Raw genomic sequence first — 113,057 nt, 5'->3', positions numbered from 1 at the left:
AGCCTGCTGCCATTCGACGGAGATGACGGAACCCGCCATCATCCGGTCGGACTTGCCGACCTGCTTGCCGTCGATCGTGATGCCGCCGGCTGCGGCGATGTCGGCCACCTGCGTCCTGCTGAGCCCGAGCAGCTTCGAGACTCCCGCGTCGACGCGGGCCCCCTCGAGGCCGTCTGGGATCGGGATCGTCCTGGATTGCATCACGCGTCCTTCTTCGCCTTTGGTCGGCGCTTGCCGTCGAATCCGATGTCGAACAGGGTGAGCAGCACGAACGCCGACATCCCCACGACGATGCACATGTCCGCGACGTTGTAGATCGCCGGCAGCATCCAGGGCGTGTAGATGAAGTCGATGACGTGACCGACACCGAAGCCCGGCTCGCGGAAGAGCCGGTCCCAGAGGTTGCCGAGCGCCCCGCCGAGCACGAGCCCGAAGACGGCGGCCCACAGCTTCGAACCCAGCTTCCTGGCCACGACGACGATGACGATCACCATGATGGTCGAGACGCCCGTGAAGATCCACGTCGAGCCTGCGGCGAAGGAGAAGGCCGCGCCGGGGTTCCTGACGAAATGCCATTGGAGGAATCCCCCGAGCACTTCGATGGTCTGGCCCTCGGTCATCGATCCGACGACGGCGGCCTTGCTGATCTGGTCGAGCGCAAACGCGCCGACGGCGACCGCGGCGAGCATCGCAAGAATGCGGATGCTCGGTCGCGATCGCCGTTCGGTGGTCTGCAGAGGTGTGTCCTCCACGTTCCGGTTGCTACTGGCCCGCTGGTGCGGAGCCTTCGAGGACGTCGCTGGCCTGACGGTTCAGGTCGTTGAGCTGTCCCTCGATGTAGGAGCGCAGGTTGTTGCGGTACTCGCGCTCGAAGATGCGGAGTTCCTCGATGCGAGCCTCGAGCTTCGTCTTGGTCTCCTCGAGGCGACCGAGGGTCTCGCGTTCCTTGGCCTCGGCCTCGGTGACGATCGTGCGGGCACGACCCTCGGACTCGGCCGTGATCTCGCGGGCACGCTTCTCGCTGTCGCCCTCGATCTGACGGGCGCGGGTCTCGGACTCGGCGACGATCTCTCGTGCACGGGTCTCGCCCGTTGCGATGATCTCGTCGCGCTTGCGGGTTCCCTCTTCGACGTGCTCGTCGTGGAGGCGACGGGCGAGCGCGATGAGCGAGCTGCTCGTCTCGGCCTCGTCTTCGCCCTGCGCGACGACGGGTGCGGGAGCTGCGGGCTGAGCGAGCGGAGCGATGGGCTCCGGCTCGGGCTCGGGCGCTGCCTCGACCTCGACGCTGGGCTCCTCGACCGGGGCGGGAGCGGCTGCGGCCGGCGCGTGATCGGCGCGGGCCTGTGCCTCTTCGAGCTGCTGACGAAGCTGCTCGTTCTCCCCCACGAGGCGGCGCATCTCTGCAACGACCTCGTCGAGGAAGTCGTCGACCTCATCTTGGTCGTACCCCTCGCGGAACTTGGTCTGCTGGAAGCGTTTGTTGATGACGTCCTCAGGAGTGAGTGCCATGTCGGCCACCTTTCGACTCTCTCTGCGATTGGTCTGTATCTGGTATAGACACTGAGTTTTACTTCAAGACTCTGGGCCTGACTTCAAGACATTGGATCTTGCTTCAAGACACTGGGTCTGACTTGACAACACTAGCGTTGCACAGGTGTGCGCGCAGAACGTTGCTGTGCTGCACAGCACATAGGTCACATTACGGCACTTGGGTCCCGCGCGTCACATTCTGCCGGGAAAGTCGGCATTGACCTCGTGGAATACGCCGATTCCGGCCATCCACGGGGCAGAACCGGGACCGGACGGCAGCCGCGCTCAGAGGAGACGGACGAGATTCGACGTGATGACGAGGGCGAACATCACGATGATCCAGGCGAGGTCGAGCGCGATGTTGCCGATGCGGAGCGGCGGGACGACCTTCCGAACCGCACGGAGGGGCGGGTCGGTCAGCGAGTACACGCCTTCGCAGAGCACGAGGACGAAGCCCTTCGGCTTCCAGCGCGGGGCGAACATGCGCGCGTAGTCGAGGATCAGCCGCCCCCACATCACCATGATGTAGAGGCCGATGATGAAGCCGAGGATCGCGCCGAGGATGTTCATTCGTTTCCTGAGATGTTGTCGCGCAGACACGGCGACGGTGCACCCACTGGATGCACCGTCTCACCGTTCGCGCGAATGCGGGCCGGTCCGCCTGGCGGCAGAGCCTGACTGGATGGGGCTACTGGAAGAACGAGGCTTCCTTCTCCGCCTCGAGCTTGCTCGACTCGCCGTGGACGGCGATGTGCTGCGGAGAGAGCAGGAAGACCCGGCTCGTCACGCGCTCGATCTTGCCATACAGGCCCTGAGAAAGTCCGCTCGCGAAGTCGATGAGGCGACGGGCTTCAGCCTCGTCCATCTCCGAGAGGTTCATGATGACCGGGACGCCATCGCGGAAGTTCTCGGCGATGACCTGCGCGTCTTTGTTGTAGGCCTTCGGGTGGACCGTGAGGATCTCGTTCATTTCCGCCATCGCCGGGGTCGAAGTGTGCTTGGGAGCTTTGGTGATCGGAGTCACTGGCGCCGGCTTGGGGCGCTCGGTGACCACCGGGGAGAGCTGCGGCGAGGGGGCCGCCGTGGGCGACTGCCTCTGCTGCTGCTGCGCCTGGGGCGTCTCGTCGTGCAGATTCTGCTCGTCTTCGTCAGCAAGGCCCAGGTAGACCATGGCATTGCGCAGCGGGTTGGCCATTGTGCTCCTCCGTGTGTTCGGCGTGCGTCCACGCTACGTCCGGTCGGGGCGCTTTCCCGTGATTGCCGCGCCGATCCTTAGGTGTGTCGCACCGTTTTCGATGGCTTCCCTGAAATCGTTCGACATGCCCATCGAGAGTGCGGTGGCAGCTGGCGCAAGCGCCTGGATGCGCTGGCCCAGCTCCCTGAGGTCGCCGAAGGATGCGCGCGGCTCCTCCCCCAGCGGGGCGACGCACATGAGGCCCTGCAGCTCGAGGGTCGGAGTGCGGAGCACGTGCTCGACGAGCGCGTCGAGCTCGTCGGGCTGGACGCCACCCCGGGTGGCGTCTGGCGTCATGTTGACCTGCACGAAGACGGGCAGCGGCCGCTCGCGCTCGATCGTCGACAGGGCGTCGACGAGGCCCGCGCGGTCGATCGAGTGCACGGCATCCGCGTACTGGGCGATCTGCCTGGCCTTCTTCGTCTGGATCTGACCGACGAAGTGCCACTCGAGCTCGGCGCGGCCGGCGAGCGCCTCGGCCTTGTCTCTCGCCTCCGGATGCCTGCTCTCCGCGAAGCGGCGCAGTCCGAGGTCGACGAGCTGGGCCACGAGCTCTGGACCGTGGAACTTGGTGACCGGGATGAGGGTGACCTCGGCGACGTCCCGGCCCGCGGCACTGCAGCTCTCGCCGATGGCCGCCTGGATCGCCGAGAGGCGCTCGGCCAGCGTCGAATGACCCTGGCCGAGCGCCTCCACTGCGTGCTCTGGCATGTGCGCCCTACTTGAGGAAGTCCGGGACGTCGAGGATGTCCTCGGCGTCGTCGTACGCCGCCTCTGGCTCGCGGCGCGGAGCGATCGTGGGAGCCTCAGCCGTCGACCAGGACGGGGCCTGCGCTACGGGGACCGGGGCCTGGACGGGCTCCCGTTCGATGGGCGCCGCGGGGGCCGATGCGACTGCGGCAGCAGCAGCGCCGAGCCCGATCGCTCCGGTATTCGCCTGCTGCACGGGAGCCGCGGCGACCGCCGGGGCCGCCTGCTGCTCCTGGATCGTCTTGGGCTCGCCACCGGCGAAGCCTGCGGCGATGACCGTCACGCGCACCTCATCGCCGAGGGTGTCGTCGATGACGGCACCGAAGATGATGTTGGCCTCCTGGTGGACGGCCTCCTGCACGAGCTTGGCGGCGTCGTTGATCTCGAAGATGCCGAGGTTGGAGCCACCCTGGATCGACAGCAGGACGCCGTGGGCACCCTCGATGCTCGCCTCGAGCAGAGGTGAGGCCACGGCGAGCTCTGCGGCCTTGATGGCACGGTCCGCGCCTCGGGAGGAGCCGATGCCCATGAGGGCGGAGCCGGCACCCTGCATGACCGACTTCACGTCGGCGAAGTCGAGGTTGATGAGGCCAGGAGTCGTGATGAGGTCGGTGATGCCCTGCACACCGGCGAGCAGCACCTGGTCTGCCGTGGAGAACGCCTCGATCATCGAGATTCCGCGGTCGCTGATCTCCAGGAGACGGTCGTTGGGCACGACGATGAGGGTGTCGACCTCTTCCTTCAGGGTCGCGACGCCCTGCTCGGCCTGCTGCATGCGGCGTCGGCCCTCGAAGCTGAAGGGCTTCGTGACGACACCGATCGTGAGGGCGCCGATCGACTTGGCGATGCGGGCGACGACCGGAGCGCCACCCGTTCCGGTGCCTCCGCCTTCTCCCGCGGTCACGAAGACCATGTCGGCGCCGGCGAGCGCCTGCTCGATCTCCTCGGCGTGGTCCTCGGCGGCACGGCGTCCGACCTCTGGGTCGGCTCCCGCTCCGAGCCCACGGGTGAGCTCGCGGCCAACGTCCAGCTTGACGTCGGCGTCGCTCATGAGCAGCGCCTGAGCATCGGTGTTGATCGCGATGAACTCGACGCCACGGAGGCCGAGCTCGATCATGCGGTTGACTGCATTGACGCCGCCGCCGCCGATGCCGACGACCTTGATGACGGCGAGGTAGTTGTTGGTGTTCGACACGTGTCCGGCCCCTCGTTGGCGTGTGGTGTGGATGAAGTACGGAGTGCACACCTCGGCGAGAAGCCCGAGAGCTTCAACCTCTACTTGAAGCTCAGAGATATGCGGTTTCCTGATTGCTTGCTTCGACGCTAGGTCGCGAAGCCCGCACGATCCGTGCAGTCCGCAGGTGTGTTGCGTTTTGCGCGGCGAATGACCGCGAGTCGCTTCAACCCCCACTTGAAGGTTTCCCCGTGACCGCCACCGCGGGCTCGCATCAGCGGGTGACGGGTGTCTCCGGACTCGACACGTCGTAGCTCGAGATGGACTGCTCGGCTGTCGCCGCGACGAGAGCCGCGAGCACCTCGGCCTTGCGGTCGGACTCCTCGGCGCTCCCCCAGACGACCTCCGCGCCGCTTCGCATCGTGAGGCGGACGTCGTCGATGCTCTTGGCCGTGACCGCAGCCACTCCGGAGCGGAACTCGACGGGCAGCGCGAGCGACACCGCGGCTGCCGACGCGAACGCCTCGGAGCCGACTCCCTGCCCGTCGAGCTCGAGGGTGGGGATGTCGGCGGCGGGTTCCGGCTGCGTCCACAGCACGACTCCCGCTGCGTCCATGACGTCGTAGCCTGCCGGCACCTGGACGGTACCGATCGGGGAGCGCTCGACGATCGTCACGACGAGCCTGCTCGGCGGCTCGACTCGAATCGAGTAGCTCTGCACCAGCACGTAGGACTGCAACCGGCTCTCGACGTCCTCGTTCGTGACGAGGGCGAGCGGCTGGCCGTTGAGATCGGCGAGGGATGCGTCGACCTGCGCCTTGTCGACGCGCTCGGCGCCGGACACGACGATCTCCCGCACGGACATGATGGGGCTGTAGACGGCGACCGCCACGAACGCCACGAGGGCGGCGAGGGCCGCCGCGATCCAGAGCAGGATGCGACGACGCCGTCGCGCGCGCCAGGTGAATCGGCGCGCCTCGTCGCCGAGCACGCTCACGACTGGCCTTGCTCCTTCGCGCCGAGCGCGTCGAGGAGCTGGGGCACGATGAGGTTGACGTCGCCGCAGCCGAAGGTGATCACGAAGTCGCCGTCGCGGGAGATCTGCGCCACAGTGTCGGCAGCATCCTGCCAGTCGGGGCGATAGGCGACCTTGCTCTGGTCGACGAAGGCGTTCTCCACCAGGGCCCCGGTGACGCCCTCGATCGGGTCCTCCCGAGCTCCGCACACGTCGAGCACGACGGTCTCGTCGGCGAGGCGCTCGTAGACCTCGGCGAACACGTCGCTCATCGCCAGCGTGCGCGAGTAGAGGTGGGGCTGGTGGACGGCGATGAGGCGGCCGGAGCCGACGACGGTGCGAGCCGCGGAGAGCGCTGCCTCGACTTCGGCCGGGTGGTGGGCGTAGTCGTCGTAGACGCTGACACCGTTCACCGTGCCGTGCAGCTCGAAACGGCGCTTGGTGCCTCCGAACTCCGAGAGCGCGTCGAGGACGGCGGCAGGCTCGAAGCCGAGCTGCACGAGGACGACGAACGCGCCGGTCGCGTTCAGCGCGTTGTGGACGCCGGGCACGTGCAGGAGCGCCGGGTAGTCGACGCCCTGCCAGGTGACGGTGAACCGGGTCTCCCCGCCCTCGGACGCGATGTCGGAGACGCGCGCGTCGGCCGACGGAGCCTGGCCGAAGGTCAGGATGCGGTCGTGGGAGAGCTTCCCGGTCAGCTCGACGGCGAGCGGGTCGTCGCTCGAGATGACGACGGCCTCGGTGGCGGCGTCTGCGAACTGGACGAACGCGGCCTCGAAGGCCTCGACGGTGCCGTAATGGTCGAGGTGGTCGTTGTCGACGTTCGTGATGAGCGCGATCGCCGTGTCGTAGAACAGGAAGGACCCGTCGGACTCGTCCGCCTCGACGACGAACGCCTCACCGGAGCCCACCGCGGAGCTCGTGCCGAGCGCCGAGATGATGCCGCCGTTCACGAAGCTCGGGGAGGCATCGAGCGCGTCCAACGCCGTGACGACCATGCCGGTCGACGTGGTCTTCCCGTGTGCGCCTGCGACCGAGACGAGACGGCTTCCGCGCGTCAGCCAGACGAGTGCCTGCGAGCGGTGCAGGACGTTGAGTCCGCGCTGCTTCGCCAGGACGAGCTCCGGGTTGTCTGGCCAGAGGGCGCTCGTCACGACGATGGTGTCGGCGTCGCCGAGGTGCTCGGCGGCGTGCCCGATCTCCACCCGGGCTCCGCGTTCGCGAAGCTCCCTGGTCGCGTAGTTCTCGGTGCGATCGCTGCCGGAGACGGTGAGGCCACGGTCGAGCATCATGCGTGCAATGCCGCTCATGCCAGAGCCGCCGATGCCGATGAAGTGCACCGCGCCGATCTCATCGGGGATCTGCGCGGTGGCGTCTGGATTGATCATCTCTGCTCCTGGGTTCGCTCGGTCTTCGAGCTGCGCGGCGTATGCCACGTCGATGGTCGAGGGTACTCCGCCTGACCGAGGTGGGAAATCTAGCGCCCCTGAGGGCTCCGCAGCGCCTCGTCGAGGAGCGTGACGACGCGAGCAGCGCCGTCCCGCTGCGCGGACGCGAGGGTCGCGGCCTCCATGCGAGCGCGGCGCTCGTCGTCGCGAGCGAGCGCGAGGAGCTCTTTCGACGCCCACTCCGGGGAGAAGTCGCCGTCGCTCACGCGGAGGGCGCCGCCGGCAGCGAGCACCGAGCGGATGTTGATCGTCTGGTGATCACCCGTGGCCGCGGGGTACGGCACGTAGACGGCTGGGAGTCCGACGACGCCCAGTTCGCTGACCGTCGAGGCGCCAGCGCGGGCGACGACCAGGTCGGCGGCCGCGAAGGCCAGATCCATTCGGTCGCAGTACTCGAGGACGTGGTAGCCGTCGAGCTCGTCGTGCTCGAACTTGGATAGCCCGCCGACGAGGTGAAGGACCTGCCACCCCTCCGCGATCAGCTCGGGGACCACGGCCCTCACCGTCTCGTTGACGCGCCTCGCACCGAGCGAGCCGCCGGTGACGAGGAGGGTGCGGCGTGCCGGGTCGAGTCCGAAGAATTCGACGGCCTCGCTCCGCTTCACCGCACGATCGAGGTGCTCGATCTCGGCGCGCAGGGGCATGCCGACGGTCACGGCCCCACGGAGCGGGGTGCCGTCGAAAGCCACGCCGACCCGCTTCGCCCAGCGCGCGCCGAGCTTGTTCGCCATGCCGGGGAGCGCGTTCGCCTCGTGCACGACGATCGGCACTCGTCCCCGGGCGGCCAGGTAGGCGGGAGCGGCCGCGTAGCCGCCGAACCCTGCGACCGCATCGATGTCGTGCTCGACGAGCATGCGCCGGACGGAGGAGACGGTCTCGCGAAGCCGCGGCAGGAACGTGAGCACCTGCGCGTTCGGGCGCCGCGGGAACGGCAGCTTCGGGATGGTCAAGAGCTCGTATCCGCGGGCTGGCACGAGGCGCGCTTCGAGCCCTTCCTTCGTGCCGAGGACGAAGATCTTGGATTCCGGGTCACGGGCGCGCAGCGCATCTGCGACTGCGAGGAGTGGGTTGACGTGGCCGGCCGTGCCGCCTCCGGCGAGCAGGTAGTTGGTCACGTGCGTGACTCCGATCTCTTCGGGTTGCGGGCGATCGACAAGACTATGCCAATCGCGAAGAGTGTCGTGATGAGCGCGGAACCACCGGAGGAGACGAGCGGGAGCGGCACGCCGAGCACGGGGAGGAAGCCGATGACCACCGCGATATTCACGAAGGCCTGGAAGACGATCCAGGTCAGCACTCCGCCGACGATCGTCTTCGCGGTCCAGTCGCTCGCCTCGTGGTAGATGCGCACGAGCACGACGGCGAGCAGGACGAAGAGCCCGATCACCACGATCGCGCCGACGAGCCCCAGCTCTTCGCCGATGATCGCGAAGATGAAGTCGTTGTCGGCCTCAGGCAGCCACGACCACTTGGCCTTCGAGTTCCCGAGGCCGGAGCCGAAGAGGCCACCGGCGGCCAGCGCATAGAGGCCGTGGGCGCTCTGCCACCCCCACGACTCGTAGTCGACGTCGCCGCCGAAGAAGTTGGTGATGCGGGCCATGCGGTTGTCGCTGAAGACCGACATCAGCACCGCCCCGGCCACGGCGACGGCGAGAGCCAGCAGGAGGTATCTGGTTGCAACTCCCCCGAAGTACAGCGCGCCGAGCACAAGCGCCCCGACCACGATGATGGTGCCGAGGTCCTTGCTCAGGAGCATGATCCCGAAGCAGAGGAGCAGGACGGGCACGATCGGGACCGCGACCTCCTTGCCGATATGGAGCTTGCCCTGCTTGCGGCCGATGATGAGACCGAGCCAGAGCACAAGGGCGACCTTGACGACCTCCGCCGGCTGCATCGTCGTGAAGCCGAGGTTGATCCAGGCCCGGTTGCCGTTGATGTCCACGCCGATGGGCGTGAAGACGAGCGCCTGGAGGATGATGGCGACGGCGAGCGCGGCCCACGCCGACCTCTTCCAGAAGCTGAGGGGCATCCGGGATGCGAAGAGCATGAGCGGGATGCCGAGCGCCGCGAACGTCGCCTGGCTCACGAACCGTGACGAGACCGCGTTCCCTCCCGCGAACTCCTCGACCGAGGAGCTCGAGAGCACCATGACGATGCCGAAGGCGACGAGGAACAGCGTGATGGACAGCAGGAGCACGAAGTTCCTGTTGACGCCGCGGATGCGCTTGCCGAGGGAGACGACGACGGCGGTCGAGGAGCTCTTGCGGGCGGGCGCGGTACGCGCGCTCGGGCCGCCTGGACTACTCGGGGGTGCGGTCCGGGGAGCCTTCTGTCTCGGCATGCAGGCCCCCTTCAAGATGCGACGCGACGGCCAGCGCGAATCGCTGACCACGGTCGCTGTAACTCACGAACTGATCCATGGAGGCGGCCGCCGGTGCGAGCAGCACGGTGTCCCCGTCCTGCGCGAGCCGAGCGGCTTCCGCCACGGCACGACTCATGATGGAGTCAGTTTCGCTCACGTCGATCTCGATGAAGGTGACCTGGGGCGCGTGTTGCGCGAACGCGTCGACGACCTCGGAGCGCGAGGCTCCGAGCACGACGGCACCCCGCAGCCGCCCTGCATGCTTCGCGACGAGGGGTGCGATGTCGACGCCCTTCAGGAGCCCTCCGACCAGCCAGACGACGCTGCGGTGAGCGGCCAGGGAGGCATCGGCCGCGTGCACGTTCGTGGCCTTGGAATCATCGACCCACAGGACGCCAGAGCGCTCGGCGAGGACCTCGTGGCGGTGCCGGTCGACGGAGAACGTCGAGAGCGCAGCCGAGATGGCGGAGACGGGAACACCGACCGCGCGGACGAGAGCGGCGGCCGCCAGCACGTCCTCGACGAGGTGCTTCGAGGAGAGCCCGCGCAGGCGCAGCTCATCCAGCGTCGTCAGCTCGAGCGCGGTGCGCGCTCGATCATCGAGGAACGCGCGGTCGACGAGGATGCCGTCGACGACACCGAAGTCGCTGGGGCCGGGCACATCCGTGCCGAAGCCGATCGCACGGCATCCCTCGATGACGTCGGCCGCCTCGACGAGATCCAGCGTGGCCTCGTCGCCCTTGTTGTAGACGCAGGCGATCTGGGCACGCTCGTAGACGCGCCCCTTCGCTGCTCGATAGGCCTCGGCTCCGCCGTGCCAGTCGAGATGATCGTCCGCGATGTTGAGGACGACGGCCGCGTGCGCCGACATCGAGTGCAGCGAGTGCAGCTGGAAGCTCGAGAGCTCGACGACGAGCAGCTGGAACTCTGCCGGGTCCCTGAGCACGTCGAGGACCGGCACGCCGATGTTGCCGCACGGCGCGGTGCGGATGCCAGCGGCGAGCCCCATGTGCGCTGCGAGCTGGGTGGTCGTCGTCTTGCCGTTCGTGCCGGTGACGGCGAGCCACGGCGCCGCCTCCCCGAACTTGTCGCGAAGCCGCCAGGCGAGCTCCACGTCCCCCCAGAGCGGAACGCCGAGCGCTTCAGCCGCCGCGATGAGCGGGTGGCTCGGCGCGAAGCCGGGAGACGCGACCACGAGGTCGGCGCCGAGGCCCCGCAGCGCCTCGACCGCGACGTCGTCGCTCTCGGCGATCGTGACGGGGACGTCGAGGACGTCGAGGATGCGCTCGCGCTCCTCGTCGTGGGACTGGGCGATGACGTGCGGCCTCGCACCGAGTTCGGTGAGGGTGTCGGCGACCGAGAACCCGGTCTTGCCGAGTCCGAGCACTGCGACGGCGACGCCGTTCCAGTCGTCGTGCCAGCTTCGCAGCGCCTCGATGTCGCGGGTCACGTCGTGACCCCCCACTCCGCGTAGAAGAGGCCGATGCCGAGCGCGGCGCACAGCCCCGCGATGATCCAGAACCTGACGACCACCGTCGTCTCAGCCCAGCCCTTCAACTCGAAGTGGTGGTGGATCGGGCTCATGAGGAAGATGCGCTTCCCCTTGGTGAGCTTGAAGTAGATGCGCTGCACGATGACGGATCCGGTCGTCATGACGAACAGCCCGCCGATGAGGACGAGGAGCAGCTCGGTCCGGGTGATGATGGCGAAGGCGGCGATGGCACCACCCAAGCCGAGCGAGCCGGTGTCGCCCATGAAGATCTGCGCAGGCGAGGTGTTCCACCAGAGGAAGCCGATGAGGGCTCCCGCGATGCCGGCCGCGACGATCGCGACGTCGAGGGGCGCGTACGCCGTGTAGCACGCCGACTCGAGCGACTCCGCGAGACGCTCGGTCCCGCAGGCCTGGTTGAACTGCCAGTAGGCGATGATGCCGTACGAGCCGATCGAGATGATCGAGGCCCCCGTGGCGAGGCCGTCGAGGCCGTCCGTCACGTTGACGGCGTTCGATGTGCTCGTCGTGATGACGACGATCCAGATGATGAGCGCGATCGTTCCCGCGACGGCGCCGAGCGCCATGAAGTCGATGGGCAGGTCGCGGATGAACGAGATGTGCGTGGAGATGACCGGCACGCCGTCGTTGTTGCGGAACTGGAGGCCGACCACCGCGAAGAGCCCGGCGACGACGACCTGGCCGACGATCTTCGACCATCCGCCGAGGCCGAGCGACTGCTGCTTGCGCACCTTGAGGAAATCGTCGATGAAGCCGATGACGCCGAGGCCGACCATCATGCCGAGGATGAGGAGTCCCGCGGCCGTGACCTGGTCGCCCGTCGCGAGCGTCGCCGCGAAGTACGCGAGCACCGACCCCACGATGAAGACGATGCCGCCCATCGTCGCGGTGCCCCGCTTCGAGTGGTGGGCCTGGGGCCCGTCCTCTCGGATGAACTGACCCCACTCGAGGCGATGGAAGAGCCGGATGAAGAGCGGCGTCATGAAGAGCGTGAACGCCAGCCCGACGCCCCCGGCAATAAGGATCGCTATCACGCGAAGTGCCCCCTGAGGTGCTCGGCGAAACGGTCCCCAAGGTGTCGGAGGCCCGCTGAGTTCGAAGACTTGACGAGCACGAGGTCACCAGGGCGGGTCTCCCGCACGAGGAGCTCGTAGGCCTCGTCCATGGACTCGACGAAGATGGACTCGCCGTCCCAGGAACCCTGGGCGATGGCGCCGAGGTGGAGCGCGCGCGCGTCACGGCCGACGACGATGAGCTGATCGATGCCGAGGCGGACCGCGAGGAGTCCGAGGCGGTCGTGCTCCTCGATCGACGCGTCGCCGAGCTCGCTCATGGCGCCGAGCACCGCGACCGTGCGCGACCCCGTCGGCGCGATCTGCGCGATGGTCTTCAGCGCAGCGGCCATGGAGTCCGGGCTCGCGTTGTACGCGTCGTTGATCAGGTTGACCTGGCCAGAGTGCTGGAGCTCCATGCGCCACTGTTCAGCGCGGGTGACGCGCTCGAGCGCGTCGCGGATCTCGGTCGCCGGAACTCCCTGCGTGTGGGCTGCGGCTGCCGCGGCGAGCGCGTTGGTGACGTGATGCTCCCCGATGACCCCGAAGCGCACCAGGACGGCGTCCTCTCCGGGCAGGTGCAAGGTGAACTGGGTGCCGGCGAGGCTCGTCGAGACGTCGCTCGCACGCACATCCGCTCGAGCTCCCCTGCCGAACCAGAGGACGTCGGCCTCGGTCTTGTCGGCCATCGAGGCGACCCGGCCGTCGTCGGCGTTCAGCACGGCGGTGTCGCCGGCGACGAGGCCCTGCACCATCTCGGTCTTCGAGGTCAGCGTCACCTCGATGCCGCCGAACTCGCCGGCGTGGGCGAGGCCGACCGTGAGCACGATCCCGACGTCGGGCTTGGCCATCGCGATGAGCCGGCTGATCTCGCCGGGTGCGCTCGCACCCATCTCGGCGATGAGGGTCTGCGTGCCCTCGGTCAGCTTGAGGAAGGTGAGCGGGGCTCCGACCTCGTTGTTGAAGCTGGCGACGGGGGCGACGGTCTCCCCTCGAGCCGAGAAGATCTCGCGGAGGAGGTTCTTGGTCGTCGTCTTGCCGTTGGATCCGGTCACGGCGATCGTCGTGAGCTCGCCGCGGGCCTTGACACGGGTCACGACCGCTGTGGCGAGACGCCCGAGCGCGAGGACGGCGTCATCGACGACGACCTGGGTGACGGGGAGGTCGAGGATGCGCTCGACGAGCAGGAGAGCGGCTCCGTTCTCGACCGCCTTCGGCGCGAAGAGGTGTCCGTCGGTGAACTCGCCCGGCTTGGCGACGAAGATATCGCCGGTTCGGATGAGCCGAGAGTCGGTGTCGACGGTCCCGGAGAAGACGCTCTCGAGGGTGTCGCCTGCCGCCGGTCGGGCTTCTCCCCCGGTGATCTCTGCGATCTCGCGAAGTCGGAGTTCGATCATCCGCTCACCACCCTGCTTCCCTGAGCGCCGCTCTGGCCTCTTCTCGTGCCGAATACTGGATCTTCTTGCCCGCGACCTCGGTGTAGCTCTCGTGGCCCGGACCGGCAACGAGGATAGTGTCCTCTGCGCCCGCAAGCGAAACCGCCTTGCGCAGACCGAGGCTCGCGTCGGCGATCTCGTAGAGCTCGCGTTCGGGGTGGCTCGACCTGGCGCTCTCGACGAGGACGCGTCGGATCTCGTCCGGGTCCTCGGTGCGGGGGTTGTAGTCGGTGATGATGACGACGTCGCTGCCTGCGGCGGCGACTCGCGCCATCTCGGGCCGCTTCGTCCGGTCGCGGTCGCCGTCGGCACCGAAGACCATGAAGAGGCGTCCCGTCGTCATCGCGCGAAGCGCGCCGAGCGTCTGCTCGAACGCGTCCGGGGTGTGCCCGTAGTCGACGTACAGGCGAGGGCCTCGCTCACCGGAGACCAGTTCGAGGCGCCCAGGCACGAAGGCGTCGATGCCGCCGTCACGCTCGAGCACCTCGGCGATCTCGCCGAGGTCGTAGCCGGACTCGACGAGCATCGCGATCGCGAGTCCCGCGTTAGCCGCAGAGAACCAGCCGGGCATCGGGATGCTCGTGTGCAGGACCCGGTCATCTGGGCTCGTGAGCGTGAAGCTCGTGCTGCCTCCGCTGGAGTCGGTGACGACCAGGTTCCAGTCGGCGTCGGTCCCGGGCTTGGAGGAGATGGTCGTGACGGGGATGCGGGAGTCCTCGACGACGCGCGCGCCCCACTCGGAGTCGAGCGACACGACGCCGCGTCGAGCGCGCTCCGGCGTGAAGAGCTTGAGCTTCTCGCCGAAGTAGGCGTCGAAGTCGACGTAGTCGTCGAGGTGGTCGTGCGAGAGGTTGATGAAGCCGACGACGTCGAACTCGATGCCGTCGACCCGGTGCCTCGTGATGGCCTGCGCGGAGACCTCGATGCTGGCCGCGTGGACGCCGACCTCGCGCATGCGGGCGAGCAGCGCGTGCAGCTCGCTGGCTTCTGGCGTCGTCAGGCTCGCCTCGATGCGCTCTTCGCCGATGCGGCGCTCGACCGTCGTGGTGAGGCCGGTGACGACCCCCAGCTGCAGCAGGAGGCCGTCGAGGATGTAGACGACGGACGTCTTCCCGTTGGTTCCCGTGACGCCGAAGAGCTTCGGCTGGTCCGGGTCGGTGCGGTAGATCCACGCGGAGACGTCGCCGAGCGCGAGACGCGGCTCCTCGGTCACGAGGACCGGTACTCCGAGGTCGCTGGCCAGCTCGGCCCCGGCGGCGTCGGTGAGGACAGCGACGGCGCCGGCCTCGGCCGCGTTCGCGGCGTAGCTGGCTCCGTGCACGCGAGCACCGGGGAGCCCCACGTACAGGTCTCCGGCTTCGACGTCCAGTGATGAGATGGAGACGCCGGTCACCTCGACCTGGTCGACGCCTTCTGGGGCGTCGAGTCCGAAGTGCGCGCACAGCTCGGAGAGCGAGCGCGGCACTGGGTGGGATGGACGAATGCTTGCTGCGGGCATGACTTCCTGTGCAGTAGTGCGGATCAGAACGTGGTCGGGATCGTCGGCCACGGGCTCGGCGATGGTGCCACCCGGTTGGATTGGAGGACGTAGGCCATGACATCGTGCCATGCTGGCGCGGTGGCGGCGCTGCCCCTCATCGTAGTTGGGTTCATGATCGAGACCGTCACGACGTACTTGGGGTCGTCGATCGGAGCGACTCCCGCCATCGAGGTCATGAAGCTGCCGTCGACGTACTGGCCCTGCCCGTCAGAGACCTCGGCGGTGCCCGTCTTGATGCCGACACGGTAGCCGGGGATCGCCACCTCGTTCGCGAGGCTCCCGCTCTGCGCCGTGGCCTCGAGCAGCGTCAGCGTGTCGGTTGCGGCCTGCGCGGAGACGACCTGGCGCGGCTCACCGGGTTCGCTCGGCACGAAGCCGTCCTCGGTCTCGCAGCCCTCGACGAGCTGGACGGGAAGCCGCTGACCGCCGTTGGCGATGGTCTGGTAGGCGCTCGCCATCTGCGGGGCCGTGACCTGCAGGCCCTGGCCGAACATCGTGGCGTAGTTGGTCTGCGGGTCCCACTCGTCGTACGGGCGGACCGTTCCGGCCTCCTCTCCGAGGAAGTCGGCCTCGGTGTCGGCGTTCAGGCCGAAGTCGAGCATGTAGTCGTAGCGCTCGCCCGCGCTCAATCGCTGCCCCATCAAGGCGATGCCGATGTTGGAGGAGCGCGTCATGATGCCAGCAGCGGTCCAGCGTTCGTCGCCGTGCGCCCAGTCGTCGCCGAAGCTGACGTCGGTCTGCTCGAAGCGGCCGGGCACCGTGAACTGCTCAGCGGGCGTGGAGAGGCCCTTGTCGAAGACCATCGCTGCGGTGAGTGCCTTCATCGTCGAGCCGGGCTCGTACGGTGCTGTGAAGGCGCGCGAGCCGCGGTCCTCCGTCGCCGTGGCGCCGGGGTCGTTGGGGTCGACGGACGGGAAGTCCGCCGCGGCGAGGATCTTGCCGGTGCCGACCTCCTGGACGATGATGTGCCCCCATTGGCCACCCATCGCCGTGACCTGCTGCGCGAGAACCTGGAGTGCGTAGTACTGCAGGTCGGCGTCGACCGTGAGCTTGAGCGTGCCACCCTGCTTGGCCTCGGTCAGCGTGACCTCGGTGCCGGGGATGCGCACGTTGTCCGCGCTTCGCTCGTAGGTCTCCTCGCCGTCGACGCCCGCGAGGCACTTGTTCTCCGACAGCTCGAGTCCCGCAAGGGGCTCGCCGTCGGCGCCGAGGAAGCCGGTGAGGTTCCCGGCCACCTGCCCGTTGGGGTAGACGCGCGCCGCTTCCCGCTTCGGGTAGATCCATGGGATCTCGAGCGCGCGCACCTTCTGATACGCGGCGAGCTCGAGCCCCCGGCTGAGGTACGCGAAGTTGCTGTCGGGGTCGATGGCAAGCGCCCCGTCGATGACGCCGATGAGCTCGGCCTGCTGCTGCCCGGTGATGGCTGCGATCTCGCCGAGCGCCTGGTCCCTGGAGACCGTGGCGGTCTTGCCGTCGTCGCCCGTGCGATCGAACTCTGCGACATTCGCTGGGGCGACCGTCAGGTCGAATCGGTCGGCGGAGTCGGCGAGGATCTCGCCGTTGCGGTCGATGATCGAGCCGCGCTCGCTGAAGATGGTGCTGGAGACGCCGCGCTTCGATTCGGCGTCGGCGTTGATGGTCGACGCGGAGACCAGCTGCACGTCGATGAGACGCACTCCGAAGGCGACGAGCACCGCGGTCACCAGGATGATGACGAGGCCTGCCCTGCGCCTGGACACTTTCGGTGACACGGTGGTCCTCCCCCTCTGGCGTTGCTCTTGGTGGGTCTACCTCGTGGAGGGAGAACGCAGCTCGGTGACCGAGGGTACGGCAGGCGCGGCGGCCTGCTCCGCTGAAACTCCGTTGGGGTCGGCGACCGGTGCCGCTGGCTGCGTGACCTCGTTCGTCACGAGACCCGTGTTGATGGGAGCGGCGGTGCCGGTGGAGGCCGCATCGGTGGCGAGCGAGCCGCTGCCGACCTGCAGGAACGCCTGCGAGTCGGTCGGCACCATGCCGAGCTTCGTGGCCTCGACGGCGAGGTTCTGCGCCGACGACATGGCGCTGAGCTCCTCGAGCGCCGCTGACTCGGTGCGGGCGAGCTCCGTCTGCGTCTGCTCGAGCCCACTGACCTCGTAGGCGCCCTGGGAGATCGCGATGCTCAGGGCCAGCTGCGTGACGAAGACCCCGGCGAGGACGACGAGGGAGATGAGCATCGAGCGGAGGCTCGGGAGCCGCCGGGCGCCAGGCGTCTCGACGAGTCGCAACCGCGGCGACGATGTCGCCTCCCTTGGGGCCGACTTCTGGCGACGCGTGGAGGTGGACCCGCGGAGGAGGCTTGTTGCTGCAGTCATGCCCGTGGGCTCCTAACTCTCGCCACCGCGCGCAAGCGCACGGGAAGTGCTCGTGGATTGATCTCGCCCTCGTCGGCGCCGGCCCGCTCAGCTCCGCGGACGAGACGCTCGAACTCGGGCTTGTGCTCTGGCAGCTCGACCGGGAGGCCGCTCGGCGCGGTCGACGTGGTCTTCGCCTCGAACAGCCGCTTCACGAAGCGGTCCTCGAGGGACTGGTAGGCCTCGACGACGACGCGCCCGCCGAGGGCGACTCGATCGAGGGCCTGCGGGAGGGCACGCTCGAGCGCGCCAAGCTCCGCGTTGACCTCGATGCGGAGGGCCTGGAAGACGCGCTTCGCAGGATGACCGGCATCGCGCTTCGCGGCTGGCGTGGCTCGCTGGAGGACGTCGACGAGCTGTCCGGTCGTCGCGATCGGACCCTGGGCCCGCTCGCGCACGATCCAGCTCGCGTAGCGCGGCGCGAGCTTCTCGTCGCCGTACCGGTAGAAGAGCTGCTTGAGCTCCTCCTCGCCGTACGTGGCGACGATCTCTGCCGCCGTGACGCCCTTCGTGGCGTCCATGCGCATGTCGAGGGGCGCGTCCTGGCTGTAGGAGAAGCCTCGGCTCGCTTCGTCGAGCTGGAGCGACGAGACGCCGAGGTCGAACAGGACGGCGTCGACGGTGTCGATCCCGAGCTCGTCGAGCGACGACTCGAACTCGTCGTAGACGGCGTGCACGAGCGTGACCCGATCGCCGAAGCGAGCGAGGCGCCGACCGGCGAGGCCGAGCGCCTCCGAGTCGCGATCGAATCCGACCAGGCGGGCGTTCGGGCAGCGGTCGAGGACCGCCTCGCTGTGGCCGCCCATGCCGAGCGTCGCGTCGACGTAGATGCTGCCTGGGGCCTGCAGCGCAGGCGCGAGGAGCTCCACGCAGCGCTCGAGGAGCACTGGCGTGTGCAGCGATGCCGGGTCGCGTTCGCTGTCGTTCTCCGGCTGTGTGTTCTGGCTGTTCTCTGTCATGACGATGCGGGTTCCTCCCTGATCACTGATTCCCATCCGTTCTCTCTCCCCGCGGCGATGCGCGAGGGGAGCGAAGTGGAGATTCCTTCTGCCGCCGGGGAAGTGGCTTCAGATGGGGCTCCGCGGTGCTGCTGAGCTCTGCTGCGAGGGAAGGCGCTTCAGAGCGGAACGGCTGAGAATCGGCGGTCAGGGTCAGAAGAGTCCCGGGATCACCTCCTCCGCGGTCTCGGAGAAGGCGGCCTCGTTGGCCGCGACGTAGGTGTTCCAGGCCTCTGCATCCCAGATCTCGGCGCGACTGCCCGCACCGATCACGGCGAGCTCGCGGTCGAGCCCCGCGTACTGCCTGAGCTGCTGCGGGATGGTCACGCGGTTCTGCCGGTCAGGCGTCTCCGCGTGGGCTCCGGAGAGCAAGAGGCGCAGGTAATCACGGGCCTGCTTGCTGGTGACGGGGGCCTGGCGGATGCGGTTGTGGAGCTCCTCGAACTCGCTCGTGGAGAAGACGTAGACGCAGCGGTCCTGCCCTCGGGTCAGCACGACACCCTCTTCGAGCTCGTCGCGGAACTTGGCCGGAAGGATGAGCCGGCCTTTCTCGTCGAGCTTGGGCGAGTACGTGCCAAGGAACATGCACGCCTCCCTCCCTGTCGCTGAATCCCCACATGCTCCACTTTACTCCACAACCCACCACAGATCTACGCAAACGCGCCTTTTCTCGCCTGTGAATGCAGAAAGAGGCCAGTAAATTACTGGCCTCTCAACAGTGGAGGGAAGTGGAGCTGTTTTCACCTCACAAGCGCACAAAAAAAGGGACCGGCCAGGTGGCCGGTCCCGAGGTGAGGAAGTGAGGTGGGTGGGGGAAGGTGCGAAGTGGAGGGCAGTGGGAGGACTCCCCCGTTGCTACTCCCCTTGCTGCCGCTTGTCCCAGCGGTTGCCGAGCTTGTCCATGAACGAACCGTCGGACGACTCGCCGCTCTTCGGTGAGGGGCGACCGGTCGGCAGTGGGTCGGACTGCGAAGCCGCGCCCTTCGGGGCGGCGAACGCGTAGACGACTCCCGCCAGCATCAGGACGAACCCGACGACACCCAGGACCGGGATGTTGGTGGCGACGCCGGCGACGACGACGCCGATGCCGACCGCGACGGAAAGGAACGCGACCACGACGGCTCGCGTGGTGACCGCAGCGCCGCTTCTCGGCGATGTGGACACCACGTCCGCATCGTTCTGGTAGAAGCTGCGCTCCATCTCATCAAGCAGCCGCTGCTCTTGCTCAGATAGTGCCATGTTGACCTCGTGCTCAGGGGGCGATCGGAGCCCCGCTCCGAAGTATTGCGCCCATTGTAGGCGCGCGCACCTGGGTAGAGTGGTGTCGTGTCTGAGAGTTCTACGCTGTCCTCCAAAGTCCAGCGTCGTCTGGACGCCACAATTGCCGAGAATCTTCAGGTTCTGGGGCCGATCGGCGTCGATGTGCCCGCCTTCCTGGAGCAGGCCGGGGCCTTCACGACGGGCGGCAAGCGCCTCCGAGCGTCGTTCTGCGCCGCCGGATACAGCAGCGCCGCCGGCACGCCCGAGCAGAGTGAGGCGGTGATCCTCGCTGCGGCCTCGATCGAGCTCTTCCACGCCGCGGCCCTGGTCCACGACGACATCATCGATCGCTCCGACACGCGCAGGGGTGCACCCTCCACACACCGCGCCTTCTCGAAGCACCACCACGCCTCCGGCTGGGCTGGCGACGAGGAGCACTTCGGTCTCAGCGCCGCCATCCTGCTCGGCGACCTGCTGCTCGTCTGGAGCGACCAGCTCTTCGTGGAGGCCTGCGCCCTCGTACCCCCAGCGGACGCCGTTCGCGCACGAGCCGAGTTCAGCAAGATGCGCAGCGAGGTGACGATCGGCCAGTACCTCGACCTCGTCGAGGAGGTGGCGTGGCCGGTCGTGCCCATCGACGCACGCGCGTCCCGGGCAACGACGATCGCGATCTCGAAGTCCGCCAGGTACAGCGTCGAGGAGCCTCTTGTGCTCGGAGCGCTCCTCGGAGGTGCCTCCGATGCCCTCGTGCAGCAGATTCGCGCGTTCGGGCTGCCCCTCGGCCTCGCCTTCCAGCTCCGGGATGACGTCCTCGGCGTGTTCGGGGACGAGGCGGTCACCGGCAAGCCCAGCGGAGACGACCTCCGAGAGGGCAAGCGAACGCTCATGATCGCCGCAGCCCAGGAGCTCGCGTCGCCTTCGGACTCGGCGCGGCTCGACGAGCTCCTCGGAGACCAGGGGCTCGATGAGACGCAGATCGCCTGGATGCAGGCGCTCATCGCGGAGTCCGGCGGATTGCAGCGCGTGGAGGAGCTGATCAGCTCCTCGCTCGTCGAGGCGCTCGCCGGACTGCAGGGCCTCGAGCTCGACCCCGGGTCGCGGCGACTGCTCGAGCAACTCGCGGAGCGCACGGCGCACCGGGAGCACTGACCAGCTGGCAACCCGCTCGGTGCCAGCAGCCGGCTGGCCGGCGGCGAGCCGCGCTGATCGACTAGATGGCGAGCAGCTGGACGGCGTGACGCACCTGCGTCTTCCGTCCCTGCACGAGCGCGTCGAGGGGCGCGACACCGAGCGTCTCATCGACGCTCAGGAGCCACACCATCTGGTCGTGCGCACTGAGCCCCGCGTCGCCGAGCAGGAAAAGCGTTCCCCGGAGACCCGCCAGCGGCTCACCGTCCTTGATGAACTCCTGCGGGATCCGCGGCTCTCGCTCGATGCGGAACGACAGCAGCTGCTTGTCTTCGATCAGGGTCGACACGCGCCCCGTCGAGACACCGAGCTCGGATGCTGCCTGGGGAATCGTGTACCACTCACGGGTACTGAAGACGTCGCTCACGCCTCACATGGTCGCAGACTCGGCGGATCGATGCGAGCCCGAGTGATTCCTCGATGCCGTGCGGTGTTTCATCCGGGAGGCGCGTGCCTTGTCGGGCTATCCTGCACGACGTGAGTCCCGTTGGTCCCGACGACATGATCGGCCGTCTGATCGACGGCCGATATCAAGTGCGCTCTCTGATCGCCAAGGGCGGCATGGCTACGGTCTATGTCGCCACTGATCTGCGCCTCGAGCGCAGGGTGGCGGTCAAGGTGATGCACGACCACCTCGCCGCCGACGAGCGCTTCCGCGAGCGGTTCATCCGCGAGGCGCGCTCTGCGGCGAAGATCACCCACCCGAACGTCGTGAACGTCTACGACCAGGGTGACGACGAGGTCTTCGCCTACATGGTGATGGAGTACATCCCGGGCATCACGCTCCGAGACCTGCTCCACGACCATCACCGACTCACCCCGGAGCAGTCGATCGACGTCATGGACGCCGTGCTCGCGGGCCTCCAGGCAGCGCACAAGCTCGGCATCGTGCATCGCGACCTCAAGCCCGAGAACGTCCTGCTCGCCGACGACGGCCGCATCAAGCTCAGCGACTTCGGTCTCGCCCGTGCGGCGAGCGCGAACACGGCGACCGGGCAGGTCCTGCTCGGCACCATCGCCTACCTGAGTCCCGAGCTCGTGACCAAGGGCACGGCCGACGTGCGCAGCGACATCTACTCGCTGGGCATCATGCTCTTCGAGATGCTGACGGGCGAGCAGCCGTACCGAGGCGACCAGCCGGTCAACATCGCGTACCGCCACGCCAACGAGACGGTTCCCGCCCCCAGCGAGGTCAACACCAGCGTTCCGCACGAACTCGACGAGCTCGTCGCCTGGTCGACGGAACGCGATCCCGAGCTTCGGCCAGCGGACGCCGGCGTGATGCTCGAAGCGCTGCGTCGCGCAGAAGCCGAACTCGGCCAGTCGGCCCGGCCCATCGACCCGACGGCGGTCCTGTCCACCGCGAGCCACAGCGACGTCGAGGACACCGACCCGACGGAGCTCGCCCTCATCACGAGCCAGGTGTCGTCCGCGTCCTCACCTCCGGAGTTCTCCGAAGGACACGTCGAGCCCTTCAGACCCGGAGACGCCCCCACCGTGGTCGGGGCCCCGATCTTCCCGGAGCCAAGCGCCGCGGAGCTCGAGCCATCGCTCCCGCAAGCCACCTCGACGGCCGAGCAGGGCGCCCGCAAGCGACGCACCTTCGGGGCGGTCATCGCCATCCTGGTCATCGCGCTCGTCGCAGCGGCCGGTGGTATCGGCTGGTGGTTCGGACTCGGACCTGGTTCCTACAACACCGTCCCCGAGGCGGTCTCCCTCACGCAGGCCGACGCGGAGTCGGCGATCACCGCAGCCGGCTTCACCGTCGGCGATGTCACGCAGGAGTTCTCGCTCGAGGTCGCTGCCGGCACCGTCATGGACATGGACCCGCAGGCCGGCACGTCGCTCGCCCCGGAAACTCCGATCTCCCTCGTCGTCTCCGCCGGGCCGGAGATGCTCACGGTGCCGGCCCTGGAGGGGCTGACCCTCGAGGCGGCGGAATCCGCCATCACCGAGGCAGGCTTCACCTACGACCAGGCCACGACCCTGCGCCAGTTCTCCGACGAGGAAGCCGACATCGTGATCGCGGCGACGGACACCACCGGCGCTCCACTCCCCTCCACGCTCGCCGAGGGGCAGCCCATCCGCCTCGTGGCCTCGGCCGGAATCCTGCCGGACGTCGCCGGTGAGACGGAAGCGAACGCGACGAAGCTCATCGAGGAAGCCGGTCTCGTCGTCAACGTGTCGAGCCGGGAATTCTCGGCCTCGGTCGCCAGCGGTACCGTCATCGCCTCCTCGACCACCACCGATCCGGTCGTTCCGGGCGACACCATCAACATCTCGGTCTCGAAGGGGCCAGCCCCCGTCGTCCTCCCCAACGTCGTCGGCGCACCCATCGGAGAAGCCATCGCGACGCTCGAGGGACTCGGGCTGACGGTCGGCCACAACGTTCCACCCGGCATCGTCAACGACCCGAACCCGGTCATCAAGTTCGTCGTCTCGACGCAGTCGCCCGCCGCCGGGGTCGAGGTACCGGCCGGGTCGAACGTCACGCTCACGGCCACCGCAACGCTGTAGGCGCTCTGCCGCTGGGGCGTGGCCCGGGCTCTCGCCTCCCGCGACCGAGCGCTAGGAGCGTGACGCTGACCGAAGTGCCGCGATGGGCTCAGGACGATGCACCCCGCGCATGCGGTAGCCCAGCGAATCCGATGCGTGAAGCAGGTCCGCGAGCAGCCAGATGATGCTCAGCCACATCTCGGTCCCCTGCAACCCTGGTTCGCCATCCTCCCCCGAGGAGCGCGGCGCGAACGCCATCCCTTCGCCAGGAACCCACTGGCCGAGCGCCTGTTCGAGCGCCCCGCGCGCCCACTCCGCGATCTCCCCGCGGCGGTGCTTGGTCTGCTGCGAAGCGAGCCAGAGCGGATGCGCGATATCGAGCACGTTGCACGCCGTCCAGCCATCTGGCGTGGAGAGGTGGGGGTCCGCGGCGTGCAGCAGCACGGTGTCGATCGTCGCGACCGGATACGGCAGCGGCAGTCCGAACTGCGCGAAGAGTCCGCGGGTGAGCCGATAGAAGCCGTTCACGGCCTGCAGCCTTGGCGACTCCGCGCCGGGCAGCTCTTCCCCCCACAGGCCTGTTCGCGGGTCCGCGCGCGCGACCGCCCAGCCGAGCACGGTGAGGAGCGGCCCGGCTCCCCCGTCGTCGAGGGCGTCGGAATGATCCAGCATGTTCGCGGCGCACGCCGTCGCGACCGCGTCGACCGCGGCACCGGAGCCCCAGGCGCCAGCAGCCCAGTCACGGGCGTCGAGGGCCGCCGTCAGGTCAGTACCCGTCAGCCCGTGCACGGCGCGGATCGGGTGGGGCATCCGCCCGCCCAGCAGCCGCACGGCGTAGCTGGCGCTGAGGACGTGGTAGCTCGCCGGCCCCTCGAAGGCCGAAAGCCGCTCCGACGACTGCGGATCCGGCGACGTCTGCGCTCGCTCGAGACCGGCGTCCGAGAGATCGCCGTCGGCGACCAGGCCCGTCGCGGGATCCTGCCTCGCCGTCAGCCTCCGGAGCAGGTCCGCGGCGTCGAAGCCGGGCGGCGGCGCGTGCAGCAGCAGGTCGGCGAGCTCGACGGCGTCGGCCCAAGGTCGAAGGGTGGGCGCCGCAGCCGTGCCTGGGCGATCGACGAAGCGGCCGCCCTCGAAGCAGCGCGCGAGCACCGCCGTGATCTCAGCCCGAGCCGTGTCCCCGAAGCGTCGGAGCCCCTCCCTGAGCCCGGCTTCGCGTGCCGGCGCCCGGCGGTCGCGGAGGACGCGCGCAGGATTGCCCGCTACGACCGCGTGGTCAGGGACGCTCTTCGTGACCACCGAGCCCGCGCCGATCACGACGTGGTCGCCGACCACCACCCCGTCGAGGATCGTCACCTGCGAGCCGATCCAGACATCGTCTCCGAGGACGATCCCTCGACTCGACAGCCCCTGGGTGAAGACCGGAGCGTCCGGCTCCATCTCGTGGTTGAAGCCGAGGATCGAGGTGTGTGCGCCGATTCGGACGCCGTCGCCCATCCGCACGTCGCCGCGAACCACTGCGAAGGGGTTGACGGAGCAGTCCGCGCCGATCGCGACGTTGTCGGTCACGTAGGCGTTGGCGGCGATGTAGCTGCGGTCGCCGATCGACAGCCGATCGCAGAAGACGGCGGCGCTCGCCGAGACGAACACCCGGTCGCCGATCACGGCACCCGACGCTGCCAATTCGCGCAGTCGCTCAGCTTGGGCGGCTCCGTCGGCGGAGTGGGGATCGTACTCCCATGGGAGGAAATCGACTCGGCGGACGCTGTCAGCGCTCATGCGCTCATCCTTTCACGAGCGATGCGGCGGCGGAGTTCAGGCTTCGTGCTCCCAAACGCCGAGAGAGGCCTCCTGGCGACGGCAGAGCTCGACAGCTCCACCATGCCAGGAGGCCTCGTCACGTCACACGACCCGAAGCGCCTTCGAGGTCACGACCGAGTCCCTCTAGTGCTTGCCCGCGCGCAGCTCCTCGGCCACGAGGAACGCGAGCTCGAGCGACTGCATGTGGTTGAGACGCGGGTCGCACAGCGACTCGTAGCGGGTCTCGAGGGTCTTCTCGTCGATGTGCTCGGAACCGCCGAGGCACTCGGTGACGTCATCACCCGTGAGCTCGACGTGGATGCCGCCCGGGTGCGTCCCCGCGGCGCGGTGCGCCTCGAAGAAGCCCTTGACCTCGTCCACGACGTCGTCGAAGCGACGCGTCTTGTAGCCGTTCGGCGTCGTGATCCCGTTTCCGTGCATCGGGTCGGTGATCCACAGCGGCTGCGCATCGCTGCTCTTGATCGCCTCGAGCAGGGGCGGAAGCGCGTCGCGGATCTTGCCTGCGCCCATGCGGGTGATGAACGTGAGCCGACCAGGTTCGCGGTTCGGGTCGATCTTGTCGATGAGCCGCAGCATGGTGTCGGGCGTCGTCGATGGCCCGAGCTTCACGCCGATGGGGTTCTTCACGCGGCTGAAGAAGTCGACGTGCGCCTCGTCCAGGTCGCGCGTGCGCTCCCCGATCCAGATGAAGTGGCCGGACGTGTCGTACGGCAGACCGGTGCGGGAGTCGATGCGGGTCATGGGTCGCTCGTAGTCCATGAGGAGCCCCTCATGGCCGACGAAGAACTCGACGTCACGGAGTGCGTAGAAGTCAGCTCCGGCGGCCGCCATGAAGCGGACGGCACGATCGATCTCAGCCGCGAGCTGCTCGTAGCGCGCGTTGGCGGGGTTGGCGGCGAAGCCCTGGTTCCAGGAGTGCACCTCGCGGAGGTCGGCGAAGCCGCCCGTCGTGAATGCCCGGACGAGGTTCAGCGTGGATGCGGCCGTGTGGTAGCCGCGGAGCATGCGCTCCGGGTCCGGGGTGCGGCCCTCCTCGGTGAAATCGAAGTCGTTGACGATGTCTCCGCGGTACGCGGGCAGCGTCACGTCCCCGCGCGTCTCGTTGTCGCTCGACCTGGGCTTCGCGAACTGACCGGCCATGCGGCCCATCTTGACGACCGGCATCGACGCGCCGTACGTCAGCACGACGGCCATCTGCAGGATCGTGCGCACCCGCGCACGGATCTTGTCTGCCGTCGCGCCCGCGAAGGTCTCGGCGCAGTCGCCACCCTGCAGGACGAACGCCTGCCCGGCAGCGGCCGTCGCGATACGGTCGCGCAGGCGGTCGACCTCGCCGGCGAAGACGAGTGGTGGCAGCGACGCGAGCTCACCTGAGACGCTCGCGACCTTGGTCGCGTCGCCCCACTGCGGCTGCTGCCGGATCGGCAGCTCGCGCCAGGCGTCGAGCCCCTCGAGCACGCCGGGGGGCGTCGGGATCGACTCTGTGTGGGTGGAGGTGAATTGGCTCATGCTCGCTTCTCTGATCTCATGTCTCTGATCTCATGCTGGCAGCTTGGGCGCTGCAGCGCTGGTGTGTTGCTGGATCTCACGCCGAACGGCCCCGACGATACTCGGGGCCGCGGCGCTCTGCTCTGTTGATCGCTCAGGGCTTCTCGAACGCCCGGACCTGCTCGGCGATTCAGTGCTTCTGTGCGGCGGCGAGCGCCTTGGCCTCTGCGTCCATCTTGGTTCGGATGGACGAGGCATAGATGTCGCGATAGTCCTGGTTGCTGAGGGCGTGCAGCTCGCTCATGATCTCGTCCGTGATGGAGCGGAGCACGAAGCGGTCAGCGGCCATGCCCTCGTACCGCGTGAAGGTGAGCGGCTCGCCGAAGACCATGCCGACCTTGCGGAGACGAGGAACCTTCGCTCCGATGGGCAGGACGCGCTCCGTGTCGACCATGACCACGGGGACGACCGTGACGGGCTTGTCCGCCTGCATGATCATGCGCGCGATTCCCGTGCGCCCACGGAACATCCGTGCGTCGGGGCTGCGGGTGCCCTCCGGATAGATGCCGAGCACCTTGCCCTCGCCGAGCACGCGCAGGCCCGTCTGCAAGGACGCCTCGCTCGCTGCTCCGCCACCCCGGTCGATCGGGAGCATGCCCGTCGACTTGAAGAACTGCGCCGTCAGATAGCCCTTGATCCCCGTGCCGGTGAAGTACTCCTTCTTCGCGAGGAAGTAGACGCGGCGGTCGATCGACAACGGCATGAAGAACGAATCGATGACCGACAAGTGGTTCGACGCCAGAATGACCGGCCCCTTCGCCGGTATGTTCTCGACGCCGCGCACCCAAGGGCGGAACGTTCCGCGCACCAAGGGACCTGCGAAGAGATGCTTGAGCACCCAATACAACATGCGTGGCCTCCCGATAGGCGATGGCACATCAGTGTACTCGGGACATGCCCGGCCCCGTTGCGCCGCTCCCCGTTTCCGAAACGGTAGGGTTGGAAGCCACGGAACGTGAAGTCGAATCGGTCCGGACGATGGGCGTTCAGGCGGCTCACGACCAGGACCACACTCAGGAGTTGCAATGAAGCTATCCGAGACCCCCGCCGTCGTCAGCCCGGAGCCGAGCTGGAACACCACAGATCTGCTCGAGTACCGACTTCGAGAATCGCCGGATCTCGCCCTCTTCGCCCTGCCGGAAGGCAGCACCTGGCGCGACGTGCCGGTCAAGGAGTTCCACGCGAAGGTGCACACCCTCGCCAAGGGCTTCGTCGCCGCTGGCATCGAGCCCGGGGAGCGCATCGCGTTCGTCGCGAAGACGAACTACGAGTGGACGCTCGTCGACTTCGCGCTCTGGTACGCCGGTGCGGTCATGGTGCCGGTCTACGAGACCAGCTCGTCAGCGCAGATCGAGTGGATGCTCGAGGACTCGGAGGCCGTCGGCATCATCTCCGAGCTCCCGGAGCACGACGACAAGCTCGACGAGATCTCGGACACCGTCGAGGGGCTGCGCGTGCGCTACGCGCTGCACGCCGGCGCGATCGAGGAGCTCATCCGGCTCGGGGCCGGCGTCGAGGACGCAGAGATCGAGCGCCGTCGTGGGATCGCGAACGGCGCTGACATCGCGACGCTCATCTACACCTCGGGATCGACGGGACGCCCCAAGGGGTGCGTCATCACGCACTCGAACTTCGTCGAGCTGTGCCGCAACGTGAAGGACCCGCTCGGCGCGCTCATCTACCCCGGCGCATCAACGGTGCTCTTCATCACGCTCGCGCATGTCTTCGCCCGCTTCATCTCCGTGCTCTGCATCTACGGCGGAGTCAAGGTGGGCCACCAGCACGACACCTCGAAGCTCGTGGAGTCGCTCGGCACCTTCCACCCGACCTTCCTCCTCGCGGTGCCCCGCGTGTTCGAGAAGGTCTACAACTCGGCGGAGCAGAAGGCGGAGACCGGCGGCCGGGGCAAGATCTTCCGCAAGGCGGCAGACGTCGCGGTCCGCTACTCGGAATCGCAGGACGCGGGCCGGACGCCGCTTGTCCTCGGCCTCCAGTACAAGCTGTTCGACAAGCTCGTCTACTCGAAGCTGCGCGAGGTCATGGGCGGCCGGGTCAAGCACGCCGTCTCGGGTTCCGCGCCACTCGGCGCGCGTCTCGGCCACTTCTACCGGGCCATCGGCGTGAACATCCTCGAGGGCTACGGCCTCACCGAGACCACGGCCCCTGCGTCCGTGAACCTCGCGGAGAAGTCGAAGATCGGCACCGTCGGGCCGGCGCTGCCCGGCGTCGCCGTGCGCACCGATGACAGCGGCGAGCTCCAGGTCAAGGGCATCAACGTGTTCCGCGAGTACTGGAAGAACCCGGAGGCCACGGCCGCGGCCTTCGACGGCGAATGGTTCAAGACGGGAGATCTCGGCTCGATCGACGACGACGGCTACATCACCGTCACCGGGCGAATCAAGGAGATCATCGTGACCTCCGGCGGGAAGAACGTCTCCCCCGCGGCGCTCGAGGACCCGATCCGAGCCAACCCGCTCGTCGGCCAGATCGTCGTCGTCGGAGATCAGCGCCCGTTCATCTCCGCGCTCGTCACGCTCGATCCCGAGATGCTCAAGACCTGGCTCTCCAACAACGGCGAGGACCCGAGCATCTCGGTCGCCCAGGCCGCGGAGCACCCGAAGGTGCTGGCCGAGATCCAGCATGCCGTCGACCTCGCGAACACGCGCGTCTCCCGGGCCGAGTCGATCCGCAAGTTCGTCGTGCTCGACGGCGAGTTCACTGAAGCGGACGGCACGCTCACGCCGAAGATGTCGATCAAGCGCCACGTGATCCTCGAGAAGTACCGAGGAATCATCGAGGGCATCTACAACGCCGCACCCGCGACGCAGGGCATCACGCTCAAGTAGCTCGGAGAGCTGGACCCTCGCGGCCAGCGCCTCCGGTCAGCGTCGTCAGCGCGACGTGCGGCCGAAGGCGCTGGCCTTCGCGGATCCAGCAGAGGCGGTCGCGGGCGCGAACCACTCGCTGCTCCGGATCTCCCGCATGGCTTCCTTGCGGTGCTCGGGCGCGAGCGTGTCGATGTACACGACCCCCTTGAGGTGGTCGGTCTCGTGCTGCAGCATCTGAGCCATGAGGCCGGAGCCCTCGAGGACGACGGGCTCGCCGTCCAGGTCGATTCCGGTGACCCGAGCGTGCTCGTACCGTGGCGTCTTGTTCCAGAGGCCGGGGACGGAGAGGCAGCCCTCGTCGATCTCCTCGACGTCTCCCCAGGTGCTCTCGAGGACCGGGTTGAGCACGTAGCCGGTCTGCCCGTCGATGTTGTACGAGAACGCGGCGAGCCCGACCCCGATCTGCGGAGCAGCCACCCCGGCACGGCCGTCGAGCGCCGTCGTGTCGAGCAGGTCGGTGACAAGACTGCGGATGCGGTCGTCGACGACAGTGATCTGCTCGGCGGGCGTGCGCAGCACCGGATCTCCGTAGAAGCGGATGGGGCGAACGGTCACAGTTCCTCCTCAGCGCGCAGCAGCGCGTTCTCGACCACCTCGCTAGCCGCGGGGTGGGGCCAGTACTGGCCGCGCGCGAGACCCCGGATGGAGTGCCCGAAGCTCGCCGCGAGGACGAGGGGCTGGAGCAGGACCGCCGCGTCTGGGCCCACGATGTGCGCCCCGAGGATGGTCGCGCTTCCACGCGCTATAACGAGTTTACAGAAGCTGCGCTGGTCTTCGAGCGCCCACCCCCAGGCGGTGGACCCGTACTCGTGCACGACCTCGAACGCGTCGTAGCCGAGCTGCTCGGCCCGCTCGAGGGTTGCTCCGAAGCTGGCGATCTGGGGCTCGGTGAACACCACGTCGGGGACCGGACCGAGGGTGTTCTTCATGAGGCGACGGCCGGGCTCGACGGCGATGTTGTGGGCGACGACCCGCGCCTCGTGGTTGGCGACGTGCTTGAGCTGGTGCTCCGAGTCGATGTCGCCGAGGGCGAAGACGCCGGGCACCTGGTGGCCGTCGCGGAGGACGCGTTGGTAGGCGTCCACGCGCAGCCGGCCGTCGTCGTGGTGGTCGAAGCCGACCTCGAAGGTCCCGAGCGTGTCGGTGTTCGGGATGCGTCCGATCGCGACGAGCACAGCGTCGACCTCGATGCGCTCTCCCGAGTCGGTCGTGAGTGTCGCGACGCCGCCGTCGTCGGAGAATCCGACGACGGAGGTGCCGGTCTCAAGGCGCCAGCGCTCCCGTGCCGCGTCCGCGAAGGTCTCGGCGACGTCGGCATCGAGCGAGGAGAGCACGCGCCCGCGCACCAGCTGCGTCACCTCGGAGCCGAAGGCGCTGAAGACGTGCGCGAACTCAGAGGCGATGGAGCCGCCGCCGATGATCGCCAGGCGACGAGGCGCGTCATCGATGCGCATGATCGTGTCGGAGGTGTGGACGAGCGGCGAGCTGAGCGGAACGACGTCGTGGTGGCGCGCGCGACTGCCCGCGGCGATGACCAGCGTGTCGGCCGTGAGGCGCCTCCCGGAAGCCGTGAGCACCTCGCGGTCGCCGAGCATCTCGACTCGCTCTCGGACGAGCGTGACTCGAGGGTTGCCGCTATCCCGGTAGTGCTCCCCGCTCTCGCTGATGTGGTCGATGCGGCCGAACACGCGGTCGCGCACCTCCGGCCACGACGGGCGCAGCCGGACGTCGTGGATGCCAAGGCGGTCGGCGTCGCGCGCGACCCGCACGATGTCCGCCACGTGGACGTACATCTTCGTCGGGATGCAGCCGACGTTGAGGCAGGTTCCGCCGAAGTGCGGGCCGTCGTCGATGATCGCGGTTTTCGGCCCGCTCTCGTCGCCTGGGGGGAGGGAGTTCCCCGAGCCTGCGCCGATGATGATGAGGCCGAAGTGCTCGGCGTCGGTGCGCTCAGGCATCGGCGCTCTCGGCACCCGGACGCACGACGACGAGGAGGTCCCCGTTGCCGACCTCGAGCGGTGAGGAGATCGCGAGGCGCTCGACGACTCCAGCGACGGGTGCGGTGATCCCGGCCTCCATCTTCATCGCCTCGATCGTCGCGACGGTCTGCCCCTGGGCGACGCGTTCGCCGACGTCCACACGCAGCGTGACGACGCCGGAGAACGGCGCTGCCACGTGACCGGGATTTCCGCTGTCGGCCTTCTCGCGTTCGATCGTGTCGACCTTGATGCTGCGGTCACGCACGAAGACCGGCCGCAGCTGACCGTTCAAGGTGGCCATGACGGTGCGCATGCCGTCCGCATCCGGTTCGCCGATGGCCTCGAGCCCGACGAAGAGCTGCACGCCCTTGCCGATGTGGATCACGTGCTCTTCGCCAGGCTCGAGCCCGTACAGGTAGTCGAGGGTGTCGAGCACGGACAGGTCGCCGAAGAGCCGGACCGTGTCCTCGTAGCTCGCGGTCGGCTGCGGGAACAGGAGCCTGTTGAGGGTGCGCCTGCGCTCGAGGCTGTCGCCGGCGAGGCCGGCTTCGTCGGCCGCGGCGAGCGGCGTGATCTCGATCTTCACGTCGCGGCCCTCGAGCACCTTGCTGCGGAAGGGCTCCGGCCATCCGTTGGGCAGCTCGCCGAGTTCGCCCGCCATGAAGCCGATGACCGAGTCCGGGATGTCGAACTTGCCCGGGTTCTCGGCGAAGTCGGCCGGGTCGGCTCCCACCGCGACGAGGTGCAGGGCGAGGTCTCCGACGACCTTCGATGAGGGGGTCACCTTGGGGATGCGGCCGAGGATCTTGTCGGCCGCGTCGTACATGTCCTCGATGCGCTCGAACTGGTCCGCGAGTCCGAGTGCGATGGCCTGCTGGCGGAGGTTCGACAGCTGGCCTCCGGGGATCTCGTGCTTGTACACGCGACCGGTCGGGCCGGGGAGACCCGACTCGAAGGGGCGGTAGACGAGGCGGACTGCCTCCCAGTAGGGCTCGAGATCGGTGACGTTCGTGAGGCTGATGCCGGTGTCCCGCTCCGTGTGCTCGAGCGACGCGACCAGCGCCGAGAGACTCGCCTGGCTCGTCGTGCCCGACATCGGAGCGCTGGCGACGTCGACGGCGTCGACGCCCGCCTCGCTTGCCGCCAGGAGCGTCGCCAGCTGCCCACCCGCGGTGTCGTGCGTATGCAGGTGGACGGGCAGGTCGAAGCGCTCGCGCAGGGCCGTGACGAGGATCGAGGCCGCCTGCGGGCGCAGGAGACCCGCCATGTCCTTGATCGCGATGATGTGCGCGCCCGCCTCCACGATCTGCTCCGCGAGGCGCAGGTAGTAGTCGAGCGTGTAGAACGGCTCAGCGGGGTCGGCGAGGTTGCCGGTGTAGCAGAGGGCGACCTCGGCGACGGCGGTGCCGGTCTCGAGCACGGCGTCGATGGCGGGCTTCATCTGCGAGACGTCGTTCAGCGCGTCGAAGATGCGGAAGATGTCGACGCCCGTCGCGGTCGCCTCGTGGACGAACGCCTTGGTCACGGCCTCGGGGTACGGCGTGTAGCCGACGGTGTTCCGCCCGCGGAGCAGCATCTGCAGGGGGATGTTCGGGACAGCCTCGCGAAGGCTCGCGAGGCGCTCCCAGGGCTCCTCACCGAGGAAGCGGAGCGCGACGTCGTACGTCGCCCCTCCCCAGGCTTCGATGGAGAGCAGCTCCGGCGTGAGGCGTGCGAGGTAGGGCGCCGCTGTGACGAGATCCCGCGTGCGGACGCGGGTCGCGAGGAGCGATTGGTGCGCGTCGCGGAACGTGGTGTCGGTCACGGCGAGTCGCCGCTCCGAACGCAGCTGCGCCGCGAAGGCCGTCGGCCCGAGCTCGAGCAGCTCCTGTCGGCGCCCGCCGGGCAGCGGGAGGGCGGTGTCGAGCTCAGGGAGCTTCGAGCGGGGCTCGACGGAGGTCGGCCGAGCGCCGTGCGGGGCGTTGACCGTGACGTCGGCGAGCCAGTTGACGATCTTGGTCCCCCGGTCGCCGGGTCGGCGGTACTCGAGCAGCCCTGGACGCTTCTCGATGAAGTCGGTCGCGACGTCGCCACGCTGGAAGTCGGGGTCGTCGAGCACGCCGAGGAGGAAGGGGATGTTCGTGGCGACGCCGCGGATGCGGAACTCGGAGAGCGCTCGACGGGCCCGCCGGACGGCTGCGGGGAAGTCGCGTCCGCGAGCCGTGAGCTTCATGAGCATCGAGTCGAAGTGCGGCAGGACCTCCGCGCCCGTTGCGATGGTGCCGCCGTCGATGCGGATGCCGGAGCCGCCCGCGGAGCGGTACGTCGTGATGACGCCGGTGTCGGGACGGAAGCCCTGGGAGGGGTCCTCGGTCGTGATGCGGCACTGCAGCGCGAAGCCGTGGAGTTCCAGCTGGTGCTGTTGGAGGCCCATATCGTCGAGGCGCTCGCCCGAGGCCACGCGCATCTGCGCCTGGACGAGGTCGACATCCGTGACCTCTTCCGTCACGGTGTGCTCGACCTGGATGCGGGGGTTCATCTCGATGAAGACGTGCTGACCTGCGCGCGGCCCGGCTGTGTCCAGGAGGAACTCCACGGTGCCGGCGTTGACGTAGTCGATGGACTTCGCGAAGGCCACGGCATCCGCGTAGAGCTTGTCCCTGACCTCCTGCGGGAGGTTCGGAGCAGGAGCGATCTCGACGACCTTCTGGTGTCGACGCTGGACGCTGCAGTCGCGCTCGAACAGGTGCACGACGTTGCCGTGCTCATCCGCGAGGATCTGCACCTCGATGTGGCGAGGCCGCAGCACCGCCTGCTCCACGAACATCGTCGGGTCGCCGAAGGCGCTCTCCGCCTCCTTCATCGCAGACTCGAGCGCCTCGCGAAGGTCCTCGGGGCGCTCGACGCGACGCATGCCGCGTCCGCCGCCTCCGGCGACGGCCTTCGCGAAGATCGGGAAGCCGATCTCGTCGGCGGCCGCGCAGAGCTCGTCGAGATCCGTCGAGGGCTGGCTCGAGGCCAGCACCGGCACGCCGGCGGCGATGGCCTGGTTCTTCGCCGTGACCTTGTTGCCCGCGGACTCGAGGACACGCGGCGGCGGACCGATGAACGCGATGCCGGCCTCCTGGGCAGCGCGCGCCAGTTCCGGGTTCTCACTCAGGAAGCCGTAGCCGGGGTAGATGGCGTCAGCCCCAGACTCCTTCGCGACGCGGAGGATCTCGGCGACATCGAGGTAGGCGCGGACGGGCTGGCCGACGGTGCCGATCTGGTACGCCTCGTCAGCTTTCAGGCGGTGCAGGGAGTTGCGGTCCTCGTAGGGGTACACCGCGACCGTCCGCGCTCCGAGCTCGACTGCGGCGCGGAATGCGCGGATCGCGATCTCGCCTCGATTCGCGACCAGGATCTTCTTGAACACCGGTGTTCCACCTTCCGACAACACGACAGGGGCATGCAGCAACGTGACCTCAAGCCTAGTGAATGTAGCCTGGGCTGGTGTTCGTCCTCAGCATCAGTTCTCTCAAGGGCGGCGTCGGCAAGACCACGGTGACCCTTGGCCTCGCTTCCGCCGCCTGGGCCCGCGGGCTCAGAACCCTCGTCGTCGACCTGGATCCCCAGTCCGACGTCTCCACCGGGCTCGACGCCCGAGCGCAGGATGGCGCCACGATCTCCGACGTCCTCCGCTCGCCGAAGCCCAGCACGGTTCGCGCCGCGATCGCCCGCTCGGCGTGGGGCGAAGGCAGCCGCGGCGTCATCGACCTCATGGTGGGCAGTCCAGCAGCACTGAGCTTCGATACCCCGAATCCCTCGATCCGAGAGATCTGGCGCCTCGAGGAGGCACTCGCCGTCGTCGAGGAGGACTACGACCTCGTCCTCATCGACTGCCCGCCCTCGCTGAACGCGCTCACGCGCACGGCCTGGGCCGCCTCGGACCGTGTCGCGGTCGTCACCGAGCCCGGGCTCTTCTCGGTCGCCGCCGCCGACCGCGCGCTCCGGGCCGTCGACGAGATCAGGCGAGAGCTGTCGCCGCGGCTCCAGCCGCTCGGCATCATCGTCAACCGTGCGAAGCACCAGTCCCTCGAGCACCAGTTCCGCCTCGGTGAGCTCCGGGACATGTTCGGGCCCCTCGTGCTCTCCCCCGCGCTCCCCGAGCGCACCTCCCTGCAGCAGGCTCAGGGAGCGGCCAAGCCCGTGCACCTCTGGCCGGGAAGCTCAGCCGAGGAGATGGCGGCGAACTTCGACAAGCTGCTCGACCGCATCATGCGGGCCGGCCGGCTGGGCACCTACGCGGAAGCCCCCGCCACCGGAGACGACGAAGCCCCGGTGACGCGCGGGCGTCAACGGGGCCGGTCGAACACCTAGCGAGCTCTTGAGAACCGGCGGCCTCGGCAACGGGGCCGCCTGCGGGTTCAGCTCGCGCGGCTGGCGCGGCGAGCTGCGAGCTCGTCGACGGGGTCGAGCGTCTGCTGCTCGAAGTCGACGAGTGTCGACTCGACCTCGCGGAGCACCTGGCCGACGAAGATGCCGAACACGCCCTGCCCGCGGTGCACGAGGTCGATGACCTGGTCGTTCGAGGTGCACAGGTAGACGCTTGCGCCGTCCGACATGAGCGTCGTCTGCGCGAGGTCGACGACGCCGGTCTCGGCGAGCTGGTCGACCGCCGTGCGGATCTGCTGGAGCGAGATGCCCGTCTCGAGCAGTCGCTTCACGAGCTTGAGGACGAGGATGTCGCGGAACGAGTAGAGACGCTGGGAGCCAGAACCCTTCGCCCCTCGAACCGTCGGCTCGACCAGACCGGTGCGAGCCCAGTAGTCGAGCTGCCGATAGGTGATGCCCGCGGCACGAGCGGCAACGGCGCCACGGTACCCGGAGCCCGGATCGAGGTCCGGAATGCCGTCGGTGAAGACCAACTCGCCGCCGGTTGGCGCGTCGCCCTGTCCCTGCTCGCTCATGCCTGCACCTTTCACACGTTTTCGACCAACTCAGCGCCCCGTACTCCTGGAGCAAGCCCTGCGCTCCGGGGAGCAGATGCGCCCTGGGGAAGCCTTGTACCACAAGGGAACTTGAGGTAAGTCCCGAGCCGTCTGGGTCGATTCTATTGGAGTGCATGCCGCTCGGCTACTTCCGAACGACAACGATGTGATCCTGACCCGACTTGCCCCGGATTTCAGGCCTCCACGGCAGGCCTGCGGCGTGTCGTGGCACGAGATCGTGGCTCGAGAATCCACTTCACGTTCAAGTGGAGGATGAACCTACCTGCGACCGCGAACCGCTTGGCGGATGAGGGACCGGCGAACCGAGCCGAGGTGCTCGGCGAGCTCGTTGGCGCGCTCGACGGCCTCACCCTGCGAGCGTGCTCGCCGCGCGTTCGTCGAGAGCGCCTGCTCGATGAGCCCGAACTCGTGGTGAGCGGCAGCGCGGAAGGGGCGCAGGTGGCGGGGCTCGATGCCCACTCGCTCGAGCTCCACGAGCGTGCTCAGCATGGTGAGCTCGTCTTCCTGGTACCGACTCGCCGCTGGGATGAGTCCGGCGCTCACGGCCTGCTCGAGCAGCGCGGGCTTCGCCCCAGACCGCTCGAGAAGCTGCGCACGATCGAGGACCGTGCCCGCGGCGAGCATGGTCTGCCGCTGCGGTGCCCGCGATCCCGGAAGCTCGGGCTCGAGGCCGCGGTCGAGGTCGTCGAAGTACTCGGCGATCACCTTGAGCGGCAGGTAGAGGTCGCGCTGCATGGTGAGCACCTCGCGCAGGCGAGCGACGTCGGCCGCGGAGAACTTGCGATACCCCTTCGGCGTTCGCTCGGGGTGCACGAGGCCCTTGTCCTCGAGGAAGCGGAGCTTGGAGGGGCTCAGCTCCGGGAACTCGACGTTCAGCCGCTGCAGCACCTGACCGATGCTGAGCGTCCGACCTGGTCCCCGCGCAGAAGCCGCCGCCGCCATAGCGGCCACGATCAGTTCCCGGCAGACGCGGAAGTCAGGCTGGTGTCAAGCGGGGAGCTGTAGAAAGTGAGGCGGAATTTGCCGACCTGCACTTCGCCGCCGTTGGTCAGGACGGCGGAGTTGATGCGCTCGCCGTTGTAGTACGTGCCGTTGAGCGAACCGAGATCGCGCATGTGGAACTCGCGGCCGTGCCGCGTGAACTCGGCGTGACGACGGGACACCGTGACGTCGTCGAGGAAGATCTCCGCGTTCGGGTGCCTGCCAGCGACCTGGAGGTCGGTATCGAGCAGGAACCTGGCTCCCACGTTGGAACCGCGACGGACGATCAGGAGCGCGGACCCGGAGGGGAGCGCGCTGATGGACTCCATCTCCTCCTTCGACACGCCACCTGCGATCAGCGCAGCGAGCTGCGCGCTGAAATCGCCGGTGAACGACATCGTCGAAGACTGCGTCTGCTCATCGACGACGCCGTCGCCTTCAGGGGTTCGCGCCTCAGCGTCAGAACCAGCCATATTTGCCTCCTCGAGTCGATGCTCAAGCGTAGCGGAATCGGGGGTGCCCGAATTCCGGTCGGTTAATTGCAGCAGCACCGCCTGCCATTGTGCGTCAGACGACTGAGTGTTGTCGAAACGAGCGGGGAAATCGAACCCCATTTTCACCCTCGGCGTACACTTTCGGGGTGCTAGACGTCTCCTCCTCCGGCGATCGCGCGAGTTTCGACGGCCGCGCTGGGTCCGATGACCGCTATGCGGGCGACCCCATCGCCCGCATGCGCGAACGCAAGTCCGCGCCGCTCACGCGCAAGGTGCCCATGGCGAGCGGCATGTGGCTCGAGGATGCGGCCAGCGGCTTCTACGGCCGCCTCGCGTCGGCGAACAAGCAGACGGTGACGCTGCAGGACTTCGACGGCCAGCGCAAGGCGTTCCCGGCCGATTCGATCTTCCTGCTCGAGGACGAGGCCGTCCTGCTCGGGCCCCCGGCGGCCAAGCAGCAGTCTGGGCGCGCACGCAGCGCGTCCGGCTCCTTCCACGTCGCCGATGCCAAGGCGAGGACCGCGAGGGCCGGGCGAATCTTCGTTGAGGGCAAGCACGACGCCGAGCTCGTCGAGAAGGTCTGGGGCCACGACCTGCGCATCGACGGGGTCGTCGTCGAGTACCTGCAGGGCGCCGACCACCTCGCCGAAGTGCTGACGGTGTTCGGACCGAGCCCGACGCGCCGCGTCGGAGTGCTGCTCGATCATCTCGTCAAGGGCTCGAAGGAGCAGCGCATCGCCGACGACATCACGCGGCGCTTCGGCGCCTCGCACGTGCGGGTCGTCGGCCACCCGTACGTCGACGTGTGGCAGTCGGTGAAGCCCGAGCGCCTCGGACTCAAGGCCTGGCCCGTCATTCCCCGAGGGCAGGACTGGAAGAAGGGCATCTGCAGAGCGCTCGGCTGGCCCGCAGAGGAGCAGGCGGACACGGCAAGGGCCTGGCAGCGCATCCTGGAGCGCGTCCGCGACTACCGGGACTTGGAGCCGTCGCTGCTCGGCCGGGTGGAGGAGCTCATCGACTTCGTCACGGAGCCCGGCGGCGCAGGTACCTGACCGCGTAGACGGCTCCTGCTGCGACGTGCAGGACCGTCCCGATCAGCAGCATCCACCACGTGATGGTGCGCAGCGGCTCGGCGGGGACCTGCTCGGCGTACGACAGCAGGTGGAGCGGCATGGCGACCATGATGAACGCCGACCTGGCCTTGCCGAGCAGGTTCACGCGCCCCTCGCGGACCCGCTCGAGCCGCGCCAGCCCGATGACGAGCAGCGCCAGGTCGCAGAGGAAGATCGTGACCAGCACGAACCACGGGAAGTAGTCGAGGAGTGCAAGGCCGAAGCCGATGATGATGATGCCGAGCCGGTCGGCGACCGGGTCGAGGACCTCCCCCACTCGGGAGACCTGCCCGAGGCGGCGCGCGAGGAAGCCGTCGATCCAGTCGGTGGCCCCGAACGCAGCGAGGCTCAGGGTGGCGGCCAGCTCCCGGCCGTCGGCGGCAAGCCAGATGGTGAGGGGCACGAAGACGAGCAGTCGTGCCACCGAGATGGCGTTGGGCAGCGTCGCCCACCGCATCGGGCTGTCGTGCCGGTCGCCTGCCATGACGTCATTGTCGCAGTGGCACGCCTCGCGCGTCTGTGCACGACCGCTGGGCGCAGCCGCGCGAACTCGATACGATCATCGGATGGACCGAGACGAGCACGGCTACCACCAGCCTGGACCCGCGTCCGTGCGGGTCGACGTGTGGCTCTGGGCGGTCCGCATCTACAAGACGCGCAGCGCCGCGACTGCGGCCTGCAAGGCCGGGCACGTCAAGATCGACGGCGATCGGGCCAAGCCAGCGCAGCGCATCCACGTCGGCGACGAGGTTCGGGTTCGGACCGACCGCGACCGGGTCCTCGTCGCGCAGGAGCTCCTCAAGAAGCGCGTCGGCGCGCCGATCGCGGCGAAGGCCCTCATCGACAACTCCCCTCCGCCTCCCCCTCGGGAGTTCGCCGCCCCCATCGCGTACCGCGACCGTGGGGCCGGGCGTCCGACGAAGCGGGAGCGTCGAGAGATCGATCGCATCCGCGGCCGCGACGAGCGGCCCCTGCTTGACCCGGACGAGTGATCGATCCGGACGAGTGATCGCGAACCGCGCTCCGGGTTGGGTTCCGTCGGGCGCGGTTCGCGATCGTCGTCAGCGACTGGACGTTGGCGTCAGGCTTTGATGGCGTTCCGCTCGCCAGCTCTGACCGGCACGCTGAGTCGGTTGTCGGCGGCAGGCGTCGGGCAGACGAAGTGGTCGCTGAAGGCGCACGGCGGCAGGTAGGCGCGATTGAAGTCGATCGTCGTCGCCCCGTCGGCCTCGGGGGCTGGGACGGTCAGGAACCGGAAACGGTAGCTCTCGACACCGCTCGTCGTGTCGGCGAACACGACTTGGAGTCCTGCCTCGGTGTGGTCGGCGTCGATCGAGAACGCCGAGCCGCCGAGCTCGAAGTCGAGCTTCCCGCCGAGGTCCTTCCTGGACACGTAGCCGTCCGCCTGGAGCACGTCGACCTGCTCGGTCGAGGGACGGAAGCTCGCGGACACGACGTAGTCGTCGTCGGGCTGGTAGCTGTCGATGCCGAGGAGCGCGGCTCGCCCCGACGCCTCGGGGTCGAGCACTCGGAGGGCGCGCTGATCGTCGCGCGCGAACGCCCGGAGGATGCGCGCACCGTCGCGGAGCTCCTCGCCCGTCTTCAGGGCCACGCGGTCGCCGACTCCGGAGCCGGAGGCGTCCACGTACCCGCTCTCAGCGAGCCCGCTGCCCACGACGGCGCCGTCGACGATGCTCCAGGTTCCCGCGACGCCATCGAGTTCGAGCTCGACGCCGTCGGCGAGCCAGTTGGTCGCGACGAGGGCCGCCGGCCCGTACGGGGCACGGACCGCGCGCTCACGACTTTCGTGCCAGACCGCCCAGCGTGCGCTGAAGTGGTCTCCGGTAGTGGTGCTCTGCTGCGTGCTCATGCTGTTCCCTCTCCTCGTTCTCTCTGCTGATCTCGCCGACGAGTCTCAACGTACTCAGGGCGACGGCGTCGTTCTCGCGGAACGAGACGGCGTTGGTCCGGGGGCGGGAGAACGCCCCGACGAATGGATTGGACGTGTACGGGCCGATGGCGAACCGACGGGGATGCGTCGTCCCGTCTGCCTGCACGATCCTCGAGTCCTCGCGACGCACCTCGATGACGCCGGTGGCGAGGCTGCCCTCCGGGGTGGCGGCGATGCGCTCGCGCCCCTCGCCCGACTCGATGAGCTGCCTGAGCGCCAGGTTGTCGGTGTGGGCGACGTCGGCCTCGGGAAGCCAGGCGTCGATGAGCGCGCGGGCCGACACCTGTCGCTCGAGCGTCGTGCCCTTGGCCCGGAAGAGGCCTGCCTCCTCGTCCTCCCAGACGCGCAGCTCGCCGCCCAGGAAGTGCACGACACCGGCCTCGCTGAGCGCGAGGAGCTCGTCGAGACGGTGTCCTGGCGGGCCGGACGCGACGTAGCTGAAGAAGCCCTTCCACCAGACGCGAACGTCTCCGGCGAGCGAGGCCGGCGACCAGTTGGGGGCATCCTGGAATTCGACGAAGGTCATGAAGGAGAAGAGGAGGGCGAGGAAGAGCCCCTGGTTCTCGCTGTGCTGCTGGCTGTTCCTCCTGCGGAGGTCTTCCCGGATGTACTCGTGGAGGGCGACCGAGACCGAGCCGACGTCGGTTGCCGCGGCCCCGCGCAGGGGGTGGTCGAAGGTCTCGATGTCGAGCTCGTCGCTCGGGTCGACGAGCGCGGCGAGCACCGCCTCGTGGAGTTCGGGTGACTGCGCGGCGAATCGGTCGAGCTCGGCTCGGAACTCGACCCAGGACACGCGCACTCGGTCGGGGTGACCCGTGAAGAGCTCGCGGTAGTAGCCGTGCAGCATCTCCTTCGCGAGGAGCGGCCAGAAGTGCGTGCAGAAGTCCAGGATCTCGTGCTCGGCAACGATCTCGCGGGCGATGTCCGCGGTGAAGTAGCGGGTCTCGAACGGCTCCCCCTGGAGCACGCTCGTGACCTTTGAGTGGTAGGGAACGCCCCGCCTGGAGCCGACGAGGATGCGCGGCTCGCGTCCGGAGGGACGGTACTTGAGGCGTCCCGGCTCGTCTCCTGGCAGGAACGCTCCCCCGCGCCCTTCGGTGAGCAGCACGAGCAGGTCGACGGCGGCGAGGCCGAGACCGCGGACGATGACGGGCTCCCCGGCTTCCACTGCACTGAAGTCTGCGTCTGCCGTGAACGAGGGCGGCACGTAGGCGAGGTCGTGGCGGGCCGCGAACTCGCTCAGCTCGGCGGTTCTCGTTCCTTCGTGGACCAGGGTTCCGGAATGGCCGAGCGCGTACACGACGACGTCGACGGTGAGGCTGTCGCCCGTGTCGAGCTCGACGCGCTGCGCGCCGCTGTCGATCGTCGTGACGCCCGTCACCTCCGCGGCATGGACGAGGACCGTCAGGCCCTCCGGCGCCGAGTCCGCCGCCTGCTCGAAGAACCAGCCCAGGTACCTGCTCTGCAGGCGCCTCGTGGGGAAGCTCGCCGGACCGAGTGAGCGCACCTCGTCGGCCACCTGCTGGTCCTCCGCGTCGAGGTCGTACCCGTCCAGCTCGCCGCGGCTCGCGAGCTCAGCCCATTCGACGAGGGAGGGTCCCTGCCTGACCGGGCCCTCGATGGTGCTCGTCTCGTCGGTGAACATGGTGACGTCGGCCGCCAGCGAGTTGAGCTTCAGGAGCCCGGACTGGGCGTCTCGCCAGATGCGTCCGGCTCCAGGCGGGTGCGGGTCGATGAGGTGCACGACAAGCGGGCCCGTGGTGTCCCCGTCGTAGTTGGCGACGATGCGCTCGAGGAGCCCAGCTCCGCGAGGTCCGGCGCCGAGGACCGCGATGCACCTGGCTCCCCTGGTGCTGTCGATGTCGATGAGCCTGGCCGCGGATGTCATGCGATCGCCTCCAGGACGCGCTCGGTGGGCTTGCCGCCGGGGATGGCATCGACGAGCGCTCGGGTGTACGCGTTGGTGCTGCGCTCGAAGACCTCGTCGACGGTGCCTTCCTCGAGCAGCTCGCCGCCACGGAGCACGCCCACGCGATCGGCGATCTGGCGGACGACCCCGAGGTCGTGGGTGATGAACAGGTAGCTCAGCGAGTGCTCGGCCTGGAGGTCGACGAGGAGCTGGAGGATCTGCGCCTGGACGGAGACGTCGAGGGCGGAGACGGCTTCGTCGAGGACGATGAGCTCTGGCTTCAGGGCGAGTGCTCGTGCGATGGCGACGCGCTGCCGCTGCCCTCCGGAGAGCTGCGTCGAGCGCCGGTGCGCGAAATCGGCGGGGAGCGCGACGTCGTCCAGCAGCTCGAGCACCCGCGCGCGGCGCGACTGCTTGTCGCCGATCCCGAAGGCCCGCAGCGGCTGCTCGATGGAGTCCGCGACGGTGAAGCGCGGGTCGAGCGATGAGTAGGGGTCCTGGTGCACGAGCCCGGTCCTGCGGCGGAAGGCTCTCAGGGCGCTGCCTCTGGCGCCGGCGACTTCGAGGCCGTCGAGGCGGATGCTCCCCTGGTCCGGTCGTTCGAGGAGCAGGGCGAGGCGGGCGGTCGTGCTCTTGCCGGACCCCGACTCGCCGACGAGCGCGTAGCTCTCGCCGCGGGCGATCGAGAAGGCGACGTCCTTGGTCGCGTCGACCCGTGCGCCTCCCGGCAGACGGAACGTCTTGCTCAGTCCCCTGACCTCCAGCACCGGGCGGCTGCGGTCGATGCCGAGGGTGCCGGTGGCCGGCGCGAGCCGCGTCGAGGTCCTGGTGGGTGCGGCCGCGACGAGTCGCTTCGTGTACGGGTGCTGCGGGTCCTCGAGGACCTGGGCGGCCGGGCCAGCCTCGACGATCGCTCCGTGCTGCATGACGAGGATGCGGTCGGCCCGGTCGGCTGCCACCCCGAGGTCGTGGGTGATGAAGAGCACGGCCGTGGATGCGACGGCGGCCCGTTCCGCGATGAGGTCGAGGATCTGGCGTTGGACGGTCACGTCGAGGGCGCTCGTCGGCTCGTCGGCGATGATGAGGCCGGGCGAGGCTGCGAGCGCGGCCGCGATGAGGACACGCTGCCGCATGCCGCCGGAGAACTGGTGGGGGTACTGCGCCGCACGCTTCGCCGCATCCGGGATGCCTGCGTCCTGGAGGAGTTCGACGGCTCGCGCGCGTGCGTCCTTCTTGGTGGCGAGGCCGTGGATGAGGAGCACCTCGGCGACCTGCGCTCCGACGGTCTGCAGCGGGTTCAGAGACGCCGATGGGTCCTGCGGGATGAGGCCGATGCGTGCACCGCGGACGGCACGCCATTCGAGCGGCGTCAGGGCGGTGAGGTCGAGGCCGTCGTAGCGGAGGGCGTTCGCGGTCACCGCGGTGCTCGCGGGGAGGAGGTCGACGATCGACTTGGCGACGCTGGTCTTGCCCGAGCCGGACTCGCCGACGATGGCGACCTGCTCCCCCGGGTACACGTCGAAGGAGACGCCGGCGACGGCGAGCGTCGTGGCTCCCTTGTAGGCGAGCTGGAGGTCGCGGACGGACAGGAGCGGCTGCGGTTCGCCGCCTGCCTGCTGCGTCAGGGGTGTGGAGGTCATGAGCGGTCTCCTCGTTCTTGGAGCCAGCGCGAGATGCGCGCCGTGGAGAGCACGACCGCGACGATCACGAGTCCGGGCAGGGTGGTGAGCCACCAAGCGGCCTGCAGGTAGTCGCGGCCCTCGGAGATGAGGGCGCCCCACTCCGGCTGGGGCGGCGGGGCTCCGAAGCCGAGGAAGCTGAGGGCGGAGATGGCGAGCACTGCGGCGCCGAACTCGATGGCGGCGAGCGCGAGGACCGGGGTGATCGCGGCGGGGAGGACCTGGCGGAAGATGATGCTCGGCCAGCGAGCGCCCGAGAGCTTCGCCGCCTCGATGTAGCCGGCGGTGGCAACCGAGAGGACCTGCGAGCGCATGATGCGCGCGAAGGCTGCGGTGGACGCGAGGCCGACCGCGATCGCGATGTTGAGCGTCCCGAAGCCGAGTCCCGTGATGATGGTGAGCGAGAGCAGCAGGGCGGGGATCGCGAGGATGACGTCCATGAAGCGCATGATCGCCTCGTCGACGAATCCCCGGAGGTATCCGGCGAGGAGCCCGAGGAGCGCCCCGGTGCCGAGCGCGATGACGACGGCGAGGCCGGACGCGAGGAGGGTGGTCTGCGAGCCGTGGATGAAGCGCGCGAGGGTGTCTCGGCCCAGGTTGTCGGTGCCGAAGGGGTGCGCGGGGCTCGGCGGCTGGAGGCGGTCGAGGAGGGTGCCGTTGATGGCGTCGTACGGCGTGAAGATCGACGGCGCGATAGCCCAAGCGACGACGGTGGCGAGCACGGCGACCGCCAGGATGAGGGACGGCAGGCGCAGGAGGCTGCGGAAGCGCGCGAACGACGACGGCTTCACGGCGGCAGGCACGGGCTGCGGGGTCCGCTCGGCGGCGGCGCCGCCGGCACTGCCCGGGGCAACGTACCGCTCGGTGCGACTCAGCACAGCGAGGTCCGACGGCGGTGTGAGGAGGGGCTGGTTCATGCTGCGACCTCGTTCGCTCGTGTCCTGCCGGGCTCCGTGGAAGCTGCGCCGGGCGCCGATGGGGGTGTCGGACGCCCCTTGGTCGCGGGGCGCTGCTTCGTGGAGTGCGAGAGGCGGGGGTCGACGAGCGGGTAGAGCGCGTCGACGATGAGGTTGGTGACGACGAAGATCGCGGCGGCGAAGACGACCGCGATCATGACGAGGGGGATGTCGCGGTTGGCGACGGCGGTCACGATCATGCGGCCGACGCCGTCGCGGGAGAAGACGGTCTCGGTGACGACGGTTCCCGCGAGGAGCTGGCCGACGAGCACCCCGCCGATCGTGAGGGTCGGCAGGGCCGCGTTCCTGAGCGCGTGGCGCACGAGGATGCGTGTGTCGCCGGCCCCCTTCGCCCTGGCCTGCTCGATGAAGGGCCGGGCGAGGGTCTCGTGCAGGCTGCGGGTGAGCACCTGGGCAAGGTAGGCGCCGGTTGGGATCGAGAGCGTCAGCGCCGGGAGGATGAGCCCCACGAACCCCGTGCTGCCGAAGGCTGGCACCCAGCCGAGCTGGAAGGAGAAGACCTGCAGGAGCAGGAGCCCGAGCCAGAACGTCGGAACCGCGATGGCGAGGGAGGGCAGCGATTGGAGGATGCCGCGCAGCCAGGAGGATCGGATGAGGTTGCTGACGAGCGCGAGTCCGATGCCGCCGATGACGGACAGCACGAGGGCCGCCCCGGCGAGGGTTGCCGTCGACGGGAGCGCGCGGGCGAGCACCTCGGTGGCGGGGATGCCGTTCTGCACGGAGCTGCCGAAGTCGAGGACCAGGGCTCCCCCGAGGGCGGCCAGGTACTGCTCGTGGAACGGAGCGTCGAGCCCGAGCTCCGCTCTCAGCGCCTCGATGGCGGCCGGGTCGGCGGCCCCCTCTCCGCCGCCGGCCGCGGCCACGGCCGCCGCGTCGCCCGGGAGGAGGTAGAGGAGGAGGAACGACAGGGTGAAGGCCGCCCAGAGGACCAGGATCCCCAGGGCGAGCCTCCACGCGAAGTAGCGAGCCATACGGTTACTCCGCGGCCTTCCAGGCTGCCGAGAAGTCGAGCCTGCTGGACGCCTCGAACTGCACTCCCTGGACGCCGGGCGCCTGGACGAGGTTCGTGGAGAGCTGGATGACGGGGACGGCGTAGCCCTCCTCGAGCAGCTGGGTGACAGCCGCGTCGACCTCGGTCTGGCGCGCATCCGCATCGACGATGGCGGCCTGCGAGTTGAGCACCTCGTCGATCGGGCCGACCTCGCGGTAGTTGTACTTGTTGCCGCCCTCAGCCGAGAAGAACACGCGGAGCGCGTCCGGGTCGGCGCGGGTGATGTTCGCCCAGGTGAACGGCTGCGTGCCGTCGTTGATCGCGGTCACGTCGGCGATGGGGGCCTCGCGGAGCTGGAGGTCGATGCCGACGGCGGCGAGCTGGACCTGCACCTGCTCGAGGACGTTGGTGGTCGGCTGCCAGTAGGCGAGCTCGAAGCTCAGCTTCTGGCCGTCCTTCTCGCGGATGCCGTCCGCGCCTTCGACCCAGCCGGCTTCGTCGAGCAGCTTCGCGGCGTCCTCGACGTTGTACTCGAGGATGTCGCTCTGGTCGCTGTAGTAGGGCGTCGACGTGGCGAGCACGCTCGTGGCCGGGCTGTCCTCTGGCGTCAGGAGGGCGAGGAGCTCCTCGCGGTTGATGCTCTTCTGCACGGCGAGGCGCACGTTCTTGTCGGAGAGGATCGGGTGCGAGGCATTCGGGATGAGGTTGTAGACGACACCGGGGTTAGCACGGTTCTGCACGTTCGCGCCGGCGCCCTTGAGTGCGTCGAGGTCGACGAAGGAGACGTCGGTCGAGACGTCGAGCTGGCCGGACTGGAGCGACCCGGTGAGCGTCGATGCCTCCGGGATGACGGAGTACGTGATCGTGTCGAGGTAGGGACGCTCGGTGTTGCCGGTCGTCGAGGCACCCCACGTGTAGTCCTCGCGGGCGGCGAGGACCGTCTCGGCGTTGGGGGTGTAGCTCTCGACGGAGAAGGGCCCCGAGCCGATGAAGTCGCCGGCGCAGCGCGCTTCCTGGCTGAGCTTCGTGCTCTCGGTGGAGACGAGCCCGAGCGTGAAGGTGGAGGTCGCCTGCAGGAACTGCGCCGACGGCTCGGCGAAGGTGTAGGTGACCGTCTGCGGGTCCACGACGGTGACCGACTCGAGGCCGGCGAGGTACAGATTGCCGAGCGCCGACTTCGCGCCGAGCGCCTGGACACCCTCCGCGTTGGCCTTGACGGCTTCGGCGTCGATGGGCGTGCCGTCGGCGAAGGTCGGCCCCTCGGCGAGCGTGAAGGTGAACTCCCTCGCGTCGTCCGAGATCTCCCAGGATTCGGCGAGCCACGGAAGCACCTCGCCGGTCTCGACGTCCTGCGTCGTGAGCGACGCGACGGTCTGGCGGGCGATGTTGACGTTGTTGTTGTTGCCGACCTGGGCCGGGTCGATGCATCCGATGTCGCTGAGGATGCCGACGCGCAGGTTGCCGCCCTGGACGGGGTCTGCATCGGCCGCCGGAACCGCTCCAGACTGCGACGCGCACGAGGCGAGCGCCATCATCCCGACCGCGGCGAGGGCGGCGGCGGAGAGCGGTCTGGTCGAGCGGGTCATCTGGACTCCTTCTCAGCGGAACGCACCCCGAGTGCGGGATCCGTCCCAGGTACGGGGATGTCCAGAGACTAGGAAGACGGCCGCCCACTCAGGTGGACGGCCGAAATCTCAGGTACCAGGAGGACACGCAGGGTCACATTGCGCGGAGGAACCCGGCGAGGTCTTCCAGCTCCTGCGGCGAGATGCCGTGCGCGAGGCCCGGGTAGGTGTGCTCGCTGGCCGTCGCGTGACCGGACAGCCACGCGGTGGTCCGATCGAAGGTGGCGTCGCTGATGATCTGGTCCCGGTCCCCGCGCCCGAAGAACACGGGTGGACGGATGCTGGTGAGCTCCTCGTCGCCCGGCTGCTCGCCCTGCAGGGAGAAGCCGGAGAGGACGACCCCGCGCTCGAAGCGCTGCGGCTCCCGGCGCAGCAGCTGGGTCACCATGAGCCCGCCCTGAGAGAAGCCGATCGGGATGACGTTCGCGGCCGGTGCCGTGTTCTGGTCGATCCAGGCGAGCACGGCGTCCGTGGCCGCTGCGGCCTTGGCCGGGTCGGGCAGACCCGGGCGGTCGATGGGCACCCAGGCGTAGGAGCCGACCTCGGCGGGCGTCTCCTCGCGGAGGACGAGGGGCGCGCGCAGGGAGGCCCAGTCGAAGCCGTCGCCGAGGGAGGGCAGGAGGCTCGTGAGGTCGTCCTCGTGCGATCCGTAGCCGTGCATGAGCAGGAGGATCGGCCGCTTGCTCGAGGCGTCGATCGACGAGAGCGCCGTGCTGATCGCGAGCCCGCTCATGCCGCGACCGCCTGCGCACGCGTGCGGAGCACGACCTCGGAGCGCCAGGGATCCAGCACGGTGATGGTCGCGCCGTCGTCGGCGAACTGGAGGCCGGCGCCGCGGAGCCGGTCGGCGACCGCGTCGAGCTCGGTCCGTTCTGGAACCTCGATCGTGAGCTGGCCGAGGCCCAGGGTCGCTGCTCGGGGTCCGGCGCCTGCACTGTTCCAGACGTTGAGGGCGATGTGGTGGTGGTAGCCGCCCGCGCTCACGAAGAGCGCTCCTGGATAGGTGGTCGTCGTCTCGAAGCCGAGGGTGTCGACGTAGAAGCTCTTCGCCGTGTCGACGTCGCCGACCTGCAGGTGCACGTGGCCGACGTCCGCTGCGGCCTTCTGGGGCGCATCCGCGGTGTCTTCGACGAGGTTGGCTCGCAGATAGGCGTTGGGATCGAGGAACTCGGTGGACATGGCGATGCGCCCGGCGGCGTCGAGCCACGTGTCACGCGGACGGTCGGTGTAGAGCTCGATGCCGTTGCCCTCTGGGTCGGTGAAGTAGAAGGCCTCGCTGACGTGGTGGTCGGAGGAGCCGACGAACTGGGAGCGCGGGTGCTGGGCCGCCCGGTAGACGGTCGCGGCGAGGTCGCTCGGCGTGTCGAACAGGAGCGCGGTATGGAAGAGCCCGGCGGCACGGCGCGGAGCGACCGGGAGGCCGGGGGTGTGCCGGAGGCGCACGAGCGGGGCGGCTCCTCGACCGAGCGTGATCTCGCCGTCGGTCTCAGCGATCGGCTCGAGGGCGAGCGCCGTGCGGTAGTACTCGGATTGCGCGGCGAGGTCGCCGACGTGGAGTGAGACGAGGCCCATTCCGGTGCCTGCGTCGAGCTTGTCGCCATCTGAAGTCGTCATGGCACGAACCGTAGCACTCAAGAACTTGCATCTACAAGTAAAAGGCGCGAGGATGAGGGCATGACCGAACCCAGATGGCTCTCCGCGGACGAGCAGCACTCGTGGCTGCACTTCATCGGGGTCGTCGAGCTGCTCCCGGGTGCGCTCGACACGCAGCTCGGCAACGACGCCGGCATCACGCACTACGAGTATCTCGTGATGGCGGTGCTCTCGGAGTCGCCGGGCCGGAGCCTCCGGATGACCGACCTCGCGACGCGCACCAATGCCACGCTCCCGCGCCTCTCCCGTGTTGTCCTCGGCCTGGAGCAGCGCGGCCACGTCGAGCGCACGAGCCACCCGGGCGACCGCAGGGCGAAGATCGCGAAGCTCAGCGACAGCGGCATGCTGTTCCTCGAGGAGACCGCACCCGGCCACGTCGGCAAGGTGCGGGAGCTCATCGTGGATGCGCTCACCCCAGAGGAATTCAGCACGCTCGGCAGGATCTCCCAGAAGCTGCTCGACCGGATCGACCCCGAGGACCGCTTCGGCGTCCACCGGACCGCGACGGAGCCGGCTGGCTCGGACTCCGAGCCGATCGCCCGATTGGGCATAGGGGCTCCCGCGACCCGTGCGCTCGCCGGCGATGGCCAGACCCTGCTCGGCGACGTCGCCGGCGCGAGCCGCGAGCACCTGCTCTCCCTGCACGGCGTCGGCCCCCGCGCCGTGGGCATCCTCGAGGGCGCCCTCGAGGCGCGTGGGCTCGCACCGCTGCAGCGCTGACGGCCCGGGCAGGGAGGCAGGCGGAGACGCCCGAACCACCAGCGCTGCTCGCGTGCCGCGGCGGCGGGCACCGGGCTGCCTCCCGCTCAAGCTGCGGCGAGGTGCGCCTCACGCTCGATGCTCCGCGCGACCGGCCTCTCGCAGAGATGGTGCGCGTAGGCGGGGATCGTCAGGAACGTCGGGAACTCGTCGTCCAACGAGACCCGTCGCAGGATCTGCGCGGCGGCCTCGAAGCGGTCGCCCTCGAAGCGCCGCGCGTCGCTGAGGGCGCCGTCGAGCAGCGACTCGACCAGCTCACGCGTCACCACCGTGCCGGATTCGGTCACGGTCTGCTGGGCGATCCACTGCCACAGCTGGGAGCGTGAGATCTCGGCCGTCGCCGCATCCTCCATGAGGCCGTCGATCGCGACGGCACCCACCCCGCGCAGCCAGCTCTCGATGTAGCGGAGCGCGACGGAGACGTTGGCGCGCACCCCCTCGTCGGTGACGTGCTTCTCCAGCGAGCGCACGTCGAGGAGCTGCGCCGCCGTGACGTCGACCTCAGAGCGGTCTCGTCCAAGCTGGTTGGGTGCCCCGCCGAGCACGGCGTCGAATTCTGCGCGCGCGACGTCGATGAGTCCCGGATGCGCGACCCAGGACCCGTCGAATCCGTCTGCAGCCTCCCTCGCCTTGTCGGCACGCACCTTCTCGAGGGCACGCGCCGTGACCTCGGGCTCGCGGGAGTTCGGGATGAAGGCGCTCATGCCGCCGACCGCGTGGGCGCCCCGCGCGTGGCAGGTTCGCACGAGCAGCTCCGTGTACGCCCGCATGAACGGGACCGTCATCGTGATCCGGTCGCGGTTGGGGAAGACGTACTGGGGTCCGCGCGAGCGGTAGTGCTTGATGAAGCTGAAGATGTAGTCCCATCGTCCGGCGTTGAGGCCCGCGCAGTGCTCGCGCAGCTCGTAGAGGATCTCGTCCATCTCGAAGGCCGCGGGCAGCGTCTCGATGAGCACGGTCGCCCGGATCGTGCCGTGCTCGATGCCGATGGCCCGTTCCGAGAAGGTGAAGACGTCGTCCCAGAGGCGCGCCTCGAGGTGGTTCTCGAGCTTGGGCAGGTAGAAGTAGGGACCGCGTCCGCGCGCCAGCAGCTCCGTGGCGTTGTGGAAGAAGTAGAGCCCGAAGTCCACGAGTGAACCGGATGCGGGCCGCTGCTGGCCCGAGCGGTCGGTGTAGCTCAGGTGCTTCTCGACGAGGTGCCAGCCGCGGGGCCTGACGATGATGGTCGGCGTCTCGTCGGCGGTGACCAAGTACTCCTTTCCTTCCGGACTCGTGTACTCGATGCGCTCCCTGACCGCATCCAGGAGCGAGACCTGCCCGCCGACGATGTTCTGCCAGGTCGGGCTCGTCGCGTCCTCGAGGTCGGCCAGCCAGGCGTTCGCTCCGGAGTTGAGCGCGTTGATGGTCATCTTGCGATCAGTGGGGCCGGTGATCTCGATGCGGCGGTCCTCGAGGCCGGGGCCGGCGCCGGCGACTCGCCAGTTCGGGTCCTCCCGCACGGCGGCGGTCTCGCTCAGGAAGCGGAAGTCGCGGCCGTTCTCGACGGCCTTCCGGCCGTCCATCCTGGCGAGGAGGCGTTCGTGGCGCCTGCCCGCGAACTGGTCGTGGAGCCGCAGGACGAACTCGAGGGCTTCGCGGGTGAGGATCTCGTCGAAGCGATCGCCGATCGGCCCCGTCACCTTCAGGCGCGGTTCTGGTGTGCTGTTCATGGTCATGGCTGCTTTCTGCGTCGATGGGTCAGGGAAGTCGAGGGAGAGCGTGACGTCGCGCGGTTCAGTGGAACTGCTCGGACTCGGTGGAGCCGACGAGGGCGAGTGTGGAGCTGGCGGGGTTGAGGCTCGAGGACAGGCGGTCGAAGTAGCCGGTGCCGACCTCGCGCTGGTGCTTCGTCGCCGTGTAGCCGTCGGCCTCGCTTGCGAACTCGGCCTCCTGGAGGTCGACGTAGGCGCTCATGTGGCGGGCGCTGTAGTCGCGGGCGAGCGTGTACATGGAGTGGTTGAGCGCGTGGAATCCGGCGAGGGTGATGAACTGGAAGGTGTAGCCCATGGCAGCGAGCTCACGCTGGAACGCGGCGATCTGCTCGTCGTCGAGGTGGCGCTTCCAGTTGAAGGACGGCGAGCAGTTGTAGGCGAGCTTCTTGTCGGGGAACTCGGCGTGGATGCTCTCGGCGAAGGTTCGGGCCAGCTCGAGGTCGGGTTCGCCGCTCTCGACCCAGAGGAGGTCGGCGTACGGGGCGTATGCGTGCCCGCGGGCGAGCACGGTCTCGATGCCTGGCTTCGTCTCGTAGAACCCTTCGGCGGTCCGGTCGCCCGTCAGGAACGGTCGGTCGCGCTCGTCGACGTCGCTCGTGATGAGGTTCGCGGCGAGGGAGTCGGTGCGGGCGATGATGACGCTGGGCACGCCGGCGACGTCGGCGGCGAGGCGGGCCGCGTTGAGGGTGCGGATGTGCTGCTGGGTCGGTACGAGGACCTTGCCGCCCATGTGACCGCACTTCTTCTCGCTCGCGAGCTGGTCTTCCCAGTGCACGCCCGCGGCTCCTGCCTGGATCATGGAGGCCATGAGCTCGTAGGCATTGAGCGGGCCGCCGAAGCCAGCTTCGGCGTCGGCGACGATGGGCGCGAGCCAGTCGCGGCTCGGCGCCCCGTCCTCGGCGGTCTCGATCTGGTCGGCACGGAGCAGGGCATTGTTGATGCGGCGGACCACGGCCGGTACGGAGTTCGCCGGGTAGAGGCTCTGGTCCGGGTAGGTCTGGCCGGAGAGGTTCGCGTCGGCGGCGACCTGCCACCCGGAGAGGTAGATGGCCTTGAGGCCGGCGCGCACCTGCTGCACGGCCTGGTTGCCGGTGAGCGCCCCGAGGGCGGCGACCCAGCTGCCGTCGTCGTCGTTCACGAGGTCCCAGAGGCGCTCCGCTCCTCGGCGTGCGAGCGTCTGCTCCTCGACGACGCTCCCCCGCAGCGCGACGACGTCCTCGGCGGAGAAGTCGCGTGTGATGCCGCTCCAGCGGGCTTCCGTCTTCCAGGCCGTCTCGATGCTCGCGGCCTTCGCCTGCACCGACTCGGTTCCATGAGGCGTCGTCTGGTCCATGATGAGCTCCTTTGCTCGAAGAACTGGTGTTGTGTCGATCCTGCGCCGCCCTGAACGCTCGAGACGAAAAGTCTCACTAGAAATCTGCCCGTTCTTCTAGCGCGCAGAAGGCTGCGTGTGGCACGGTTGCGCACATGGACATCGACGTTCTGACGCTCGGCCGACGCATCCGCTCGATACGGCAGGAGCGGGGCCTCACCCTCGAGGCGCTCGGCACCGCCATCAAGCGCGCACCCTCGCAGATCTCCGCCATCGAGACCGGGAAGCGCGAGGTTCGACTGACCGAGCTGCAGGCCTTCGCGCGCCTCTTCGGGGTGAGCGTCGACGAGCTGCTCTCCGACGCCCCGCTCTCGAAGCGCGCGTCCCTCGAAGTCGAGCTCGAACGCGCGCAGGCGGGCCGGATCGCCCTCGCGCTCGGCCTCGATCCGCTTCCCATCCGCCGCTCGCTGAGCGATGAGGCCATCGAGACGATCCTCGCTCTCTACCGGGAGCTCGCCAGAATCGACTCAGAGCGGGCGGCGACCCCCGAGGAGGCTCGACGAGCCAACACCGAGCTGCGGCGCGCCATGCGCGAGCGGGACAACTACTACGCGGAACTCGAGGAGCAGGCCTCTGCGCTGCTCACGAGCGTCGGGCACGAGGATGGGCCGCTCTCGCAGCGCACCGCGGCCGACATCGCGGCTCACCTCGGGCTGACGCTGCACTACGTGCGCGACCTGCCCGTCTCGACCCGTTCGGTCGTCGATCGGAGACACGGTCGCATCTATGTGCCCCTGGCCCAGTCGGCGGATGCCGACCCACGATCGATCATCCTGCAGACCATCTCGAGCTACGTGCTCGGCCACGAGGCACCGCGCGACTACGCCGAGTTCCTCCTGCAGCGCGTCGAGACGAACTACTTCACCGGGGCGCTCCTGATCCCGGAGCTGGGGGCCGCGAAGCTCATGGGTGCGGCCCAGCAACGTCGGGCGCTGTCGGTCGAGGACCTCCGGGACGCGTACGGGGTGAGCTACGAGACCGCAGCCCACCGGTTCACGAACCTCAGCACGCATCACCTCGGCATCCCGGTCCACTTCCTGAAGGTCAGCGAGTCCGGGGTCATCTCGAAGGCCTACGAGAACGACAGCGTCAGCTTCCCCACCGACGCGCTCGGCGCCGTGGAGGGCCAGTTCGTGTGCAGGCAGTGGAGCGCACGGCGGGTGTTCGACGTCGAGGACCGCTTCAGCCCCTACCACCAGTACACGGACAAGCCGGTCGGCACCTACTGGTGCACCTCGCGCATCCAGAACACGCCCCTTGGCACCTTCTCGGTCAGCGTCGGCACGGCCTTCGAGCACGCGAAATGGTTCGCGGGGCGCGAGACGACGCGCAGGCACACCTCCACCTGCCCGATCGGCGACTGCTGTCGTCGCCCCTCTGAGCAGCTGTCGGCGAGGTGGGCGGGCGCGTCGTTCCCGAACGCCCGCCTCCACACCTCACTGCATGCGGCGATGCCGACCGGGGCGTTCCCCGGCGTCGACGAGGTGGAGGTGTACGAGTTCCTGGATCGTCACGCCCCGGCGGCACTGGCGGAGGCACCGCCCGCGCCGAGCAGCTGACCGCTGGGCGCATCCGCCGATGGCGGCTCCGCCGGCAGTCCGAGCGTCTCGCGGAGGGTGGCCCCAGGCGTGTACTCCTCGCGGTACACGCCGCGCTCCTGCAGCTCTGGGATGACGCCGTCGACGAAGCGGTCGAGCCCGTTGGGGATCAGCGAGGGCACGATGACGAACCCGTCGGAGGCGCCGCCCTGGACGTAGCGGGAGATCTCGTCGGCGATGTGCGACGCGGTCCCGACGAAGGTGTGCCGCGTGTTGAGCTTCACCATCAGCTCGCGCACGGTGAGCGAGTCCCGCTCCGCGATCTCCCTGAACCTGGAGATCTGGGCGCGCTGCTTGGAGAGGTCGTTCGCCTGACCGGCGCGGATGCGCTCGTCGCCAGGCTCGAGGTCGGGCAGCGGGCCGTCCGGGTCGACGCCAGACAGGTCCCTCCCCCACACCTGCTCGAGCATCGCGATCGCCGTCTGCGGGCTGACCTGGGCGAGGGCTTCCTCGCGGGACCGCTCGCGGGCATCCGCCTCAGAATCGCCGATCACGAATGTCGCGGCCGGCATGATCAGGAGGGAGTCGCGTGAGCGGCCAGCTGCGGGCAGGCGGCCCTTGACGTCGTCGTAGAACCGCTTGCCGTCTTCGAAGGCGGCGTGCAGGGAGAAGATGATCTCGGCGTTCGCCGATGCGAAGTCTCGCCCAGCCGGGGAGTCGCCGGCCTGCACGATGACCGGGTAGCGCTGGGGACTGCGTGGCACGTTCGGGATCGTCTCGACGTCGAAGTGCTTGCCGACGTGGTTGATGCGGCTGACCCCGCCGGGGCGCAGGTACTCACCACGGCCGGGGTTGGCGGCGATCGCGTCGGCCTCCCACGCGTCCCAGAGACGCTTCGAGAGCCGCACGAACTCCTCGGCCCGCTCGTAGCGCTCCGAGTACTCCAGGAACCCGCCACGGCGGAAGTTCTGGCCGTGGAAGGCGTCGCTCGACGTGACGACGTTCCAGCCGGCTCGTCCTTCGGAGAGGTGGTCGAGGGTCGCGAGCTGCCTCGCGAGATCTGCCGGCTCGTTGAAGGTCGAGGAGAGCGTGCCGACGAGTCCGATGTGCTCGGTGAGACTGGCGAGTGCGGCGAGGATCACGAGCGTGTTGGGGCGCCCGACGACGTCGAGCTCGTGGATGCGCCCCTTGTGCTCGCGAAGCCGAAGCCCCTCGGCGAGGAACAGGTAGTCGAACCTGCCGCGCTCGGCGGTCTCCGCGAAGGCCCGGAAGGAGGCGAGGTCGATCTGGCTTCCAGCATCCGGGTCGGTCCAGATGGTCGTGTTGTTGACCCCGGGGAAGTGCGCCGCGAGGTGGACCTGCTTGAGGGGCGTGCCGCTCATGCGCGCTGTGCCTTTCCATCGTTGACGAGGGCGCCGCGGCCGCGAGCCGCTTGGCGGTCTGCATGGGCTGCGGCGAAGCGGTTCGCGGGGCGCGGTTCGAGCCCGAGCGTCTTGCGCAGGCTCGGTGACTTCTCGCGGGGGTTCGGGGGCGAGACGATGCCTCGAGCCTCGAGCATGGGGCGCACCCTGTCGACGAACTCGGCGACGTCGCCGTGGGTCAGGGGGCGGACGCGCACGCCGTCGAGGCCGGCGTCCGCGTACTTGGCGATGAGCTCGGCGGTCGTCACGTTGGACCTGACCACGACTCTGGTGTCGCTGCGGTATCCGGAGTCTGCGCGGACGCGCTCGTCGAGCGCTCGGAAGTGCTCCTCGGTCGACCCGTCCTCGTCGCCGAGGAAGATCTCCAGGTCGGCGACGACGCGGAGGGGCTCGCCCGTGCGGCCAACGCGCTGCTCTGCCTCCCGGATCGCGGCGAGGAGCTCGGCGACCGTGGCTCGGCCGGGCGTGACGAACACGACGTCGGCCTGCCGCGCCGCGAACTCGAACGCGTCCTGCGTCTGCGCGAGCGCGAAGACCGGCGGCTGCCCCTGCGGCGAGCGCGGCACGATGGAGGGCCCCTTCACGCTGAAGTGCTCGCCCTCGAAGTCCGCGTAGTGCAGGCGGTCCGCGTCGATGAATCGGCCCGTCGGCTCGTCGCGGATGACGGCGTCGTCTTCCCAGCTGTCCCAGAGCCGCCGGATGACCTCGACCGAGTCCGCCCCTTCGGCGAAGATCGCGTCGAGGCCGAGTGAGCTCTTGCGTCCGAAGCTCGCCGCCTCCGCGGCACTCGCGCTGAGCTTGGCCCGGAGGCCCGCGCGGCCGAGCGACACGAAGTCGAGGGTCTGGATGCTCGTGGCAGCGTGGAACGGCTCCGCGTGCGTGAGGCCGATGGTGGGGACGAGCCCGATCCGCTTGGTGTGTGGGGCGAGGGCGGCCGCGAGCAGGGTCGCGTCGAGCGACACCTCGGCGAGATCGCGAGATGCCTCCCAGTCCGGGGCGCTCCCCTCGATCTGGTAGGCGTCCTCGAAGGTGACGTAGTCGATGCCGGCGCGCTCGGCGTGCTGGACGAGATCGCGCCAGTAGCCGAGCTCCGTGAGCCGAGTCCCGTCACCGCGTGGCAGCACCGTCCACGCGGCTGGGTGCCAGCCTGCGCCCTGGAGCGCGAGCCCGACCGTGAATCGTCCGGGGCTTGGTCGTCTCGACATGATGCCTCTCTCACGGGATCCGGTGTCCGAGCACCGCGGAGCGCAGCAGCCGCGGTGTTCTGGGTTGCCCGATCGTAGTTCCGCGCGTCACAGCCGGGAGTCCGGGTGCGTCACCCGCCGAAATGGAGTGCAACATTGCGACGCGCGCGAGCGACCGGGATCACGGCCGTGGCCGATTAGTCTGCTGTTCCATGGAGCTCGAACTCGCAGTCTTCGGTGTGGCGGCGGTCCTCATCATCGTCGCCGTGGCCGCCATCGCGCCCAAGCTGGGGGTCGCGGCGCCCATCCTGCTGGTGCTCGTCGGCATCGGGGTCGGCTATCTGCCCGGGGTCCCTGACTTCGAGTTCCCCCCTGAGCTGATCCTCACGATCGTGCTGCCGCCCATCCTCTACTCGGCCGCCGTGAACGTTCCGCTCGCGGATTTCCGCCGCAACCTGCGTTCCATCACGGGACTGTCGGTGCTGCTCGTCATCATCTCGGCGTTCGGCAGCGGGCTGCTCCTCTACGCGCTTCTCCCCGACCTGAACCTCGCCGCCGCGATCGCGCTCGGGGCCGTCATCAGCCCGCCGGATGCGGTGGCCGCGACGGCGGTCGGCAAGCGGCTCGGCCTTCCTCCGCGCCTCGTGACGGTGCTCGAGGGCGAGGGCCTCGTGAACGATGCGACGGCGCTCGTCATGCTCCGCAGCGCGATCGCGGCGACGGCGGGAGCGCTGTCGTTCTGGGGAGCTGTCGGTGACTTCGTGCTCGCCGTGACCCTGGCCGTCGTCCTCGGCGCCGTGGTCGGCGCGGTCACCGTGTACGTGCGCTCCAAGCTCGACAGCGCCGTGCTGACCACGGCGATCTCGTTCACCGTGCCCTTCCTGGCCTACGTGCCGACGGAGGAGGTCGGTGGCTCCGGTGTGCTCGCGGTCGTGGTCGCGGGACTCATCACGGGGCACGCCAGTGCGAGCCGGTTCAGCCCGCAGGATCGCATCAGCGAGCGCACGAACTGGCGCACGGCGCAGCTCCTGCTGGAGAACGGCGTCTTCCTCCTCATGGGCTTCGAGCTGGCGGCGCTCATCGAGTCCGTGGACGGCGACGCGGACGGCATCGGGCTGCTGCACGCTGTCGGCATCGGCCTGCTCGCGACGATCGCGCTGGTCGTCATCCGGGTGCTGTTCGTCATCCCGCTCGTGCTGATGCTCCGCAGGGAGCAGCGCCGAGCCGAGCTCGTCGCGCCTCGCGTCGAGCAGTTCCTCAAGCGGGTGACCGCCCCCGGACTCGCGAGCACGCGGCCGCGCCTCGTCGACCGGGCCAAGCGCGCGAGCGCCGACATCGCGTTCTATCGCGACGAGGGGCTCGGCTGGCGAGGCGGGGCCGTCCTGGCGTGGTCCGGGATGCGCGGGGTCGTCACGCTCGCGGCGGCGCAGTCGCTGCCCGCGGATTTTCCGTATCGGCCGCAGCTCGTGCTGATCGCCTTCACGGTGGCGATCGTGACGCTCGTCGTGCAGGGCGGCACCCTCCCGCTTCTCATCAGGAAGCTCGGGGTCACCGGCACGGACGCCGACGCGGACGCCCGGGAGCTCGCGAGCCTCGCCGACGAGGTGTTCGACGTCGCGCGCGAGTCGCTCGCGAACCCGGAGCTTCGGCGTGCTGATGGCGGAGCGTACGACGCTGAGCTGCTCGAGCAGGTGCAGGCCGTCGCCTCCCGGATGAGCCGGCTGCTCTCCAAGCCCGTCGACCTCGACGAGGACGCGCAGGACACGCACGTGCAGCGGCGGGAGCTCACCCGCATCCTGCTCGACAACGCCCAGCTGGCGCTGCTCGACGCGAGGTCGTCGGGGAGCTACTCGTCTCGGACCATCGAGCAGGCGCAGCACCGCCTCGATGCCGAGGCCCTCCGCTTCGGCGGCGCCTGACGCGAGTGTGGGGCGGGCCAAACGCGAGTTCGCGCGGCGCCCGACGCGAGTTCGGCGCCGCCCGACGCGACTCCCTCACACACGACGGCGGGGTGCGGGCTCGTCCTGAGCCCGCACCCCGCCGTGTCGCTCGAGCACCCGTCGGTAGTTGCCGTGAGCGCTGCCGGTGCGGCTACGCCGTGGCGTTCAGCGGATACCGCAGCGTCGCGGCCACCTCGGCGCCGTCGACGAGGTCGCCACGCCGGACGGCCCTCACCTTGGCGCCGTGCTTGAGGGCGCGGGCGGCGATCTCATCCACGATGGCGTAGGTGTGCGGGCCGGGCGTCTCGGCGCGCGTGAGCTTGCCGTCCTCGTCCAGCTCGCCCTCCAGGGTCGAGTCCATGTCGAAGTAGAGCTCGGCGACGGCGCCCTGCGAGGCCGCCTTGGCGACCTCGTTGATGGAGGTGGTCGCGTGGCCGTTGCTCCGCTTCGTGCCGAACTCCTCCCGCCAGTCGTTGATCTCTCCCCGGTAGTGGTCGTCGAGGATGCCGCGCGCCTTCGCGTCGAGCTCCCCAGGCGCGAGCGAACCCGGGTGGGCGCCGATGCGCTGCTCGAGGAGCCCCGGGTACTCGTTCACGGCCCGGTAGGCGGTGTCGAAGTCGCCGGTTGCGGCGAGGATGAGCGGGGCACCCGAGTCTCGGAGGATCGGGATGACCTGCTCCTGCACGATGCGCGCGAAGCGCTCGTGCCCGATCCGGTCGCCCGTCGTTCCCTGCGCGCGCTGCCGGTCGAAGCGGCCGCCGGTGGTCGTGTGCTCGAGCACCGTCGCGAGATCGTCGGGGAGCCCCTCGATGGGCAGCTGGCGCGGCTTCGCGTCGGCGAGCACCTCGAAGAGCGTCACCTCGCCTCGGGAGAGCCCGAGCACGAAGCCGCAGTTCGGGAACGTGGTCGCGCGCAGCAGTGCGCCGACGTCGAAGCGGTCGCCCACCGCGACGTGCTGGCCGAGGCGGTTGGCGAGGCGGAAGGTACGGAAACGGTCACTGGACGCGAGGATGACGAGGGAGCGGGATTGCGCCCGCCAGAACTCGGGATCGGACTCGAGCTGCTTCGCTGGATCGAGGATCTTCGCGATGCGCGTCCGATCCAGACCGAGGGTCTCGAGCTCCTTCGCCGCATGGCTCACGGCGGCCCGCAACTCCAGTCGCAGGGCCTCCGACTCGCTCGGGGCGCTCGAGGCCGGGATGGCGATGCTCACGCTGCCCTCGCCCCGGTACTCGGTCAGTTCAAGCAGATCTTCATGGCTAGGAATATCACTTGGCAACATCTCTGCACGCTAATGATCGGGCCTGAGAGTTCGGTCATCGGCGAGCACCTAGACTGACGTGGTTACGCCCCTCCCTACTCTCTGCACGGCTCAGGACGCAAATCACATCTATGACAGGTAACGCGACTACTCGCTTCCACAACGTCTCGCTGCTGTCGGTCGCGAGCAGCCTTCCTTCGAAGGCAACGGCTTCGGCAGACATCGAAGGCAAGCTCTCCGCCGGCCTGAAGCGGCTCAGGCTCCCCGGCAACCTCCTCGAGCGCGTCGCCGGCGTGACCGAGCGACGCAACTGGGCTGAGGGGGAATCGTTCACCGAGGCGACCGTCGCCGCCGGCCACGAGGCGCTCCGCCGCGCGGGTGTGGACGCGAGCCAGGTGGGCCTGCTCATCAACACGTCCGTGACCCGCACCCATCTCGAGCCATCGGTGGCCGTGCGCATGCACCACGGCCTGGGTATGCCGAGCTCCGCTGTGAACTTCGACATCGCGAACGCGTGCCTCGGCTTCGTGAACGGCATGACGCTCGCGGCGCAGATGATCGAGGCTGGCCAGATCCGCTACGCCATCATCGTCAACGGCGAGGACGCCGACGAGATCCAGGTGAACACCATCAACCGGCTGCTCCGCGACGACATCGGGCGCGAGGACTTCATGAGCGAGTTCGCGAGCCTCACGCTCGGCTCCGGTGCGGCGGCGGCCGTGCTCGGACGCACGGATGAGCACCCGGAGGGGCACCAGATCCTCGGCGGCGTGACGCGAGCCGCAACCCAGTTCCACGAGCTGTGCGTCGGCAGCGTGCAGGGCATGTTCACGGATGCCAAGGCGCTGCTGCGCGGCGGCCTCGACCTCGTCGTGTCGGCCTGGAAAGAGGCGCAGACCGACTGGAACTGGTCGACGATGGACCACTACATCACCCACCAGGTGTCGCGCGTCCACACCAACGCGATCGTCAAGGCCGTCGGCCTCGACGCGAAGCGCGTGCCGACCACCTACCCGACGCTCGGGAACGTCGGTCCCGCGTCCATCCCCATCACCCTCGACCTGCAGTCGAAGAGCCTGAAGCGCGACGACCGGGTCCTGCTCATGGGGGTCGGGTCCGGCCTCAACACGGCGATGATGGAGCTCAAGTGGTGAGGTCGGCCTCTCGCCCGCCCGCCGGCCTGCCCGGACTCCAGGAACGATTCAGCCGCCTCGTCGAGACGACGGGCGTCGGCGAGGACACCGGCTCGAGCCGCACCTGGCACCTCCTCGACACGGGGCCGATCCTCCATGAGCTGGGGATCGAACCCGTCGGCACGGTCCTCGCCGTGCACGGCAACCCCACGTGGTCGTACCTCTGGCGCTCGCTGGTGAGCGAATCGATCTCGGCCGCCGAGTCCGGGGCATCCGCGTGGCGCGTCATCGCGGTCGACCAGCTCGAGATGGGCTTCTCCGAGCGCACCGAGGTGCGTCGCACGCTCGAGCAGCGCATCCTCGATCTCGGCGCGCTGACCGACGAGCTCGAGCTCAGCGGCGACGTCGTGTCCCTCGGCCACGACTGGGGCGGGGTCGTCGCGCTCGGCTGGGCGGTCCGCCACCCGGAGCTGCTCACCGCGGTCGCCTCCCTCAACACCGCCGTCGACCAGCCGAGCGAGCTGCCCATCCCGGCCGCCCTGCGCCTCGCCCGCTTCGGCCCCGTGCTGCGCGCATCCACGTCGACGAGCCCGGCCTTCCTGGCAACGACGCTCGCCCTCGCGAATCCGCCGCTCACCCCCCAGGTGAAGGCCGCCTACTCGGCGCCGTACCTCGACCGGGCCTCGCGGCTCGGCATCGAGCAGTTCGTGGCCGACATCCCGGTCGACGAATCCACCCAGAGCCACGCGGCGCTGCAGGGGGTCTCGGCTGGCGTCGCGGCGCTCGACGTGCCAGCGCTGCTGCTCTGGGGCCCTCGCGACCCGATCTTCACCGACCTGTACCTGGGCGACCTCATGCGTCGCCTCCCCCACGCCGAGGTGCACCGCTTCGAAGGCGCGGGTCACCTCATCGCGGAGGACACCCCGTACGCGACGCATCTCCTCGCCTGGCTCGACGACGTCGCCGCGGGAACCGCTCGCCGCCGAGGCCAGCACGCTCCGGAGGCGAGCCCCGACGATGCATCCACGCCCATGTGGGCTGCGTTGGACGAGCACCGTGACGACCCGAGCATCGCCGCCCTCGAGATGGGGCGTGGGGCGAACAGGGCCCCGCTGCGGGTCTCCTGGCGCCAGCTTGCGCGCCGAGTCGACGAGATCGCGGCCGGCCTGAGCGCCGTCGGGGTGCGCCGGGGCGACCGCGTCTCCCTGCTCGTGCAGCCTGGCGTCACCCTCACCGCCATCGTCTACGCCTGCCTGCGCATCGGCGCCGTCGTCGTCGTCGCGGATGCCGGGCTCGGCGTCAAGGGCCTCTCCCGCGCCGTCCGGGGCGCCTGGCCCGACGTCATCATCGGCCAGGTCCCCGGCTTGACGGCGGCCAAGGCGCTCGGCTGGCCTGGCCTGCGCATCAGCGCCACGAGCATCCCCGCCAGCGCTCGAGCCGCCCTCGGTGTCGCGCACTCGCTCGCCGAGGTGGCCGAGCTCGGGCGCGGCGCGGCGCTGCCCACTCCTCCCGGCCCCGAGGACCTCGCAGCGGTGCTGTTCACCTCGGGCTCGACCGGACCTGCGAAGGGCGTCGTCTACACGCACCGTCAGCTGCAGGCCGTGCGGGACACGCTCCGCGACACCTACGGGGTGACGGCCGAATCGGGCCTCGTCACGGGCTTCGCGCCCTTCGCCTTGCTCGGCCCGGCCCTCGGAACCCGGTCGGTGACGCCGGATATGGACGTCACCTCCCCCCGAACTCTCACGGCCACCGCGGTGGCCGATGCGGTCGTGGCGGCGGATGCTCGCATCGTGTTCCTCTCGCCGGCCGCGATCCTCAACGTCGTCGCGACGCGAGACGACCTCGATGCGGCGCAGCGGGAGGCCCTCGGGAGCGTCGACACGTTCCTCTCGACGGGGGCGCCCATCGGGGCTCGACTGCTCGACGACGCCTGCGCCCTCATGCCCAACGCGGAGGCGCACACCCCGTACGGAATGACCGAGTGCCTGCTCGTCACCGACATCGACCGCGAGGGCATCTCCGCTGCCGCGCTCGCCGCTGACCACGGCGTCTGCGTCGGCACGCCGATCGGGCGCAACGTCGTCCGCATCAGCGCTCTCGACGAGACGGGTGCCGCGACCGGCGCCCCCTCAGACGAGGCTGGTGTGCTTGGTGAGGTCATCATCAGCGCCCCCCACCTCAAGGCGCGCTACGACCGCCTCGCCATGACCGATCGGGCCGCCGTGCGCGATCTGCCCCACCGCGGCGCAGAGGCCGCCGGCCAGGGACACTCAGATCAGGCAAATCCCCACCAGGATGACCTGGGCCGCTGGCACCGCACCGGCGACGTCGGCCACCTCGACGCGGAGGGGCGCCTCTGGATCGAGGGCCGCCTCCCCCACGTCTTCGTGACGGTCGACGGTCCACTCGCGCCGGTCGGCACCGAGCAGGACCTCGAGACGCTGCCGTGGGTGCGGCGCGCCGCGGTCGTCGGCGTCGGACCGGCCGGAACGGCGCAGGCGGTGGCCGTGCTCGAAACCAGGGAGCCCTCTCGCGGGGTCCGCGTGGCCGAGGCGGAGCTCGCCGACGCGCTTCGCGCCTCCACGACGCAGCCGCTCGCTGCCGCGCTCATCGTTCCCGAGCTGCCCACCGACATCAGACACAACTCGAAGATCGACCGGACAGCGCTCGCCAGCTGGGCCGAGCGCGCGCTCTCCGGGGAGCGGGTGTCGGCCCCGTGAGGGTGCTCGTCACTGGGGCGAGCGGCATGTTGGGACGTGCCGTCGCGACGCAGCTGCGCGACGAGGGCCACGAGGTCACGACGATGCAGCGCAGTGCGAGCGGCATCGACGGCGTGACGGATGCGCTCGGCTCGATCACCGACGATGCAGCCGTGGCGCGTGCCGTCACCGGGATGGAGGGGGTTGTCCACCTCGCCGCCAAGGTGTCGCTGAGCGGATCGGAGGCCGAGTTCGAGGCCGTCAACATCGCCGGGACCGAGCGTCTCGTCGAGCACGCGAAGACTGCGGGCGCGACCCGCTTCGTCATGGTCTCCTCCCCCTCCGTGGCCCACTTCGGTGCGGCCATCCACGGCGCGGGTGCTGATGCGGCCAGGCCCGACCTCGCCCACGGCAGCTACGCCCGGACGAAGGCGGAAGCGGAGCTGCGGGCTCTCGCCGCCGACTCCCCCGACTTCGCCGTGGTCGCGGTGCGCCCCCACCTGGTGTGGGGCCCCGGCGACACGCAGCTCGTGGCGCGCATCCTCGATCGGGCCTCGAGGGGCACGCTGCCGCTCCTCGGGCGCGGTGCGGCCCTCATCGACTCCTGCTACGTCGACAATGCCGCGTCGGGTATCGCAGCGGCGTTGCGGCGAGCGCCGGTCGCCCACGGGAACAGCTACGTCATCACGAACGGGGAGCCGCGGACCGTCGCGGAGCTCATGGAGGGGATCTGCCTCGCGGGTGGGGCTCCGCCGCCCCGCCTCCGGGTGCCTGCCGTCATCGCTCGGGCCGCCGGCTCCCTCATCGAGGGTGTGTGGCGCATCCGACCGGGGCAGGATGAGCCGCCGATGACACGATTCCTCGCCGAGCAACTCTCGACGGCGCACTGGTTCGATCAGCGACGCACGCGCGCCGATCTCGACTGGGCGCCGGCTGTTTCGCTGGACGAGGGGCTGCAGCGCCTCGCGGATCACACCGCGGGTTCCAACCCGGGATCGGGCCAAGCGCGACGCTAGCTCGTGTCACACCGTGCCTAGTCGAGCAGGCCCCGCCGTTCGGCGGCGGCCACCGCGGACCGCCGGTCGCCTATCCCGAGCTTGCGGAACACGCTGCGCAGCTGAGCGCGCACGGTGTGCACGGAGACGAAGCGCTGGGCGGCGATCTGCGCGTTGGTCCAGTTCTGGCCCACGAGCCTGAGCACCTCGATCTCGGCGCTCGAGAGCTCCTCGCCGACCGTAAAGGCTGACAGCGGGCGGGAGTCTTCCGCGGCGACGACGAGCAGGGCGGCGATGCGGCTCGGGAGCCTGTCGCTGATGGACGCCATGAGGGCAGCGTCGCTATCCGTCGCGAAGCGGAGCGCGAACCGGGCGTTGCGGTCGTCGAGGCACTGGGTGGCGATCGTCGCGATGCGGTTGGCGGCGGCGGCCAGGTTGCCCATCCGCAGCAGGCACAGCGCCGTGATCGTTCGCCCGATCGATGCGAACCTCGGGGCGATCCGGGTGTCGGCCAAGGCCGCCTCGGCGTGCGCGAGGGCTTCCCTGTGCCGGCCGTTGGCGAGCTCGACGAGGCTCCGGGCGAGGCTGATGTAGCAGTCGCCCTGCGCACCTTCGTAGTCGGCGGCCAGCTGCGCGCGGGCGCTCTGGCCGCGCGTGAGGAAGAAGGTCGTCGCGGCGAACGTCAGCAGGGTGGAGGGTCGCCCATCGCGCCAGGCCTTCGCGCTGAGCCCGAGGAGTTCATCGACCTCGGCGATCGGGTCCTCGTCGCCGAGGAGCGCTTCGATGAGGATCCGGACGCTGGAAGCCGTGTCCTGCGGCAGGACGGCTCGCGGCAGGTCTCGGAGCTGCCTGGCCAGGTCGAGCGCTCCCGCTTCATCGCCGTTGTCGAGCAGCTCGAAGCACTCGGCGAAGCCCGGGAGGCTCCGCCCGCTGAGCTTCTCCGTGTCGGCCTGGCGGACGCCGCAGATGATGCCGATGATCTCGATGTGCCGCAGCGCATCCGCGTCGGTCCGGTTGAAGCTCTCGCCCTGCTCGGCGGCGAGCGCGGCGAGCTCGAGTGCGAACGGCAGGTCGTCGGAGAGGATCGCGGCCCACTCGAGGACGAGGCAGTCGGCCGCGAACCGGCCCCGAGCGACGGGAGAGGCGGCGAGCGCGGCGAGCAGGGTCTCGTCGCCGTCGCGGAGGAGGGCCTTCGCGTCACGGAGGCCCCGCCGGGCAGCCGCACGGTCGCCCCCGAAGGAGGTCGCAAGCGCGTGCCTGGTGACCTGGGCGAAGAGCCCGATGGGGTCGCTCGGGGCGATCCTCGTCGTCGCGAGGCTCGACTCGCGGAGGCTGAGCAGGACGCCGCGTGTCGCCCCGAAGCGCCGCCACTTGAAGAGCGCGACCAGCAGGCGCGTGCTCAGGAGGCGAGCGAGCACGCTCGTCGGGACGTGCACCATCTCCTCGACGGTCTCGCGGGGCGCGTACTCGTAGATGGTCCTGAAGTGGCGTTGCGCGATCGACTCGACCTCACCCCACGAGCGAGCTCTCAGGGCGAGGAAGAGCCGCTGCATGACGTTCTGCTCACCCGGGAAGGATGCGACGGCCGCGGCGGCGGACGCCCGCGCCTCGTGTGGGGAGCGGTCTGCGTTGAGGCGCCGGAAGGTGTCGGAGTGCCAGACGAACTCGACGTCGAGCGTGATGCGGTTCACCTCGGTGGTGCCGTACGGCGAGGAGGCGAGCTGGTCGAACCAATGATCACCGGCGATCTCCGGGGCGAGCAGGTGGAGGTCGCCCCTCGAGAAGCGGCGCAGGACGCTCACGGCTCGCATCATGCGGACCGCGTCGACGCGGGCGAGTTCGGCGGGGTCGAAGCGGCGGAGCTCCTGCAGGGTCATGGCGGCGCTCGACGCGCCGCTGACGACGGACCATCCTTCCGCGTTCGCGTCGGAACCATACCGCTGCAGGGCTATGCGGGTTGTGAGGGGGTGGCCGGCGAACGCATCGAGGAGCCGCATCCGAAGCCCTGGCGGTGCCCCCGGCTCGTTGAGCGCCAGCAGCCCGTCGAGCTCGGAGATGTCGAAGGCGAGCTCGCTCGGATGGAGCACAACCCCATCGAAGCCGAGCGAGGAGGCCCAGTCCGGCATGGAGAGGGAGGCGACGAGGAACCGCACGCCCCGCTCGCGGTCGGGGCCAGCCACGAACCGCCTGATGTCCTGCCACAGCTCGTCGTCCTGCGCCACGATGACGTCGTCGAGCATGACCGCGGGGCGACCCGTGTGCGCCCCGGAGTCCAGCTCGTCGAGGATGCGAATCAGCTCGGCCCGAGAGTGGCACCAGAGGACCGTGGAGCCGGCCGCGCCGAGCTTGCCCTGCATCTGCCTGAGGAGCGTGGTTCGACCGCCGCCCGGCATGCCGACGATGAGGGTGAGGCGTTGTTCGGCGAGCGCGAGCTCGGAGAGCCGGTCGCGTTCGAGCGTGTGCCAAGGCTCTGCGGCCCGAGATGCATCAGTGAGCGTGCTGCTGGACATGCGTGTTCTCTCCTGCTGATTCCCAGCGCTGCGCGCTGCGGACTCCCCCCAGAGTCCTGCGTGGTTTCGGAGATCGTCCTCCGACGCCACGCCTCGGCCCCACGATACGGTTTCGGAGATACACGCGTCGTATACGGTCCAGCGCTGTCCAACGGCGTCCCCTCGATGCGACGCACGAACTTCGTTTCAGCTCGGGCGCGCCCCGCCTCGGGTAGAGCAGCAGGGTCGCTTCCGTCAGATGCCGAGCACGGATTTGGCGATCGAGAAGTAGACGATGAGTCCCGTCGCGTCGCAGAACGTGGAGATGAAGGGTGTCGAGAAGACGGCCGGATCGACCCGGATGGACTTCGCGACGAGCGGCATGACGCCGCCGACGGTCGCCGAGATGGTGCAGACGGAGAGCAGGGTCAGGCCGATGACGGTGCCGATGCCCACCCCGTAGAAGAACGTCGCGACGGCGAAGGCCACCGCTCCCAGCGAGATGCCGAGCACGATGCCCGTGCGCAGCTCCTTGAGGGCGACGGGCCAGGCGTTCCTCGGTCGCACCTCCCCCATCGCCAGGGCCCTCGTCACGGTTGTCGCGGCCTGCGATCCCGTATTGCCGCCGATGCCGGTGAGGAGAGGGATGAAAAGGGCGAGGGCAACCTGCTGCTCCAGGGTCGCCTCGAAGAGCTCGAGGACGCTCACGGTCAGGATGGCGGAGATCGCGAGCACGAAGAGCCAGACGACGCGCGAGCGCACGACCGCGAAGACCGGAGTCGTCAGGTAGGGGCGCCTCAGCGGCTCGGAGGCGCCGGCGTGCGCCTCGTCCTCGTCGCGGGCGGCCTCGACCATTCGGTGTGCGTCGTCGCCCGTGAGGAGACCGAGGAGGCGCTCCTCGCGGTCGACGATGGGCATCGCCAGGACTCCGCGGTCGACGAGCGTCCGGGCCGTCACCTCGGCGTCGTCATCGGCGTGCGCGTAGAGGGCGGTCGCCATGTGCGCCTCGACGGCGTCGTGCGGCGACGCGAAGAACAGCTCACGGAGACTCACGACCCCGAGGAGGCGTCGACCGTCGTCGACGACGGGGATCGTGTAGATCGTCTCGGCGTCCCCGCCTCGCTGCTGGATGCGCTCGAGCGCCACTCCCACGAGCTCGTGCGCGTAGACGTGCACGTAGTCGGGCGTCATGCGCCTGCCGACGGACCCGACCGGGTAGCCGAGGATGATCGCCGTCTCGCCGCGTTCATCCGCCGGCAGCTCCTGCACGAGGCGCTTCGCGATCTTCGCCGGGAGCTCGTCCATGAGGGCGACGCGGTCGTCGGCGTCGAGCTCCGCGAAGACCCGGGCCACGTCGGCATCGGAGAGCTGCGTGACGACCTCGCGCTGAGCTGGGGCGTCCATCCGCTCGAACACGGTCATGGCCTCGTCCTTCGGCAGCAGCCGGAACGCGACCCCGGCATCCCGGGCCGGGAGGCGCTCGAGCAGCACCGCAAGGTCCGGGAGCGGCGCGCTCGCCAGGGCGGTCGCGGCGGCGCTCAGGTCTCCGCGAGCGAGTTCGGTCGAGACGAGTTCGACGAGATCGTCGAGGGAGTGGATCGGAGGCATGGGGGCATCGAAGCACACCCTGCCCTCGGGATCGTGGCTCGCGCCTCGGCGGGTCGCTACGATCGCGGCATGCATGAAACCATCCGCGTGCGCGGCGCTCGTGAGAACAACCTCAAGGGAATCGACGTCGACATCCCGAAACGCAAGCTCACGGTCTTCACGGGCGTCTCCGGATCAGGCAAGAGCTCGCTCGTGTTCGGAACGATCGCGGCCGAGTCCCAGCGACTCATCAACGAGACGTACACGGCCTTCGTGCAGTCGTTCATGCCGAGCCTCGCCCGGCCGGACGTCGAGGTGCTCGAAGGGCTGAGCGCGTCCATCGTGGTCGACCAGGAGCGCATGGGGGCAAACGCCCGCTCCACGGTCGGCACGGCGACCGACGCGCACACCATGCTCCGCATCATCTTCTCCCGCCTCGGGGCTCCGTCAGCTGGACCAGCCGGCCACTTCAGCTTCAACCTCGCCGAGGGCATGTGCCCTCGCTGCGAGGGCATCGGACGCGTCACCGACCTCGACATCGACGAGGTCGTCGATCGAACGAAGTCGCTGAACGAGGGCGCGATCACGATTCCCGGCTACAAGGTCGATGGGTGGATGGTGCGCGGATACTCGGACGCGCCGTTCCTCGACGGCGACAAGAAGATCGCCGACTTCTCCGAGGCCGAGCTGCAGGACTTCCTGTACAAGGAGCCGACGAAGGTCAACATGCCGGCTCTCAACATGAACCTCACCTACGAGGGGCTCATCCCCCGCATCCAGAAGTCGATCCTGTCGAAGGACCCGGAGGCGGTGCAGCCCGCGATCCGCGCCTTCATGGACCGAGCGGTCACGTTCACCGCCTGCCCGGAGTGCCGAGGGGCGCGCCTGAACCAGGCGGCCCTCGCGAGCCGCATCCAGGGCAGGAACATCGCGGACTGCTCGGCGATGCAGATCAGCGACCTCGCGGCGTTCATGAAGGGCGTGCAGGACCGGCAGGTCGCCCCGGTCATCGCGACCCTGCAGGAGACGCTCGACTCCCTCGTGAACATCGGGCTCGGCTACCTGAGCCTCGACCGGGAGTCGGGGAGCCTCTCGGGTGGCGAGGCGCAGCGCGTGAAGATGGTGCGGCATCTGGGCTCGAGCCTCACCGACGTCACCTACGTGTTCGACGAGCCGACGGTTGGGCTCCACCCGCACGACATCCAGCGCATGAACGAGCTCCTGCTGCGCCTGCGCGACAAGGGGAACACGGTGCTGGTCGTGGAGCACAAGCCCGAGACGATCGCGATCGCCGACCACGTCGTCGACCTCGGTCCCCGTGCTGGCTCCGATGGTGGGGAGCTGCAGTTCGCGGGCACCGTCGAGGGCCTGCGCGCGTCGGGGACCCTCACGGGCAAGCACCTCGACGACAGGGTCTCGCTCAAGGAGGAGCCGCGGAGTTCGAAGACGAGCCTCGAGATCCGTGGGGCGACGCGTCACAACCTCAAGGACGTGGACGTCGATATCCCCTTGGGCGTGCTGACGGTCGTGACGGGGGTCGCAGGCTCGGGGAAGAGCTCCCTCATCCACGGGTCGATCCCGAAGTCGGCCAACGTGGTCGTCGTCGACCAGACCGCCATCCGCGGCTCCAGGCGGAGCACACCGGCCACGTATACGGGGGTCCTCGACGCGATCCGGGCGGCCTTCGCGAAGGCCAACGGCGTCAAGCCGGGCCTCTTCAGTGCGAACTCCTCCGGTGCCTGCCCGAAGTGCAACGGCCTCGGGGTCATCTTCACCGACCTCGCCATGATGGCGGCGGTGTCGACGGTGTGCGAGGAATGCGAGGGCAAGCGCTTCCAAGCTGAGGTGCTCGCCTACACGCTCGACGGCAAGAACATCAGCGAGGTGCTGTCGATGTCGATCGCGGAGGCGCACGAGTTCTTCGCGACCGGTCCCGCCAACAAGGTGCTGGGGCGCCTCGTCGACGTCGGGCTCGGCTACCTGGGGCTCGGGCAGCCGCTCACGACGCTCTCGGGTGGCGAGCGCCAGCGGCTCAAGCTCGCGATCCACATGGCCGAGAAGGGTGGCGTGTACGTGCTCGACGAGCCGACGACGGGCCTGCACCTCGCGGATGTGCGGCAGCTGCTCTCGCTCCTCGATCGGCTCGTGGACTCGGGCAAGTCGGTCATCGTCATCGAGCATCATCAGGCGGTCATGGCGCACGCCGACTGGATCATCGACATCGGCCCCGGCGCTGGTCACGATGGCGGCTCGGTGGTGTTCGAGGGGACGCCGGCGCAGCTCGTGGCCGATTCGTCGACCCTCACCGGCAAGCACCTCGCGAGCTACGTGGGCGCCTAGCTGCGAATCGCTTCGAGCTCGCCCTCGAGGTTTCGTCTCGCGCGTTCCTCCCAGTCCTCTGGGGCCGCGGGTGACACGAAGAGGCGGGGCGTCGCGAGCAGCGTCTCGAGCACGGACGCGCGGCCGACGCGCCACTGCTCGTCGGTGACGTGCGCGTAGTCGCGTCTGACCAGTGCGACGTAGCGCGCGTAGCCGTCCTCCGAGCGGGCGAGGACGGCGAGGTCGGCGTCCATGAGGATCTGGCCGGCCGTGTCGCTCTCCGCCACCGCGTGGACGATGGTCGCGAGCACGAGGCGCTCGACGTCGCCGACGAGGGCGGGGTCGACGCGGAGGGCCGTGAGCCGCTCGACGGCGAGGTCGGCGCTGGCGCGTTCGTCGTCGCCGGCGGCGCCCTCGTAGACCGCGTCGTGGAACCAGGCGGCGAGCCTGGCGGTCAGCAGTTCGCGCTCGGCCAGGGGCGCCCGGGTCCCGGCGGCGCGGAGGCGCATGATGTCGATGGCGTCCAGCACCGAGAGCAGGTGCGTCGCGTCGTGGTAGTGACGGGAGGGAGCCGACCATGCGTCCAGGAGCTCGTCGCGGAGTGCATCCGTCGCCGGCCGCCGGTCAGCAGTCACGGGCAGCTCGAGCTCGGCCCAACGTCGGATGAGGGTGAGCCGGGCTCGCTTGGGCCTGTCGCGGGCGGGCACGCGCACGCCTCCCGCGACGAGTCGGCGCACGAGCTCGGAGCCCCCGACGGGTTCGGCCCCGAGCGCGATGAGGGCGTCGTACTGCTCCGCCGGGACGTCGTAGTGGTCGACGTCGAAGGCGCGGTCGCGGATGCCCGCCCTTCGGGCGAAGGCGTGCAGCTCGTCGACGGAGGCGTCGGACACGAGGTGCGAGAACGTCGTGCCGTGCGCGGGCCAGACGGGCGGATCGATCAGGATGACCATCCAGAGAGACTACGACTACCCTTGCCACATGGTCTCCCGTGTCAAAGGTGCAGTTGTCCGTGGCAAGAACGAACCGGTGTCGATCGAGACGGTGCTGGTCCCCGATCCGGGGCCAGGCGAAGCCGTGGTCGACATCATCACGAGCGGTGTCTGCCACACCGATCTCCACTATCAGCAGGGCGGGATCAGCGATGACTTCCCGTTCCTGCTCGGCCATGAGGCCACCGGCCGCGTGTCGGCGGTCGGCGAAGGCGTGACGGAGGTCGCGGTCGGCGACCGGGTCATCCTGAACTGGCGCGCGGTGTGCGGCGAGTGCCGTGCCTGCGCGAAGGGGCAGCCTCAGTACTGCTTCAACACCCACAACGCGACGCAGAAGATGACGCTGGAGGACGGCACGGAGCTCTCCCCGGCACTCGGCATCGGCGCGTTCATCGAGAAGACGCTCGTCGCCGCCGGCCAGTGCACGAAGGTCGACGAGGAATCGGATGCGGCTGCCGTCGGCCTGCTGGGCTGCGGTGTCATGGCCGGCATCGGTGCCGCCATCAACACCGGCGAGGTGAAGCGCGGCGAGTCGGTCGCGGTCATCGGCTGCGGCGGGGTGGGCATGGCGGCGATCGCCGGGGCCGCCCTCGCCGGGGCGACGACGATCATCGCCGTCGACATCGACCCAGCGAAGCTCGAGCGTGCCGCCCACTTCGGGGCGACGCACACCATCAACTCCCGCGAGGAGGACGTCGTCGAAGGCGTCAGGGCCCTCACGGGCGGCTTCGGAGCCGACGTGGTCATCGAGGCCGTGGGTCGCCCCGAGACGTACAAGCAGGCGTTCTACGCCCGCGACCTCGCCGGTCGGGTTGTGCTCGTCGGGGTGCCGACGCCCGAGATGACACTCGCGCTCCCGTTGCTCGACGTCTTCGGCCGCGGCGGCGCTCTGAAGTCGTCCTGGTACGGAGACTGCCTCCCGAGCCGCGACTTCCCGATGCTCGTCGAGCAGTACCGCCTCGGCAGGCTCGACCTGGACGCCTTCGTCTCGGAGCGCATCGGCATCGACGACATCGAGGCGTCGTTCGGCCGCATGAAGGACGGCACGGTTCTGCGTTCGGTGGTGGAGCTGTGAGCGGCCACGGCAAGGTGCGCATCGACCGCGTCGTCACGAGCGGCACGTTCTCCCTCGACGGGGGCACGTGGGAGGTCGACAACAACGTGTACCTCGTCGGCGACGACGAGGACGTCGTCGTGATCGACCCGGCCCACGACGCCCAGGCGGTGCGTGATGCGGTCGGCGACCGCCGGGTGCGCCGGGTGCTCCTGACGCACGGGCACGACGATCACATCGCGGCGGCGCAGGAGTTCGCGACGCTCGTGGACGCGCCCATCGCCCTGCACGACGGCGACCGGATGCTCTGGGATGCCGTCTACCCCGACTCGGCTCCCGACATCGAACTGGCGGACGACGACCGCATCGTGATCGATGAGGTCGACCTGCAGGTCCTGCACACGCCGGGCCATTCGCCCGGGTCAGTCTGCTTCTACGCCCCGGCCCTCGGGGCGCTGTTCAGCGGAGACACGCTCTTCAGTGGCGGGCCCGGGGCCACGGGTCGGAGCTACAGCGATTTCGGGACGATCATCGCGTCGATCTCGGAGCGCCTGCTGACGCTGCCGGCCGAGACGAAGGTCTTCACGGGTCACGGGGACTCGACGTCGATCGGGGCGGAAGCACCGCACCTCGAAGAATGGATCGCACGTGGCCACTGAGTCTCAGGCCTCGCCCGAGGCAAACGTGCCTCCCACGGCTGCGACGACGTTCGACGTCATCGTCATCGGCGCGGGCCCCGTCGGGGAGAACGTCGCCGACCGCACCGTTCAGGGTGGCCTGAGCACCCTCATCGTCGAGAAGGAGCTCGTCGGCGGTGAGTGCTCGTACTGGGCGTGCATTCCCTCGAAGGCGCTCCTTCGGAGCGGGGCCGCTCTGCGCGCGGCGCGTGCCGTGCCGGGCAGCCGCGAGGCGGCGACGGGAGACCTCGACGTGTCGGCGGTCCTCGCTCGTCGCGACTCGTACGTGTCCGAGTGGAGCGACGAGGGACAGGTGGCCTGGCTCGCGGACGCTGGCATCGAGCTCGTGCGCGGGCATGCCCGCCTGACGGGTGAGCGTGAGGTGACGGTCGGCGAGACGACGTACTCGGCGCGTGTCGCTGTCGTCGTCGCGACCGGGTCAGCGGCACTGCTGCCCGACATTCCGGGGCTCGCTGACGCGGAGCCGTGGACGAGCCGAGAGGCGACGTCCCTCGAGCGCATCCCCGAGTCGATCACGATCATCGGCGGCGGCGTCGTGGCGGTCGAGATCGCGACGGCCTACACCGATCTCGGCGCCCAGGTGACGCTGGTCGCACGGAGCACGGTGCTCGGCAGCTTCGAGGCGTTCGCCGGTGAGGCGGTCGTGGCGGCCCTGCGTTCGCGTGGGGCGACGATCATCACGGGTGCGGCGCCAGCTGGTGTCGTCCGGGATGCGTCCGGCCGGGTCACGGTGACGCTCGACGACGGCCGCACACTCGAGAGCAGTGAGCTGCTCGTGGCGACGGGCCGGGTCCCGCGCACGGGCGATGTCGGTCTCGAGACGGCCGGGCTCGAGTCCGGGGCCTGGATCGATGTCGACGACACGATGCTCGTCCGCGGCAGCGACTGGCTGTACGCGGCGGGCGACGTCAACCATCGCGCCCTGCTGACGCACCAGGGCAAGTACCAGGCGCGGGCGGCGGGTGATGCGATCGCGGCGCGCGCCGCGGGGCGCACCCTCGACGATGGACCCTGGGGCACGCACGTCGCGACGGCTGACCATGCCGCGGTGCCTCAGCTCGTCTACTCGGACCCTGAGGTCGCCGCTGTCGGGCTCACGGCTGGTGCCGCCGAGGAGCAGGGCCTTCGGGTGCGGGCCGTCGACGTGCCCATCGGCAACGTGTCTGGGGCTTCGCTGCACGCGGAGGGCTACGAGGGAACGGCCCGGATGGTCGTGGACGAGGATCGCCAGGTTGTCGTCGGGTTCACCATGGTGGGCCCCGACGTGGGCGAGCTGCTGCACGCGGCGACGATCGCGGTCGTCGGCGAGGTGCCACTGTCACGGCTGTGGCATGCGGTTCCGTCGTTCCCGACGATCAGCGAGCTCTGGCTGCGGCTGCTCGAGGGATACGGGCGTCCGCAGTAGCAGGCGACTCAAGCGCACGCCCACCGGCGGAGGGCGCGAGCGGGTTCTGCGAGCCCCTCCCGCCGGTACGGGGTATTGGCGCGAGGTGCTGGTGCCGGGTGCTGCTGCGGGCGGGTGGTTGGGCGTCAGCAGACCGGCGGCTCGGCATCACCAGACCGGCGGCTCAGCGTCAGCAGCCCGGCGGCTCGGCATTACCAGACCGCAGGCTTGGCATCACCAGACCGCAGGCTCGGCATCACCAGACCGCGGGCTCGGCATCACCAGCCCGGCGGCTCGGCATCAGCAGCCCGGCGGCTCGGCGCCACCAGACCGCAGGCTCGGCATCAGCAGACCAGCGGCTCGGCGTCACGAGACCGCGGGCTCGGCATCACCAGCCCGGCGGCTTGGCATCACCGAGCGTCGGCTCCGTGTCACCTGACGGGCGGGAACCCGGCATGTGCGAGGCAGTGTGCATTCCAGGTTGGGCCTCGGCTCTGGCACTCGCGCTCGCTTCGGTACTCGCTCCGACCCAGGTCTCGCTCTTGCTCTGAATTCTGCTTCGGCGACGGCTCCGACTTTGACTTCGGCACCGGTTCTGACTTTGCCACCGACACCGACACCGGCACCGGCTTCGACTTCGCTTGTCTCAGCCGCCGTGGTCGCCGGAGAAGACCTGACGAACTGTCGGCGCACCCTCATCAGCAGTCTCGAGGACTTCGACGGTGTCGCCCGCCGCGATCTTGCCGTTCTTCGCGACGCGCAGGTAGGCGCCGACGCGGGCGGCTGCGCTGAATCGCTTCACCCAGCCACGTTCGTCGTCTCCCCCGACCCACCTGGCGAAGGTCTGGCATGGGACGCGCGGGGCGGTCACGACGAGTTCGACGACGCGGGATGAGCCCGCGGCGGTGAGGTCTCCGATGCGGAGGGTGTCACCGATGTGGAGGTCGTTGACGTCGAGCCCGTCGATGCGGAGGTTCTCGCCGAAGAACCCCGGAGGGAGCTCGCGGCCGAGTTCTTCGGCCCAGTGGTCGGCGTCAAGCTGCGAGTAGGCGTAGACCGCCTGGTCGAGGCCGCCGTGGTGCTTCCGATCGGCCTGCACGTCGCCGTAGACCCCGTAGCGTCCCACCTTGACGGGCCCCTCGAGGGTCTGCTTGTCGATCGCGGTCACGCCGACGGCACCCGGGTCCCGGCGGAGCTGCGCTACGGCGCAGACGGCGAGCAGCTGGGCCAAGGTCGGCTCAGTTCTTTCGCTTCGCGTGCAGTTCGGCGACTCGGGCGTTCTCGGCGCGGACCTTCGCCTGGACGCCTCGCTCGTGGGAGAGCCACGATGGGGCGCTTTCGAGGAGAGCCTGGATCTCTTCAGTTGTGAGCGCTTCGGTGACGCCGCCACGGGCGAGGCCGGAGTTGGTGATGCCGAGCTTGCGGGCGACGATGTCGCGCGGGTGGGGACCCGTGCGGCGCAGCTCCTGCAGCCATTCGGGTGGGGTCTCCTGCAGCTCGAGGAACTCGCTGCGGGTGAGCGGGGCCTCCTGGAATGCTTCTGGGGTTGCCGGCAGGTAGATGCCGAGCTTCTTGGCGGCGGTCGCCGGCTTCATGGTCTGGTCTGACCCGCGGTCGGCCGCGGTGTGGCTCTCGGCCGAGTTGCCTTCTGATTCGCTCATCTGAGCATCGTACCCAGTAGCCTTGCGGGCATGGAGACTCCGACGCACCTCACGGTCGCTCTCGCCCCCGGCATCAACCCACGGAAGTGGTCTCGAGTGTGGGAGGAGCGGAGAGCAGAGACGCCGCTGGAGTTCGCGACCCTGCACTCGGCCGAGGCCAGGCAGCTCGTTCTCGACGATGGCGCGCAGGTCGCCTTCGTGCGGCATCCCTTCGAACGTGAGGGGTTGAACGCGATCGACCTGTTCGCCGAAGATGTGGTCGCTGTGGTCGCTGTCGAGTCGGATCTCGACATCGATGAACCGTTGCGGTTGGAGGAGCTCGACGACTGGCAGCTGGTGCTGGCCGCTTGGACCCCCGATTGGGCGGAGGCGGCAGAGCGCCTGGGGCTCGACTCGGGCGAGGCGGCCATGACGACCGATCCGGCGGACGCGATGGAGCTTGTAGCGGGCGGGGCCGGGGTGGCGATCGTCCCTCAGTCGGTCGCGAGGCAGCACGCCCGCAAGGACGTCACGTATCGGGTCATCAGCGACCTCCCTCGGGTTCCCGTTTCTGTGGTTTGGGCGGTCGCCGATGACCGTCTCGACACCGAGGAGTTCGTCGGCATCGTCCGCGGGCGCACCGCGGGGAGCTCGAGGGGACGCACCGGCGCAAAGTCTGCCGCGCTGCAGCGGGAAGAGCAGCAGGCGCTGGCGGAGGCCGAGCGCCGCGTGAAGGAGCAGCAGAAGAAGCGGGCGACCGCGAAGCGAATCGGCACCTCCTCCGGGACGAGCCGCGGCGCCCAGCTCGCCGCGAAGCGCGCAAAGGCGGGCGGATCGGGCGGCAAGCGCAAGCGCCGCTAGCGCTGGCTGGGTGGCTGGCTCGCTGGCTTGTTGGTTCGCTCGCTTGTTGGCCGACCGGCTGCGTGCTCGCCTGCCAGACAGATGAGCCAACAAACCAACAGGCAGGCAGGCAGGCAGGCAGGTACGCACGCACGCAGGCGGGTAAGCAGGCAGGCAGGCCGAGCTCTTGCCGACTTCTCTGACAGGGTTCGGGTGAAATCCAGCGGCAGCGGCAGCGGCAGCGGCAACGGCAACGGCAACCTTCTTGACGTCGCGCGGCACCGAGCCTAGAAGGGCGGCAATTCGTCTGCGCTCCCCCGCTGCTCCGGCTCATCTGGGGCTGGCGCCTCAACGTTGCTGTTCTGCTGAGACGTTGGCCGCGGCATCGCCATGCCTGTCGCGGCGCGGCCGTCGCGCGCCTCATCGCTCGGCCTGAATTCGATGTTGGTGTTGGCGTGGGTGTCGTGGTGTTCGGGCTGGTCGGTGTACGTCTTGCCACTGGGGGTGCGCCATTCGAGGACGCCACCGCCGAGTTGTCTCACGGTCCATGCGGTGGCGTGTTTCATGACGTGGTGCCCTCTGCACAGTCCGCAGAGGTTGTCGATGCTGGTGGTGCCGCCGTGTTCCCAGGCGTGGGTGTGGTCGAGGTCGCAGCACGCGGCGGGTTGCCGGCAGCCGGGCCAGCGGCAGTGAATATCTCTCGCGGTGAGGAAGGCCCGCATCGCCGCGGTGGGACGGTAGGTATCGACGGCCGCGACCGCGCCCGTGATGGGGTGGGTGAGGATCCGCTGGAATGAGGGAGCGTTCGCCGCGAGTCGTTTCGCTTCCTCGAGCGGAATGGGTGACATGCCGTTCAGCAGCGCGGGCGCCGGAGTCAGGCGATCAGTGTCCGGGGCGACAGCGCGGTCAGGGCCGAGGAGCGTGAGGATCGGGATCGTGAACTGCACGCTCGCCTCTATCCCCGCAGCCGCGCCGTTGGAGGTGGGCGTCGAGGTGAGGAGCACGTCTGCGAACAGGTCGGCCTTGACCTGGTCGACCGTTCGCTCATCCGGAGCCTCGTCCGTCATCTCGCCCGGCATCACGCCCGGCCCCTCATCCCGAGTCGCGTCCGCCCCCTCGGCGCGGGCCCCGCTCGCGGCGCTCTCGCTGATCCCAATACCCCCGGTGCTCTGGGTGTTCTCGGTGCTTTGGGTGTCCCCGGCACTCCCGGCAGCCCCGGGACTCCCGGCCCTGCCCGTGATGCCGGCGGGTGCAGGCCTCGCCCGGATCACGGCCTTGGCCTGCTTGCGCAGGCGGTCCGCGATCGCCTTGCCCTCGATGAGCGGCAACCGAGCTCGCAGCAGGCACATGCCGTTCTCCGCCTCGGTCACCGACACGTACCGCGTCTTCCGTGCCCGCGCGAACCGCTCGCACACCGACTCCTGCGTCAACGACTCCGCGACCCTCGCCGCCGTCACCCGCAACGCGCGGGGCGGCAGCACCCGCGCACCAACCTCCGCGAGCATCACGCGGACGAACGCAGCCCGGCGTGCTGTCTGCTCCCCCGCATTCACGTGCGACACCGACAGACCTGCCTCGGTCAACACCCGCAGTTGCGCCTCGCTCACCGCGCCCGCCCCCAGTGCGTCCACGAGCCCCGGGAACTCACGCACCGCGGTCACCGCCTCCTGCAGGAGTCCCTCCGCGACCGACTGCCCAACCTGTTCGACCAGCGCCACCTCGGCTGCCAATGACCGCACATGCAGACCGTGTTCCACCGAGCCCTCAGCCGCATCCAAGGCTGCCGCGATCTCCGCCAGCTCAGCCCGAACTCGCACCTGCGCCGCCGCGACCACAGCCGCCGCTGCCATCAGCCCCGTCTCCCTCGCCAGGAGCAGCCGACGACGCGCAGCGACCGACCCCGGATCGCGGGGATCGCACCCCAGCCCGGTCGGCGTCACATCATCGTTCGAAGACATACCCGAATCTTGGACCGGACCACCGACAATTGGCCCCCGGGGGCTCACCGTTCAGCGAAACCCCAGATCAAACGGCGAGTTTCCGGGAAGCAGGGAGACGTCCGACCCCCGGCCGGTGGTAGCTTGAAAGGCACGAACAAGGAGGTTCGCTGATGCGCAAGGTCACCTACTCGCTGGCCCTCACCCTCGACGGGTACATCAAGGACTCAGACGGCAGCTTCGACTGGGGAGACCCCAGCGAGGAGGTGTTCCGCTTGGCGACCGAGGAGGTGCGAGCGGCCGACTTCCACCTGATGGGTCGCCGCCTCTACGAGACGATGGTCTACTGGGAGCCGACCGACGAAGCCCGGGAATATGGGGAGCTCGAGACGGAGTTCGCCGAGCTCTGGCGCGCCCTGCCGAAGATCGTGTTCTCGAACACGATCACCGAGGTGCAAGGCAATACCAGGATCGCCGAGGACGGGCTCGCCGAGGAGATCGAGCGCCTGAAGGCCGAACCGGGAGAAGGACCGATCGCGATCGGTGGAGCAGAGCTGGCGCATCAGGTTGCTGATCTCGACCTGGTCGACGAGTACCTGCTGCGCATATGTCCCGTCCTCGTCGGAGGCGGCACGCCGTTCTTCTCACAGAACGACCGCCGCACGAACCTCGAGCTGCTCGACTCGCGAACCTTCGAGTCGGGCGTCGTGCATCTCCGATACCGCGTCCTGCGCTGACCCGCGCTGTCGACTACCCCTCGCGCGACCAGCCGATCGCCGGAGCGATGTGCTCGGCGATGGTGGCGAGCATCCGCGTGTTGTAGGCGACACCAAGCTGGTTCGGCACGGTCAGCAGGAGCGTATCCGCTGCCTGGACGGCAGCATCCGCCGCGAGCTCCTCCGCGAGACGATCGGGAGTGCCCTGGTAGGTGCGACCGAAGCGTGAGCGCATCCCGTCGAGTACACCGACCTGATCGCCCTCCCCGGCGCCTCGCCCGCCGAAATAGGTCACGTCCTCATCGGTCGTGATGGGGATGACGCTGCGACTCACCGAGACCCGGGGCTCTCGACGGTGTCCGGCGGCCGCCCACGCGTCCCGGTACCCCTGGATCTGTTCGGCCTGCAGCTCATCGAACGGAACGCCCGTGTCTTCCGTGAGCAGCGTCGAGCTCATGAGGTTCATGCCCTGCTCCGCAACCCACACGGCACTGGCTCGGCTTCCGGAGCCCCACCAGATGCGGTCGTCCAGGCCGGCGGACTGCGGCTGGATGGGGAGCGGCGCCGTCGAGCCTGTCATCTGCGGGTTGCCGGCAACGAGCCCCGCACCGGTGATCGCCGCGCGGAACAGCTCCGTCTTCGCGCGGGCCAGCTCGTCATCGGTCTTGCCCTCAGGCGGGGTGAAGCCGAACGCGTGTGCGCCGTCCTGGGCGGGCTCGGGTGAGCCTCGGCTCAGACCGAGCTGGAGCCTCCCCTCGCCACCGGCGTGTGCGCTGATGAGGTCGGCAGCGGCAGCCTCCTCCGCCATGTACAGGGGGTTCTCGTAGCGCATGTCGATGACGCCGGTGCCGATCTCGATGCGGCTGGTCCGAGCCCCGACGGCTGCCAGGAGCGGGAATGGGGCAGCGAGCTGTCGCGCGAAGTGATGCACGCGGTAGTAGGCGCCATCGATGCCGAGCTCTTCCGCCGCGACCGCGAGTTCGATGGACTGCACGAGCGCATCACCGCCCGTTCGCGTGCCCGATTGCGGAGACGGGTGCCAGTGCCCGAACGAGAGGAAGCCGATTTTCTTGCGCATGCTGAGCACAGCGTCTGGGATGCATGTCGCATTCCCGAGACCGCTCGCGTGTCGCCTTCTCCCGATTGTCGGAGGTCGGGGTTACCTTCCTCGCATGACGAACGTGATCTACAACACCGCCACGACCCTCTCCGGCTTCATCGCCGACGACAACGACGCTCTCGACTGGCTGTTCGTCGTCGACCAGCCCGACGACGACAGCTTCGGCTCGTTCCTGGCGAGCGTCGGGGCGCTCGTGATGGGATCGACCACCTACCAGTGGGTCTACAACCACGAGGGTCTCGACGAGCATCCCGAGAAGTGGCGAGCCTCCTACGCCGACCGTCCGACGTTCGTGTTCACGAGCCGCGACCTGCCCGTCCCTGAGGGACTCGACATCCACCTCGTGCGGGGTGCCATCGCCGACCACATCGGCGCCATTGCAGCGGCCGCCGGCGACCGCGATATCTGGGTCGTGGGTGGCGGAGACCTCGCCGGCCAGTTCTACGACTCGGGTCACCTGACTGAGGTCCGCCTCTCCATCGCGCCGGTGACCCTCCCCTCCGGAGCTCCGGTGCTCCCCCGCCGCATTGAAGCGGATGCGCTGCGCCTGACCTCCGCGCACGCGCGGGGACAGTTCGTGGAAGCCCGCTACGAGGTGAGCTACCCGCGGAGGTGACGAAGGCGTGACCTCGTCGCCAGAGCGAGCACAAGCGCGCCCGCGACCAGAAGCACGATCGAGACGACTGGAAGGCCCACAGCCCAGAGCATCGTCGCGGCCAGCCCGAGGAGCCCCGAGATGATGACCGAGTCGAGCTGCCAGACGAGCCTCGCGAGCACGGACACGTCGCCGACCTCGCTCGGCATGGGCGTCAGGAGCAGCGGAGGGAGGTGCCCGCGGCCCGCTTCGTAGGCGCGCACGGCGACCATGGCGAGGCTTGCGAGCAGGGGCGCGGCACCACCACCGCCACCACCCGAGACGAGGAGCGTGACTCCGACGACAAGGACGACGACGGCCAGCGGGAACACGGCGTGCAGGAGGAACTGCTCGCCCGTCGGCGTTCCGAAGACGGCGGCCCCTGCGGCAGCGTCGGCCGCATGCCGGAACCCCTCGGTGAACGGGGCCAGGGCGAGGAACATCAGAATGGAGCCACCGAGCGCGGCCAGCGCGGCGACCGCCGACGGGCTGACGGCCAAACCCAGGAGCAGGGCCGCGGCCACAACCCCGACGAGCCCGAACACGGTCCGCTGCGGTGTCCGCAACGCACCGACCCCATCGCGGACCAGCATGGACAGCACGCGCGGCCCGCCGACGACGGCTCGAAGCCCCCTCCCCACCGAGGGCACCTCGCGGTACGCCGCCGATGCGCCCGCCAACTCTCCTGCCGCTGCGGCGAAGGCGGCAGCCTCACGGCGCCGTGCCTGCCGGAGGAGCTCGTCACCCCGCAGTCGATCCAGCAGCCGAGGCACGGAGGCGAGCGCAACCGCAAAGACCCCGAGGAGCACCAGCGCACCGACGAGAACGAGACTCAGGCCCGCGTCATGCCCAAGCCAGCCCTCGAGGGCCGAGTGGAGCCCTCGACCGTTCCCGCCGCTCAGGCCGACGACCCCGGTCCAGATCGACCCGAACCATGCCCCGACCCCAAGGGGCGACACCCCGAGAAGACCGAGAGCGATCGCCGCCACCCACGCGCGCGGGCTGCCGATGACCTGGCCCACGAGCGCCGCGATCACGCCGAGGCACGCCAGGGCGACGGACGCCGCCACGAAGCACGCCACTGGCACCAGAGGGGCCCCGACGCCCACGACCAACGCGGCCCCCAGGAGACAGGCCAATAGCCCCGTCCCCGCCGAGGCTGCGAGTGCACTCCGCCGGAACGGCCGCCGCAACGAGACGCGCCTCGGCACGTCATTGGAACCGAGGGTGACCGTAGCGAAGGGATCAAGCAGGGCCGGACCACGAGTCGTCCCCACCAGCAGACCGAGGGGTACCACCGCGGCAGCCACGATCCGAAGCTGCTCTGCGAACGCCGGAGACGTGAGCCAGGCGATCGAGGCCGGTTCCAGGAGCGCGATGAACAGCATCCGCGCCAGTGGCGCGACCGCGACGAGCACCACCGCCCCCACGAGGTACGCGCGATACGCACCCTCACGCCGCCGCACGCCCACCGCCCTGGTCGTCGCCATCGCGTTCGCGTTCGCCGGCAAGCCGCAACTCGTCCGCACCCAGCGCCTCGATGAGCGCTCGGCTGTGGGTCGCGACGATGATCGCCGCGCCCCTGTCTCGCTCTTCCACGAGGATGCGGGCAAGCAGCTCACGTCGCTCCTCGTCGAGACGCTGCTCGGGTTCGTCGAGCACGAGCACGTCGAACGGACGCGCCAGAACGGTGGCCAGTGAGAGCAGCTGGAACTGCCCGGACGAGAGCTCGTGCGGGAACCTCGTCGCCAGATGCTCGATGCCGAGGCGCGCCAGCACCGCGTCGGCGGAACGCTCCCCCTCGAGCGTGCTCATCCCCCACGATGCTGCGACGGCCGTCAGATGCTCTCGTGCAGTCAGGGTGAGCGAGAACGGGACCGACCCGAGCAGGGCCGCGAGGCTGCGCCGGAACCGCGGACTCCGTTCATCCACCGGCCGGTCGTCGAGGAGGATTCGGCCCTCGCTCGGCGTGACGAGCCCGGCCAGCGCGCGGAGCAGCGTCGTCTTCCCTGAGCCGTTCGCCCCCGTCAGGCACAGCACCGATCCGGCCGGCACCGCGAGATCGACATCGGAGAGCACCCGCGTGCCCCCGCGCTTCACCGAGAGACCCTCGACGCGGACGACTGGCACGCAGCCATCCTCCGCTCGACCAGGACCGCGATCGCCTCGTCCAGGACCAGACCCGCTCACGGCCGCAGCCCCTCGACGAACGCTTCGAGGCGGCGCAGCCCTTCGACGAGCTCCGCCCGCGAGGCGGCATAGGAGAGTCTGACGTGGGTCTTGCCCGTGTGCGCTCCGAAGTCGCGGCCAGGTGTCAGCGCGACCTGGGCCTCCTCGAGCGCCCGTCCGCAGAAATCCCACGAGGACAGACCGGTCCGGGACACGTCGAAGTACACGTAGAAGGCACCGTCGGGCAGGACCGGAACCGGGAGCCCGATTCGCTGCAGGCCCTCGAGCACCAGTTCGCGACGATTGGCGAGCTCGACCCGGCGCTCCTCGCAGATCGACAGCGACTCGGGGGTGAACGCGGCGAGAGCGGCAAGCTGCGCCGGTGCCGACGCCGACAGGAAGTAGTTCGTCGCGAGCTTCTCGACGGCCGGAACAAGAGTCTCGGGGAGCACGGCCCAGCCGAGTCGCCAGCCGGTCATGCCGAAGTACTTGGAGAAGCTGTTGATGACGATCGCTTCCGGGTCGACGCTCAGGACGCTCCGCGGAGGGGTGCCGTCCTCGCCCGGGTCGGAGAGGTTCAGGTAGATCTCGTCGACGATTCGCCACGCGCCCCGCTCTCGGGCAAACGCGCAGAGGGCACCGAGCTCCTCGAAGGGCACAGAGGTGCCGGTCGGGTTCGACGGCGTCGCGACCATGATCGAGGACGTCCGCTCACCCCAGACCGCTTCGACGCTGGACACGTCGAGCTGGTAGCGGGACTCGATGCTCGTGGGCACGCCGACCACCCGTCCGCCGAAGCTCTCGACCAACTGCCGATTGCAGGGGTACGACGGATCGGCCATGACCACATCGTCACCGGGGTCGGTGGTGGCGGCCACGACGACCAGGAGGGCCGCCGAGGCGCCCGAGGTCACGAGGATGCGGGCCGGGTCGACCTCGACGTCGTGACGGATGCGGTAGAACTCGCTGATCGCCTCGCGGAGCGCTGGGAGCCCGAGCGCGACGGTGTACGGGAGCGGCCGACCATCCATGGCATCGCGCATCGCCTCGCGAACCTGAGGCGGCGCCCCGAAGTCGGGTTCCCCCAACGAGAGCTTGACGACGCGCTTGCCCTCCGCTTCGAGGGCGGCGGCACGCTGCCCGAATGCCATGGCGTGGAACGGCTCGACCGTCTGGGCGCGATGCGAGAGCTTCATACCCCAAGGATGCCAGGTGGCCCGGTCTCAGGGCAGCTGGCGGGTCGTCCGCCGAGCAGCGCGACGCTCAGCTCCTGGTGGCGCCAGCCCCGGTGCGCGCGCCCTGGGACGGAGAAGAGCCCTGGGACGGAGAAGAGGCCTGGTCGTCCGTGATCGCTCGCACTCGCGGGCTCCTGCCCGCTTGGGTGTGCAGCCAGGCGCCCGCCGGGACGGTCTTGATCGATTGCCAGGCGTCCCGGTCGAGGTGCCCAGAGCTGGGCGAGAAGACCTCCTCGAGAAGTCGGGGGTCGTCGCTGATGAACGCCGACCTGCCTTCCTCCAGCCACACCGGCCTGCTCTCCCCTCGTTCTCCGAGGCGTGCGCCTTGGACCCGCAGCGCCCCGGTCCGGTCCTTGGCGATCATGATCGCGGATGGCACGAGCAGCTCCGGGAGATCGTCGAGCTCGTCCAGGAATCGTCGCCCCTGGGCCCGCAGCACGACGGACGTCGCCGGCTCACTGGAGAGGCGAGTGAGGAAGATGAGGTCGAGGTGCCTCGTTCGGACCTCGGTGAGCGCCCGCTCCAATGGTCGCGCGAGCAGCCACGGTGCACCCGAGCCGTGGTCGGCGACAACTCGAAGACGCCCTTCGACGATCGCCAATCGGACGTCAGGATGCACGTCCTGGTCCGGATGTACGAGTACTCCCACGGCTCTCCAAACTCACGAGCGGTGTCGCTCCGCACTGAAAATCTCCGCGCAACGTAGCATGCTGACGGAGCAGTGTCGGCCCGTTCTCGACGAATTCGTCTTCACATATGGCCGATACCGCCATCCTCGCCCCACCCCGAACGGGGTGCGGTACTGCCCCGATCGTCACTACACTCACTGGCTATGAATGCCCTCGCCCGATCGGCCGGCGGACCCCAGCAGCAGCGCAGCATCCAGACTCGGAGTCGCCTGGTGCTCGCAGCGGCCACCACCTTCGTGGAGTACGGCTTCGCCAGCTCGACCCTGTCGCGCATTCGGGCGAACTCGGGAGTCACGAACGGGGCCTTCTACCACCACTTCGCGACCCGCGAGGCGGTCGCCGAGGCGGTCCTCGGCGAATACGCGGCGCGGGCATCGAATGCGGTGGCCGAGGCCACAAGGTCGGCGGCAAGCGGCATCGACGCGCTCCTGAAGGTGTCCGTCGCCTTCGCGAGGCTCCTGCAGAGCGATGTCGTGGTCCTCGCAGGCGTCATCGTGACGTCGGAGATCGGCTCGAGCTTCCTCTCGCACGGCTCCTACCTCGACTGGCTCGCGCGCATCCGTCCCGTCATTCGCATCTGCCAGCGAGAGGGCAGCATCCGCGGTGATTTCAGCGCCGACCACGTCAGCTCGCTCTTCGTCTCGTCCTTCACGGGCACGCAGCTGCTCTCTGGGGCGCTGACCGACCGGCAGGACCTCGTGGAGCGTATCGGCGTGCACTGGCGGATGATCCTGCTCGGCCTCACGACGCCCGAGAGCGCCGAGCGCGTCGAGAAGCTCGTGGACTCGGCCTTCGGCGACTACCAGACCACCGGCGTCTCCGAGATGACTGACGACGCGCTGAGCACGTCGCGCACGGAGGAGGCTCAGCATGCCCTTCGCTGATGAGCTCCTCGGAGCCCAACAGGCGTCCGCGATGGTGCAGCTGCTGCAATCGGCGGCCGGAGGCCGTCAGCTCTCCGCGACGCGGGCGACCGCTGATGGCCTCGACGGGCTCGCCCTCGGCGCGCGGAGCTCCCACCTCGCTGCCTCCATCTTGGAGGACCTCCCGGTCGGCTACCCCGAGTTCGCCGCGATCATCCGCCGTGCGCTGGAGTCGTCCGCCCTCGAAGGGTGGATGGTGTGGCCGATCTCGAATGCGGTTTCCGCTGCCGCCATCGCCGATGGCGGCGCTGCGGCGTTCGACGACGGCATGCAGCTCCTCGCGGAACTCACCCCTCGGCTGACCTGCGAGTGGGCGGTCCGGCCCATGCTGCGGGCGAGGCTCGAGCGGGCACTCGAGATCATGCTCGAGTGGACCAGGAGCGACGACGAGCATGTGCGTCGGCTCGCGTCTGAGGGGACACGGCCGTACCTGCCGTGGGGCACTCGGGTCGCCGAGATCACCCGCGATGCGCGCCTGTGCATCCCGATTCTGGATGCGCTCTACCGCGACGACAGCGAGGTCGTTCGCCGTTCGGTCGCCAACCACCTGAACGACATCAGCAGGCACGACGCGACCCTGGTCTGCGAGACGGCCGCCTCGTGGCTCGCCGACGGTGACGAGCACACGCCGAGACTCGTTCGCCACGCCCTCAGGACGCTCGTGAAACGGGGGGACCCCGATGCCTTGGCGCTCCTCGGCTTCGGCTCGGCGGAGGTCGCCGTGGAGGGGCCCACGCTCGATCGCGCGAGCATGGTGCTCGGCGAGGAACTGCTCATCACCGCCAGCATCACGAATCGTGGTGAGGTCGCGGCGGATCTCGTCGTCGACTACGTCGTGCACCACGTCAAGGCGGACGGCAGCCGCACCCCGAAGACGTTCAAGATCTCGACGACGACACTCGCACCGGGCGCCACGCTCAGCATCAGCAAACGGCACGCCGTCAGACCCATCACCACGCGCCGCTACCATCCCGGCGTGCATGCCATCGAGCTGCAGGTCAACGGTGTCCGGCACGGATTCGCCGAATTCGACCTGGTTCTCGACCCGGTGTGCTGAGATACCCGCATGCCCGAAGAACCCTCCGAAGCAGTCGCCACCGAGACCATTCGTCTCGAGCGGAGCGTGGACGCCGCTCGGGAGGATTTGTGGCTGTGGTTCACGGCGAGCGAGAAGACGGCCAAGTGGATCGGCCCGTGGCACTTCACTGACGAGCAGCGCGGCCGGATCGGGCTGCAGCTCGTGGCCGAGGAGGGTGCCCCGGCAAGCGCGGCGACGATCCGGCGCTGCGAGGCCCCGAGCCTGTTGGAGGTCACGACCGAGGATGCAGCCGGATCGTGGCACCTGCGTGTCTCGCTGGCGGAGTCCGGGGCGCGGGGCGAGGCCACTCGGCTCGTCTTCGAGCACTTCGAGGTGCCCGTGGCGATGCTCTCGGATATCCGGGCAGGCTGGAACTACTACCTCGACCTGATGCTGGCGGCCAAGGACGGCCTCGAGACGCCCGTCTTCGAGGACTACCTGGATGCCCCCTCTGCAGAGGCCTGACCGACCGCGCGATCCCCACTTCTCCTCGCATCACCCGAGCGGATGTCATTCCCGGTCATGATGGATGCCGTGTCACATTGTCGATACACAGCATCGGTAGCCTGGGCTCATGCTCGAAGCCCCAACGAACTCCCCCGCCAGCCGCACTGAGGCTGGCGCTGAACTGCCAGATGAGCTGCGCTCTGACGTGCACCTCCTCGGCACCCTGCTCGGCCAGGTCCTGACAGAGACGGGAGGCCCCGAGCTCCTCGACGACGTCGAGCGACTGCGTCGCCTCACGATCTCGGCCTACGAGCACGACGGCGCGGCCGCGAACGACTCGTTCGCCTCCGCCGAGGAGCTCGTGGATGCGCTCTCACCGGCACGAGCAGACGAGGTCGCGCGGGCGTTCACCTGCTATTTCCACCTCGTGAACCTCGCCGAGGAGCACCACCGCGTGCGCGTGCTTCGCGCCCGCGGCACCTCACCATCGAAGCAGCAGGAAGACACGATCTCGCAGGCGTTCGCGCGCCTGAGCGACGAGATCGGTGCGGAGGCCGCGTCGGTGCGGGTCCGCGCCCTGCGTTTCCACCCCGTCTTCACGGCGCACCCGACCGAGGCCCGCCGACGGGCTGTCTCCTCCGCGATCCGTCGCATCAGCGACCTGCTCGAGGAACGCGACGAGCAGCGGCTCTCGGGTGGCGCATCCGAGGGCAGCCCCGCCGCTCAGGAGCTGACCCGTCGCCTGCTCGAGGAGATCGACCTGCTGTGGCGCACCTCGCCGCTGCGCAGCGACAAGCCGACGCCCGTCGACGAGGTGCGCACCGTCATGGCCGTCTTCGACGAGACCCTCTTCACGACGGTCCCCCGCGTCTACCGCCGAGTCGATGAGGCCCTGCAGGGTGCGCTCTCTGGAACGTCGAAGCCCATCGCCGAACCCTTCGTGCGCGTCGGCTCCTGGATCGGCGGCGACCGAGACGGCAACCCGTTCGTGACCGCGAAGGTCAGCCGTCAGGCCGCCGTCATCGCATCCGAGCACGTCCTCCTCGGCCTCGAGCGCGCCTCGGCTCGAATCGGGCGCACGCTCACGCTCGGCGCCGACACCACGCCCCTCGACGCGGCCGCCGCGACCCTACTCGCGCGCCTCGGCAGCGGCGACGAGAGTGCCGCGGCCGAGATTGCCCAGCGCTCGCCCGGAGAGCCGCACCGCCGCATCCTGCTGCTCATCGCCCGCCGCATCGAAGCCACCCGGAGACGCAACGCGGACCTCGCCTACAAGGTGCCGGACGAGCTGCTGCGGGAGCTGCGCATCCTGCAGGCATCGCTCGTCGCCGCTGGCGCTGGCCGGCACGCCTACGGCGAGCTGCAGCACCTCATCTGGCAGGTCGAGACGTTCGGCTTCCACCTCACCGAGCTCGAGGTGCGCCAGCACTCGCAGGTGCACCGCAAGGTGCTCGCCGAACTCGCCGAGCAGGAGGCGGGCGCGGAGCCCAGCGAGCTGACCGCCGAGGTGCTCGACGTGTTCCGCTCGATCGCGTTCATCCAGGAGCGCCACGGCCCGCGCGCGGCAGGCCGCTACATCGTGTCCTTCACGCAGTCGTCCGAGGACATCGCCAACGTCTACAAGCTCGCCGTCGCGGCGACGGGCCCCGGGGCGACTCCCCCCGCGCTCAACGTGATCCCCCTCTTCGAGACGTTCGCCGACCTGCAGGCGGCTCCTCGCATCCTCGCCGAGATGCTCGAGCAGCCCGAGGTCGTCGAGCTGCTCGCCGGCAACGGGCGCAGGCTCGAGGTCATGCTCGGCTACTCCGACTCCTCGAAAGACGTCGGGCCAGTGGCTGCGACGCTCGCGCTGTACGAGGCGCAGAGCCAGATCGCCGCCTGGGCCCGCGAGAACGGCATCGAGCTCACCCTCTTCCACGGCCGCGGCGGTGCGCTCGGCCGCGGCGGCGGCCCCGCGAACGTCGCGATCCTGGCCCAGCCGCCGCACTCCGTCGACGGTCGCTTCAAGCTGACCGAGCAGGGTGAGGTCATCTTCGCCAGGTACGGCGACCCGGACATCGCGGCCAGGCACATCGACCAGGTCATCTCGGCGACGCTCCTCGCCTCGGCCCCGTCGACGGAGACCCGCAACGCGGATGCCGCCGAGAAGTACGCAGGGGTCGCCGCGACCATGGACTCCGCGTCACGCGAGCGGTTCTTCGCGCTCGTGAAGGCCCCCGGGTTCGCACCGTGGTTTGCCAGAGTGACCCCCATGGAGGAGGTCGGGATGCTCGCCCTCGGGTCGCGCCCCGCCCGCCGCGGCCTCTCCGTTGAGTCCCTGGAAGACCTGCGCGCCATCCCGTGGGTGTTCGCGTGGACGCAGGCGCGCATCAACCTGACCGGCTGGTTCGGCCTCGGCACGGCGCTCGACGCGGTCGGCGACCTCGACCAGCTGCAGGCCGCCTACGCCGAATGGCCGCTCTTCAGGTCGATGATCGACAACGTCGCGATGAGTCTCGCGAAGACGGACGGACGCATCGCCCGCCGCTACCTGGAGCTCGGCGACCGCCCGGAGCTCGCCGAGCTGGTGACGAGCGAGCTCGATCTCACGGCGAGCTGGGTCACCCGGATCACGGGTGGCGCCGAGCTGCTCGAGCGCAAGCCCGTGCTGCAGCGCGCCGTGAAGATGCGCAGCCCCTACGTGGACGCGCTCTCGCTCCTGCAGCTGCGCGCGCTCCGCAGGCTGCGTGACGACGCCAGGAAGCCGGACGGGGATGAGGCCGCCGAGCTCCAGCGACTCCTGCTGCTCTCCGTGAACGGCGTCGCCGCCGGTCTCCAGAACACCGGCTGACGCCGCCGGCGACTCGTGTCGCCGACGCAGCGAGAGGTCGTCATCCCCGCGGGGATGGCGGCCTCTTCGTCGTTGTGGCCCGGCTGGCTGGTGGAGACACGAAAGGGCAAGTCCCTCCCAGGTGCGCGCCTCAGTCGCGGATGACCCTGCCGTCGACGTAGACCCAGCGCCCGTCGCTTCGCCTGAAGCGGGCGCGCTCGTGGAGGAGACCTGCACCGTCGGCGTCACGGTACGACGCCCGGAACTCGACGACCCCCGTCGAGTCGCCCTCTGCGCCGTCGAACTTGTCGACGATCTGCAGACGCCGCCACACCGTGCCGTCTTCGAGCTCGAGGTCAGCTGGGCGGGTCTCCGCGTCCCAGGTCGCGTTGAGATAGTCCGGCAACCGGCGAGCGAACGCCGAGTACCGGGATCGCATGAGCGCCTCAGCTGTCGGAGCTGGGGCGCCTGCGTGGAAGACGCCGCAGCACTCGGCGTACGTGGCCCCGCTTCCGCACGGACAGGGCTCCGCCCGAGACTGGGTCTCGGGCTGGGTCTCCGTGCCCGGCGCCGCGTCGTGGGACGCTGCCGTTGCCTCGCTCATTCGCTCGCCGCCGAAGGCTTGGTGGCCTTGCCATCCAGCCACAGGGTGTCCGACTCGTCGCCGTGCGGGCCCGCCTTTCCGACGTGCTTGTCGCTGATCTTCGGCCCCTTCTTGATGACGTGCACCAGCGCCATCCCGTGGCCTCGACCGAGGTCGTAGTCCTCCTTGAGCCAGGCGAGGATCTCCCCGGCCTTCGTGGCCTCGGCATCGAGACCCTTCTCCTTCGCGATCGCGATGAACTGACGCGGCGTGAGGCCCGTCTTCTCCTCGATGTTGTCGAGGTACGACTGGAACGACATGGATGCACCCTCCCTGGGCTCGCCTCTGGCCGGAGAACCGTGCTGGCATCCTAACGACCCGACCTTCCTTCCAAATGCCTGCGGATCGGACCGGGCCCGCCAGAGCAGGAGGAAGATGAGGCTATGTCGCACCATCCAGCACTGTCGCGGCCGCTGTTCCACGACGCAGACCAGAACTTCGAGGCCAAGGTCGTCCTCGGATCCGTCGGTGCGGGTGCCGGCGATCTGGGCGAGATCTTCGCAACGCTCGCCGCCATCGAGGACGGGAAGCGGGAGTCGTGGATCAGGGCATGGTTCGCCCGAGCCCAGGTCACGCGGCAGCTTGCCGAGGTCTCGACGGACAATGGGCGAACAGCGACGGCCGCCGCCCAGTGGCTTCGCGCATCCGCCTACTACGGCCATGCCCTGAACGCGATCGCTGCGATCGGCGACGATGGCGGTTACACGAACGCCTTCGCGCTGCACCGCGCTGCCTGGGACCGCTTCGCGGACCTCCGGCGAGTGCCGCTGGAGCGACTCTCGATCCGCTTCGGGAAGGGAAGGCTCCCCGGCTACCTGCAGCGTCCCGAGGTCGGCGCCGAGGACGGGCCGTCTCCGCTCCTGGTGCTCGTGAACGGCAGCGACGGAACACTCACCGACCTCTACTCCACGATCGGAGCATCCGCCGCCGCCCGGGGCTACGCCGTGCTGTACTTCGACGGCCCCGGCCAGCAGAGCCAGCTCGTCGCCGGGTCGCACTTCAGGCCCGACTTCGAGGCTGTGCTGACGCCGGTCGTCGACACGGCGCTCGGACTCTCAGGTGTGGATGCCTCACGAGTCGCGGTCTACGGCGTCAGCCAGGCCGGCTACTGGGTGCCACGAGCGCTCGCGTTCGAGCACCGCGTGGCCGCGGCCATCGTCGACCCCGGGGTGACGGACGTGTCGACCTCATGGCTCTCGCACCTGCCCGCTCCCCTGCGCCACGAACTCGCGAAGGGCGATTCGAAGCACTTCGACCAGTACATGAAGCTGGGTCTCGGCCACAGCGCTGCGGAGCGCGCAGTGTGGAGCTTCCGCGCAAAGCCGTACGCCAGCACCGGCTACTTCGCCGTCTACCGGGAGGTCGAGAAGTATCGCCTCACGGCTGAGCTCGCCAGCTCGATCACGACGCCACTGCTCATCACGGCACCGGAGAACGAGCAGTTCTGGCCAGGACAATCCGAGGAACTCGCGTCGCTTGTCCCCGAAGCAGAGCTCGTCCGCTTCACCGCCGTCAACGGCGCCGACGCACACTGCGAGCCGCTCGCTCGCACCGCGGTCAACGAGGTGCTCCTCGATTGGCTCGATGCGCGCCTCGTTCGCTAGCCTCTCGGCGCTACTCGCTGCGCTTCGCGACGAGCCCGTCCCGCACCTGTCGACGGAGCACCTTGCCGATGAGCGACTTCGGGAGCTCGTCGACCTGCACGACCCGCTTCGGCACCTTGTAGGAGGCGAGGCGGGAGCGGCAGAAGTCACGAAGGGCATCTGCATCGAACGCGGCGCCCTCCCGGAGGACAACGGCGGCAGTCACATCCTCGCCACCGGAGCTGCGGGGCAGGCCGACGACTGCCGCCCCCTCCACGTCGGGATGCGCCGTGAGCGCCTCCTCGACCTCTGAGGGGCTCACGTTGAAGCCTCCCGTGATGATGAGCTCCTTCATGCGGTCGACGACCGTCACGAACCCGTCGTCCGAGACGGTGACGATGTCACCCGTGCGAAGCCAGCCACCGGCGAGCAGCACCTCCCGCGTCTCGTCGGGGCGCTTCCAGTAGCCCTGGAAGACCTGGGGGCCGCGGATGAGCAGCTCGCCCGGTTCGCCGAAGGCACGCTCCACACTCGGATCCTCGGGGTCGACGACGCGGATGTGCGTGCTCGGGAACGGCACCCCAACCGTGCCGGGGCGGCGGCTCGGACCGACCGGGTTGCCGAGGGCGACCGGTGAGGTCTCGGTCATGCCGTACCCCTCGACGAGGAGTCCGCCGGTGACCTCCTCCCACCGTTCGACGGTCTTCACGGGCAGGCTCATGGCCCCGGAGATCGCGAAGCGGATGCTCGTGAAGCTGACGCCCTTGCGGGAGGACGCCCGCGAGAGCGCGTCGTAGATGGGCGGAACCGCGGGCAGGAACGTCGGCGGCGACGCCTTCGCCGCCGCGACCACGAGATCGACGTCGAACTTCGGGAAGAGGACGAGCTTGGCGCCGAGGCTCATGGCGAAGGTCAGGCACAGCGTCATGCCGTACGCATGGAAGAGCGGAAGGACGCCGTAGAAGATCTCGCGCCCCTCGGTGAGGCCCGGCACCCAGGCGCGTCCCTGCGCCGCGTTCGCGCGCAGGTTGCGGTGCGTCAGGATGGCCCCCTTCGGGTTGCCGGTCGTTCCGCTCGTGTACTGCAGCAGCGCGACGTCATCGATGCCGGGATGCGGCACTCGCTTCGAGATGCGCTTGGCGTTCGCGATGCGCTCCCACTTGAGCACCCTGCGGTCCGAGGGCGCTGCCGTCATGGCCTCGCGCGACTCGCGGGCCTTGGCGATGGGCAGACGCAGGGCGAGTCGCTTCCCGAACGGGAGCGCCGAGGACATGTTGACGGCGACGATCGTCTCCGGCACCACATCGCTCGGCAGCTCGGAGATGAGGTCCGCGACCTTGTCCCAGACGATCGCGAGCTTCGCGCCGTGGTCTTCGAACTGGTGCCGCAGCTCCCGAGCCGTGTAGAGCGGGTTGTGCTCGATGACGATGGCCCCGAGCCGGAGCGCGGCATAGAAGGCGACGACGTGCTGCGGGCAGTTGGGGAGCACGAGCGCCACCCGGTCTCCGGCACCGACTCCGAGCTTGCGGAGCCCCTCAGCAGCCCGAGCAACCTGCTCGCCGAGCTCGCCATAGCTGGTCTCCGCCCCGAAGAACTCGAGCGCGGGTCGAGACCCGAACCGCTTGACCGCGTTGTCGAGCAGGTCCACGAGCGATTCCCGAACCTCCGGGATGTCGTGGGGCACGTCCTCCGCGTAGGCGGCCAGCCATGGCCGGGATGCGAGGGCGGAAGTCTTGCTGGTCTCGTTGGCGTCGTTCACCGGGGTCCCTTCGACGATCACGGCTGCGCGCACAGCGGTGCACTCGAACCTTATGACGGGGCGGTTGTGCTGGAGCCGTGCGTCGGTCAGGGCCGTGCCATAGACGGGTCGCGGATGAAAGCACCAGTCCTCTTCTCAGACGAAGGTGACGCCAAACCCATAGCTCGTCCATAGAAAAGTGCTTCAAGCTACAACTATGAAGAAGCCATCGAAGAAAGCCACCATCGGCATCGTCATCGCGGCTGTCGTCGTGGTGATCGGCATCGCGGCCGCAGTGTTCGGCCCCATGATCTACCGCGATGTCATCGCCGCCCCCGCAGCTGAAGCCCCTGCCCTCGAGATCGAATCCACGACCCCGAGCAGCGCGGATGTCGGATCGCTCGCCGGCTCCTGGACCGTCGCCGCTGGCTCCTACGCGGGCTACCGCGTCGACGAGGTCCTCAACGGCACGGATGTGACCGTCACCGGACGCACCGAGACCGTCTCCGGCACCCTCACGACCACCGACACCGAGCTCACGGCCGCCGACATCACGGTCGACGTGGCGTCCATCGCCACCGACGAGCAGCGCCGCGACGAGTACTTCCGCACCGAAGCCATGGACACGACCACGAACCCGGAAGCGACCTTCACGCTCGACGAGCCCGTCGCAGCACTCGATGGCCTCGCCGAAGGCACGCAGGAGACCATCCCGGCAACGGGCACGCTCACGCTCAACGGCGTCAGCCAGCAGGTGAGCATCGACATCACGGCCGGCCTCGACGGCGAGACCGTGCAGGTCGCCGGCAGCATCCCCGTGACCTTCGCCGACTACGGTGTCGAGGCGCCGAACCTCGGGTTCGTCTCCGTCGAGCCCACTGGCGACGTCGAGTTCCTCCTGGTGCTCGAGCGCGCCTAGCGTTCGTCGCCCAGCCGACACCTCCGGCCTGGGCTTCGTCTCCAGGCCGCCCCACACGCCCGTCCTCGCACTCCATTCGCTGACCAACTTGCGTGACAGAACCGGTGCATCCGGCCAGAACTTGGCCCGGGCAGCCCGCCTGTCACGCAAGTTGGTCGTTTCTGCGTGACGCAGCTCTCGTGCCGCCCTGGTTTCAGGCCCCGAGCGCGTCGAGCTTCCCTTGCAGCACCCGGCGCTGCTGTTCGTTGCCGCTCAGCTGGACGGCGACCAGCAGCTCGGAGCGAGCCTCATCCACCCTCCCGAGCTGCACCAGCAGCTCCCCGCGGACGCTCGCGAGCAGCGGACCGCCGGCGAGAGCACCGGATGCACCCAGCCGGTCGACGATCGCCAACGCGCTGGCGGGTCCCGTCGCCATCGACACGGCCACCGCACGGTTGAGCTCGACGATGGGGCTCGGCGCGATGCGTCCGAGGACCTCGTAGAGCAGGACGATCTGCGGCCAGTCGGTGTTCGCAACGGATGGTGCGACCGCATGACGCTCGGCGATGGCGGCCTGCAGACAGTAGGTGCCTCGCCCCTTGCCCAGCGCATCCGCTCGCGCCAGGAGGGTGCGACCGCGGAGGATCGCAGATCGGTCCCAGCGGCGGCGGTCCTGATCTGCGAGGAGGATCGGGGTGCCATCCGCCGCTTCGCGCGCCGCGAAGCGCGAGGACTGCAGTTCCATGAGCGCGACGAGCCCGAGCACCTCGGGCTCGCGCGGCAGCATGCTGCTCAGGGCGCGGCCGAGGCGCAGCGCCTCGGCCGCGAGGTCGGATCTCAGCCAGCGGTCGCCGGAAGTCGCCGCGTACCCCTCCGTGAAGATGAGGTAGATCACGGCGAGGACCCCCTTGAGGCGGGCGGTCCATTCGCTGGGGTCGGGCGTCTCGAAGGGCACCTTGGCGGCGCCGAGGCTCCTCTTGGCGCGCACGATGCGCTGCTGCACGGTCGCGACCGGCAGCAGGAAGAGGCGCGCGATCTCGCCAGTCGTCAGGCCACCGACGACGCGCAGGGTGAGGGCCACCTGGGCTTCGCGGGAGAGCGCCGGGTGGCAGGCGACGAACATGAGCCGAAGGACGTCGTCGCCGATCGGCTCCCACTCGTCGCTCGCGGATGCATCCGCTTCGCTGAGGTCGCGCGCGATGGCGCTGTAGCGCTCGTCGAGTCGCTCGCGCCGCCGCCATCCGTCGATGGCTTTGCGTTTGGCGACGGCCGTGAGCCAGGCACCCGGGTTGAGCGGGACGCCCGACTCCGGCCACTGCGTCAGCGCGTCGGCGACCGCTTCCTGCGCGAGGTCCTCTGCGAGGGAGACGTCGCCGACCATCCTCGTCAAGGTGGCGACGATTCTCGCGCTCTCGATGCGCCAGACCGCATCGATAGCCGCCACGCTCGCCCGCGGAGCTTTGCTGACGTCGACGTCGACGTCGACCTCGACACCAACGGCAGCGGAAGCGGCAGCACCCCCGGCGGAGCCGCCGCGCGTCTCAGGTTCGTGGCCGTGCTCGGAGGCGGTCATGGCCGTTGGCGAGGTGAGGACTCGAGACGTGCCGGGTCTCAGGCGCCCGCCTGTTCCTCGCGCCAGCCCTCTTCCTTGCGGAGGTACTCGTTGTCCTCGTGGCCTTCGAAGTCGCTCATGTCGGTGACGCGGCGAACTTCGAGCTTCGAACCTGGACCCTGGAGCGGGGCGCGGGACGCCCACTGGATGGCTTCGTCGCGGGTTGCGGTCTCGATGATCCAGAAGCCGTTGAAGAGCTCATGCGTCTCGCCGTATGGGCCGTCGGTGACGACGGGCTGCTCGCCGGTGAAGTCGACGACAAACGCCGTGCTGAGGTCGTCGGCGAGGCCTTCGCCTGCGAGCAGGACACCGGCCTCCATCATCGACTCGTTGTACTTGCCCATGGCGTTGATGATCTCGGTGAAGTCGGTGTTCTCGTACGAGGCCTTCGCTTCGTCGGTGGCGCGCATGATGAGCATGAACTTCATGATGGTTCTCCTTGTCTGCGACCCATTCGGGGCCGGTTTCAGGGTGCCGGTCAGCACCCTTCTACTATTGCGTCGAACGGGGGCCGGCGGAATCGACATGCGCCGGAATCTTCTTTGGATTTTCTTCTGCAGGCCGGTCGGCGCATCCCCACCTCGGGTTGTTACCTTCCGGTCATGACAAGCGATTTCGAACCACGCGTCGACCGGGTCTCCCGGGTGCTGCCAGCGAGCGCATCCCATGTCTACGGGGCTTTGCTGGACCAGCGGGCGCTTGAGTCCTGGTTGCCGCCGCAGGGCATGTCGGGGAGATACCTGAGCTTCGAGCCCTGGGTGGGCGGGCGCAGCGTGCTCGAGCTCACCTACGCGGAGGCGCCGGCGGGTGGCGGGAAGACGTCCCTGTCTCGAGATGTCTCGGCGTCTGTACTCGTGGAGCTCGTCCCCGACGAGCGGGTCTCGCAGCAGGTCGTGTTCGAGTCGGAAGACCCCGCGTTCGCTGGAACGATGACGATGGTGTGGGAGCTGGCGGAGTTCCCTGGCGGAACCTTGGTGACGGTCTCGGCCTACGACGTGCCGAGCGGCATCACTCAGGCGGACCACGTCGACGGTATGTCGTCGTCGCTGGAGAACCTGTCGGCGTTCGTGGGTCGCTCGTGAAGCAGCAGGTGAACTTCGTGACGTTCGCGACTCGTGATCTGGACGAGGCGCGGCGCTTCTACTCGGAGGCGCTGGGGTGGGAGCCGTTGCTGGACGTGGTGGGCGAGGTGCTGTTCTTCCAGATCGGGGCCGGTCAGGTGCTTGGCTTCTTCGATGCGGAGAAGTTCGACCGTGACCTGGGCACGGGCGAGCAGCGGTCGACGGTGTCCGGTGTGACGCTGGCGCACAACGTGGGCAGCCGGGAGGAGGTCGTCGCGGTGGTGTCGGCGATGGCTTCCGGTGGCGGGGTGATGTTGAAGGTGCCGCAGGAGGGTGAGTTCGGCGGGGTCTTCCATGGGCTCGTCGAGGACCCGAATGGCGTCGTCTGGGAGGTGGCGCACAACCCGGGCTGGGCGGTGCTGCCCGACGGTTCCGTCGTCTTCGATCAGGCGGGGCAGGAGTAGCCGGCCTCGAGCTGGGTTCGAGTTCGCGTTCGTGCTCGCTCGCCTTCGCTCGCGACGGTCGTTGTCTGGGGCAGATCAGCAACGGGGCTGTTGCGGGTGCTCGCTGCAGTCGCCGACGGTGATGACGGTGTCGGCGGTGAAGAGCTCGATCGGCACAGCCGCGGAGGCTCGGTCGAGGGTGCCGGTGACGGGAATGCTCGCCCCGTTCGCGAGGGTCACGCTTGCCGCGTAGACGACGGTGACGGAAGCCTGCACGGTGGCCTTCTCGCGGTAGACGTGGCTGGTTGCCGTTGCGGTGAAGTCCTCCTGGCCGAGTGCCGCCCAGCTCGCTCCGGGCGTGGTCGTCTCCCGCGTGGTGCCGTCGCCGGAATTCCATCGGTAGGACACGGGCGTGAACGTCGCGGTGACGGGGTGCCCGAGGACGGTGCCTGCAGCGCTATGCCTGGTCGCTGTCGTGAAGAAGTTCGTGTGGGAGCCGACGATGCTCCACGTGGACGGCTCTGCAGTGAGCGTCACCGATGCCGGTGCGAGCGTGAGCACGTCGCTGATCGTGAAGCTCCTGGGCGGGGCCGGCACGGTCGGTCGTGCGCCTCCCCCACCGCCCCCGCAGCCTCGGCACTGCACCGGCGTGAGGAGCGAGCTCATCGGCGACGCCAGAGCCCTCACGCTGGGCGTGAACGAAGGCGGGCCGCCCGGGCCAGCTGCGCCGCCGCCGCCACCGCCACCTCCGTCGCCGAACCCGCCCCCGCCGCCGTCGGAGAAGTCCGGAGAAGCGGACTCGTCCGAGTACGTCTCTTCCACCTGAATGTTGACGCTGTCGCCACCATTCGATGCACTGCAAGATCCGTCTGCGTAGTTGGTACCAACGCACGAGGGACGAATTAGTTGTGGTGACGATGCCCCAGGGTGCGTCGATATCGCCAACGTCGCTACGAGCAGGAGCTTGTGCCAGACCACGGCTCGCTCCCGTTCCATTTGTAGACGCCGCCCGTTCCAATGACCTCGAAGACCACCGTAAATCGATCAGGCACATCTGGCGCTTTCGCGCTGGCCCCTGCAGAGTCCAGCAAGTCAAAGTTGGTCATGTCGTAGCAGCCATAGACTCGGATAACGATCTCGTCGCCAGAACGATCAATGCTCTGAACCGAGAAGTTAGAGATGTTTGCCTCGCCGACGGACTTGCGTCCGACCTCATTCAAGTCGTCAACTGACTGTTCAATAGCTAGTACGTGTTCGTCAGTGGTCAAGGGTTCAAGTGACTCGACTCCGGCGGCACCCGCCGTAACTGCCGCCTCCGCCGCCAGGAACTTCGGCACGAGCTCCTCCACGATCGCGAGGGCTTCTTCGTTGGTCGGCAGCACAGGCGCGGTGCCGGGCGGCGCGCTGAGCGTTGGACTGGGGGTTGGCCCTGGGGCCGGCTCCTGGGGCGCGCATCCGCTCACCCCGACGGCCGACCCGACGCTGAGCATGACGAGCAGCGCGGCCCTGACGGCACGCCTGCTTCTCTCCCCTGAACGCATGGGCGTCAACGTAGTGGCCTCCGAGAATTCGCGCAGAAGTTATCCACACCTCGCCAACCGTCCACGGCGGCTGGCTAGCATCGGCGCATGACTGCACCCAGCGAATGGATCGAGCACCGACGAGGAGACGGCGAGCTTCTCGGGTGGATGTGCCCGCGCGGCGACGGTTTCGTCGTCATCGACCTGCTCGGGCGGGAGCGCTCGGATGCCATCGACTGGCTGGAGGCCGAGACCCTCCTGGAGGAGACCGGCATCGGCTACCTCGCCGACGCCTACGAGCTGCGCCTCGAGGACGACCGCTGGACCCGTGTGCGCATCACGGAGGTGTCGGCGATCCGCATCCGCGTGAAGCGCGAGGACTGGGGTGACATGACCGTGCCGCACAACGAGTACCTACTGCCGTTCCCACCCGCAGGCGACCTCCGGGCCGTGCAGACGGCCTGACCCACCGCGACCACGATCACGACCACACCCGGCCCCGCCCGCTGAGACTCTCGCCTCCACACTCAAGACGGCGACGCTTGGAGCCTCTCGGTGTCACAGTCTCGGTTCGCGGTCAGGCGCGTGCCCTTGGATTGTCTCCGCGACGCCTCGCCGCACGATCTCGTCACGGGGCCGGTCGCATTCGCCACGATGAAGGGAGCACCGCTATGGGCTACATCAAGGTCGGGACGCAGAACAGCACGGACATCGAGCTCTACTACGAGGACCACGGCGCGGGGCAGCCGGTGGTCCTCATCCACGGGTACCCCCTGAATGGGGCGAGCTGGGAGCGGCAGACGCGAGAACTGCTGGCCGCTGGCTACCGCGTCATCACGTACGACCGCCGCGGCTTCGGTGAGTCGAGCAAGGTGACCGAGGGCTACGACTACGACACGTTCGCGAACGACCTGAACGTGGTCCTCGAGACCCTCGACCTGCGCGACGTGATCCTGGTCGGCTTCTCGATGGGCACCGGCGAGCTGGCGCGGTACGTGGGCAAGCACGGTCACGACCGTGTTGCGAAGCTGGCTTTCCTCGCCTCGCTCGAGCCGTTCCTCGTGCAGCGCGACGACAACCCCACGGGCGTTCCGCAGGAGGTCTTCGACGGCATCTCCGACAACGCGAAGGCCGACCGCTTCGCCTGGTTCACGAACTTCTACAAGGACTTCTACAACCTCGACGAGAACCTGGGCTCGCGCATCAGCCAGGAGGTCGTCGACGCGAACTGGACGACGGCAACCCAGTCGGCGCCGGTCGCCGCCTATGCCGTTGTGCCCACGTGGATCGAGGACTTCCGCGAAGACGTCGCGGCGGTGCGCGCGAGCGGCAAGCCGTCGCTCATCCTGCACGGCACGAGCGACAACATCCTGCCGATCGACGCGACGGGGCGCCCGTTCCACGCGGCGTTCCCTGAGGCCGAGTACGTCGAGGTCGACGGCGCCCCGCACGGACTCCTGTGGACCCACACCGAGGAAGTCAACGCGGCGCTCCTGAAGTTCGTCAAGGCCTGACAGACCGAGCAGTCCGCACGACGTCGCGCCCCGCGCCTCCGCAGATATCAAAGATATAAAGCGGATGCGCGGGGCGCGATCGCGTAGCGAAACAGTCGCTGCCGACCCATGCAGCTCGCGAAAGCGACCGACGCGGTCAGCCTTCGACGTGTTGCCCATCTCGTTCTCTAGGCTGGCCCCATGCCCCGCACTCTGATCCTTCTCCGCCATGCCAAGGCCGAGCATCCGATGACGATCGACGACCGCCAGCGCTCGCTCGCCGACCGGGGCGTGCAGGAGGCCGCGGAGGCCGGCGACTGGCTGCGCGCGAACGCGCCGAAGGTCGACAAGGTGCTCTGCTCGCCGGCTGCCCGCACGCGGCAGACGCTCGAGACCGCCGAGATCCTCGCTCCCGCCGAGTTCCCGAGCACCCTCTACATGGGCGGCGAGGACGACTACCTCGAGCAGGTCAAGGAGACCGACGCCGAGGTGCAGACGCTGCTCGTCATCGGCCACGAGCCGACCGTCTCGGGCACTGCGATAGCGCTGGCCGCCGACAAGGACTCGGAGCTGGCTCGGGAGATCCGGCACGGCTACCCCACTTCGGGGATCACCGTGCTGACGTTCCACGGCGAGTGGGATGCGCTGCGCTGGAACTCCGCGAACATCACGGCCTTCCGAGCGCCGCGCTGACCTCTCCACACGAGCGCCGTCTCTGACGGTCGCCGCACCTGACGGCCCTCACACCTGACGGTACGTTCCTCACTGCCGTGTTCCGTCGGCAATCCCGCCGCGTCCCTGCGGCAATCCCGCGGCGTCAGACGTTGGCGCTCTCGTGCCGCTTCGCGTCCGCTGGCCGCAGTGCCATGCCGAGGATGGGGAAGAGCAGCACGGAGAGCATTCCCGCCCCGACGAGTGACGATGCGAGGCCGGGGTCGAGGACCTTCTGGTCGACCCCGATCGCGGTCACGGCGACGATGATGGGCAGGGCTGTCGCGCTGAGGAGGCCGATACCCGCGCGTTCGCGGTTGCCCGCGCCTCGCGGTGCGACGAGTTGGGCGGGTAGCCCCCTGATCGCCAGCAGCAGGATGAGGAACACCGGCAGCAGGATGAGCGCGAGCTGGCTGCCGAGGAGCGCATCGAGGTTGAAGGTGACGCCCGTGTAGATGAAGAAGAGGGGCACGAGGAAGCCGAAGGCGATGGCCTCGATCTTGCTCTCGACCTGCTCGCGGTCGGCCTCCGGCGCGCTGCGCATGATGATCTGCCACATGACTCCTGCGGCGAAGGCGCCGAGGAGGATGTCGAGGTCGAGCATCGCACTGAGGGCCACGAGGCAGGCGAGCGTGAAGATGACGACGCGCACCGCGAACTGACCTGAGGTGTGGAGGCTCGCGCTCACGAGCCGATGCAGGTGCCCGTGCTGCATCCGCACGGCGACGAAGATCGCGACACCGGTGATGACGACGAACAGCGCGAGCACGAGCGTGGAGACGCCCGGGGAGCGGGTGCCCAGGAAGATGGAGATCGCGACGAGGGGCCCGAACTCGCCGACCGCTCCCATCGCGGTCGTCGCCTTGCCGAAGGGCGAGCTGAGCTCCCCAGCGTCGCGGAGGATGGGGATGAGCGTGCCGAGCGCGGTCGAGCTGAGGGCGATCGCGACGATGACGGCCGCCTCTCCCGGCGCGATGAGGAACCCGGCGGCGAGGCCCATGACGAGGCTCGCAACCCAGGCCAGCGATGCGCGGGCGAGTGGGCCGCCGCCGAGGCTGCGGAAGCGGATCTCGTTGCCGGCGACGAAGAAGAGGGCGGCGAGGCCGAACTCGGAAAGCCAGTCGAGCAGGTCCGATTTGTCGACCCAGCCGAGGAAGCTCGGCCCGACGGCGATGCCCAGGAGGAGCTCGAACACGACGATGGGCACCTTCACCCAGCGCGAGATGCTGCGCGTGAAGAGGGGGGCCAGCACTGCGAGGGCCGGTATGAGGAAGACCCCGGGTTCCGACACGCGCTCAGAGTAACAGCGGGCACGCGTAGCGTGGGCGGCGATTCGGACACGAGCACTGGAGCGGATGCATGAAGCTGCACACGATCACCACCGGCGACGGCCCGCGGAAGGTGGCGCTGGTGCACGGCATTGGCGCGAGCGCCGAGCTGTGGGGCTCGCTGGCCGGGCGCATCGCCGAGTCGGGCGAGTACACGGCCATCGCCGTCGACCTGCGCGGCCACGGCGAGAGCCCACGGGCTGGGAGCTATCGACTCGACGAGTTCGTCGATGACCTGGTCGAGACCCTTCCGCACGATCTGCACAGCGCGGTTGGGCATTCGCTCGGCGGCGCCCTGCTCGTGCGGGCGGTGCCCCGGCTTCGCCCCGAACGGGCCATCTACCTCGATCCGGGGTTCAAGCTCGGACTGCCGAGCGAGGGAGTCGGAGCGCGCGTGTTCTGGGCCCTGTCCGGAGTCACGCTGCCACTCGTGATGCTGGCGGGCTCCGCAACGGGGACGAATGACACCAAGCGGTACTCGGCAGAGACGCGGGCGCTAAATGCTCGGGCGAAGAAGCGCTTCGACGGGAAGATGACGGTGGGTATCTTCGATCAGGTCGCGCATGCCCCGTACACGCCTGCCGTCCCGGTCGTGCCATCCACGATCGTGCTCTCCGCCGAGGGGAAGGCAGTGGTCCCCGCCCCTATGCCCGCCGAGCTCGAGGCTCTGGGGTGGCAGGTGCGTCAGCTCCCCGAGGTCGGTCACCCGTTCTGGCTGCACGACGTGGATGCGAGCTACGGGGCGATCCGCGACCTGATCTGACGAGGAGTCAGGGCACTTCTCCCCGCCCCGGGGCGGCTCGCGCCCCTAGGCTGAGCCGCACATCGATGAACGATGAAGGGGTGCGCATGCTGTCCGTCGAATTCCCGAGAGATGTCATCTTCACTGCGTCCCTGTTCGGCTTCGCGACGTTCGTCTGGGCGGGGTGGGCGCAGGAGCGGCCCCGACATTGGGCATGGCGCATCGTCTTCGGGGTGCTGAGCCTCGCCGGCGTCGCACTTGTGGGCATCACGCTGCCGACGGCGATCAGGAACTGGACGAGCGCGACGGCCCTGCGGGTCGACTCCGTGCCGTTCGCGGTCTACATCGCCATGGTGGCGGTCGAGGTCGTCGGCGGCCTCATTGCCGCGATCATCCTGTTGCGGAAGAAGAAGGGCGAGCTCATGGCGCCCGTCATGCTGCTCATCGTGGGCCTGCACTGGGTGCCGATGATCTGGGTGTTCGAGCAGCCGTTCCTGGCCCCGGTATCGCTGTGGGCGATCGCGGTGGCGATCGTCACCTTCTTCCTGCCGAGCGAGAAGCAGGCGCCGAGTTTCTGGTGCGGCATCCTGGGGGCGCCCGTGTTCCTCATCACCGGCGTCGTCTTCGCGGTCGTCGGGCTGAACCAGTTCGCGAGCATGACCTGCGCCTGCTGAGCGAGGCGTGACGACGCGGTGACCTGGCGTTCACGGAGCGCGCGTGGCACCCCGCGTCGGGTCTAGCATCAGCCCTCATGGACTTCTTCCCGATCTTCGCCGTCGCCGCACTCTTCGCCGTGCTCGGGGTGTGGCAGGCCGGCTGGCCGGCGGCTGCCGCATCGACGGGCCAGCGGTGGATGTTCCGCGACCGCGAGCCGAACTGGAGCGACGCGTACCTCGGCTACATCAGGTTCGGCGGCGTCGTGTTCTGCCTGCTGGCGATCGCGGCCACGATCTTCGGGGGCACGCTCGTCTTCCGTTCGACGCTGGCTGAGCGGTGCGAGACCGAGCTGAAGCCGGCACTGGATGCGACCCGCAGCCAGGAGGGCTGGACTGCGTCCTCCATGCAGGCGTTCGCCGACGAGCACGAGCTGACGCTGAAGACGGACACCGAGAAGCTGGAGCTCCCCGAGCTGCCCGACTTCGGCGCGGTCTACGGACTCGACACGGAGGCGCCCGCGAAGCCGACCCCGCTCGTCACGACGACGTACACGTTCTCGACGATGGGGACGGCCATCGTCGCCGGCTCGGTACAGACCGGCGGCTATGACTCGTCGAGCACCGAGGTCGAAGAGGACAGCGCTGTCTGCATGCCCTGAGCGGCGCATCCGCGTCGCCGTCGGCGGCGACGAGAACGCGACTTGTTAACCTGGTGGTCAGTACAGCGTCATACGTAACTCGACCAGACATACAGAACCAGGGAACAACAGAACATGAGAATTGCGATCATCGGTGCGGGCCCGAGCGGCATGGCACAGCTTCGAGCGTTCGAGTCGGCGGCAGAGCAGGGGCGGGAGATCCCGGAGATCGTCTGCTTCGAGAAGCAGGCGGATTGGGGCGGCCAGTGGAACTACACGTGGATGACCGGCCTCGACGAGCACGGCGAGCCCGTCCACTCGAGCATGTATCGCAACCTCTGGTCGAACGGCCCGAAGGAGGCCCTCGAGTTCGCTGACTACAGCTTCGACGAGCACTTCGGCCGCCCCATCTCCTCGTACCCGCCGCGGCCGGCCCTGTGGGATTACATCTCGGGCCGCGTCGAGCGCGCCGGGGTGCGCAAGCACGTGCGCTTCAACACGGTGGTGCGCTGGGTCGACTTCGACGAGGCGACGCAGCAGTTCACGCTCGTGAGCGAGGACCTGGAGTCGAAGAAGACGAGCCGTGAGGTGTTCGACCGCATCGTCGTGGGATCCGGGCACTTCTCGTTCCCGAAGATGCCCACGTTCGCGGGCCTGGAGACGTTCCCCGGCCAGGTGAGCCACGCGCACGAGTTCCGCGGCGCGGAGAACCTGCGGGGCAAGGACGTGCTGGTCATCGGCTCCAGCTATTCGGCGGAGGACATCGGCAGCCAGGCCCACAAGATGGGTGCGAGCTCGGTGACCGCGAGCTACCGGACGGCGCCGATGGGCTACGACTGGCCGCTCGGCTTCGAGGAGCGCCCGCTCGTGACGCGGTTCGACGGCTCGACCGCGCACTTCGCGGACGGCACGGAGAAGGACTTCGACGCGGTTGTCCTGTGCACGGGCTACCTGCACAAGTACCCGTTCCTCCCGAGCGAGCTGGCGCTCGACTCCCCCAACAACGTGTACCCGGAGGGCCTCTACAAGGGCGTGGTGTGGGAGCAGAACCCGCACCTCTTCTACCTGGGCGCGCAGGACCAGTGGTTCACCTTCAACATGTTCGACGCGCAGGCCTGGTTCGTGCGCGACGTGATCCTGGGCGACGTCGTGCTGCCGAGCGTGGATGCGCGCCGGGCCGACATCGAGGCCTGGCTCGAGCGCTTCCACGCGATCGGCGGGGCAGCGGATGAGATCCGCTTCCAGGCCGACTACGTGCGTGACCTCATCGAGGCCACCGACTACCCCATGTTCGACCTCGATGAGGTCGTGGAGATCTTCCTCGAGTGGAAGCACGACAAGGCGGAGGACATCATGGGGTACCGCGACCGCGCCTACCGTTCCGTGATGACGGGCACGATCGCATCCACGCACCACACGAAGTGGGTGGATGAGCTCGACGACAGCCTGGCCAGGTACCTCGCTCCGCTGCCGGCTGCGAACACGGCCGCGGACTCCGCCGGTGCGGCTGCGCTCTAGGCTGGCGGGATGAAGCTCAGCCGACATGATGCAGCGATCCGCCTCGACATCCCTCTGGAGATGGCGAAGCGGAACGGCCTGCCCCCGTACATCGCCGAGGAGGCGTTGGCGGAGCTGGACGCGAACCCGCCGGCGTGGCTGGCGCAGTCGCGGGCGAACCGCACGGGCAAGCGCCCCGTGTGGGCGACGCTGACGTGCGAGGTGTGCGGGACGGTGGAGAAGGTGCGGCCCAAGAAGTGGTGGCCGGAGTTCACGTACGTGTCGTGCGACAACCATGACCTCGACGAGTTGCCGGAGCCCGCCGCCGGAACGACCCGGGAGTTCTCGTATGGCATCGGGACCCGCTTCACGGGGGTCGTCGACGCGTAGGCGTCCCTGCTCCTCCTGTCCGACGCCCGCTCGAGGGCAGCCGGCGAGGGCATGACCTTTCTCTCGAAACCACTGCACGGCGTCCAGCGCCCGCTGTTCGGTGGTTTCGAGAGAACGCCGCCCCTCAGTCTCGCTCGCTGGACTTCCGGCTCAGGTGCTCGAGGTTCGTGTCGCGCAGCCGGCCGTCGCCGCGCGGACCCTCATCGCGGAAGGCGCGCCGTTCGAGCCTGCGGGCGACGCAGCTCGCGCATCCGCCCTGAGCCTCCCCCGCTCTCGTGAGCCAGACGACGACCGCACTGGCGAAGTCGCCGTTCTCGTAGGCGGTGGGGATTTCCTTCCAGTCGCTGGGACGCAGGTGACCTGCCCGGTAGCCGATGCGCCCCTGCTCGAACCCGGCGCGCTCGAGCAGCGGCGCGGGCGATGCCCCGTTCGGCGCCTTCTCGTGGGCTTCGAGCAGGAACCGCGCGCGGCTCTGCGCCGTCACGTTGAGCAGCAGGAACAGCATCGGCGAGAAGCCGAGCTGGTGCCAGCGCCCCGCGAACTCCTGCCAGTCGGGTTTGGTGTCCACCTGCCCCTTGCGGAACATGCCGGACAGGAACGCCATGGCGAAGGTCGGCGTGCCGTGCGAGTGGGGCGGCCAGCGCAGGACGGCGAGTAGCCACTCGCGGCGGAGCTCGTGGGGCAGCCCTCGGAACGCGGCCAGGGCGTCCTGGTCGAGTTCCGCGTCCCAGTCGCGCCTCGCGTGAATGAGGTGGACGCCACGCCGGTTGCGGGTGGTGTCGCCACCTGGGGTTGGTGTTTCGGGCATGGGTGCGCTCCTCGCGGGTACGCCACGCGTTCGGCGGATGCACGCGCGGGTTGCCCCGCTCGGCACCGGCTGGTGCGTGAACTGACTTGTCGCGCACCGGGCGGTGCCGACCCGTTCTTCCCCTGGGGCACCCCACTCAGGTGGAGGGTTGCCGTGCAGCTAGCCAGGTACTTGACGCTGCAGCTCGTGAACGTGGGATGGAGGCTAGCACGAGCGACGGACGGGCATGCGATGTCGGACGGTGACGAAATCCGGTCGTGTGTCCCGAGTCGGTCGCCCGCTGTCTCTAGACTTGCGCCGTGAATGACGCCTCCTGGACTGCCGAGCGGCTTGTGCGCGCCTTCGCTGCCGCCACGAACCTGGTGATCGCCGGGCAGCGCATCCACGTCACTGGTGCGGGCGAGCTGGCCGGCGCGCTCCGCAGCCTGCTGCGCGCGCTTGGCGCGGTCTCCAGCGGGTCAGACCGGGCCGACTACGTCTTCCTGACCGCCGACGGAGCCAGTCCGTCGGCTGCTGAAGCGGACGAGCTGCCGTTCCGCGACGGGGCGATCGTTGTCGACGCGAGCGACGACGGGGCTTTTACAATCGCGCTGGGGGCACGCGGCCTCGCAGCGCTCGCGACGCGGCCGCCTTCGCGCCGCTACCGCCTCGCCGACGGCCGCTGCCTCGACGTGCTCCGGCTGGACCCCGCCGCTCTGCGCCTTGACCCCGTCACTGCGCGACTCGACTCCACTCGCCGCCGGGCCGAGGCGCTCGAACCTGGCTCCGACGCGGCCGCCCGTGACACCGACCTGCGCCTCGACTGGGCTCGCCGGTTCATGCCAGCCTCCTCGAGGGTGGCCGCGTCGCTCGCGGCAGAGGGAGTGCTGCGGGGGCGTCGCTTCGGGGTGAGCATGGTGCTCGAGCCGAAGACGGCCGTGCTCTCGCTGCTGCTCGCCGAGGCCGGGGCGCAGGTGTCGCTCTACGCGCACAGCGACGAGACCGACGACGCCGTCGCCGATGCCCTGAGGGCTCGAGGCTTCGCCGTGCACGCCGGCTCGGGCGCGGACGCCGACGGGCAGATCGCGAACGCGCGCGCGTATCTCGCCGAGAGCCACGAGTTCCTGCTCGACGACGGCTCGCACCTCATCCGCCTCGCGGCCCACGACGGTATCGAGCTGCTCGGTGCCGCCGAGGAGACCACGAGCGGCCTCCGCCCGCTGCACGCCATGGGCGAGGCGCTGCGCATTCCCGTCCTCGCCGTCAACGACGCCCGCGTCAAGACCCGCTTCGACAACCGGTACGGCACGGGACAGTCGTGCGTGTTCGCGATCGCCGACCTCCTCGACCTGCTCGGCAGGGGCTTCGCGGATGCACGCGTCGCGGTGGTCGGGTTCGGCCCGGTCGGGGTGGGGGTCGCGCAGCACGCGTCGGCGCTTGGCGCGCTGGTCACGGTGTGCGAGCTCGACCCGGTGCGGGCGCTCGAGGCGCGGTACGCCGGCTACGACACGGCGCCCCTCGAGGACACGGTGGGCACCGCCGACGTCGTCGTCTCCGCGACCGGTGAGCCGCAGACGATCACCGCCACCCACCTGCGCGCGGCCGGCCCCGGCACGGCGTTTGCCGTCGCGGGCGGCGTGCTCGACGAGATCGCGCTCGACGACGCGCAGTCGCTGGGTGCGCTGCTGGAACCGCGGGCGTGGAAGGTCGACGCGGTGCTCTGGCCTGGGGCCAAGCACGGCGACCGGGCGGGCGACGACGCGGCAGCGACATCCGCGTCCGGCTCCGGCTCCGCGGCCAGCTCCGTCTCCGGCGACTCCCCCGCACTTGTCCTCGATCGTGGCGGCTGCATCAACATCACCGCCGCGGAGGGCAACCCGGTGCAGATCATGGACCTCTCGTTCGCGGCGCAGCTCACGGCGGCCGGCATGCTGGCGCGCGGCGACGTGCGGGGGCCGGGTGTGCATCCGCTGCCCCCGAGCGCCGACGAGGTCATCGCGGCAGGGATGCTCGGTGCCGACGACGGGCCGAGAAGTCCGGAACTCGCGGAGACCGAGTCGGAGACCGAGCCAGAGTCCGAGCCGACGGCCCCGGATTCGCGCCTGAGCCCGATCTCGAAGCCCGCCTGGCATCCCACCCGATTCCCGAACGCATGACTGGAGCGCCCGTGCAGAACGCAGCGACGACCTCGACGAACGACGTCACGGTCTACACGGCGACGCTGGTCATTCCGATCACCGCGCCCCCAATCCTGGGCGGCGCGGTCGCGGTGCGCGGCGGCAAGATCGTGCACGTCGGCGAGCGCGCCTGGGTGACGGAGTCGCTTGCCGAGCAAGGCGTCGTGGCGCGGGAGGTGCACCACGACGGCATCCTGATGCCGGGGCTCGTCAACGCGCACTCGCACCTGCAGTACACGGGCATGGCCGCGGTCGGGCAGCGCCAGTACAACGGGTTCGAGGATTGGGCCGAGGCCTTCAACCGCGATTACGTGCTCCCCCACGACTGGTACGCCGACGCTATGGCGGGCGCGCAAAGCCTGCTGCGCG

101 protein-coding genes and 1 riboswitch (2 of these 102 cut by a window edge) are annotated in these 113,057 nt (G+C 69.1%); of the genes, 37 read left to right on the top strand and 64 right to left on the bottom strand.

Going from position 1 to position 113,057, the window contains the following annotated elements:
- The 20 genes from C5B99_RS07490 to C5B99_RS07395 all read right to left on the bottom strand — a co-directional run.
- Positions 1 to 201, bottom strand: partial view of an RluA family pseudouridine synthase gene (locus C5B99_RS07490; RefSeq protein WP_104241148.1) — the 5' portion only. 726 nt of this gene lie to the left of the window's left edge; 201 of the gene's 927 nt are visible here — the first part of the coding sequence; its start codon is at positions 199 to 201; its stop codon lies beyond the left edge, outside the window.
- Positions 201 to 752 carry a signal peptidase II gene (lspA, locus tag C5B99_RS07485; protein WP_258063115.1) on the bottom strand — a complete coding sequence of 184 codons (552 nt, stop codon included), beginning with the start codon at positions 750 to 752 and terminating at the stop codon, positions 201 to 203. Before lspA ends, C5B99_RS07490 begins: the two co-directional genes overlap by 1 nt.
- 10 nt (positions 753 to 762) lie before the next feature.
- A complete protein-coding gene (locus tag C5B99_RS07480; RefSeq protein ID WP_104241147.1) occupies positions 763 to 1,509 on the bottom strand; it encodes a DivIVA domain-containing protein in 747 nt (248 codons plus the stop codon).
- 306 nt (positions 1,510 to 1,815) lie between these two features.
- Positions 1,816 to 2,100 (bottom strand): YggT family protein, encoded by a 285-nt coding sequence (locus C5B99_RS07475; RefSeq protein WP_104241146.1) that lies wholly within the window; start codon positions 2,098 to 2,100, stop codon positions 1,816 to 1,818.
- A 118-nt stretch (positions 2,101 to 2,218) separates the two neighbouring features.
- Positions 2,219 to 2,725 carry a cell division protein SepF gene (locus tag C5B99_RS07470; RefSeq protein WP_104241145.1) on the bottom strand — a complete coding sequence of 169 codons (507 nt, stop codon included), beginning with the start codon at positions 2,723 to 2,725 and terminating at the stop codon, positions 2,219 to 2,221.
- A gap of 33 nt (positions 2,726 to 2,758) precedes the next feature.
- Positions 2,759 to 3,475, bottom strand: coding sequence for a YggS family pyridoxal phosphate-dependent enzyme (locus C5B99_RS07465; protein WP_104241144.1), 717 nt, complete (start codon positions 3,473 to 3,475; stop codon positions 2,759 to 2,761).
- 7 nt (positions 3,476 to 3,482) lie between these two features.
- On the bottom strand, positions 3,483 to 4,709 hold the full coding sequence (gene ftsZ / locus C5B99_RS07460; protein WP_104241143.1) for a cell division protein FtsZ: 1,227 nt from the start codon (positions 4,707 to 4,709) through the stop codon (positions 3,483 to 3,485).
- Between the two features lie 253 nt (positions 4,710 to 4,962).
- Positions 4,963 to 5,685 carry an FtsQ-type POTRA domain-containing protein gene (locus C5B99_RS07455; protein WP_104241142.1) on the bottom strand — a complete coding sequence of 241 codons (723 nt, stop codon included), beginning with the start codon at positions 5,683 to 5,685 and terminating at the stop codon, positions 4,963 to 4,965.
- A complete protein-coding gene (murC, locus tag C5B99_RS07450; protein WP_104241141.1) occupies positions 5,682 to 7,091 on the bottom strand; it encodes a UDP-N-acetylmuramate--L-alanine ligase in 1,410 nt (469 codons plus the stop codon). The genes C5B99_RS07455 and murC overlap by 4 nt, the downstream gene beginning before the upstream one ends.
- Before the next feature lie 89 nt (positions 7,092 to 7,180).
- Positions 7,181 to 8,266 (bottom strand): glycosyltransferase, encoded by a 1,086-nt coding sequence (locus tag C5B99_RS07445; protein ID WP_104241140.1) that lies wholly within the window; start codon positions 8,264 to 8,266, stop codon positions 7,181 to 7,183.
- Positions 8,263 to 9,492 carry a putative lipid II flippase FtsW gene (gene ftsW, locus C5B99_RS07440; protein WP_104241139.1) on the bottom strand — a complete coding sequence of 410 codons (1,230 nt, stop codon included), beginning with the start codon at positions 9,490 to 9,492 and terminating at the stop codon, positions 8,263 to 8,265. Before ftsW ends, C5B99_RS07445 begins: the two co-directional genes overlap by 4 nt.
- Positions 9,452 to 10,963, bottom strand: coding sequence for a UDP-N-acetylmuramoyl-L-alanine--D-glutamate ligase (gene murD, locus C5B99_RS07435; RefSeq protein ID WP_104241138.1), 1,512 nt, complete (start codon positions 10,961 to 10,963; stop codon positions 9,452 to 9,454). The genes ftsW and murD overlap by 41 nt, the downstream gene beginning before the upstream one ends.
- A complete protein-coding gene (mraY, locus tag C5B99_RS07430) occupies positions 10,960 to 12,057 on the bottom strand; it encodes a phospho-N-acetylmuramoyl-pentapeptide-transferase (RefSeq protein WP_104241137.1) in 1,098 nt (365 codons plus the stop codon). Before mraY ends, murD begins: the two co-directional genes overlap by 4 nt.
- Positions 12,054 to 13,472: a UDP-N-acetylmuramoyl-tripeptide--D-alanyl-D-alanine ligase gene (gene murF, locus C5B99_RS07425; protein ID WP_104241136.1), complete on the bottom strand. Its 1,419-nt coding sequence runs from the start codon at positions 13,470 to 13,472 to the stop codon at positions 12,054 to 12,056. The genes mraY and murF overlap by 4 nt, the downstream gene beginning before the upstream one ends.
- 4 nt (positions 13,473 to 13,476) lie before the next feature.
- A complete protein-coding gene (locus C5B99_RS07420) occupies positions 13,477 to 15,009 on the bottom strand; it encodes a Mur ligase family protein (RefSeq protein WP_104241135.1) in 1,533 nt (510 codons plus the stop codon).
- Positions 15,010 to 15,032: 23 nt separating this feature from the next.
- Positions 15,033 to 16,802: a penicillin-binding protein 2 gene (locus C5B99_RS07415; protein ID WP_104241134.1), complete on the bottom strand. Its 1,770-nt coding sequence runs from the start codon at positions 16,800 to 16,802 to the stop codon at positions 15,033 to 15,035.
- 36 nt (positions 16,803 to 16,838) lie between these two features.
- Positions 16,839 to 17,402, bottom strand: coding sequence for a hypothetical protein (locus C5B99_RS07410; RefSeq protein WP_146080547.1), 564 nt, complete (start codon positions 17,400 to 17,402; stop codon positions 16,839 to 16,841).
- Positions 17,399 to 18,400, bottom strand: coding sequence for a 16S rRNA (cytosine(1402)-N(4))-methyltransferase RsmH (rsmH, locus tag C5B99_RS07405; protein ID WP_258063114.1), 1,002 nt, complete (start codon positions 18,398 to 18,400; stop codon positions 17,399 to 17,401). The genes C5B99_RS07410 and rsmH overlap by 4 nt, the downstream gene beginning before the upstream one ends.
- Before the next feature lie 192 nt (positions 18,401 to 18,592).
- On the bottom strand, positions 18,593 to 19,024 hold the full coding sequence (gene mraZ, locus C5B99_RS07400) for a division/cell wall cluster transcriptional repressor MraZ (RefSeq protein ID WP_104241131.1): 432 nt from the start codon (positions 19,022 to 19,024) through the stop codon (positions 18,593 to 18,595).
- A 270-nt stretch (positions 19,025 to 19,294) separates the two neighbouring features.
- A complete protein-coding gene (locus tag C5B99_RS07395) occupies positions 19,295 to 19,678 on the bottom strand; it encodes a DUF3040 domain-containing protein (RefSeq protein ID WP_104241130.1) in 384 nt (127 codons plus the stop codon).
- A gap of 87 nt (positions 19,679 to 19,765) precedes the next feature.
- Here C5B99_RS07395 and C5B99_RS07390 point away from each other — a divergent pair, with 87 nt between their 5' ends.
- A complete protein-coding gene (locus tag C5B99_RS07390; RefSeq protein ID WP_104241129.1) occupies positions 19,766 to 20,848 on the top strand; it encodes a polyprenyl synthetase family protein in 1,083 nt (360 codons plus the stop codon).
- 61 nt (positions 20,849 to 20,909) lie between these two features.
- On the opposite strand, the gene C5B99_RS07385 is transcribed toward C5B99_RS07390, so the two are convergent.
- Positions 20,910 to 21,254, bottom strand: coding sequence for an Rv2175c family DNA-binding protein (locus C5B99_RS07385; protein ID WP_104241128.1), 345 nt, complete (start codon positions 21,252 to 21,254; stop codon positions 20,910 to 20,912).
- Between the two features lie 134 nt (positions 21,255 to 21,388).
- On the opposite strand from C5B99_RS07385, the gene pknB reads away from it, so the two are divergent.
- Positions 21,389 to 23,404, top strand: a complete 2,016-nt coding sequence (pknB, locus tag C5B99_RS07380) for a Stk1 family PASTA domain-containing Ser/Thr kinase (protein WP_104241127.1) — start codon at positions 21,389 to 21,391, stop codon at positions 23,402 to 23,404.
- Positions 23,405 to 23,455: 51 nt separating this feature from the next.
- On the opposite strand, the gene C5B99_RS07375 is transcribed toward pknB, so the two are convergent.
- From C5B99_RS07375 to C5B99_RS07365, 3 genes are all read right to left on the bottom strand, one after another.
- Positions 23,456 to 25,159, bottom strand: coding sequence for an acyltransferase (locus C5B99_RS07375; RefSeq protein WP_104241126.1), 1,704 nt, complete (start codon positions 25,157 to 25,159; stop codon positions 23,456 to 23,458).
- 165 nt (positions 25,160 to 25,324) lie between these two features.
- The gene (locus tag C5B99_RS07370) at positions 25,325 to 26,710 is read right to left on the bottom strand and encodes a class II 3-deoxy-7-phosphoheptulonate synthase (protein ID WP_104241125.1); all 1,386 of its coding nucleotides are present in this window, start codon (positions 26,708 to 26,710) and stop codon (positions 25,325 to 25,327) included.
- A 169-nt stretch (positions 26,711 to 26,879) separates the two neighbouring features.
- The gene (locus C5B99_RS07365; RefSeq protein WP_104241124.1) at positions 26,880 to 27,599 is read right to left on the bottom strand and encodes a 1-acyl-sn-glycerol-3-phosphate acyltransferase; all 720 of its coding nucleotides are present in this window, start codon (positions 27,597 to 27,599) and stop codon (positions 26,880 to 26,882) included.
- 175 nt (positions 27,600 to 27,774) lie between these two features.
- Between C5B99_RS07365 and C5B99_RS07360 the strand changes: the two genes are divergently transcribed.
- The gene (locus C5B99_RS07360; protein WP_104241123.1) at positions 27,775 to 29,595 is read left to right on the top strand and encodes a long-chain fatty acid--CoA ligase; all 1,821 of its coding nucleotides are present in this window, start codon (positions 27,775 to 27,777) and stop codon (positions 29,593 to 29,595) included.
- 45 nt (positions 29,596 to 29,640) lie between these two features.
- Here C5B99_RS07360 and def read toward each other — a convergent pair whose 3' ends face one another.
- From def to C5B99_RS07345, 3 genes are read right to left on the bottom strand one after another with little or no spacing between them, the layout of a single operon-like run.
- Positions 29,641 to 30,192 carry a peptide deformylase gene (gene def, locus C5B99_RS07355; RefSeq protein ID WP_104241122.1) on the bottom strand — a complete coding sequence of 184 codons (552 nt, stop codon included), beginning with the start codon at positions 30,190 to 30,192 and terminating at the stop codon, positions 29,641 to 29,643.
- Complete coding sequence (locus C5B99_RS07350) at positions 30,189 to 31,595, bottom strand: mycothione reductase (RefSeq protein WP_104241121.1); 1,407 nt, start codon at positions 31,593 to 31,595, stop codon at positions 30,189 to 30,191. The genes def and C5B99_RS07350 overlap by 4 nt, the downstream gene beginning before the upstream one ends.
- Complete coding sequence (locus C5B99_RS07345) at positions 31,588 to 35,010, bottom strand: pyruvate carboxylase (protein ID WP_104241120.1); 3,423 nt, start codon at positions 35,008 to 35,010, stop codon at positions 31,588 to 31,590. The genes C5B99_RS07350 and C5B99_RS07345 overlap by 8 nt, the downstream gene beginning before the upstream one ends.
- Positions 35,011 to 35,087: 77 nt before the next feature.
- Here C5B99_RS07345 and C5B99_RS07340 point away from each other — a divergent pair, with 77 nt between their 5' ends.
- Entirely contained in the window at positions 35,088 to 35,954 is an 867-nt protein-coding gene (locus C5B99_RS07340) for a ParA family protein (RefSeq protein WP_104241119.1), read from the top strand.
- Positions 35,955 to 36,001: 47 nt separating this feature from the next.
- On the opposite strand, the gene C5B99_RS07335 is transcribed toward C5B99_RS07340, so the two are convergent.
- From C5B99_RS07335 to C5B99_RS07325, 3 genes are all read right to left on the bottom strand, one after another.
- The gene (locus C5B99_RS07335; protein ID WP_104241118.1) at positions 36,002 to 36,544 is read right to left on the bottom strand and encodes a MerR family transcriptional regulator; all 543 of its coding nucleotides are present in this window, start codon (positions 36,542 to 36,544) and stop codon (positions 36,002 to 36,004) included.
- Positions 36,545 to 36,844: 300 nt separating this feature from the next.
- Positions 36,845 to 37,474, bottom strand: a complete 630-nt coding sequence (locus C5B99_RS07330) for a MerR family transcriptional regulator (RefSeq protein WP_308471360.1) — start codon at positions 37,472 to 37,474, stop codon at positions 36,845 to 36,847.
- Positions 37,475 to 37,539: 65 nt separating this feature from the next.
- A complete protein-coding gene (locus C5B99_RS07325; RefSeq protein WP_068478243.1) occupies positions 37,540 to 38,040 on the bottom strand; it encodes an FHA domain-containing protein in 501 nt (166 codons plus the stop codon).
- 257 nt (positions 38,041 to 38,297) lie between these two features.
- Here C5B99_RS07325 and C5B99_RS07320 point away from each other — a divergent pair, with 257 nt between their 5' ends.
- Entirely contained in the window at positions 38,298 to 39,113 is an 816-nt protein-coding gene (locus C5B99_RS07320) for a DUF3097 family protein (RefSeq protein ID WP_104242019.1), read from the top strand.
- On the opposite strand, the gene C5B99_RS07315 is transcribed toward C5B99_RS07320, so the two are convergent.
- A complete protein-coding gene (locus tag C5B99_RS07315) occupies positions 39,085 to 39,657 on the bottom strand; it encodes a CDP-alcohol phosphatidyltransferase family protein (protein WP_104241116.1) in 573 nt (190 codons plus the stop codon). The genes C5B99_RS07320 and C5B99_RS07315 overlap by 29 nt on opposite strands.
- Before the next feature lie 82 nt (positions 39,658 to 39,739).
- On the opposite strand from C5B99_RS07315, the gene C5B99_RS07310 reads away from it, so the two are divergent.
- Positions 39,740 to 40,165: an RNA-binding S4 domain-containing protein gene (locus C5B99_RS07310; RefSeq protein WP_104241115.1), complete on the top strand. Its 426-nt coding sequence runs from the start codon at positions 39,740 to 39,742 to the stop codon at positions 40,163 to 40,165.
- Positions 40,166 to 40,254: 89 nt separating this feature from the next.
- Here C5B99_RS07310 and C5B99_RS07305 read toward each other — a convergent pair whose 3' ends face one another.
- The 8 genes from C5B99_RS07305 to C5B99_RS07270 all read right to left on the bottom strand — a co-directional run bounded on the left by C5B99_RS07305 (position 40,255) and on the right by C5B99_RS07270 (position 49,919).
- The gene (locus tag C5B99_RS07305) at positions 40,255 to 41,043 is read right to left on the bottom strand and encodes a DUF1684 domain-containing protein (RefSeq protein ID WP_104241114.1); all 789 of its coding nucleotides are present in this window, start codon (positions 41,041 to 41,043) and stop codon (positions 40,255 to 40,257) included.
- Positions 40,970 to 43,012, bottom strand: coding sequence for an FAD/NAD(P)-binding domain-containing protein (locus C5B99_RS07300; protein ID WP_219819626.1), 2,043 nt, complete (start codon positions 43,010 to 43,012; stop codon positions 40,970 to 40,972). Before C5B99_RS07300 ends, C5B99_RS07305 begins: the two co-directional genes overlap by 74 nt.
- Positions 43,009 to 44,673 carry an ABC transporter ATP-binding protein gene (locus C5B99_RS07295; protein ID WP_181064960.1) on the bottom strand — a complete coding sequence of 555 codons (1,665 nt, stop codon included), beginning with the start codon at positions 44,671 to 44,673 and terminating at the stop codon, positions 43,009 to 43,011. Before C5B99_RS07295 ends, C5B99_RS07300 begins: the two co-directional genes overlap by 4 nt.
- Positions 44,670 to 45,629 carry an ABC transporter permease gene (locus C5B99_RS07290; RefSeq protein WP_104242015.1) on the bottom strand — a complete coding sequence of 320 codons (960 nt, stop codon included), beginning with the start codon at positions 45,627 to 45,629 and terminating at the stop codon, positions 44,670 to 44,672. The genes C5B99_RS07295 and C5B99_RS07290 overlap by 4 nt, the downstream gene beginning before the upstream one ends.
- The gene (locus C5B99_RS07285; RefSeq protein ID WP_104241113.1) at positions 45,626 to 46,660 is read right to left on the bottom strand and encodes an ABC transporter permease; all 1,035 of its coding nucleotides are present in this window, start codon (positions 46,658 to 46,660) and stop codon (positions 45,626 to 45,628) included. The genes C5B99_RS07290 and C5B99_RS07285 overlap by 4 nt, the downstream gene beginning before the upstream one ends.
- Before the next feature lie 4 nt (positions 46,661 to 46,664).
- The gene (locus C5B99_RS07280; protein WP_104241112.1) at positions 46,665 to 48,266 is read right to left on the bottom strand and encodes an ABC transporter substrate-binding protein; all 1,602 of its coding nucleotides are present in this window, start codon (positions 48,264 to 48,266) and stop codon (positions 46,665 to 46,667) included.
- Between the two features lie 133 nt (positions 48,267 to 48,399).
- Complete coding sequence (locus C5B99_RS07275; protein WP_104241111.1) at positions 48,400 to 49,038, bottom strand: alpha/beta hydrolase; 639 nt, start codon at positions 49,036 to 49,038, stop codon at positions 48,400 to 48,402.
- Positions 49,035 to 49,919 carry a VOC family protein gene (locus C5B99_RS07270; protein WP_104241110.1) on the bottom strand — a complete coding sequence of 295 codons (885 nt, stop codon included), beginning with the start codon at positions 49,917 to 49,919 and terminating at the stop codon, positions 49,035 to 49,037. Before C5B99_RS07270 ends, C5B99_RS07275 begins: the two co-directional genes overlap by 4 nt.
- Before the next feature lie 60 nt (positions 49,920 to 49,979).
- On the opposite strand from C5B99_RS07270, the gene C5B99_RS07265 reads away from it, so the two are divergent.
- Positions 49,980 to 50,678: a MarR family transcriptional regulator gene (locus C5B99_RS07265; RefSeq protein ID WP_104241109.1), complete on the top strand. Its 699-nt coding sequence runs from the start codon at positions 49,980 to 49,982 to the stop codon at positions 50,676 to 50,678.
- A gap of 86 nt (positions 50,679 to 50,764) precedes the next feature.
- On the opposite strand, the gene aceB is transcribed toward C5B99_RS07265, so the two are convergent.
- A complete protein-coding gene (gene aceB / locus C5B99_RS07260) occupies positions 50,765 to 52,432 on the bottom strand; it encodes a malate synthase A (RefSeq protein ID WP_104241108.1) in 1,668 nt (555 codons plus the stop codon).
- A 58-nt stretch (positions 52,433 to 52,490) separates the two neighbouring features.
- Complete coding sequence (aceA, locus tag C5B99_RS07255) at positions 52,491 to 53,801, bottom strand: isocitrate lyase (RefSeq protein ID WP_104241107.1); 1,311 nt, start codon at positions 53,799 to 53,801, stop codon at positions 52,491 to 52,493.
- Positions 53,802 to 53,935: 134 nt separating this feature from the next.
- Here aceA and C5B99_RS07250 point away from each other — a divergent pair, with 134 nt between their 5' ends.
- On the top strand, positions 53,936 to 55,399 hold the full coding sequence (locus C5B99_RS07250) for an XRE family transcriptional regulator (protein ID WP_104241106.1): 1,464 nt from the start codon (positions 53,936 to 53,938) through the stop codon (positions 55,397 to 55,399).
- On the opposite strand, the gene C5B99_RS07245 is transcribed toward C5B99_RS07250, so the two are convergent.
- Positions 55,351 to 56,760: an NtaA/DmoA family FMN-dependent monooxygenase gene (locus tag C5B99_RS07245; RefSeq protein WP_104241105.1), complete on the bottom strand. Its 1,410-nt coding sequence runs from the start codon at positions 56,758 to 56,760 to the stop codon at positions 55,351 to 55,353. The genes C5B99_RS07250 and C5B99_RS07245 overlap by 49 nt on opposite strands.
- Complete coding sequence (locus C5B99_RS07240; protein ID WP_104241104.1) at positions 56,757 to 58,004, bottom strand: LLM class flavin-dependent oxidoreductase; 1,248 nt, start codon at positions 58,002 to 58,004, stop codon at positions 56,757 to 56,759. Before C5B99_RS07240 ends, C5B99_RS07245 begins: the two co-directional genes overlap by 4 nt.
- A gap of 191 nt (positions 58,005 to 58,195) precedes the next feature.
- On the opposite strand from C5B99_RS07240, the gene C5B99_RS07235 reads away from it, so the two are divergent.
- Complete coding sequence (locus tag C5B99_RS07235; RefSeq protein ID WP_104241103.1) at positions 58,196 to 59,902, top strand: sodium:proton antiporter; 1,707 nt, start codon at positions 58,196 to 58,198, stop codon at positions 59,900 to 59,902.
- A 172-nt stretch (positions 59,903 to 60,074) separates the two neighbouring features.
- Here the strand turns inward: C5B99_RS07235 and C5B99_RS07230 are convergent, their stop codons facing one another.
- Positions 60,075 to 61,136: a hypothetical protein gene (locus C5B99_RS07230; RefSeq protein WP_104241102.1), complete on the bottom strand. Its 1,062-nt coding sequence runs from the start codon at positions 61,134 to 61,136 to the stop codon at positions 60,075 to 60,077.
- Positions 61,137 to 61,315: 179 nt separating this feature from the next.
- Between C5B99_RS07230 and C5B99_RS07225 the strand changes: the two genes are divergently transcribed.
- From C5B99_RS07225 to C5B99_RS07215, 3 genes are read left to right on the top strand one after another with little or no spacing between them, the layout of a single operon-like run.
- Entirely contained in the window at positions 61,316 to 62,338 is a 1,023-nt protein-coding gene (locus C5B99_RS07225) for a 3-oxoacyl-ACP synthase III (protein WP_104241101.1), read from the top strand.
- Positions 62,332 to 65,040 carry an alpha/beta fold hydrolase gene (locus C5B99_RS07220; RefSeq protein ID WP_104241100.1) on the top strand — a complete coding sequence of 903 codons (2,709 nt, stop codon included), beginning with the start codon at positions 62,332 to 62,334 and terminating at the stop codon, positions 65,038 to 65,040. The genes C5B99_RS07225 and C5B99_RS07220 overlap by 7 nt, the downstream gene beginning before the upstream one ends.
- Positions 65,037 to 66,035, top strand: a complete 999-nt coding sequence (locus tag C5B99_RS07215; RefSeq protein WP_104241099.1) for an NAD(P)-dependent oxidoreductase — start codon at positions 65,037 to 65,039, stop codon at positions 66,033 to 66,035. Before C5B99_RS07220 ends, C5B99_RS07215 begins: the two co-directional genes overlap by 4 nt.
- 17 nt (positions 66,036 to 66,052) lie before the next feature.
- Here C5B99_RS07215 and C5B99_RS07210 read toward each other — a convergent pair whose 3' ends face one another.
- Together C5B99_RS07210 and mgtE are read right to left on the bottom strand one after the other, a co-directional pair.
- Positions 66,053 to 68,524, bottom strand: a complete 2,472-nt coding sequence (locus C5B99_RS07210; protein WP_104241098.1) for a helix-turn-helix transcriptional regulator — start codon at positions 68,522 to 68,524, stop codon at positions 66,053 to 66,055.
- Between the two features lie 234 nt (positions 68,525 to 68,758).
- Positions 68,759 to 70,111: a magnesium transporter gene (gene mgtE, locus C5B99_RS07205; protein WP_104241097.1), complete on the bottom strand. Its 1,353-nt coding sequence runs from the start codon at positions 70,109 to 70,111 to the stop codon at positions 68,759 to 68,761.
- Positions 70,112 to 70,180: 69 nt separating this feature from the next.
- Between mgtE and C5B99_RS07200 the strand changes: the two genes are divergently transcribed.
- Positions 70,181 to 72,430, top strand: a complete 2,250-nt coding sequence (locus C5B99_RS07200; RefSeq protein ID WP_104242011.1) for an excinuclease ABC subunit UvrA — start codon at positions 70,181 to 70,183, stop codon at positions 72,428 to 72,430.
- Here C5B99_RS07200 and C5B99_RS07195 read toward each other — a convergent pair.
- Positions 72,427 to 73,359: a DUF4031 domain-containing protein gene (locus tag C5B99_RS07195; RefSeq protein ID WP_104241096.1), complete on the bottom strand. Its 933-nt coding sequence runs from the start codon at positions 73,357 to 73,359 to the stop codon at positions 72,427 to 72,429. The genes C5B99_RS07200 and C5B99_RS07195 overlap by 4 nt on opposite strands.
- 28 nt (positions 73,360 to 73,387) lie before the next feature.
- Between C5B99_RS07195 and C5B99_RS07190 the strand changes: the two genes are divergently transcribed.
- The 3 genes from C5B99_RS07190 to C5B99_RS07180 are packed head-to-tail and all read left to right on the top strand — an operon-like array spanning position 73,388 to position 76,555.
- A complete protein-coding gene (locus C5B99_RS07190; RefSeq protein ID WP_104241095.1) occupies positions 73,388 to 74,473 on the top strand; it encodes an S-(hydroxymethyl)mycothiol dehydrogenase in 1,086 nt (361 codons plus the stop codon).
- On the top strand, positions 74,470 to 75,111 hold the full coding sequence (locus C5B99_RS07185; RefSeq protein WP_258063111.1) for an MBL fold metallo-hydrolase: 642 nt from the start codon (positions 74,470 to 74,472) through the stop codon (positions 75,109 to 75,111). Before C5B99_RS07190 ends, C5B99_RS07185 begins: the two co-directional genes overlap by 4 nt.
- Entirely contained in the window at positions 75,101 to 76,555 is a 1,455-nt protein-coding gene (locus C5B99_RS07180) for an NAD(P)/FAD-dependent oxidoreductase (protein ID WP_104241094.1), read from the top strand. Before C5B99_RS07185 ends, C5B99_RS07180 begins: the two co-directional genes overlap by 11 nt.
- 625 nt (positions 76,556 to 77,180) lie before the next feature.
- On the opposite strand, the gene C5B99_RS07175 is transcribed toward C5B99_RS07180, so the two are convergent.
- Both C5B99_RS07175 and C5B99_RS07170 read right to left on the bottom strand, forming a co-directional pair.
- The gene (locus C5B99_RS07175; RefSeq protein WP_104241093.1) at positions 77,181 to 77,765 is read right to left on the bottom strand and encodes an MOSC domain-containing protein; all 585 of its coding nucleotides are present in this window, start codon (positions 77,763 to 77,765) and stop codon (positions 77,181 to 77,183) included.
- Between the two features lie 7 nt (positions 77,766 to 77,772).
- Positions 77,773 to 78,129 carry a DUF5997 family protein gene (locus C5B99_RS07170; protein WP_219819490.1) on the bottom strand — a complete coding sequence of 119 codons (357 nt, stop codon included), beginning with the start codon at positions 78,127 to 78,129 and terminating at the stop codon, positions 77,773 to 77,775.
- Between the two features lie 96 nt (positions 78,130 to 78,225).
- Between C5B99_RS07170 and C5B99_RS07165 the strand changes: the two genes are divergently transcribed.
- The gene (locus C5B99_RS07165) at positions 78,226 to 79,035 is read left to right on the top strand and encodes a substrate-binding domain-containing protein (protein WP_104241091.1); all 810 of its coding nucleotides are present in this window, start codon (positions 78,226 to 78,228) and stop codon (positions 79,033 to 79,035) included.
- A gap of 266 nt (positions 79,036 to 79,301) precedes the next feature.
- Here C5B99_RS07165 and C5B99_RS07160 read toward each other — a convergent pair whose 3' ends face one another.
- Positions 79,302 to 80,972, bottom strand: coding sequence for an HNH endonuclease signature motif containing protein (locus C5B99_RS07160; protein WP_146081962.1), 1,671 nt, complete (start codon positions 80,970 to 80,972; stop codon positions 79,302 to 79,304).
- Between the two features lie 152 nt (positions 80,973 to 81,124).
- On the opposite strand from C5B99_RS07160, the gene C5B99_RS07155 reads away from it, so the two are divergent.
- Positions 81,125 to 81,688, top strand: a complete 564-nt coding sequence (locus tag C5B99_RS07155; RefSeq protein ID WP_104241089.1) for a dihydrofolate reductase family protein — start codon at positions 81,125 to 81,127, stop codon at positions 81,686 to 81,688.
- Between the two features lie 13 nt (positions 81,689 to 81,701).
- Here the strand turns inward: C5B99_RS07155 and C5B99_RS07150 are convergent, their stop codons facing one another.
- Positions 81,702 to 82,745, bottom strand: coding sequence for an LLM class flavin-dependent oxidoreductase (locus C5B99_RS07150; protein WP_104242007.1), 1,044 nt, complete (start codon positions 82,743 to 82,745; stop codon positions 81,702 to 81,704).
- 94 nt (positions 82,746 to 82,839) lie between these two features.
- Here C5B99_RS07150 and C5B99_RS07145 point away from each other — a divergent pair, with 94 nt between their 5' ends.
- Entirely contained in the window at positions 82,840 to 83,403 is a 564-nt protein-coding gene (locus C5B99_RS07145) for a dihydrofolate reductase family protein (RefSeq protein WP_104241088.1), read from the top strand.
- Here C5B99_RS07145 and C5B99_RS07140 read toward each other — a convergent pair.
- From C5B99_RS07140 to C5B99_RS07125, 4 genes are all read right to left on the bottom strand, one after another.
- Entirely contained in the window at positions 83,388 to 84,911 is a 1,524-nt protein-coding gene (locus C5B99_RS07140; protein WP_104241087.1) for a hypothetical protein, read from the bottom strand. The two genes, C5B99_RS07145 and C5B99_RS07140, sit on opposite strands and share 16 nt — an antisense overlap.
- Positions 84,874 to 85,551, bottom strand: a complete 678-nt coding sequence (locus C5B99_RS07135) for an ABC transporter ATP-binding protein (protein WP_258063110.1) — start codon at positions 85,549 to 85,551, stop codon at positions 84,874 to 84,876. Before C5B99_RS07135 ends, C5B99_RS07140 begins: the two co-directional genes overlap by 38 nt.
- A gap of 56 nt (positions 85,552 to 85,607) precedes the next feature.
- The gene (locus C5B99_RS07130) at positions 85,608 to 86,786 is read right to left on the bottom strand and encodes an aminotransferase class I/II-fold pyridoxal phosphate-dependent enzyme (RefSeq protein ID WP_104241086.1); all 1,179 of its coding nucleotides are present in this window, start codon (positions 86,784 to 86,786) and stop codon (positions 85,608 to 85,610) included.
- Between the two features lie 67 nt (positions 86,787 to 86,853).
- Positions 86,854 to 87,474, bottom strand: coding sequence for a hypothetical protein (locus C5B99_RS07125; protein WP_146081961.1), 621 nt, complete (start codon positions 87,472 to 87,474; stop codon positions 86,854 to 86,856).
- A 183-nt stretch (positions 87,475 to 87,657) separates the two neighbouring features.
- On the opposite strand from C5B99_RS07125, the gene C5B99_RS07120 reads away from it, so the two are divergent.
- From C5B99_RS07120 to C5B99_RS07105, 4 genes are all read left to right on the top strand, one after another.
- Positions 87,658 to 88,398 (top strand): TetR/AcrR family transcriptional regulator, encoded by a 741-nt coding sequence (locus C5B99_RS07120; RefSeq protein WP_104241084.1) that lies wholly within the window; start codon positions 87,658 to 87,660, stop codon positions 88,396 to 88,398.
- Positions 88,385 to 89,494, top strand: a complete 1,110-nt coding sequence (locus tag C5B99_RS07115; RefSeq protein WP_104241083.1) for a DNA alkylation repair protein — start codon at positions 88,385 to 88,387, stop codon at positions 89,492 to 89,494. Before C5B99_RS07120 ends, C5B99_RS07115 begins: the two co-directional genes overlap by 14 nt.
- A gap of 9 nt (positions 89,495 to 89,503) precedes the next feature.
- Positions 89,504 to 89,980 (top strand): SRPBCC domain-containing protein, encoded by a 477-nt coding sequence (locus tag C5B99_RS07110; protein WP_104241082.1) that lies wholly within the window; start codon positions 89,504 to 89,506, stop codon positions 89,978 to 89,980.
- Positions 89,981 to 90,089: 109 nt separating this feature from the next.
- Positions 90,090 to 92,792 carry a phosphoenolpyruvate carboxylase gene (locus C5B99_RS07105; RefSeq protein ID WP_104241081.1) on the top strand — a complete coding sequence of 901 codons (2,703 nt, stop codon included), beginning with the start codon at positions 90,090 to 90,092 and terminating at the stop codon, positions 92,790 to 92,792.
- 130 nt (positions 92,793 to 92,922) lie between these two features.
- On the opposite strand, the gene C5B99_RS07100 is transcribed toward C5B99_RS07105, so the two are convergent.
- Together C5B99_RS07100 and C5B99_RS07095 are read right to left on the bottom strand one after the other, a co-directional pair.
- The gene (locus C5B99_RS07100) at positions 92,923 to 93,375 is read right to left on the bottom strand and encodes a YchJ family protein (RefSeq protein ID WP_104241080.1); all 453 of its coding nucleotides are present in this window, start codon (positions 93,373 to 93,375) and stop codon (positions 92,923 to 92,925) included.
- The gene (locus tag C5B99_RS07095) at positions 93,372 to 93,674 is read right to left on the bottom strand and encodes a DUF4287 domain-containing protein (RefSeq protein ID WP_104241079.1); all 303 of its coding nucleotides are present in this window, start codon (positions 93,672 to 93,674) and stop codon (positions 93,372 to 93,374) included. Before C5B99_RS07095 ends, C5B99_RS07100 begins: the two co-directional genes overlap by 4 nt.
- Before the next feature lie 123 nt (positions 93,675 to 93,797).
- On the opposite strand from C5B99_RS07095, the gene C5B99_RS07090 reads away from it, so the two are divergent.
- On the top strand, positions 93,798 to 95,018 hold the full coding sequence (locus C5B99_RS07090; protein WP_104241078.1) for an alpha/beta hydrolase: 1,221 nt from the start codon (positions 93,798 to 93,800) through the stop codon (positions 95,016 to 95,018).
- 10 nt (positions 95,019 to 95,028) lie between these two features.
- Here the strand turns inward: C5B99_RS07090 and C5B99_RS07085 are convergent, their stop codons facing one another.
- Positions 95,029 to 96,756: a long-chain-fatty-acid--CoA ligase gene (locus tag C5B99_RS07085; protein ID WP_104242003.1), complete on the bottom strand. Its 1,728-nt coding sequence runs from the start codon at positions 96,754 to 96,756 to the stop codon at positions 95,029 to 95,031.
- 196 nt (positions 96,757 to 96,952) lie between these two features.
- Between C5B99_RS07085 and C5B99_RS07080 the strand changes: the two genes are divergently transcribed.
- On the top strand, positions 96,953 to 97,654 hold the full coding sequence (locus C5B99_RS07080; protein ID WP_104241077.1) for a YceI family protein: 702 nt from the start codon (positions 96,953 to 96,955) through the stop codon (positions 97,652 to 97,654).
- Between the two features lie 193 nt (positions 97,655 to 97,847).
- Here C5B99_RS07080 and C5B99_RS07075 read toward each other — a convergent pair whose 3' ends face one another.
- Positions 97,848 to 99,206 (bottom strand): RNA polymerase sigma factor, encoded by a 1,359-nt coding sequence (locus tag C5B99_RS07075; protein WP_104241076.1) that lies wholly within the window; start codon positions 99,204 to 99,206, stop codon positions 97,848 to 97,850.
- Positions 99,207 to 99,244: 38 nt separating this feature from the next.
- Positions 99,245 to 99,673, bottom strand: a complete 429-nt coding sequence (locus tag C5B99_RS07070) for a YciI family protein (RefSeq protein WP_104241075.1) — start codon at positions 99,671 to 99,673, stop codon at positions 99,245 to 99,247.
- Between the two features lie 174 nt (positions 99,674 to 99,847).
- Between C5B99_RS07070 and C5B99_RS07065 the strand changes: the two genes are divergently transcribed.
- The gene (locus C5B99_RS07065) at positions 99,848 to 100,327 is read left to right on the top strand and encodes an SRPBCC domain-containing protein (RefSeq protein ID WP_104242001.1); all 480 of its coding nucleotides are present in this window, start codon (positions 99,848 to 99,850) and stop codon (positions 100,325 to 100,327) included.
- A 17-nt stretch (positions 100,328 to 100,344) separates the two neighbouring features.
- Positions 100,345 to 100,770: a VOC family protein gene (locus C5B99_RS07060; RefSeq protein ID WP_258063109.1), complete on the top strand. Its 426-nt coding sequence runs from the start codon at positions 100,345 to 100,347 to the stop codon at positions 100,768 to 100,770.
- Positions 100,771 to 100,845: 75 nt separating this feature from the next.
- Here C5B99_RS07060 and C5B99_RS07055 read toward each other — a convergent pair whose 3' ends face one another.
- Together C5B99_RS07055 and C5B99_RS07050 are read right to left on the bottom strand one after the other, a co-directional pair.
- On the bottom strand, positions 100,846 to 101,571 hold the full coding sequence (locus tag C5B99_RS07055) for a hypothetical protein (RefSeq protein WP_104241073.1): 726 nt from the start codon (positions 101,569 to 101,571) through the stop codon (positions 100,846 to 100,848).
- 128 nt (positions 101,572 to 101,699) lie between these two features.
- Positions 101,700 to 102,098 carry a hypothetical protein gene (locus tag C5B99_RS07050; RefSeq protein WP_146081960.1) on the bottom strand — a complete coding sequence of 133 codons (399 nt, stop codon included), beginning with the start codon at positions 102,096 to 102,098 and terminating at the stop codon, positions 101,700 to 101,702.
- 279 nt (positions 102,099 to 102,377) lie between these two features.
- Between C5B99_RS07050 and C5B99_RS07045 the strand changes: the two genes are divergently transcribed.
- The 3 genes from C5B99_RS07045 to C5B99_RS07035 all read left to right on the top strand — a co-directional run bounded on the left by C5B99_RS07045 (position 102,378) and on the right by C5B99_RS07035 (position 104,455).
- Positions 102,378 to 102,734 (top strand): hypothetical protein, encoded by a 357-nt coding sequence (locus C5B99_RS07045; protein ID WP_104241071.1) that lies wholly within the window; start codon positions 102,378 to 102,380, stop codon positions 102,732 to 102,734.
- A 206-nt stretch (positions 102,735 to 102,940) separates the two neighbouring features.
- Positions 102,941 to 103,783: an alpha/beta fold hydrolase gene (locus C5B99_RS07040; RefSeq protein ID WP_104241070.1), complete on the top strand. Its 843-nt coding sequence runs from the start codon at positions 102,941 to 102,943 to the stop codon at positions 103,781 to 103,783.
- Positions 103,784 to 103,963: 180 nt separating this feature from the next.
- Positions 103,964 to 104,455 carry a histidine phosphatase family protein gene (locus C5B99_RS07035; protein ID WP_104241069.1) on the top strand — a complete coding sequence of 164 codons (492 nt, stop codon included), beginning with the start codon at positions 103,964 to 103,966 and terminating at the stop codon, positions 104,453 to 104,455.
- A gap of 124 nt (positions 104,456 to 104,579) precedes the next feature.
- Here the strand turns inward: C5B99_RS07035 and C5B99_RS07030 are convergent, their stop codons facing one another.
- On the bottom strand, positions 104,580 to 105,764 hold the full coding sequence (locus C5B99_RS07030) for a cation:proton antiporter (protein WP_181064959.1): 1,185 nt from the start codon (positions 105,762 to 105,764) through the stop codon (positions 104,580 to 104,582).
- Between the two features lie 68 nt (positions 105,765 to 105,832).
- Here C5B99_RS07030 and C5B99_RS07025 point away from each other — a divergent pair, with 68 nt between their 5' ends.
- The 5 genes from C5B99_RS07025 (at position 105,833) to C5B99_RS07005 (ending at position 109,724) form a co-directional block, all read left to right on the top strand.
- Positions 105,833 to 106,564: an alpha/beta hydrolase gene (locus C5B99_RS07025; RefSeq protein ID WP_104241067.1), complete on the top strand. Its 732-nt coding sequence runs from the start codon at positions 105,833 to 105,835 to the stop codon at positions 106,562 to 106,564.
- An 86-nt stretch (positions 106,565 to 106,650) separates the two neighbouring features.
- Complete coding sequence (locus C5B99_RS07020) at positions 106,651 to 107,217, top strand: hypothetical protein (RefSeq protein ID WP_146081959.1); 567 nt, start codon at positions 106,651 to 106,653, stop codon at positions 107,215 to 107,217.
- Between the two features lie 77 nt (positions 107,218 to 107,294).
- Positions 107,295 to 107,858, top strand: a complete 564-nt coding sequence (locus C5B99_RS07015) for a hypothetical protein (protein ID WP_104241065.1) — start codon at positions 107,295 to 107,297, stop codon at positions 107,856 to 107,858.
- A gap of 114 nt (positions 107,859 to 107,972) precedes the next feature.
- Complete coding sequence (locus tag C5B99_RS07010; protein ID WP_104241064.1) at positions 107,973 to 109,355, top strand: FAD-dependent oxidoreductase; 1,383 nt, start codon at positions 107,973 to 107,975, stop codon at positions 109,353 to 109,355.
- A gap of 9 nt (positions 109,356 to 109,364) precedes the next feature.
- On the top strand, positions 109,365 to 109,724 hold the full coding sequence (locus C5B99_RS07005) for a hypothetical protein (RefSeq protein ID WP_104241063.1): 360 nt from the start codon (positions 109,365 to 109,367) through the stop codon (positions 109,722 to 109,724).
- Positions 109,725 to 109,848: 124 nt separating this feature from the next.
- Here C5B99_RS07005 and C5B99_RS07000 read toward each other — a convergent pair whose 3' ends face one another.
- Positions 109,849 to 110,532, bottom strand: a complete 684-nt coding sequence (locus C5B99_RS07000; protein ID WP_104241062.1) for a hypothetical protein — start codon at positions 110,530 to 110,532, stop codon at positions 109,849 to 109,851.
- A 77-nt stretch (positions 110,533 to 110,609) separates the two neighbouring features.
- Positions 110,610 to 110,724: riboswitch (SAM riboswitch) on the bottom strand.
- 107 nt (positions 110,725 to 110,831) lie between these two features.
- Between C5B99_RS07000 and C5B99_RS06995 the strand changes: the two genes are divergently transcribed.
- Together C5B99_RS06995 and C5B99_RS06990 are read left to right on the top strand one after the other, a co-directional pair.
- Positions 110,832 to 112,667, top strand: coding sequence for an adenosylhomocysteinase (locus tag C5B99_RS06995; RefSeq protein WP_146081958.1), 1,836 nt, complete (start codon positions 110,832 to 110,834; stop codon positions 112,665 to 112,667).
- Positions 112,668 to 112,678: 11 nt separating this feature from the next.
- Positions 112,679 to 113,057, top strand: partial view of an amidohydrolase family protein gene (locus C5B99_RS06990; RefSeq protein WP_258063108.1) — the start only. It continues 953 nt past the right edge of the window; 379 of the gene's 1,332 nt are visible here — the first part of the coding sequence; the start codon lies at positions 112,679 to 112,681; the stop codon falls past the right edge of the window.

Source organism: Pseudoclavibacter sp. Z016 (assembly GCF_002931215.1).
Classification (GTDB): Bacteria; Actinomycetota; Actinomycetes; order Actinomycetales; family Microbacteriaceae; genus Pseudoclavibacter.
This window is presented reverse-complemented; position numbering and strand designations above follow the sequence as displayed.

What these genes read in the sequence shown, in the direction of transcription:
- C5B99_RS07090 (WP_104241078.1), top strand. Translation starts at nt 93,798, where the DNA reads ATGTCGCACCATCCAGCACTGTCGCGGCCGCTGTTCCACGACGCAGAC.
- C5B99_RS07035 (WP_104241069.1), top strand. Translation starts at nt 103,964, where the DNA reads ATGCCCCGCACTCTGATCCTTCTCCGCCATGCCAAGGCCGAGCATCCG.
- C5B99_RS07225 (WP_104241101.1), top strand. Translation starts at nt 61,316, where the DNA reads ATGACAGGTAACGCGACTACTCGCTTCCACAACGTCTCGCTGCTGTCG.
- C5B99_RS07065 (WP_104242001.1), top strand. Translation starts at nt 99,848, where the DNA reads ATGACAAGCGATTTCGAACCACGCGTCGACCGGGTCTCCCGGGTGCTG.
- C5B99_RS07120 (WP_104241084.1), top strand. Translation starts at nt 87,658, where the DNA reads ATGAATGCCCTCGCCCGATCGGCCGGCGGACCCCAGCAGCAGCGCAGC.
- murC (WP_104241141.1), bottom strand. Translation starts at nt 7,091, where the DNA reads ATGATCAATCCAGACGCCACCGCGCAGATCCCCGATGAGATCGGCGCG.
- C5B99_RS07475 (WP_104241146.1), bottom strand. Translation starts at nt 2,100, where the DNA reads ATGAACATCCTCGGCGCGATCCTCGGCTTCATCATCGGCCTCTACATC.
- ftsW (WP_104241139.1), bottom strand. Translation starts at nt 9,492, where the DNA reads ATGCCGAGACAGAAGGCTCCCCGGACCGCACCCCCGAGTAGTCCAGGC.
- C5B99_RS07040 (WP_104241070.1), top strand. Translation starts at nt 102,941, where the DNA reads ATGGGCTACATCAAGGTCGGGACGCAGAACAGCACGGACATCGAGCTC.
- C5B99_RS07265 (WP_104241109.1), top strand. Translation starts at nt 49,980, where the DNA reads ATGACCGAACCCAGATGGCTCTCCGCGGACGAGCAGCACTCGTGGCTG.
- C5B99_RS07000 (WP_104241062.1), bottom strand. Translation starts at nt 110,532, where the DNA reads ATGCCCGAAACACCAACCCCAGGTGGCGACACCACCCGCAACCGGCGT.
- C5B99_RS07240 (WP_104241104.1), bottom strand. Translation starts at nt 58,004, where the DNA reads ATGTCGAGACGACCAAGCCCCGGACGATTCACGGTCGGGCTCGCGCTC.
- C5B99_RS07480 (WP_104241147.1), bottom strand. Translation starts at nt 1,509, where the DNA reads ATGGCACTCACTCCTGAGGACGTCATCAACAAACGCTTCCAGCAGACC.
- C5B99_RS07150 (WP_104242007.1), bottom strand. Translation starts at nt 82,745, where the DNA reads ATGCGCAAGAAAATCGGCTTCCTCTCGTTCGGGCACTGGCACCCGTCT.
- C5B99_RS07075 (WP_104241076.1), bottom strand. Translation starts at nt 99,206, where the DNA reads ATGACCGCCTCCGAGCACGGCCACGAACCTGAGACGCGCGGCGGCTCC.
- C5B99_RS07190 (WP_104241095.1), top strand. Translation starts at nt 73,388, where the DNA reads ATGGTCTCCCGTGTCAAAGGTGCAGTTGTCCGTGGCAAGAACGAACCG.
- C5B99_RS07235 (WP_104241103.1), top strand. Translation starts at nt 58,196, where the DNA reads ATGGAGCTCGAACTCGCAGTCTTCGGTGTGGCGGCGGTCCTCATCATC.
- C5B99_RS07165 (WP_104241091.1), top strand. Translation starts at nt 78,226, where the DNA reads ATGGAGACTCCGACGCACCTCACGGTCGCTCTCGCCCCCGGCATCAAC.
- pknB (WP_104241127.1), top strand. Translation starts at nt 21,389, where the DNA reads ATGATCGGCCGTCTGATCGACGGCCGATATCAAGTGCGCTCTCTGATC.
- C5B99_RS07310 (WP_104241115.1), top strand. Translation starts at nt 39,740, where the DNA reads ATGGACCGAGACGAGCACGGCTACCACCAGCCTGGACCCGCGTCCGTG.
- C5B99_RS07465 (WP_104241144.1), bottom strand. Translation starts at nt 3,475, where the DNA reads ATGCCAGAGCACGCAGTGGAGGCGCTCGGCCAGGGTCATTCGACGCTG.
- C5B99_RS07195 (WP_104241096.1), bottom strand. Translation starts at nt 73,359, where the DNA reads ATGGTCATCCTGATCGATCCGCCCGTCTGGCCCGCGCACGGCACGACG.
- murF (WP_104241136.1), bottom strand. Translation starts at nt 13,472, where the DNA reads ATGATCGAACTCCGACTTCGCGAGATCGCAGAGATCACCGGGGGAGAA.
- C5B99_RS07210 (WP_104241098.1), bottom strand. Translation starts at nt 68,524, where the DNA reads ATGTCCAGCAGCACGCTCACTGATGCATCTCGGGCCGCAGAGCCTTGG.
- C5B99_RS07365 (WP_104241124.1), bottom strand. Translation starts at nt 27,599, where the DNA reads ATGTTGTATTGGGTGCTCAAGCATCTCTTCGCAGGTCCCTTGGTGCGC.
- C5B99_RS07270 (WP_104241110.1), bottom strand. Translation starts at nt 49,919, where the DNA reads ATGACGACTTCAGATGGCGACAAGCTCGACGCAGGCACCGGAATGGGC.
- C5B99_RS07200 (WP_104242011.1), top strand. Translation starts at nt 70,181, where the DNA reads ATGCATGAAACCATCCGCGTGCGCGGCGCTCGTGAGAACAACCTCAAG.
- C5B99_RS07315 (WP_104241116.1), bottom strand. Translation starts at nt 39,657, where the DNA reads ATGGCAGGCGACCGGCACGACAGCCCGATGCGGTGGGCGACGCTGCCC.
- C5B99_RS07335 (WP_104241118.1), bottom strand. Translation starts at nt 36,544, where the DNA reads ATGAGCGAGCAGGGACAGGGCGACGCGCCAACCGGCGGCGAGTTGGTC.
- C5B99_RS07080 (WP_104241077.1), top strand. Translation starts at nt 96,953, where the DNA reads ATGAAGAAGCCATCGAAGAAAGCCACCATCGGCATCGTCATCGCGGCT.
- C5B99_RS07360 (WP_104241123.1), top strand. Translation starts at nt 27,775, where the DNA reads ATGAAGCTATCCGAGACCCCCGCCGTCGTCAGCCCGGAGCCGAGCTGG.
- C5B99_RS07115 (WP_104241083.1), top strand. Translation starts at nt 88,385, where the DNA reads ATGCCCTTCGCTGATGAGCTCCTCGGAGCCCAACAGGCGTCCGCGATG.
- C5B99_RS07155 (WP_104241089.1), top strand. Translation starts at nt 81,125, where the DNA reads ATGCGCAAGGTCACCTACTCGCTGGCCCTCACCCTCGACGGGTACATC.
- C5B99_RS07005 (WP_104241063.1), top strand. Translation starts at nt 109,365, where the DNA reads ATGAAGCTCAGCCGACATGATGCAGCGATCCGCCTCGACATCCCTCTG.
- C5B99_RS07015 (WP_104241065.1), top strand. Translation starts at nt 107,295, where the DNA reads ATGGACTTCTTCCCGATCTTCGCCGTCGCCGCACTCTTCGCCGTGCTC.
- C5B99_RS07070 (WP_104241075.1), bottom strand. Translation starts at nt 99,673, where the DNA reads ATGAAGTTCATGCTCATCATGCGCGCCACCGACGAAGCGAAGGCCTCG.
- C5B99_RS07370 (WP_104241125.1), bottom strand. Translation starts at nt 26,710, where the DNA reads ATGAGCCAATTCACCTCCACCCACACAGAGTCGATCCCGACGCCCCCC.
- aceB (WP_104241108.1), bottom strand. Translation starts at nt 52,432, where the DNA reads ATGACCATGAACAGCACACCAGAACCGCGCCTGAAGGTGACGGGGCCG.
- C5B99_RS07410 (WP_146080547.1), bottom strand. Translation starts at nt 17,402, where the DNA reads ATGACTGCAGCAACAAGCCTCCTCCGCGGGTCCACCTCCACGCGTCGC.
- C5B99_RS07275 (WP_104241111.1), bottom strand. Translation starts at nt 49,038, where the DNA reads ATGAGCGGGCTCGCGATCAGCACGGCGCTCTCGTCGATCGACGCCTCG.
- C5B99_RS07285 (WP_104241113.1), bottom strand. Translation starts at nt 46,660, where the DNA reads ATGGCTCGCTACTTCGCGTGGAGGCTCGCCCTGGGGATCCTGGTCCTC.
- C5B99_RS07420 (WP_104241135.1), bottom strand. Translation starts at nt 15,009, where the DNA reads ATGCCCGCAGCAAGCATTCGTCCATCCCACCCAGTGCCGCGCTCGCTC.
- C5B99_RS07250 (WP_104241106.1), top strand. Translation starts at nt 53,936, where the DNA reads ATGGACATCGACGTTCTGACGCTCGGCCGACGCATCCGCTCGATACGG.
- C5B99_RS07320 (WP_104242019.1), top strand. Translation starts at nt 38,298, where the DNA reads ATGCGCGAACGCAAGTCCGCGCCGCTCACGCGCAAGGTGCCCATGGCG.
- C5B99_RS07470 (WP_104241145.1), bottom strand. Translation starts at nt 2,725, where the DNA reads ATGGCCAACCCGCTGCGCAATGCCATGGTCTACCTGGGCCTTGCTGAC.
- C5B99_RS07295 (WP_181064960.1), bottom strand. Translation starts at nt 44,673, where the DNA reads ATGACCTCCACACCCCTGACGCAGCAGGCAGGCGGCGAACCGCAGCCG.
- C5B99_RS07160 (WP_146081962.1), bottom strand. Translation starts at nt 80,972, where the DNA reads ATGTCTTCGAACGATGATGTGACGCCGACCGGGCTGGGGTGCGATCCC.
- C5B99_RS07020 (WP_146081959.1), top strand. Translation starts at nt 106,651, where the DNA reads ATGCTGTCCGTCGAATTCCCGAGAGATGTCATCTTCACTGCGTCCCTG.
- C5B99_RS07130 (WP_104241086.1), bottom strand. Translation starts at nt 86,786, where the DNA reads ATGAAGCTCTCGCATCGCGCCCAGACGGTCGAGCCGTTCCACGCCATG.
- C5B99_RS07325 (WP_068478243.1), bottom strand. Translation starts at nt 38,040, where the DNA reads ATGGCTGGTTCTGACGCTGAGGCGCGAACCCCTGAAGGCGACGGCGTC.
- C5B99_RS07145 (WP_104241088.1), top strand. Translation starts at nt 82,840, where the DNA reads ATGACGAACGTGATCTACAACACCGCCACGACCCTCTCCGGCTTCATC.
- mraZ (WP_104241131.1), bottom strand. Translation starts at nt 19,024, where the DNA reads ATGTTCCTTGGCACGTACTCGCCCAAGCTCGACGAGAAAGGCCGGCTC.
- C5B99_RS07350 (WP_104241121.1), bottom strand. Translation starts at nt 31,595, where the DNA reads ATGCCTGAGCGCACCGACGCCGAGCACTTCGGCCTCATCATCATCGGC.
- C5B99_RS07095 (WP_104241079.1), bottom strand. Translation starts at nt 93,674, where the DNA reads ATGTCGTTCCAGTCGTACCTCGACAACATCGAGGAGAAGACGGGCCTC.
- mgtE (WP_104241097.1), bottom strand. Translation starts at nt 70,111, where the DNA reads ATGCCTCCGATCCACTCCCTCGACGATCTCGTCGAACTCGTCTCGACC.
- C5B99_RS07100 (WP_104241080.1), bottom strand. Translation starts at nt 93,375, where the DNA reads ATGAGCGAGGCAACGGCAGCGTCCCACGACGCGGCGCCGGGCACGGAG.
- C5B99_RS07010 (WP_104241064.1), top strand. Translation starts at nt 107,973, where the DNA reads ATGAGAATTGCGATCATCGGTGCGGGCCCGAGCGGCATGGCACAGCTT.
- C5B99_RS07045 (WP_104241071.1), top strand. Translation starts at nt 102,378, where the DNA reads ATGACTGCACCCAGCGAATGGATCGAGCACCGACGAGGAGACGGCGAG.
- C5B99_RS07245 (WP_104241105.1), bottom strand. Translation starts at nt 56,760, where the DNA reads ATGAGCGGCACGCCCCTCAAGCAGGTCCACCTCGCGGCGCACTTCCCC.
- C5B99_RS07290 (WP_104242015.1), bottom strand. Translation starts at nt 45,629, where the DNA reads ATGAACCAGCCCCTCCTCACACCGCCGTCGGACCTCGCTGTGCTGAGT.
- rsmH (WP_258063114.1), bottom strand. Translation starts at nt 18,400, where the DNA reads ATGACAGAGAACAGCCAGAACACACAGCCGGAGAACGACAGCGAACGC.
- aceA (WP_104241107.1), bottom strand. Translation starts at nt 53,801, where the DNA reads ATGGACCAGACGACGCCTCATGGAACCGAGTCGGTGCAGGCGAAGGCC.
- C5B99_RS07105 (WP_104241081.1), top strand. Translation starts at nt 90,090, where the DNA reads ATGCTCGAAGCCCCAACGAACTCCCCCGCCAGCCGCACTGAGGCTGGC.
- C5B99_RS07395 (WP_104241130.1), bottom strand. Translation starts at nt 19,678, where the DNA reads ATGGCACTATCTGAGCAAGAGCAGCGGCTGCTTGATGAGATGGAGCGC.
- C5B99_RS07140 (WP_104241087.1), bottom strand. Translation starts at nt 84,911, where the DNA reads ATGGCGACGACCAGGGCGGTGGGCGTGCGGCGGCGTGAGGGTGCGTAT.
- C5B99_RS07025 (WP_104241067.1), top strand. Translation starts at nt 105,833, where the DNA reads ATGAAGCTGCACACGATCACCACCGGCGACGGCCCGCGGAAGGTGGCG.
- C5B99_RS07170 (WP_219819490.1), bottom strand. Translation starts at nt 78,129, where the DNA reads ATGAAGCCGGCGACCGCCGCCAAGAAGCTCGGCATCTACCTGCCGGCA.
- C5B99_RS07300 (WP_219819626.1), bottom strand. Translation starts at nt 43,012, where the DNA reads ATGACATCCGCGGCCAGGCTCATCGACATCGACAGCACCAGGGGAGCC.
- C5B99_RS07110 (WP_104241082.1), top strand. Translation starts at nt 89,504, where the DNA reads ATGCCCGAAGAACCCTCCGAAGCAGTCGCCACCGAGACCATTCGTCTC.
- C5B99_RS07280 (WP_104241112.1), bottom strand. Translation starts at nt 48,266, where the DNA reads ATGACCCGCTCGACCAGACCGCTCTCCGCCGCCGCCCTCGCCGCGGTC.
- C5B99_RS07305 (WP_104241114.1), bottom strand. Translation starts at nt 41,043, where the DNA reads ATGAGCACGCAGCAGAGCACCACTACCGGAGACCACTTCAGCGCACGC.
- C5B99_RS07375 (WP_104241126.1), bottom strand. Translation starts at nt 25,159, where the DNA reads ATGAGCGCTGACAGCGTCCGCCGAGTCGATTTCCTCCCATGGGAGTAC.